Raw genomic sequence first — 87,251 nt, 5'->3', positions numbered from 1 at the left:
AACTAGCAGAAAAAGTAGTGTCAGAAATGGAAGAAACAAAGGAAAAGTTAAGGTCAGCTAAGTAAAGAAGAATAATTTTCCCCATATATATAACGTTTAAAAAATCCCATTCGTATTAGCAACGTATTTTAAATAAGGCTCTGTTAAAGGAAAGTGAAGACTTTGAAAAAAAAAAGGGTGGCCCAAAAGGATTAAGGCTTTTGAGTCACCCTCCAAGTATGTAGTGGCTGGGATGGCAGGATTCGAACCTACGCATCACGGAGTCAAAGTCCGTTGCCTTACCACTTGGCTACATCCCAATAACATCAGAACAGTATTTAAGGTACCACTATTAAAAAAAATTATTCATAATAACTCAAAATTTATTTTTCATTATCAATATAAGTCAACAGGAAACACTCGTATTACAATAAAAACGTCAAAAATAAATTTAATAAAAATTCCTTTGAAGGTAGTGATATAGGCTAATGGAAGTGGAAAAAAAGTCTAAAGAATTGTTGTTGAAGGCAGTCTCTTACGGTGCTTCAGATATTCACTTAGTACCTATGGAAAAAACTGCTGCTGTACGATTCCGCATCGATGGTCAATTATTGGAAATGGAAAAATTATCCGTAAAACTGACGGTGAAGCTCATTAGTCATCTAAAATTTATTTCCGGTATGGATGTTGGAGAACGAAGACGACCTCAAAACGGCTCCTTAGAAGTGCCTCTCATCAATGAAAACTACGCCATGCGATTGTCTACTTTCCCATCTTCTTATCATGAAACCCTAGTGATTCGATTGTTTCCACACGAAACACAAACCCTGCACCAGCTTTCCCTTTTCCCTGAACAAGCAAAAAAGTTATTAGCTATTACACATGCTCCTAATGGGCTATTCCTTGTGTGCGGACCTACGGGAAGTGGTAAAACAACGACTCTGTACTCGTTGTTACATGCAAGCTTCCTAAATATGAAACGAAATATTATAACCTTAGAGGATCCCGTTGAGCAAAAGCATGATCATTTTTTGCAAATGGAAATTAATGAAAAGGCGGGGATAACATATGCTGACGGTTTGCGCAGTTTATTAAGGCACGACCCAGATATTATTATGCTCGGAGAAATTCGTGATTCTGAAACAGCTCGGATGGCCGTCAGAGCCTCTTTGACCGGCCACCTAGTGTTAAGCACTTTACATAGTAAAGATACTATCAGTGGTCTTAGGAGATTATGTGAACTTGGTATATCTCCATTGGATTTAAAAGACTGTGTAAAGGCTGTAGCTGCACAACGTCTTGTGGACATTGTTTGCCCTCTATGTGATGGGGAGTGTCATCCTCTATGTAAAAAAAATAGACAAAGGAGACGGGGAGCTGTTTATGAAATCCTTGAAGATCAACAACTTCAGAGTGTTCTTTCCAATTTAAATAATAATCATGGCGTTAACCCCACATTGAGTCATGTTATTTCTAAGGGTATAACCTTAGGCTACATTCACGATTATGAATATCTCCGCCATGGGAAGGGAGGGATGAGCCTTTGAAGAAGATATTTAGAAGCGATCAAGAGAGAAGTGAGTGGCTTCTTCAGTTAGCTGCCTTATTAAAGGAGGGCTTCCCATTATCAGAAGCTTTAGTATTATTGAAAACGTACCAGAGGGGGAATAAGGGGCAATGGTGTGAAATCATTTACCAAAGCTTATTGAATGGGGATGATCTTTCCGCTCAATTAGAATTCGCGGGTTTTTCAAAAGACATTATAAGTTATTTATATTTTCACGAGAAATACGGTGATTTAAAATATGGCCTTGAAACGGCTGCAATTCTAATGGAGAAGAAATACGAATCAATGGAAAAAGTCCGTAAAATACTTTTCTATCCTTTTATCCTTTTTTTATGCCTTATCGTAATGGCAACCATCATCTCACGGGGGGTGTTGCCCCAAATTCAAACTTTCTTTCAGTCCATGAATCAAGATTTGCCATGGGTAACGAGGTTTGTGATTTCGCTCCTTTCACTATTTGAAGCTCCTATTTTACTTGGTTTTACCCTATTATTACTACTTTTTCTGTTATGGTTACGAAAATTAAGCTTGTATGATCGGTTAAAGTTCCTACTAAAATTACCGTTAATTAAGCTATTTACACGAAGTTTAATGACTTATTATTTAACTTCTCATCTGTCTCCTTTACTTAAAAATGGTTTTTCCCTTTATAAGGCACTAAAGGTAATGGAAGAACATTCAAAAATTAATTTTTTGCAACAGGAGGCACAAGTTATCTCCTTTCAACTAATGGAAGGTACTCCGTTTACTGAGATAATACGTGAGCGCAAGTTTTATGAACCTCAGCTTGTTGCTACCATTGGACTGGGGGAAGCAAAGGGGGCGTTAGGTGATGAGTTAGAGAGATATACAAACTTTTTACAACGGCAGTATTATGAGGGAGTACAGAATTTTATGGCATTATTACAACCGATCTTATACACGGTGATTGGTGTTATTGTAATGATCTTATTTCTTTCCATGATGCTGCCAATCTTTAATATTGTGGATGGGTGGTGATTAAGATCCATTAGGAATAACCATGCAGTATAAACTTACTACTTCAAGTTCTCTATGTCCTCAAATTTTAAAAAAAGAAGGAGATTAAAAGATGACAAAATTAATGGCTATTATACACAAGTTTTTGAAAAAGGAACATGGTTTTACATTGATTGAAATGATGATTGTACTGGTGATAATTTCAATTTTACTTTTAGTAGCAGTACCTAATTTAGCTAAAAATCAAGCCACAGCAAATGCTAAGGGCTGTGAGGCAACCATTGACTTAATTCGTTCACAAAAATTAGCTTATGAAATCGAAACGGGAGAAAACTTAACTGACCTTCAAAAATTAGTGGAAGAAGAATATGTGGATACATTAACGTGTCCTAACGGTGAACCAGTTAATGATAACATGCTTAAGTTCTCTACAAGAACGACGACTCCGTAACATGAAAGAACAAATTCATAAGAACAATGGCTATACTTTAATTGAAATGCTTCTTGTACTACTTCTTATTTCTTCCATTCTTCTGATCGTCATTCCTAATTTTACAAAATCGGTCCACAGTAAAAATGTAGATTATTTCTTTGAACAATTGGAAAAGGATTTATATGAAAGTCAAATGACAGCCATGACTGATGGTGTTATTATTCGCTTTGTTTTTTCGCCAACGCTAAATAATTATACAATTCGTCATGGAGTAACAATTGTTGAAACACGAACTTTTCCTGAGGGCTTAACAGTAAAGATAGGGACATTAGGTTATAATGATTTGCGTTTTTTACCAACGGGAACTATTTCTTCTCCAGGCTCTTTGGTCTTTAATTATAAAAACGATCGTTACGTTCTTGTATTTCAATTTGTTAGGGGGCGCTTTTATATTGACAAACAATAAAGGATTCACTCTTTTAGAAATAATGATTGCCCTTTTCGTTTTTGCTGTGGGAGTAGGAACGATATTTCCAAGTATTGTTAAAGTTCAGCAGGAGCGTCAAACAATTCGGCAAGAGCGTATAGCAGAAGAAGTGCTGCATTACCATTACTATAAGTATTTTTTTGATGGTGAGGAAGCAAAGGAAACTGTTGTAGTAAATGGAGAAGTGATTTATTTCCTAACTGTAAAAGAAGAATCGAAGGAGAGTGTATTATGCATAAGTTGGGAGGGGGAGAATAGGAGAGGTTATGAAAGGTGCCTATCATTTAAGAACAGATAATTCAGGGATGACGTTGATGGAAGTGTTGATTAGTTTATTTATTTTTACAATTATTGCTTTTGTTATTCCAGTAGTTTTTTCTATTTGGAATCAACCAAAATCCGTTACTATCCCTTATGAGGAGAGAATACTTTTCACTTCACAGCTTCAATTAGATTTACGGACAAGCACCGTTAGTTGGACAAATGTAAATGAAACAATCCTATATTTTCGTCGTTCCTCTGATAATGCAACAGTACAATATGAGCTCTATCAGGACAAAATACGACGTCGGGTCAATAATACAGGCCACGAGGTGTTCCTCCAATATGTCCGAAAAATGAAGGTGTACAATAAAGAATATGGAATTGAATTAAACATCACTAGTATAGATGGAAGAGAATATTGGCAGATAATTACCCATCCAAATGATGTGATTTCAGGTGTACGTCATGAGTAGTATAAAGAACGAAAAGGGGGTGACGTTGTTATTTTCCATCGTCATCCTCTTCATCCTTTCCTCTGTTCTCCTTCATTTCATTACTATGTATGAAAGTGAGAAACGTTTTCTTGAATTAGAAAGGGAATGGAACAACCTTGACCAACTGATTATCGGAGGAACAAAAGAAGTGATTAACTTGATGGAGGAAAATGAATCAGGCCATTTAGTTGCGGGAAGGCTTGATTTTTTTAACGGTACCATTCATTATCAAATAGTACAGGAAACTCCAAATGAAAAGGCAATTTTCCTACAAGCATACACTAATAATGGAAAGTATCGGGGAGCAAGGTTTAGATACCATGTAGAAAACAAAACGATAACCGGTTGGATGGAAGGAGCTCAAATAAAATGAAGGAATGGGAAAATATCTATCTTGTTGGCTTTATGGGGGTAGGGAAAACAACCGTAGGCAAGGAGCTTGCAAAAGCAATAGAACGATCATTTGTTGATTTAGACGAATACATCATCCAAAAACAACAGTTAACAATCCCAGAGATTTTTGAACGGTTTGGGGAAAGTGGATTTCGAAAAATGGAAACAGATGCATTAAAAGATTGTTTTGGGAAAAAAGCAGTAGTTTCCACTGGCGGCGGAATTGTTGAGGTAGAAAGTAATATCCAGTGTATGGAGAAATCGGGTATTATTGTATTTTTGAACGCTTCCTTTGAAACAATTTATGATAGGATAAAAGGGGATTCTACTCGTCCTCTAACAAATGAAGGATTATCAGGTCTAAAAAACAGATTTGAACGTCGTATTCCTTTGTATAAAAAAGGGAAAATCATAATTGATACAGAGGAAAAGTCTGTAGAGGAAGTTATTAAAGAAATTTATCAGCACATTCATGTATAAGCTCCCTTATAATTGGAAATCATAATAATGATAAAGACTGTAAAGGTGGTGTGATAATGAAATCCAATGACTACATTAAATATATGACACAACAGTTTGTTTCCTATGTAGATCAACCAAAGGAAGAAAGGATAGCAAAAAGAGAGGAAAGAAAGAATTCACGTCCTCCTCGCACACACCAACTTTTTGGTTTAGTACCTTTTGCCATTTCACAGTCTATCCGCAGATGGAAAAATTAATAACAAACATAGCGCTCGCTCCTGCCACCAGGACCGAGCGCTTTCTATTACTAATATACCATATTCTGGTTGTCTGAGGGATGATTAGAAAAATAAAACATACCGCCATTAATGATAGAAATATTAATAAATGGTTCATATTGAGCTTTAATGGCTTCCTTTTCCTGATCGTAAGTTTCTGTTTTTTCTTCCTCCCCATCATAAAAAGCTTCGAGAAGCGCTTCATCTTTTTTCATACGGCTTAAGGCATCGTCAGCCCATTTATGTTCTTTTAGTTTTTCTTGCCCCATTAAGTACCGTTTTATCCGTTCAAGGCCTGCTTGAGGTTTGATGATAGGTGTCATTGTGAAACAATAATTGGGAATTTGTTCTTGAAACCTTTTATTTTTTATTTGTGAATGAATATCATTGATCATTTCTCCTGTAATAAGGCTTAAACCGATGGAAAAAAATTGATCTTTTTTATGATCGCAGCAATAGGAAACACTCCCATTCAGTATGAGCCAAGGCTTCATAGGGAGTGATGCTCCATTTGGTTGTACAGACTCATATAGCAACGCATGACGACCTAACTCCTGAGCTGTTTGAAAAATTTGATGGAGCCTAGGAGACCCAAAATGAATCAATTCACCTTTAATATCTTCAGGAGCTAAATTGGAATCCGTTATTAAGGTTAATTTCATAGGATTAGGTACTGCCCCGATTTTTTCCGTGTAATGCCAATAAAATGGACGGTTCATCAATGCTTTATCCATATCAATGGACAATTGAATATGCAAATGGCCATCCGATTCCTCTAAAATGGTGCTTTCATTTTCAATAAAAAAATTTTTTAAATAATCATGAATTTCCGCTTGATTCATGAATAACATCCTTTCTACTTGTCTAACGAAGTTATCATTAATTTAGGCTGTGTTAATAAAAGATTGCTCCTGTCTCTTCTTCCTCTGCTCCTGCGATTACTCGTCGCTGGAGTTGCCGCTTTCTGCTTCTCCAAGCTTATTAAAAGCAACAAAGTTTTAGAAAACAGCCTTCATTATTTCGCTAGTATGGAGGAGAGGTTATCCATTTTGACACGTATTTCTCCCTCTGATTCTGAATGAAGAAGTATGTTGGATACGTGGTCCTCCAATTGGTTGTCTGAGAATTTTTCAAGGATATCGTCCAGTTTTCCAATAACTCCCTCGAATAATCCAATTTTTTTGTATAGAAGCTTTAAGATGTGATCTTCCACTGTGTCTTGAACAGCAAAATTGTATATTTCCACATCTTTTTCTTGACCAAGCCGGTGTATTCTCCCGATTCTTTGTTCAATTCTCATTGGATTCCAAGGCAAGTCGTAATTAATCATTCTATGACAAAACTGAAGGTTTATACCTTCCCCCCCAGCCTCAGTAGCAATTAAGACTTGTACTTGATTTTGGAATAATTGCTTCATCCAATCTTTTTTACTTCTTTTAAAGCCTCCTCTAAAGGGAACGGACTTTATACCATGTTGACCTAAGAACCATTGTAAATATAATTGAGTTGCTCGATATTCCGTAAAGATTATTAATTTATCATCGGTTCCTTGGATTAGTGAAAGAACTTGTTCAGCTTTGGAATTTGTTTTAACAGCATTAATTTTCTCTGCAATATCATTTAAGTCCTGGGAGATTTCCGGATGGTCTCCATATTGCTCCATTAGATTTTTTAAAGTCATAAAGGCAGCTTCTCTACTAGAGCAAACCTCCCGTTGCAGAGTTAAGGTAGTAAAGGAAATTCCTTGGGCGAAACCCCTATATTTATTTTTTAGTTCACTCACTGCCTCGTACAGCTCCCGTTCCTCCGGTGAGAAAGTAATAGGAACCGTCTGTACTTTTCTTTTTGGCCAATCCATTCCAGAATCTGTCCGGCGATTTCGAATCATTACCTTTTGAATTAACTCATTTAACTGCTCATGATCCTTTTCTTCCTTATAATTTTTCTCAAAGGAACTTTCGTCACCTAAATATCCTGGCTTTAGAAGAGATATTAAATGGAAAACTTCACTTAAACGATTTTGTACAGGAGTTGCAGTTAACAAGAGACAAAATTTCTTTTTTAAGCTCCTAACAAACTGGTAATTTTTTGTCTCTTTATTTTTTAATTTGTGTGCCTCATCCACAATAATAAAATCGTAATCAATATTTTGAATAACAGAGGCATGGGGTTCCCTTTTCGCTGTATCAATAGATGTAACGGTTATATCTATTTGTTCCCATGCTGGTCTTTTCCTTTGTTCAATAGCGGGTATAAAAAATTTTTCATTTAATTCTCTGCACCACTGGGTGACTAATGAAGCTGGTACAAGAATAAGTACTTTTTTTACAAGCCCTCTAATCATGTATTCTTTCAAAATTAAACCGGCCTCTATTGTTTTACCAAGGCCAACCTCATCGGCAAGAACAGCCTTACCATTCATTTCGTTGATCACCTTTTGGGCTGTTTCGTACTGATGTGGGAATATCTCTAAATGGGGCAAATGCTTTGTTGCCTCTAATTCATGAAAGTTATCAATTAACCGTTTTTTTCCTGCTTGTAATGCCATATTATACTTTGACCAATTATTTAATCCCCGGTTATTTTCTAGGGAATCAAGAAAACTATAGGACCAATCTTCGTCAAATTTTATGGTCGGAATCATTGTTGGCGTCCTCCCTTCATGAATATAAACCTTCTTTTTATCAGTGTTATCAATTAGAGAAAGCTTAAAACTTTGAAAAAATAAAAAGTTGCATATTGCCATAGAAAAAAGAAAAATGGTACGATGTACGTAAGAGAAGATGGCCGTTAACAAAGCGCTTATGCTTTTCTTATTATGAACGTATTTGGATATTTCATGAATACGTGCTTAAAAGATTTTTACTATTCTTATAGGGCGAATGATAACAAGGGGAGAGAGCGTTCGTTATGGAACGTCGCCGAAGGAGCAAACGGAATATTTCGTGAATCTCTCAGGCAAAAAGACTCTTGTTGGACGCACCTCTGGAAAGAACTCGTTTTTTGTGAGTCACCCAAGGGGCTACCTTCTTTTCTTAGAAGGAAAAACTCTCAGGTAATAAAGACAGAGACATGACATTTTAGGGCATGTTTCTGTCTTTTTTTATGTCCACTAATAAATAGTACGTTCATTAATGTCGAAAATGGGTATTGAAAATATGGTACTGTAGTATGTTAAATACGCATAGACGGCTCATCTTTACCAATTATTATAGGGGTACTTTTTGAAAAAAAACGGAGGTGGATTGCATTGTCATTAAATAAGACTCCATTGTATGAGGTGTATGGAAAGTACAATGGGAAGACAATTGATTTTGGGGGCTGGGATCTTCCTGTCCAATTTTCAGGTATTAAGGAAGAGCATGAGGTAGTCCGTACAAAAGCAGGATTATTCGACGTTTCCCATATGGGTGAAATTGAAGTAAAAGGAAAGGACGCTCTCGCTTTTCTTCAAAAGATTCTAACGAATAACGTAGCGAACGTAAAAGAAAATGCATGTCAGTATTCTGCCATGTGTTACGAAGATGGTGGTACAGTAGATGACCTTGTATTGTATAAACGTGGAGAAGAAGACTACTTATTAGTCGTAAATGCATCCAACATTGAAAAGGATTTTGAATGGATAAAGGGTCATATGTTTGGTGATGTTCAAGTAATGAATGTATCAGATAAATATGCTCAGTTAGCTATTCAAGGCCCATTAGCAGAACAAATTACACAAAAACTAACATCTACGAACTTATCCGAAATTACTTTCTTTAAGTTTCGTGAAGGAATAACTCTCGCTGATAAATCTGTTCTTATTTCCCGTACCGGTTATACTGGAGAAGATGGGTTTGAGATCTATTGTAAACCAGAAGATGCTGTATCCTTATGGGAAAGCTTATTAGAAGCAGGTCAAGATGAGGGCATCCAACCTTGTGGTTTAGGTGCAAGGGATACATTAAGGTTTGAAGCACGTTTACCTTTATACGGTCAGGAATTAACGAAGGATATTTCACCAATTGAAGCAGGCATCGGCTTTGCAGTTAAAACTGACAAGGAAGAAGATTTTCTTGGAAAAGAGGTTCTCAAAAAACAAAAGGAAGATGGAGCCCCAAGAAAGCTCGTTGGAATTGAAATGATAGATAAAGGAATTCCGCGTACAGGCTATGAGGTTTTTATAGACGGTGAGCAGGTTGGATTTGTTACAACTGGAACACAATCACCAACGCTCAAGAAAAATGTTGGACTTGTATTAATTGATGAGAATTATAAGGCATTAGATACAGAAGTGGAAGTACAGGTACGTAAGAAGCGATTAAAAGCAAAAGTTGTTGCAACACCATTCTATAAAAGATAATAAAGAGGGCAATTTACTTATTTGTATACATTAACCATCTAAAAAGGGGATGAAAACATTGAAATTTCGTTATCTACCAATGACGGAACAGGATCAAAAAGCAATGATGGATACAATTGGTATCAATGATCTAGAAGAGCTTTTTGACGACATTCCAAAGGAAATTCGATTTAAAGGTGAACTAAATATCGAGGAAGCACTAGATGAAATACAATTAGTAAAGGAAATGCGCCGCCTTTCTGACAAAAACTTAAACATTAAAGAATATACGTCATTTTTAGGAGCAGGCGTTTACGAGCATTATATTCCTTCTATTGTTAATCATATGCTCCTTCGTTCAGAGTTCTATACAGCATATACACCATACCAACCGGAAATCTCTCAAGGGGAATTGCAGGCTATTTTTGAATTCCAAACCATGATCTGTGAGTTAACTGGAATGGATATTGCCAATTCTTCCATGTATGATGGCCCTACTGCCTTAGCAGAAGCGGCAATGATGAGTGCAGGACAAACAAGAAAGAAAACTATTCTTGTATCCAAAACGGTTCATCCTGAAGCAAGAGAAGTTTTAAAAACGAATGCAAAGGGACAAAACTTAACCGTTGTTGAAGTAGATGAAAAGGATGGTATAACGGATCTTGATCATTTAGCTTCTCTTTATAATGATGATACTGCAAGTGTTATTGTTCAGTATCCAAATTTCTTAGGTAACATAGAAGACTTAACTGCCATTGAAAAAATTGCCCATCAAGGTAAGGGTCTATTCATCGTTTCCTCTAACCCACTTAGCTTAGGGTTATTGCAGCCTCCTGGAAAATTTGGAGCGGATGTTGTAGTAGGTGACGTACAGCCATTTGGTATTCCTACCCAATTAGGTGGACCGCATTGTGGTTATTTTGCTGTTACTACTAAACTAATGAGAAAAGTTCCTGGTCGTCTTGTAGGCCAAACAACTGATGAGCATGGACAACGTGGCTTCGTATTAACATTACAAGCGCGAGAGCAACACATTCGTCGTGATAAAGCGACTAGTAATATTTGTTCTAACCAAGCGTTGAATGCATTAGGAGCTTCCATTGCCATGAGTGCACTTGGAAAGCATGGTGTAAAAGAAATGGCTGCTCAAAACATTCAAAAGGCCCATTATGCAAAGGAGCAATTAAGAAAGCAAGGTGTGGAAGTGGTATATGACTCTCCTACCTTTAATGAGTTTGTTGTACGTTTGCCTAAACCTATTACGGAAGTGAATGAATCACTGCTAGCTGAAAAAATCATTGGTGGATATGACCTATCCCGTGATTATCCAGAAAAGGAAAATATGATGCTAGTAGCAGTAACAGAACTACGTACAAAAGAAGAGATCGATCAATTTGCAGCAGTATTGGGGGGAGTAAAATGAGTCAACAAGATCAAGCATTAATTTTTGAAATTAGTAAAGAAGGTCGAATCGGCCACAGTTTACCAGAATTAGATGTGCCAGAAGTTGATGTAAATGACTTACTACCATCACAGTTCCAACGTACAAAAGAGCCGGAACTCCCTGAGGCATCAGAGCTACAAATTGTTCGACATTATACAGCTCTTTCCAATCGAAACCATGGAGTAGATTCTGGATTTTATCCACTTGGATCATGTACCATGAAGTATAATCCTAAAATTAATGAAGACGTAGCTAGATTTCCTGGCTTTGCTCACATTCATCCATATCAAGCAGAGTCCACAATCCAAGGGGCTTTAGAGCTTATGTATAAACTCCAAAATTCATTAGCTGAAATAACAGGGATGGATGAAGTAACATTACAGCCAGCGGCAGGTGCCCATGGAGAATGGACTGGATTAATGCTTATTCGAGCTTTCCATGAAGCAAATGGTGATCATCACCGTACGAAGGTAATTGTTCCAGATTCAGCTCACGGAACGAATCCAGCATCCGCTACCGTAGCTGGATTTGACTCTGTAACGGTACGGTCTAATGAAAAGGGTCTCGTTGATTTAGATCATTTACGTGAAGTGGTTGGTGAAGATACAGCTGCCTTGATGCTTACCAACCCTAATACTTTAGGATTATTTGAAGAGCAGATCGTAGAAATGGCCAAAATCGTTCATGACGCTGGTGGGAAGCTTTATTACGATGGAGCCAACTCTAACGCAATCCTAGGCATCACTCGTCCAGGGGATATGGGATTTGATGTTGTTCACTTAAACTTGCACAAGACATTTACAACGCCACATGGTGGTGGCGGACCTGGATCAGGACCAGTTGGAGTGAAAAAGGATTTAGTGCCGTATTTACCAAAACCACAAGTTGTGAAAGAGGGAGAAACTTATCGATTTAATTATAATATCCCTCAATCTATCGGTCGTGTAAAACCTTACTACGGGAACTTTGGAATTAATGTTCGAGCATATACGTATATCCGTACTATGGGTCCAGTTGGTTTGAGAAAAGTATCAGAATATGCAGTGTTAAATGCAAATTATATGTTCCGCCGTTTAGAGCCATATTTCGATGCTCCGTATACTCAGCATTGTAAGCATGAGTTTGTATTATCTGGACGTCGCCAGAAGAAACTTGGAGTACGTACACTAGATATTGCGAAACGTTTATTAGACTTTGGTTATCACCCACCAACAATCTACTTCCCATTAAATGTGGAAGAGTGCTTAATGATTGAACCAACAGAAACGGAGTCGAAGGAAACCCTTGATGAATTCGTAGATGCCATGATTCAAATTGCCAAAGAGGCAGAGGAGAATCCGGAGATAGTTCAAGAAGCACCGCATCATACGGTAATCGATCGTTTAGATGAAACAACTGCAGCAAGAAAGCCAATTTTAAGGTATACAAAAGAAAGCTAATAGTATAAAAGATAAGGCTGTTTTCGCAAACTTTGTTGCTTTTTTAAAAAAGCTTGGAGAAGCGAAAGGCGGCGACTCCAGCGACGAGCATTGCTTCATGAAATTGCTACGAGTTGTCTCGACGGATACGCTACGAAGTGATGCTTGTAGAGGAAGAGACAGGACTAACAGCAGAAGACACCGCAGGGCGGTTTTCCCGAGGAGGCTGAAGCGTTGCCCGCGGAAAGCGTCCGCCTGTAGCGTAGCCAAGCAAAAAATATGCTGTAAAAACAACATGGTCATGTGCGACAAGTAATCGCATGAGCAATTTATGCGAAAAGAGCCCAAAATAAAGACATTCGATTAAGTTTATGGCTTAATTGAATGTCTTTTTTTCCTATTTTTTGGTTACTTTTTAACTTTTCCTGTCCACTTACGGAATCCACCCTTAAGGGTAATGACTTCCTCGACTCCGCGTTTTTTCTTTAAAATCTTTGAAGCTTGAATACAACGTGTTCCGTTTTGACAATAAATATAAACAGGCTTGTCTGGTCTAATTTCGTTAATACGATGTTTCAATTGAGATAATGGAATGTTTCGGGCACCAAGAATATAGCCTGTCTTAAATTCCCTTTCCTCTCGAACATCAATTAGTTGTGCTTTACGATAATCTTTACGAAACTCCTCCTGCTCTAATGGCTTTAAATAAGCAGGTTTCTTTAAACGTAATACGATAAAAATGATTAAAATAACAGTTAAAATAATCAGTGTCCAAGGCATTGCAACGGCCAACTCCTTTTTTCTCTTTTCCCTATTCCACTATAAATGATATACGGAAATTGGTAAACGTGCAACGTTTTCTATATTGGGAAATATGAGCAAAGAATTTTGACGATAAACATTTTTTCTGTATGATAGATAAGTAAACTTTTTGTCTTTGAGAGGTATTAATAATGGAAACTTGGTATTATTTAGATTCAGGAAATAGAGGACCAGCCTATAATATGGCTTTAGATGAAAAACTAATGGACTGGCATAGGGAAGGGGAAATCCCACCTGTTGTTCGTTTTTACGGTTGGAACCCTGCAACATTATCCGTTGGCTACTTTCAAAATGTAGAGAAGGAAATTAATTTTGATGCGGTAAAAGAGCATGGGCTAGGGTTTGTTCGCCGACCAACTGGTGGACGGGGTGTTTTACACGAAGACGAACTAACCTACAGTGTTATCGTTGGAGAAGATCACCCTAAAATGCCTGCAGGTGTTACAGAGGCTTATCGGGTTATATCCGAAGGCTTATTAGAAGGTTTCCGATTTCTTGGACTCCAGGCACAATTCTCCATTCCAAGAACAGAAGAGGAGAAAGCCCGCCTTAAACGTCCACGTTCTGCTGTTTGCTTTGATGCTCCCTCATGGTATGAATTAGTCGTCGAAGGACGGAAGATTGCTGGAAGTGCTCAAACCCGACAAAAAAATGTTATACTACAACACGGGTCAATTATTCTATCCTTAGATGAGGACAAGCTTTTCGATGTGTTTAAATATCCTAGTGATAGAGTCCGTGAACGAATGCAGCAAGCTTTTAAGAAAAAGGCTGTAGCTATAAGGGAGTTAACGGAAAAGGATTTGAACATAGAAGAGATGAAGGAAGCCTTTAAAAAAGGTTTTGAAAAAGGGCTGGATGTTCATTTACGACCTTTCCATTTATCTGGGGAGCAGGAGAAAGAGGTTTTGGAATTAGTAGATGAAAAGTATGGGACCGATAAGTGGAATTATAAAATTTAAGGACTTGTTATACTCCCCACAAAATTACGTCAAAATAAAATAAAACATGTCGGACTTAGACATGTTTTTATTTTTTGCTTCAAAGGTAATTCTACTATATATAGTTGTGACTATTCTACTGATCTACTAGTTTTTAATTAGCGTATTATGGTTATTTCATGTAAAGGGAAGGGTTAAAATATCTTGTCGAAAACTTATTAAATTCGAGAAAAGTCGACAATGGTAGGGATTTAGAGAAGTTGGAGAGGGATTATATAAAATTCGTCAGATTTTAAAGAAAGAAGCATTATATCTCTATTTTTCTTCTTTTTTCGCTTGAAATTTGCTGTTTTTAGAGTTGACAAAATGAGAAAGAAAGCATCCTAAATCAATATATAGTATTTTTCTATTTTATCTATATACTATATATTGATGACCCGAAAATTCTGTGCTATAGTTAAACAAGCAATCAATAATATGGCATATGTTGCCATAAACATCAAAGAGATGATCCTTGAAAATTGGATAAAATGAAAAATTTGTAGAAAGGGAGCGGAGGCCTGTGAAGACGTTTATGTCTGAAAAAACGATCAACGTTGAGGAGCTTAATAAAGATATTGAACAATTTCCTCAAGTATTTCCAATTACTCCGGATATGAAATTAAAACAAAGCGGAGTATCACGTTTGGTCATGCTAGACCGCTATACGTTTAAAGACACCGAGAAGAAAACATTAAAAGTAGGAGATTTTGTTGTCTTAACAGTTAAGGCAGACCCTAAGTTTCCAGCACGTGGCTATGGATTTGTCGCGGAGATTAACTGGGAAGAAAATCGTGCAAAAATTGCAGTTGAAGAAGAATTTCTCGGTGTATTAGATGATGCTGAAGAAAAGAAAACGGGGATTGTAGAACGTTCCCTTGACACCATAGATAAGCCTCTAGAAATCTATTACGAGCAAATTGCGAAACGGAATGCTAGAGGATTAGCAGAAGTGGAAGTGGATCCTGAGAAGCGCCAGGAGTCGTTTGAGAAGTTTTATCATGAACTGATGAACATGAATTTCGTACCAGCAGGACGAGTACTGTATGGAGCAGGTGCAGAAACGGACGTTACTTATTTTAACTGTTACGTAATGCCATTTGTTGCAGACTCTCGTGAAGGCATCTCAGAGCACCGGAAACAAGTGATGGAGATTATGAGCCGCGGTGGAGGGGTAGGAACAAATGGTTCTACGCTGAGACCTCGTAACACCCTAGCTCGAGGAGTAAATGGAAAGTCCTCCGGTTCCGTATCTTGGTTAGATGATATAGCGAAGTTAACGCATCTAGTGGAACAAGGCGGCTCGCGCAGGGGAGCTCAAATGATAATGCTAGCGGATTTAAAATATTGATGCCTTAGTCCGCGTCATTCAGAAAATGGATGACTAGAAAATTGGGTGAATTGCTGGAAACCCCTTAGAGTCAATCAAGCTACAACGTGACTGGAAACGGTGAGCGTGAATGCTCAAAAATTGATTGAATTGGGAAATCAGCAGCCAAGCGTCATTGGGTGAAAGTAATGGCGAAGGTTCAACGACTAGAGGGTGCGTCCCAACAATAATCCCTCATAAGTGCCCAACCCCAAACAGAGTTTGCTGTGGGTGATGATATAGTCTAGACCGTAATCAAATATCCTGAAAAGGACGGTATAAACGTGGCATCCAGACATTTTAGAATTCATCATATCTAAGATGCAAAATCCAAGAATTTTACGATACTTACTAGAAAATACAGAAGATGCACAGATTAAGAGATTAATAAAAGAAAAATTAAAGTTTACTCCATTAACAGAGCTTGAAGAAGCAATGTACCAAGGAATTCTCAATTATAAGTATATTCCTGGTACTGGCGGGTTTGATCCTAAGGTCATTCAAGAGGCGGAGGACAAGCTTCGTACTGGTGGAACCTATTCCGTTAATAACTCTGAGTTTTTAACTGGTGCAAATATTTCTGTTTGTATTACAAAAGATTTTATGGAAGCTGTAGAAAATGATACGGAGTATGCTCTTCGTTTCCCTGATGTTGAAAATTACAATGAGGCTGAAATGGAAGCATATAACCGAGAATGGCACGAATATGGGGATGTACGAGAATGGGAAGCACTAGGCTTCGGTGTTCGAACATACCGCAAGATCAAAGCAAAAGAGCTTTGGAACCTTATCAATATTTGTGCGACCTATTCAGCAGAGCCAGGAATTTTCTTTATTGACAATGCGAACGAAATGACAAATGCAAAAGCGTATGATCAAAAAGTAGTAGCAACAAATCCGTGTGGGGAACAACCACTTGCACCATTCTCTGTCTGCAACTTAGCAGCTGTTAACTTAGCAGAGATGGCAAATAAAGAAGATAATACAGTAGATTATGAGAAGTTGAAACAAACGGTAGCAACAGGTGTCCGTATGCAGGATAACGTAATTGATGCTACACCTTATTTCCTAGAGGAGAACACAAAGCAAGCAAAAGGCGAGCGCCGTGTTGGACTTGGAGTAATGGGATTACATGATCTATTGATATACACAGAAACGGTATATGGATCAGAAAAAGGGAATGAGCTTGTAGATAAGATATTTGAAACAATTGCTACAACTGCTTATCGGACAAGTATTGAGCTTGCTAAGGAAAAGGGAAGTTTCCCATTCCTGGTAGGTAATAATGAACAAGAAACACAACACCTAAGAATGAAATACATTAACACTGGTTACATGAAAAAAATGCCAGAAGATATTCGTCAAGGAATATTGAAATATGGTATTCGAAACTCACACTTATTAACCGTTGCTCCTACGGGAAGCACAGGGACAATGGTTGGCGTGAGTACTGGGCTTGAACCTTACTTCTCATTCTCTTACTTCCGTAGTGGTCGTCTAGGGAAGTTTATTGAAGTAAAGGCGCAAATCCTTCAAGAATATTTAGATCGTCACCCTGAAGCAGATCCAAACAACCTTCCAGAATGGTTCGTTTCAAGTATGGATCTCTCACCAGAGGCACATGCCGATGTACAATGTGTTATCCAACGTTGGGTAGATAGTTCATTAAGTAAGACTGTTAATGCACCACGTGGCTACACTGTAGACCAAGTAAAGAAGGTATATGAACGTCTTTACAAAGGTGGAGCGAAGGGTGGAACTGTATACGTGGATGGAAGTCGTGATTCACAAGTTCTAACTTTAAAAGCGGAAGAAAATGATATGTATGCAGTAGAATTAGCTGGAGACCCTGCTGAAGACACTAAAAACAGCAAGAAATCGGTTGTACTTTTGGAAACTATTTCAGACGTAAGAAGCACATCTGTAACTTATGGAAGTGAAGTAGGGGACACATGTCCGGTATGCCGTAAAGGTACAGTAGAAGATATTGGCGGATGTAATACATGTACAAACTGTAGTGCACAATTAAAGTGTGGATTATAGAAATTTTTAAAGGATGTCCATAGGGCATCCTTTTTTATTATACTCACTAGAGCTTGTTACCGAATCCAATAAAAATAATCAAATTTGGGTAACAAGCCATTATTTTTTTAATTAAAAGGTCGAATAGTTAAAAATATAATTAGTAAGGAAACAAGTTATTCCATCTAATGTTGAGTACGTCACTTGTCGTAATTATCACTAAATTCTCCACTGAGTAGTACATGCTCACATTTTATAGTATAATTTTACATAGAAAAAGGAACCAATTGACTTATTTCATCATACATGAAATAATAAATAACCATTCTCTAAAAGGGTTGCAAGTTTGGAGGGGACTACATGCCAACACCGAGCATGGAAGATTACTTAGAAAGAATTTACCTATTAATCGAAGAAAAGGGATATGCCAGAGTTTCTGATATTGCAGAAGCATTAGAGGTGCATCCATCCTCGGTTACTAAAATGGTCCAGAAATTAGATAAAAGTGAATATCTTGTATATGAGAAGTATCGCGGACTCATCTTAACGCCTAAAGGAAAAAAGATCGGAAAACGCCTCGTTTATCGACATGATTTATTAGAGGAGTTTATGAAAATTATTGGTGTTGATGCGGAGAATATATATCAAGATGTAGAAGGTATTGAGCATCATTTAAGCTGGGATGCCATTGACCGAATTGGGGATTTAGTTCAATACTTTGATGAGAAACCAGAACGGGTAGACGAATTGCGAGATGTTCAAAAGAAAAGTGAAGAAATCGAGGAACAATCTTAACCATTGCAGGTTGAGGTTGTTTTTTTTCTCCAAAGCTGTAGCCAAGTGACAGTCCTTTTTTTCCTATAGAGCTCCTTAATTTTTAATCATTTTTTCTCCCTAATTTACTAAAATGGTAAAGGGGAGGTAGATCCATGCTACAAGTTGATGGGGTGTTTGCAGGTGGAGGAATAAAGGCTTTTTCTTTTGTTGGGGCCATGAAGGCTTTAGAAGAAGAAGGGATATATTTTGAGAGATTAGCTGGAACCAGCGCAGGAGCTATCGTTGCTACCTTAATTAAAGCTGGTTTTACAAGTAATGAAATTGAAAAAATATTAGATGAAGTGGACTTAATTAGTTTATTAGATCGGAAACATCGATCTATTCCCTTTTATCGTTGGATACGCCTATACTTAAAAATGGGTATTTATAAAGGGGATGCATTTGAAGATTGGTTAAATAGCATTTTAAAGGAGAAGGGAATACGTACTTTTGGTGATATCCCTCCTGGCACACTAAAAATGATTGTCTCTGATGTAACTAATGGAAGGTTAGTTGTCTTACCTGATGACCTTGCACAATACGGTATTATTCCAGAATCCTTTTCGGTTGCTAGAGCGATTAGAATGAGTTGTTGCATTCCATTCTTTTTTGAACCTGTAAAAATAACATCAAGTAAAGGTATTCAATCCGTGATGGTGGACGGAGGAGTATTAAGTAACTTTCCCATTTGGCTTTTTTCAAAACAAGGGCAAACTCAGTTACAACGACCTGTCATTGGTTTTCGCTTATCCCCATCAGAAGATACCCTTCCACCTAGAGAGGTAAAAAATGCATTCTCCATGCTTCATTCTATGGTGGAAACCATGTGGAAAGCCCATGATCAGCGATATATATCAAAGAGTCATGCAAAAAACATTGTATTTATCCCTGCAAATAAAGTGCCGGCGACTAAATTTGATATTTCAGAGGAAGAAAAGGACGCTCTCATACAGTTAGGGAAGGAAACTACAGAAAAATTTTTAAAGAAATGGGCTTATTAGCGCGTGTTCAAAAATAGATGAAAGCAAGTAAAAAAAGAACCAAGCGTTTAAAATAAAGCTCGGTTCTTTTTTTTGTTTTTCTTTCCTTCAATGACCGTAAGCTTTACATCTGATTGGCGCTTAACAAGAGGTCTAGAAATTCGCTTTTTCTTATCTTTTTTCTTACTTGAAAAGGTAGCAGGGCGTTTAGTTGACTGACTTTTCTGTGTATACATACTTTGAGGTTGGCCATACGGAGCTTGACTCCGCATTAATCTAGGTAGGATAAACTTCTTCATTACAAAAATTAGTAGAACAACTATACCAGCAGTAATTAATATTTGTGTGAAAAAAGCTCCAGGAGATCGGACTAGATTATACCCTATACCTAATATAGCTAAGCCTATAATGGTTAGTATGAGGGGGTGGTATGAATGACGAAGCATGCCTTACACCTCCTAAAAATAAGATTTTTAATCACTGTCGTTTTCAATTAAATGGCAGATGTTTTAAAAAGATGAACACTTTAATAGGATTTTAATTTGATGTAAAAAAGAAATGCAGCTGTCTTGCTAATGTCTAATATTTTTGAATGAATTTAACCTATTTGTTGTAGATCAACTAATAAGAAAAACTAATTATAAATGAAAAGGGATCAATAACTAAATGATAGCTTGTTCAAATTATAAGGGGTATTTTATTTTATTCCCTAAAGTTCAAATTTACTATTTATTTTATTCTACATTAACGGCTCCATTCCCTCCAAATTAAATTACTTTTATTATTTCTATTCTTATTATTCCCTGCCGTGAGCCCATCTACACGTTCAATTTTTCCAATATTTTTATTGAGTATATGATCGTATTGGGAGAATTATCAACTGAGAAATAAGTTTTTAATTAACTTTATCGATTTATACACGTTAATTCTTATAGGATTACGAAACATGGACATACTAATTTCGAGGTGATAAAGGTGGGTAAATTAGAGCAAAATCAAAAGGAAACAGCTCTTTCCTTTAATGCAACAGTTGCATTAATTGGTTTTTTTGGAGGACTTATATGGAGCATTATAGGTTACATAGCATTCTATTTTAATTTCACAAGAGTAGGTCCAGCATTGGCTTTAATGCCTTGGGCCCTAGGAGATTGGAAAAATGGCTGGTTAGGGCAGCTTGTTGGAATCGGTTTAATTGCTATAATCTCCATTGGAGCAGCATTCCTTTATCGATTAATCTTTGCAAAAATTAATCATACCTGGCCTGGACTACTGTTTGGCGCTGGATTATGGATGGGAGTATTTTGGCTATTTAACCCTATGTTTCCTGGTCTTAAGCCACTTACTCAACTGGATCTTAACACGATTATAACCAATTTATGCTTATATTTACTGTATGGATTATTTATAGGTTATTCTGTATCCTATGAGTATCATGAACGAACAATGCACGAGGGTGAAGCTATTCAAAGCTAATGTCTTATGATAGAATGTTCCTTGGAACATTCTCTTTTTTTATGTATATATGCAAGTTCAAATTATTTTCCGTGTAAAAAACTCACTCGATGCACCCAGCTGATAATTTTATTGTTTGGAAATGAGGATGGTAATATGACCAAACTACTTATACTAAATGGACCTAACCTAAACCGTTTAGGGAAACGTGAACCAGATATTTATGGAAAAAGCTCGTTAAAAGATCTAGAAGAGGAACTTCGCAGCAATTTCGCGGAACAATTGGAGTTGTCATTTAAACAATCCAATTGGGAAGGGCAACTTATCGATTGGATTCATGAAGCCGAGGAAAAATATGAAGGGATTGTTTTTAACCCTGGTGCCTTTACTCATTACAGCTATGCTTTAAGAGATGCGATTGCAAGTATTAGCATCCCAGTTGTTGAAGTACATATTTCTAATGTTCACGCACGGGAAATGTTCCGGAGCGAATCAGTAATCGCTCCTGTTTGTGTTGGACAAATTAGTGGATTTGGTTTCGATGGGTATAAGATGGGACTTACTTATTTTTTGAAGAGGAGTGGTTAAACATGAAACGTCTAGAGCAAGTAAGAGAGCAATTTAGTAAATATGAAATCGATGGAATCCTTATATCGAGCAGCTACAATCGCCAATATATGACAGGCTTTACGGGAACTGCTGGGGTTGCCCTTATTTCAGAAAAAGAAGCTAAATTTATTACTGATTTCAGATATGTGGAGCAAGCACAAGAACAAGCTAAGGGCTTTGAAATTGTTCAACACAGTGGGCCAATTCAAGAGGAAATTGCTAAACAAGTTAAGGAATTGGGAATTAAACAATTAGGGTTTGAAAAGGATCATGTTACATACAGTGCATTTGAAACATATAAACAAACCATTGAGACATCTTTAATACCTGTTAGTGGTTTAGTGGAAAAAATGAGATTAATAAAAGATGAAAGTGAAATATCTATCATTAAAGAAGCGGTTCAGATCGCTGATGCTGCATTTGAACATATTTTAAGTTACATTCGTCCAGGTGTTAAGGAAATCGATGTGTCCAATGAGCTTGAGTTTTTCATGAGAAAAAAAGGGGCCGTATCCTCCTCCTTTGACATCATTGTGGCATCTGGGTATCGATCAGCCCTCCCCCATGGCGTGGCAAGTGATAAGGTAATCGAGAGTGGAGAATTAGTAACGTTAGACTTTGGTGCTTACTATAAAGGTTATTGTTCTGACATTACGCGTACTGTAGCTGTAGGAAACCCAAGTGATGAATTAAAAAAAATATACAATACTGTTTTAGAAGCTCAATTAAAGGGTGTTCAAGGGATTAAGCCAGGTATCACTGGAAAAGATGCAGACGCTCTAACGAGAGACCATATTACAGAACAAGGATATGGCGATTATTTCGGTCATTCTACTGGCCACGGGTTAGGAATGGAGGTACATGAAGGACCAGGATTATCCTTTAGATCTGATACCGTTTTGGTACCGGGAATGGTTGTAACAGTCGAACCGGGTATATATGTTGGAGGGTTAGGTGGAACTCGTATTGAAGATGATATTGTTATTACAGAAGATGGGAATGAAATTCTATCTTCTTCCACGAAAGAATTATTAATATTAGAGTAATTTAGTAAATACTACAAATAGAATCTACGAAATAATGTCTAGCTATAGTGCTAAAGAACTGGAGGCGCTATGCTATGCTTTTCTTATAATGAACAGGAGGATTATGAATGATTTCAGTAAATGATTTAAGAACAGGATTAACAATTGAGGTAGACGGAAGCATTTGGCAAGTAATGGAGTTCCAACATGTAAAACCAGGTAAGGGTGCAGCATTTGTAAGAACGAAGCTCCGTAACTTACGTAATCAAAGTGTACAAGAGAAAACATTCCGTGCCGGTGAAAAAGTGGCTAAAGCCCACCTTGAAAACCGCCGTATGCAATATTTATATTCAACCGGAGATACCCATACATTTATGGATAATGAATCCTATGAACAGCTTGAGCTTCAAACTGCACAAATCGAGGAACAATTAAAGTATTTAAAGGAAAACATGGAAGTTCAAATTCTTATCTATCAAGGGGAGACTCTTGGAGTTGAAGTTCCAAATACAGTAGAATTAAAAGTTACAGAAACGGAGCCAGGAATTAAGGGAGATACTGCCTCGGGAGGTACGAAGGCTGCTGTAGTTGAGACAGGAATCACCGTACAAGTACCTTTCTTTGTTAACGAAGGAGATGTTCTTGTCATCGATACTAGAAATGGATCTTACGTTTCAAGAGCGTAAACACTTTAGCTTTTATAGGGCAACGATTTAGCATTTAGGCTTAACGTTGTCCTTTTTATTTATTTAGGAAATTATATTTTTTCTGAATGTGGATAACAGTAGCTGAATAATCGTCTAGCTTCATGCGCCATCGGCTCGAGAAAATTTCTGCCCGAATAAAAAGCAAAAAGCACTTTTTTATCGGTCAGAGCATTTTTCCGTTCGAATTGGCAACGCGCGCGTTGCCGCTTCGATAGGCAGGCGCATTGCGCTTTTGTCCTTTAAAAACTTATGTTGCTTATAATAAGATTAATACTCGAATTCGTTACAGGCGGACGCTTCCTTCGTCGCTGGAGTAGCCTCTATGCTTAAAAATAGTATTTACATTTTAGGTGTTTGCCTTTTTCTTGATACAAATGACTTATTTTTAAGCAAAATACTTTCTGATTTTTCAGAATTGTTGTATTGTAAATGTAATCCGATGAAAGAGGTGGGAGAATGGAAAAAAATGAGCTGTTTCTTGATGATGGGGTCGTAGTCAATGCATACTCATTTTCTGAACATGTTATCTGTGTCGATGTCAATAAGGATGGTCAAGATTTAGGATCATTCTGTTCGGATGTTAGTCAATTCGAAGAATTGGACGAAGAGGAAATGGTAACTCTAATTCAACAGCATATAAAATTAATAGAATCCTCATCTCTAAAGAGCCAAAAAGAAAAACATATGGTTTATGGTTATGAACTTAGTTATTATACCCACTCTGAAACGGTTACCTGTGTGGATGTAAAACAAGCTGATAAACCTGTTTGTTCCTTCTGTGTTGATAAGGTTACATTTGAAGAATGGCTCGAAGATAACGACCAACTAATTAATGTTATAAATAATTTAAAAGCTTAATAAAAGCTATTTGTGAACAACCTCAACTTATTTGAGGTTTATTTTTTTTGTTATTTCCTTTTCACTTTGTCATAAATAGGACACGCATTCATATATTCTGAATAGACACAACCTGTCCTAAGATTCTCGAAGGAGGAGTGGTAATGAAAGAAGTCTTTCAAGTACTCCCAGAAAAGATTAGAAAAATTATCTTAAAATTACCAGAAAAAACGATAAATGAAATAGAGGAAATTCGTCTCCGTGTTAATCGTCCAGTAGAAGTCCGTACACATACGGCAACATTTGTTGTCCCTAATTCTGCGACTCCTTTTATTTTTATAGAATCGGATTCTGCTCTTATGCTCAGTCTGTTAAGTCAGCATTCTGTCTATCGATTAGAAGAGGAATTAAAACGGGGTTATATAACCATTTCGGGTGGTCACCGAGTAGGATTAGCAGGAAGAGTGGTCATGGAAAAGGGGGAAGTAAAGGGAATTCGAGATATAAGTTCTTTTAATATCCGAGTTGCTCGTCAAAAATATGGTGTTGCAAAAAGCTATCTAACTCAATTACAGCAAAGGGGGAATTGGTGTCATACATTAATTATCGGTCCACCGAAATCAGGGAAAACGACCTTACTCCGTGATATTGCAAGGGAAATTAGCAAGGGAGTAGGTTCCCTAAAGGTTGAAGCAAAAAATGTAGGGATTATTGATGAACGATCAGAAATTGCAGGCTCCGTAAAAGGTATTCCGCAGCATGATTTTGGTGTGAAGGTAGATATTTTAGACTCATGTCCAAAAGCGGAAGGTTTAATGATGATGATCCGGTCCATGAGTCCAGAAGTATTAGTTGTTGATGAAATAGGTCGAAAAGAAGATGGAGATGCAATCATGGAAGCAGTTCATGCAGGAGTAACCATTTTTGCATCTGTACATGGTGACTGTCTTGAAGATGTCAAAGCTCGACCTACCATTGCTAGTTTAATAGAGCTGGGATTTTTTCAACGGGCAATTGAGTTAAATGTTCACTCGAAAAGGGGAATCGTGAAAAAGCTTGATTTAAAGAAGAGAGTATCGGGTGTGATTAGAACATGAAACTAGTAGGAGCATTATTAATTATTTTGACTACTACAGTTTTTGGATGGGAGTTTGCAACACGACTTGCTCGTCGGACAAAGCAAATAAGATATTTAAAAATTGCATTTGAAGCCCTTGAAACAGAAATGGTCTTTGGGATGACTCCGTTACCATATGCATGTGAGAAGGTTGCAAATCAATTATCTTCACCGTTAAGTCAATTTTTTCACGAAGTATCGAAAAAATTAAAGGAAGAGGAAAGAACAGCAAGGGATATTTGGTGCAATACCTTAGAGAAGTGGAAAAAGACAACAGATCTTGAAGCTTCAGAAATTAATATATTAAATCAATTTGGACAGACGTTGGGAGAGCAAGACTTAGAGAATCAAAGGAAGCAAATAAGACTTGCTATTTCTTATTTTGATCAAGAAGAAAAACAAGCCATGGAGTCTCAAAAGAAATTTGAATCTATGTATAAGAGTCTCGGTTTCCTTGGTGGTGTGTTAATCGTTTTGATTATGCTCTGAACAAGCAGGGGGGAATAAACCTTGGGTTACGACGTAAGTTTAATTTTTCAAATAGCTGGTGTAGGAATAGTAGTTGCAATGATCCATACTGTACTAAAAGCTATGGGGAAGGAAGAAATAGCCAATTGGGTAACATTAATAGCTTTTGTTGTTGTTCTTTATATGGTAGCAACTGTAGTTGATGATTTATTCCAGAAGATCCGTAGTGTATTTCTTTTTCAAGGCTAGTGGGGGTGAGGACCTATTGAAATCATCCAAATAGTCGGACTAGGTATGATTGCCACATTTTTGGCATTAGTAGTAAAAGAGCATAAACCAGTCTTTGCTTTTCTGTTAACTGTGTTTGTAGGAGTTATTATCTTTTTATTTTTAATAGATCAAATTTCTACAATTATCCAGATGCTAGAGGAGTTAGCACTACAAGCCAATATCAATCTTATCTATGTTCAAACAGTGTTAAAAATAGTAGGAATAGCATATATAGCAGAGTTTGGTGCACAAATAGCGAAGGATGCAGGACAAGGGGCAATGGCATCAAAAATCGAATTAGCAGGAAAAGTGTTAATTATGGTTATGGCAATCCCGATCATTTCTGTCATTATTGAAACAATTATTGGATTAATACCGAATTCTTAGGAGGGAGAATAACGTGAAAAGAACATCGGTCCTTTTGATTTTTCTGATTTCGTTTTTTCTCCTTCCAATAGTAGTTTCTGGGGAAGAACAAACAATCCCAGAACAAGAAGAATTAATGGAAAGACAATTAGAACGCCTTGGAATAGATGAAATTGGTGAATTTTGGGAAAGCGTAATTAAAGAATACGAAGGTTACCTCCCAGAAAGCCAGCGTGGTAGTTTTATGGATTTTGTAAGAGGAGACAAGCAGTTTTCCATTGGGGAGTGGATTAATGGTTTCATTCGTTTTCTATTCCATGAAATTTTTGCAAACGGTGTGCTGTTAGGTACCCTTGTTTTGCTTGCGGTATTTAGTATGATACTGGCGCAATTACAACAAGCTTTCGAGAAACACACTATAAGTAAGGTAGCCTATGCCATTACGTATATGGTCCTTTTAATCATTGCTCTTAATAGCTTTAGGGTTGCCATGGATTTTGCTCAATCGACAATAGAAGTAATGAGTAATTTTATGGTGTCTCTTGTTCCATTACTACTTGTATTGATGGCTTCATCAGGAAGTGTCACTTCGGTGGCGTTGTTCCATCCAATTATTATGTTTCTCGTACATACGAGTGGAATTTTTGTTCAATATATTGTTCTTCCTTTGATTTTTTTGTCGACTCTCCTTTCTATTGTTAGCACAATGACTGAACATTATAAAGTTACGAAACTAGCTGATTTTATTCGTAATATAGCTGTAGGAAGCTTAGGAGTATTCCTTACTGTATTTTTAGGTGTCTTATCTGTACAAGGAGCAACTGCAGCTGTAGCAGATGGAATTGCCATAAGAACTGCGAAGTTTGTAACAGGAAACTTTGTCCCCGTTGTAGGGAGAATGTTTACGGATGCAGCAGATACAGTAATGGGTGCTTCTGTTTTGTTAAAAAATACAGTAGGAGTTGTAGGACTCGTTATTCTTTTATTAATTTGTATATTCCCTGCATTGAAGGTTTTGGCAATAGCTGTAATTTATACCTTTACATCGGCTATTCTACAACCCCTTGGTGGTGGACCAATCATACAATGCTTATCCATCATTGGAAAATCAATGTTGTTTGTTTTCGGTGCATTGGCAGCCGTGTCTTTAATGTTTTTTCTTTCCATTACTATCATTGTAATATCCGGAAACTTATCTTTAATGATGAGGTAGAGCGGTTAAAGAAAGGAGGCTAAAACACCATGAGCATGATTACAGCATGGATCACAAATATTATCCTATTAATTTTATTTGCAACCATTTTAGAATTACTTCTTCCGAATTCCAAAATGCAAAGGTATGTAAAGTTAGTTGTTGGACTTATGCTGCTCATGGTAATGCTTCAGCCGCTTCTTTCCATATTTCAAACAGATTCAGAAGAATGGCTTTCCGAGATTACTTCTTGGACGAATAACGAAGATCTTGAAAATACTTCTTCTATAGATTCAAAGAAAATGGATATAGAATTGGACAATCTTGCATATATTTCTGAACAAGTGGCTGTCCAATTAAAAAATAAAGCTTCTGATGAATTACAAGAACGTTTTGAGGTGGTGCCGTTAGACGTATATCTCGAATACGAATCATTTCCAGAAGAGGACGATTATTTAGACAACCTTTCAGACGTGTATGTGCTCTTACAGCCCATGGAAGACATAGGTAAGGTAAGTGACGTAAAAGTTGTTCAAATTGATCCAGTAGAAATCATGAAAGAGAAACAGGGTGAAGAAGAACAAGGAGTAAATGGGTCAGGTGAAATAATTACATTTTTAGCAGCCCTTTGGGAAATTCCTGAAAGCAAAATACACGTACAAATGAAAGGAGGGGAGGAGTAATATGGGCGAAAATAAAAATGATTCTAATTTGTTTCGATCCATTAACTTAAATACTTCAGGAAAAAAAATAAATGTGAAATACTTATTTGTACTGTTAATTCTTGGAGTTATGTTCATGATGATTGGAACATTTATGCAGTCTAATAATGAACCATCTACAGTTCCTGTAATGAACGAGCAGGAAGAAGAAATATCTGAGGTATTTATGTCTAATGAAGAACCTGCAGAATTAAATACGATGTCTGACTATGAAGCATTCTATGAAACACGCCTTGAAAGGGCACTAGAATCTGTAGTAGGAATTTCTGATGTTACCGTAATGGTAAACCTAGCAGAATCTGAAAGAACTGTTTTTAAAAGTAATACAAGCACTAAAGAACAATTTACAGAAGAAACAGATCGAGAAGGGGGAACACGTGAGGTACATGATACAACAAAAGAGGAACAAGTAGTTATTACCCGAAGTGGTGATAAAGAAGAACCACTTATTGAAAGAATAGAGAAGCCAGATATTAGAGGTGTTTTGGTTGTTGCAAACGGTGTGGAAAATATTCAAGTGAAAAATTGGGTAATAGAAGCCGTTAGCAGAGTGTTGGATGTACCAACACACCGGGTATCCGTATTACCAAAGAAATCAGAGGAGGAATCGTAAATGGTACTAAAACGTCAAACTGTTTGGTTATTAACAATGCTTAGTTTAATTATTGTCTTGTCTGTGTATTATATCTCCATGGATCGTATTCAAGATCATCAAGCTTTTGTACCTGGGGAAGAGGAAGAACAAGATGGTGAATTGGATCTGGATATGGAATTAGAAGATGGGGATATGACTTTGATTGAGCTTGAAGAAGTGGAAGAAGTGTTAGGAGATGCCTCTTTCTTTTCTGACCTTAGTGTAAATGAAATCTTTAATCAAATACGTTTGCAACGAACAGATTCTCGTGGTCGTTTACGTGAAGACTTAATGACAGTTTTTGGTTCAACAGAAGCTAGTGCAGAGGCACAAGTGGCGGCGATGGACCGAATTGAAAATCTTAATACAATGCAGCAAAATGAAGAGATGGTAGAAACACTACTTAAGGCAGAAGGATATGAGGATGCCTTGGTAATTGCAGAAGATAATTTTGTGAGAATATATGTTAAAGCAGATGAGTTAACGAATGAAGAAGTAATAGAAATTATGGATATGGCCCATGAGCACATTGGAACAAATGTTGAAATACGTGTAGGGTATCAATCAAGTAATAAATGATCTTATGTACATGTAGAGAAGACGTTCTATAAGTTAGAGGTTCCCTCAAAAGGATAAAAACATGCCATTTGAGGGAACCTCTCTTTTCCTTGATTAATCTTTATATACAATGGGCATGATGATGTTGTAGGAAATAAAACATGATTTTCTCAAGAATAGATGGTATAATACCCAATTGGAATAGTTATCCTTTAATATAGAAAATTACGGGATACAGATAGATTCACAAGGGAGAGATGATTCATGGAATGGTCTGACTTAACCGAAGGTGCGAAGGCGGTATTAGAACAAACAAGAAATATAAAAAATGACAAGATTCAAATTGTAGAATTTGAGGTGGGATTCCAACAAACGGAAGAGGATGCTGGAGATGCAGAGCCTATTTCTATTCAAGAAGAGGATTATCAAAGTTTAAAAAGGTTTACTCAAGAAAATGAGTACGGAGATAAGTATCATATGGCAAGAAATAAAAATATTGTAAAAATAATTCTCCTGGAGAAAGGGAAAATTCCGGATAATTTATCGGAGATCCCCGTATTTAGAGAATATAAAAATGAATAGTAAAATGAAAGCAAGTTTCATTCTTTCTTTACTATATTAATAAAGGAATACATATTGTATATAAGCATATTATTAATAAAGAAGAAAGGCCTTTTCCATATATATGAAAAATGGAAAAGGTTTTTCTTATGTGGTATAACAAAGGTAGTTAAAAGTCATTAGATTTAAAAAAAAGGTTCCCATTTTACGTAATATGAGGTAGCATATTTTTTAGGACTTGCTCCTAAGACAAGGCAGAAAATGTTATACTTTTAGAGGAATCATAATGTTTTATTAAAACGGTAATGAAAATGTTACATACAAGGAGTGAAGGGACATGTTGAAAATCCAAGAAATAAGAGAGCTTATTAAGTTAATTGATGACTCAACTATCGAAGAGTTTAAGTTTGAGCAAAATGGATCAAAAATTACGATGAAAAAACATTTAAAAGGAGAAAATGTTTCAACGGAAGCAGTAAGGGAAGTACATACACCTGCACCAGTCCAAACTGTAGTTACAGAGCCTGCTCCACCAAAAATAGAGGACAAGCCTGTTGCACAACAAACGGAAGTTAAAACGGAAACGATCACAAACTATCACAAAATTACTTCGCCAATGGTAGGGACCTTTTACGCTGCCCCATCACCTGAATCACCACCTTATGTTAAGGCAGGGGATAAAATTAAAGGGGATACTGTTGTCTGTATCGTAGAGGCAATGAAGTTAATGAATGAAATTGAGGCTGAGGTAAATGGTGAAATAGTGGAAGTATTAGTTGAAAATGGACAATTAGTTGAATATGGACAAGAATTATTCCTAGTTAAACCGGAGTAGGGGTTGGAATTATGATTAAAAAAGTGCTGATTGCAAATAGAGGAGAAATTGCTGTTCGAATTATTCGAGCATGTAAAGAACTAAATATTGAAACAGTTGCTGTTTTCTCGGAAGCCGACAGCGACTCCCTGCACGTGAGACTTGCGGATGAAGCTTATTGTATTGGTCCAACACCTTCTTCTCAAAGTTATTTAAACTTCACTAATATAATGAGTGTTGCTACATTGACAGAAGTGGATGCAATCCACCCAGGGTATGGATTCTTGGCTGAAAATGCAGCCTTTGCAGAAATTTGTGCAGAATGTAATATTACATTCATTGGTCCTTCTCCTTCTGCCATTAATCAAATGGGTACTAAAGACGTTGCAAGAACAACTATGAAAAATGCAGGTGTTCCTGTTGTACCTGGATCGGAAGGTATTATTGACAGCGTTGAAGATGGAGTTAAAATTGCTGAGGAAATCGGCTACCCTGTTATTATTAAGGCAACAGCAGGTGGCGGAGGAAAAGGAATACGTGTAGCAAGGGATGAAACTGAATTACGGAAAGGTATATCAGTAACTCAAAAAGAAGCAAAAGCGAATTTTGGTAATCCTGGTGTATATTTAGAAAAATACATTGAAGATTTTCGCCATGTAGAAATACAAGTAGTAGGTGACACGCATGGTAATGTTATTCACTTAGGAGAAAGGGATTGTACCATTCAGCGAAGACTTCAAAAGCTTGTAGAGGAAACACCCTCTCCTGCCTTAACAAAAGAAAAGAGACAAGAAATGGGAGAAGCAGCAGTGAGAGCAGCACAAGCTGTTGATTATGTTGGTGCTGGTACCATAGAATTTATTTATGACCATCGCAACGGAAATTTTTATTTTATGGAAATGAATACCCGTATTCAGGTTGAACATCCTGTTACTGAAATGGTAACTGGAATTGATTTAATAAAGGAGCAAATTTTAGTTGCTTCCGGGAAAAAGCTTTCTTATACTCAAGATGAAGTAACGTTTAATGGCTGGTCAATTGAATGCCGTATTAACGCAGAAAATCCTGATAAAAATTTCATGCCATCCCCTGGGAAAATTACCATGTATTTACCACCAGGTGGTTACGGAGTTCGTGTGGATAGCGCGGCTTTTCCAGGTTATGTGATACCACCGTATTATGATTCCATGATTGCCAAGTTGATTACCCATGGGGAGACACGGGAAGAAGCTATTGCTAAAATGAAACGAGCACTAAGTGAGTTTGTCATTGAAGGGGTAGATACTACAATTCCGTTTCATTTAAGATTATTTAACCATGAGGTATTTGTCGGTGGTGACTTTAACACGAAATTTTTGGAACAATACTCTTTGAAACCAGCAACAGAAGAGTAGTCTTCTAAAAGGAGGGGCAATATGAAGGAAAACCAATTAATTCATATGTCTGAGGATAAGGATGAATTAGGTAAAGTCGAGATTTCTCCTGAAGTTATTGAGGTGATCGCAGGCCTTGCAGCAAGTGAAGTGGAAGGGGTAGCGACGATGCGTGGGAACTTTGCTTCGGGCGTTGCCGAACGATTAGGGAGAAAACATAATCATGGAAAAGGTGTTAAGGTGGAGTTAACAGATGAGGGGATCACTGTTGATACATTTGTACTAATTAACTACGGGGTTTCTATACCTGAGGTAGGGAAAAAAATTCAAGATAACATTTATCAAACATTATTAAATATGACGGCTATTGAGTTAAAGGAAGTCAATGTTCATGTAGTTGGGGTACAGCTTGAATCATCAAAACCAGAACAAGATAAGAAAGAACAGTAAGTTTAAAGGAGGAGTCTCAGAGGGTTTATCTATGCCCCTTTGAGACTCCTTTAGCATTATTAGTACAACAATTCCCTTTTTCTTTAGTGCACCTGTATAATAAAGAAAAGTTGTGCTATTATCTTATTTGGAAGGGAACAATACATAAGAGAATAATGGAAAAGTCAAAAATAATTATACTCATTACTTGATGAGATCGTAATATGCTTTGATGTAAAGGAGTCGTTTTTATGAATCGGAGAGTCGCTAGAATAAAGGCAGTCCAATCACTATATCAAGTAGAGATGACAGAAGTATGCCCCAATGAAGCCATAGAAACAGTATTAGATGGAGAAGAAAAGGACAGCTTTTTATTGTCATTAGTCAATGGTACCGTTGAACATTTGGAAGAAATAGATCAATTACTACAATCTGCACTAACAAATTGGTCACTTTCCAGAGTTTCACGGGTTGATCGTGCTATTTTACGAATGGCTGCTTATGAAATGAAGTGGGTAGATGATATTCCTGTAAATGTCAGTATTAACGAAGCAATCGATATAGCAAAAGGCTTTACAGGAGACGTAGAGTCAGGGAAATTTGTAAATGGAGTATTATCAAAATTGGCAGGTATGCTGAAATAAATATAGGAAGATAAAGGGGGAGTTCGTATGTCGGCAATTGTAATCTCTGGTAAGGAGCTTGCAAAGGAAAAAAGGGAACAAATGAAAGGGGAAGTAGTAGAACTGAAAGGGAAAGGGATAACACCAGGCCTAGCAGTAATTTTGGTAGGAGAAGACCCAGCATCCCAATCTTATGTAAGATCGAAACAAAAATCATGTAAAGAAATCGGTATTCATTCTGAATTGGACGAGCTCCCAGTAACGATCAGTGAACAGGAGCTGTTGAACAAAATTGAAGTATTAAATAAGGCTGACCATATTCATGGTATATTAGTTCAGCTTCCATTACCTAATCACATATCTGAAAAGGCTGTTATTGAGGCAATTTCTCCGGAGAAGGATGTGGATGGTTTTCACCCAATAAATATTGGACGTATGATGACTGGCCAAGAAGCATTTTTACCATGTACTCCATATGGTATTGTAGAAATGATAAAGTCTAAAGACATTGATATGGAAGGAAAGCATGTAGTTGTAGTTGGTAGAAGTAATATTGTCGGGAAGCCTGTTGGCCAATTGCTGTTAAATGAAAATGCAACAGTTACTTATTGTCATTCAAGAACGAAAAACATGAGAGATATTACGAGACAAGCGGATATTCTTGTCGTTGCAGTAGGTAAAGCGCACTTTCTTGATCAAGAATATATTAAAGAGGGTGCTGTTGTTATTGATGTTGGTGTAAATAGAAATAATGATGGTAAGCTAGTGGGAGATGTGGTTTTTGAAAATGCAAAAGAGGTTGCATCGTACATTACACCAGTACCTGGTGGTGTTGGTCCAATGACGATAACCATGCTTCTCCACAATACAATTATTTCTGCAAAACGTCACATAGGACAGGAGTAAAGGAAAATGAGTCGTGACTTTATGTCCGTTAGTGAAGTTACAAGAAGAATTAAACGAATCATAGATGGTGATGAAACACTCCAGAACGTATGGATGAGGGCTGAAATATCCAACTTTAATCACCATTCCCGTGGGCATATGTATTTTACATTAAAGGATGATAAATCTAGAATTAATTCTGTAATGTTTGCAGGGAATAACCGATTTTTAAAGTTTACTCCAGAAAATGGGATGAGTGTATTAGTTCGAGGAGATATCTCTGTCTACGAGCCACATGGACAATATCAGCTTTATGTTAAAGAGATGCAGCCAGATGGTATTGGCAATCTTTACTTAGCCTATGAAAATTTAAAAAAGAAGCTAGAAATGGCAGGCTTTTTTTCAAATGAAAAGAAAAAGACAATTCCATCTATGCCAAAGGAAATAGCCGTAGTTACGTCACCTACAGGTGCAGCAGTAAAGGATATTATCATTACTATCAAACGACGCTTCCCGCTGGTGAAGGTAACTCTTTTACCAGTATTAGTACAAGGACCAAATGCACCTGTATCAATAGCAAAGGCAATAAACCAAGCAAATGAAGCTAATCGGTTTGATGTAATGATTGTGGGCAGGGGTGGAGGATCTCTAGAAGAATTGTGGGCGTTTAATGAACAAATTGTAGCGGAAGCGATTTATGAATCGAACGTACCCATTATCTCTGCTGTTGGACATGAGACTGACATTACCATCAGTGATTTTGTAGCAGATTTAAGGGCCCCTACCCCTACTGCTGCTGCAGAAATGGCTGTTCCGGATATGTTAGAATTGGCAAATGTTATTCAAAACCGAAAAGATCGATTGGTCCGTGCTATGGACAGAAAACGATCCCTCCAAAAGGAACGTTTAAGTTTTTTTACAAAGTCCTATGCTTTTAGGTATCCAAGACATCTTATAGAACAAAAGGAACAAGATCTTGATCGACTTGTTGAGTCCATGCGTAAAGCAGTTGATCGTCAATTTAGTAAGAAACAAGATAAACTAGAAGAGCTTCATTCTAGAATTCAGAGAGTTCATCCTGAACTTAAATGGAAAGAAGAGAAGAGTAAATTAGTTCATTTAGATAATTTGTTTCGTAAAACTATGAAACAAGCAATTCAAGAGAAGGAAATGAAATATTCCATGTTGCTTTCCAAGTTAAGTGTACTAAGTCCATTAAAAATAATGGAAAGAGGTTATAGCCTCGTTTATGATGAAAACAATCAGTTGATAAAATCAGTTGATGGAGTGAAACGGGATAGTGACCTTACTATTAGACTACAAGACGGAAAGTTAAAATGCCTTGTAGAGGAAACGATAAAAGAAAAATTACCTACTGTGAAATCGGAGGGAAGAAAATGAGCAAGGACCTGTCTGAACTAACCTTTGAACAAGCCATGGAAAGATTGGAAGAGGTTGTTAGTAAACTAGAAGAAGGAGATGTTCCTCTAGAGGAAGCTATTAATATGTTCCATGACGGTATGAAACTCTCAAAATTTTGTCATGACAAGCTTCAAAAAGTAGATAAGCAAATGACTGAAGTACTATCAGAGGATGGGGAAATAACACCTTTTGATGTAGAGGAGCAAGGGGAATAATGGGCTTAACTTTTGATCAGTTTTTAGAACAAGAAAAACAACAATTGGATTCACTACTACCGACCTTTATTGATCATATTGGTGAAGATGCCCCTAATGTATTAAGGGAATCCATGGTTTATTCTCTAAATGCAGGTGGAAAACGTGTGAGACCTATTCTGTTATTAGCGACATTATATGGTTATGGAAAACCGTTAACTATAGGATATGAAGCAGCTTGTGCCATAGAAATGATTCATACCTATTCCTTAATTCATGATGATTTGCCTGCTATGGATGACGATGATTTAAGGAGGGGAAAACCCACAAACCACAAGGTTTTTGGTGATGCTATGGCAATATTAGCTGGGGACGGGCTGTTAACCTATAGTTTCCAGCTGCTTACTTCTCTTAAGATCTCCAGTGAAATAAAGGTAAAACTTATTGAAAGAATAACTCAAGCTGCTGGACCTGCAGGAATGGTTGGAGGACAAGTGGCAGATATGCAAGGAGAAGGAAGAGAATTAAATGCAGATCAGCTTCAAGAAATCCATCGGCGTAAAACAGGTGAATTACTAGCAGTATCTGTTGAAGCAGGGGCAATAATAGCAGAAGTTTCAGAGGATGAGAGAGAAGCCCTGCGAAACTTTGCGTTACATCTAGGACTAGCCTTTCAAATAAAGGATGACATTTTAGATGTGGAAGGGGATGAATCAGTTATCGGTAAACCGGTTGGCAGCGATGTAGGGAATGACAAAAATACATACCCGAAACTGCTGGGGATAGAAGGTGCAAAGGAAAAGCTTTCCTTTCATCTTCGGGAGGCAAAAAAATACTTATATAAAACAAGTATGGATCATACATTGTTAGTAGAAATAACTGATTATATAGGAAATCGTTCAAAGTAACAGGTTTTTTAAGGCAGTTTTCGTAAACTTTTTAGTTTTTTTGAAAAACTTGGAGAAGCAGAAAGCGTCTGCCTGTAGCTTTTCCAAGCCACATTATATATAACGAAAAACAAATTCTTTTAGAAAACAGCTTTTTCTAATTTCTGGATTATGATGAAAAGCTTGTTCGTTGTCTCAAGAAATCCTTTCATGTTATAATATCGTTATACCGAGTGGTGCTGTATTCTAGTCAGTTCTCCATTTTCGAAAGCGGGCCTAAAAATCCGCTAAAGGGCACATCGATGAAGTTCCTAGTTTTGGCTTGAAGCGCCCAGCTTTGGGTCTTAACTGGGAGTAAAGGCTGTAGGGCGATCCACAAAGGCATGTGGGCGTTGACCCTGCAACCGCGGAGGCCTTTCGTTGTGGCAACTGTTCCCGCAGAAGCTATGGCGCAAGGTATGAACCTGCATTGCGAGTTAGGGAACTCGTGAGCAGCGTAGCCTGCCTTGAGTGGAGTATGAGGGGATTATGAATGCTAGGTAGTATACAATTGCACTCATTCATATGAAATCTGCTCTGCAAAAGAGGATAGAAAATGGTAAAGAACTGTTGAGGAAAACTCCTAGGCTGTTCCACATCGGACATTTAAAGGGGATTATAGTGCGTGCTAAGTGGTAATCCAGTCTGACGTCTGGCGACAACGTCAAGTTAGGTTTAAAGGGAAACCGCCATAGCGGCGACGCTAAGGTACTTAACTGGGAAAACCTACTGGACCTAAGACGCAGTTTTTACTCTTTAAATGACCACTCGGATACATACTATGAAAAATGATTGGAACGTTGATGCTAAATGAAAGAGTCTCTTAAGAAATCATTTCAATGGAGTTTGATAGTAGCCGTTATCACATTGGTGTTAGCGGCTCTTTTTGCTATTGTTTCCACGTCTATCCTCAGTGGCGTATCTTGGGGAATAGGTATGTTTATTGTACTTTTAATTGTCCTCATAGGGGTATTATTTGATACAATAGGGGTTGCAGCGACTGCTGCCAATGAGAAACCCTTTCACGCTATGGCAGCAGAAAGATTGTATGGTGCGAAACAAGCAGTTCAAATTACAAGGAATGCAGACCGCTTTGCCAATTTTTGTAATGATGTCATAGGGGATATTGCAGGGGTAATTAGTGGAACAGCATCAGCTTATGTTGTTATTCGTCTCTCCATGCAGTTAGGTTACGAGGAAGGAAGTAGCGTTCAATTCATTATTTCTGTCTTGTTTACAAGTATTGTTGCAGCACTTACTGTTGGGGGCAAATCCGTTGGAAAAACGCTAGCAATCCAATATTCGACTCAAATCATTTTCCAAGTGGGTAGATTATTTTACTTTTTAGAGGTAAAATTGAAAATAAACATTTTCAATGGTAATAAACGTAAAAAGAAAGAAAAAAAGAAATCTAAAAGAAAGTGAGGGTTTTTCTTGGATTTAAACCGCATTAAAGACCCAACATTTCTTAAGAAATGCTCAAAAAAAGAACTGGAGGACCTCGGAGAGGAAATCCGACATTTCTTAATTGAAAAGTTATCAGTTACTGGCGGTCACTTAGGACCAAATTTAGGTGTAGTGGAACTGACTTTAGTTCTTCACCAATTATTTGAGAGTCCAAAGGATAAATTTCTTTGGGACGTTGGACATCAAGCCTATGTCCATAAAATCTTAACAGGACGTGCCGATCAATTTGATCAGTTAAGGCAATATAAGGGTTTATGTGGATTCCCTAAACGTTCTGAAAGTGAACATGATGTATGGGAAACGGGGCATAGCTCTACGTCTCTTTCTGCTGCAATGGGAATGGCTGTTGCAAGAGATATTAAAGGAACAGATGAAAATATTGTTGCAATAATCGGAGATGGTGCTTTGACCGGAGGTATGGCCTTGGAAGCGCTTAATCACATAGGTCATGAGCAAAAGGATCTTATTGTTGTTTTAAATGATAATGAAATGTCCATTGCTCCAAATGTTGGGGCTCTTCACAATGTACTTGGAAGACTACGAACTGCAGGAAAGTATCAAAAGGCCAAGGAAGAGTTGGAAATGCTGATTAAACGTATTCCAGCATTTGGGGGACGACTAGCATCAACGGCAGAAAGAGTTAAAGATAGTCTTAAATACTTGCTTGTATCAGGAATGTTCTTTGAAGAAATGGGTTTTACCTATTTAGGACCGGTGGATGGTCATGACTTAGATGATTTAACAACTAATATGAAATATGCTAAGAAAACAAAAGGCCCTGTTTTAATACATGTCATTACTAAAAAGGGGAAGGGGTATGCCCCTGCTGAAAATGATGCAAAAGGAACATGGCATGGATTAGGTCCATATAAAATGGAATCTGGTGAAGTGGTTAAGAAACCAGGTCCTCCTAGCTACAGCGGTATTTTTGCTGAAACATTAAAGAAAATTGCTCGTGACGATAAGCGAGTAGTTGCCCTAACCGCAGCTATGCCTGGTGGAACAAAATTAGATTTGTTTGCTAAGGAATTTCCCGATCGCATGTTTGATGTAGGTATTGCAGAACAGCATGCCACAACAATGGCAGCCGGACTTGCGACACAAGGTTTAAAGCCTGTCTTTGCAGTGTACTCTACATTTTTACAACGTGGATATGATCAAGTAGTACACGATGTGTGCCGTCAAAATTTAAATGTGTTTTTTGCCATTGATCGTTCTGGACTTGTAGGTGCAGACGGGGAAACACACCAAGGAGTTTTTGACATCTCTTACTTGAGACATGTACCTAATATGAAAATCCTAATGCCAAAAGATGAAAATGAGCTTCAGCATATGATTTATACTGCTGTAAATTATGATGATGGTCCAATTGCTGTACGTTATCCAAGAGGGAATGGATATGGCATAAAAATGGACGATACATTAAAGCAATTGCCATTAGGTAAATGGGAAGTATTAAAGAATGGGAATGATGCAACAATCCTTACCTTTGGAACGATGATCCCTGTAGCAATGGAAGCTGCGGAAGTTTTAGAAAAAGATGGTGTACGTGTGGAAGTAGTGAATGCAAGGTCTATAAAACCACTTGATGAAGAAATGCTCACACAGCTGGCTTTACAAAACAAACCCATTTTGACATTAGAGGAATCCGCTTTACAAGGTGGGTTCGGAAGTGCTGTTCTTGAGTACTTTCATGAGAATCAATTTCACTCAATGGTAGTGGAAAGAATGGGGATACCAGATCGTTTTATTGAACACGGAAGTGTAACAAAACTCCTTGAGGAAATTGGTTTAACTTCACAGCATGTCATTCAACGTATGGATCAAATTTTACCAAGAAAGAGACAACGAGCGTAATACAATGGAAAAAAAAGAACGTATAGATGTGCTGTTAGTGGAAAAAGGTCTAGTGGAAACTAGAGAAAAAGCTAAACGTACGATAATGGCAGGCTTAGTATATGCTGATGGGGATCGAATAGATAAACCTGGCATGAAAGTAAAAAGGGAAAGTAATTTAGAAGTAAAAGGTCAGGTTATTCCATATGTTAGTCGCGGAGGACTAAAGCTAGCTCGAGCAATTGAAGCTTTTCAACTAAACCTAAAAGATAGAATTGTATTAGATATAGGGGCTTCAACGGGTGGATTTACAGATTGCGCCCTTCAAGAAGGGGCAAGTCTGGTATATGCTCTTGATGTAGGTTATAACCAATTAGCATGGAAACTTCGACAGGATGAACGAGTAGTTGTGATGGAAAGGACAAATTTCCGTCATGTTACTCCAGACAAGTTTCAAAAGGGAATACCGGATTTTGCTACTATCGATGTCTCTTTTATTTCCCTAAAGCTCATCTTGCCTGTTTTAAAAGGAATATTAAAACAAGGCGGCCATGTTTCAGCTTTGGTGAAGCCTCAATTTGAAGCAGGACGAGAAGAAGTTGGAAAAAAAGGGATAGTTAGGGATCCAAAGATTCACGAAAAGGTACTAAATACGATTATTACCTTTTCTGAGAACTGTGGTTATACAATTAAAGGACTCGTTCCTTCTCCCATTAGAGGTGGTGAAGGGAATATCGAATTTTTACTCCATTTAGTATTAAAAGAAAATGTTGAAGAAAACGTTCCACTAAAGAACAGTATTCCGTTAATTGTACAAGAAGCCCATATGGAAAAGGACACAGAGTAACATCCTGTGTCCTTTTTTCTTTCCCCGCAGTTCGACAAAAGTATACGTCTTTTTTTGTACAATAATTGTATAAATATAAGAAATCGTATATGATACGAGGTAGAAGAACAATTTTTTATATAGGCTGTTTTGCTAATAAGTGCTGTTTTAATAGATGAACAAACGGAGGAATTATCAATGAATAAAGGACAACGTCACATAAAAATTCGAGAAATAATTACAAGTCAAGAGGTGGAAACACAAGATGATTTAGTTGACCAGCTCCGTAATAGTGGATTTAATGTCACTCAAGCTACTGTTAGTCGTGATATTAAAGAACTTCACTTAGTAAAGGTACCAATGATGGATGGACGCTATAAATATAGCTTACCTGCTGATCAACGATTTAACCCATTACAAAAATTAAAAAGAGCCTTAATGGACAGCTTTGTTTCCATTGACCAATCGAATAATTTAATCGTGATGAAAACGCTCCCAGGGAATGCGAATGCTGTTGGGGCATTGATTGATAATTTAGATTGGAATGAAATCATGGGTACCATCTGTGGTGATGATACCATTTTAATTATTTGTCGTGAACAACATAATACAGAAGAAATCAGTGAGCGCTTCCTTGAAATGTTATAGTATTTTTTAGTAAAAGGATGTGATGGCAATTGTTAATGGAGCTCTCAATCCGTAATTTTGCAATTATTGATCATACCACAATTTCCTTTGAAAAAGGCTTAACTGTATTAACAGGTGAAACTGGTGCAGGTAAATCCATTATCATTGATGCCATAGGACAACTCATTGGCGGAAGGGGATCGGTTGAGTTTGTCCGGCATGGAAGTAAACGGGCAGAAATTGAAGGGCTTTTCTCAATAGAATCTACTGAAGAAATTAATAATTTATTTAGAGATATTGAAATCGAAATTTCCGAAGAGGATACTGTTTTACTAAAACGTGAAATAACTCTACAAGGTAAAAGTATATGCCGTATAAACGGGAAATTGGTTACATTAGCTGTATTAAGGCAAGTAGGTCAGCTTTTAGTGGATATCCATGGTCAGCATGAACATCAACATTTGCTTCAGGGGGACAAGCATCAACTGCTTTTAGATCGATTTGCAGAAAAAGCGATTACACGGGTAAAATCTGAATACGAGCAATTATACGATATTTTTAATAAAAAAAGAGAAATGTTAAAGCAAATATCAGAAAACGAACATGAAATGATGCAGCGCTTAGATTTAATACAATATCAGTATGAAGAAATTGAAAAGGCTAAGCTTCAACCAGAGGAAGATCAGCAGTTATTCGAAGAGAAAAAACGTTTAGATTATAGTGAAGACTTATATAAAACAGTACATGGCACATATGAAGCACTTTACGGAGATGGAAAAGGTCTTGAGTGGATTATGCATGCCATGAATCAAATAGAAGAAGCAGCTAGTATGGATGAAAGCCTTCGATCACATCACGAAAATATTTCAAATTGCTATTATTTATTAGAAGAGGCAGCCTTTTCCTTAAGGGATTACTATGAAAAAATTGAATTTGATCCTGAACGTATCAATGAAATTGAAGCGAGAATGAGTGAAATAAATCAGCTGAGAAGAAAATACGGAGATACTGTAAACGATATTTTAGAATATGCTTCCAAAATTGAGGATGAATTAGATACCTTAAAAAACCGTGATGAACGGTTGCAACAATGGATTAATGAGCTGGGAGAAGTTGCAGAAGATTTATTAGTGGAAGGAAATCATTTAACTGAAGTAAGGAAAAGAGAAGCTATTCGTCTCGAGAAGGCTATACAAAAGGAATTAGAGAATTTGTATATGAAGGATACTGAATTTAAAGTGGAGTTTGAGGGACAACATTTTTCTGTGGAAGAGCTTTTAAATGTAAAAAAAAGAATTCCCATTTCAAGAAAAGGTCTTCATTCTATATCCTTTATGGTATCCACTAATAAAGGTGAACCTTTAAAGCCATTGGCAAAAGTTGCTTCAGGCGGAGAAATATCCCGGATGATTTTAGCGTTAAAAACCATTTTAACCTCCCACGAAGGAGTAACCTCCCTCATTTTTGATGAAGTGGATACAGGGGTCAGTGGACGGGTAGCTCAAGCTATTGCTGAAAAAATAAACCAAATATCAGCTAAATCTCAAGTACTTTGTATTACTCATTTACCACAAGTTGCAGCTATGGCAGACACCCATTTATTTATTTCAAAAGTAAATGATGGAGAGAGAGTTGCTACTTCAGTTAGGGCTCTCAATAAAGAGGAACAAATGGAAGAAATTAGCCGTATGATTTCAGGGGTTGAAATTACCGATTTAACAAGAAAACATGCACAGGAGCTACTTGACCAAGCAAGGAAAATGAAGCAATAATTTCTTACACAATGAAAAGCTAACCATTTTAGGTTAGCTTTTTTCTTTGTACATGGTTATAAATCGTCCACGACAAGGCAAAATTAGTAGTACAGCCATGGTGGAGGTGTAGGTTAGAAACGAGGAGAGTGAATGGGTTTGAGAAAAAATATAATAAAAAAATGCTTAGGTACTATTCTCCTTGTGTTACTGTTCTCCGCTGCATTTTATCCTCCGCTCCAACAATATATGCAAGTACCAGGTCATCTTGTTCTATTTGAGGGACAAGAATATAATGTACCATTATCAATGCCTGCAATGGCAAAGGATGATGCAATTGCCATAACGAGTGAAAATGGAAGCTCAAAATTAATTGGGGAAAAAGCGAGTGAAAGTGTAGTACAATTTGGCATTGGAGGATTCCCGTTAAAATCGATGAAGGTTTCTGTACTTCCAGAATTGAAAATAATACCTGGAGGTCAATCCATTGGAGTACGTGTTCAGACAGACGGGGTTCTTGTTGTAGGGCACCATTTAGTGGATACAAAAGAAGGGACTGTATCACCTGGTGAAAAAGCCGGCATTGAAGTTGGAGATACTATTACAAAGATGAATGGGGTAAAGATCGAAGCAATGAATGATATAAACCCTATTGTACAAGAATACGGAGAGAAAAATAAACCGATTAAAGTCGAGATTAAACGAAACGGTGAATTGTTTACGAAAGATCTACAACCAGTAAAAGGTAAAGGGGACGAAACCTTTCGTTTAGGCTTATATATTCGGGATTCAGCAGCAGGTGTGGGGACACTGACATTTTATGAACCAAAGTCGAAGAAATATGGAGCATTAGGGCACGTTATTTCTGATATGGATACACGACAGCCCATCGAAGTAAATGAAGGTGAAATTGTAAGTTCAAAAGTAACCTCCATTGAAAAGGGGTTAACAGGTGAGCCAGGTGAAAAGCTTGCAAGATTCTCAAGTGACCGCAAAGTATTAGGCGATATACAAAAAAATAGTTCATTCGGTATATTTGGAACACTAAACGACGAATTATCAAATGGACAAATAAATAAACCAATGGAAATCGGTCTTTCCCATCAAGTGGAAGAAGGACCTGCTGAAATATTAACTGTAGTAAGCGGTGATGAAGTCAAGCGTTTTGATATAGAGATAGTTAGCAGTACAGAACAAAAATTTCCTGCTACAAAAGGAATGGTAATCAAAGTAACTGACCCTGAATTAATTGAAGCCACTGGTGGAATTGTTCAAGGGATGAGTGGTAGCCCAATAATACAAAATGATCGTATTATTGGTGCAGTAACCCATGTATTTGTAAACGATCCAACAAGTGGATATGGATGCCATATTGAATGGATGTTACAGGAAGCTGGAATTGAGATATATAGCGACGAAGAACAGGAAGCAAAGGCGAGTTAATACTCGTCTTTCTTTTTTTATGGTTTTTTGTACGAATATAAATAGATTGAACACACTACAGGCGGACCAATTACGCCTAAATAATCAAGACGAGACACCGTAGGGACGAAGGACCAAGTAGGCTTGTCAGATCCCCGCGGAAAGCGAGAGGGTTGCAGCGAATGATAACACAGGATTTGTATTTTGTAGTAAATCCTTATTAAAATAATTTTTTATATAATTAGAAATAAATCTATGGTAAGATTGAAATAAAGATTTTTCGACAAATGGAATTTGGGTGTGTTGTTAATGATCGAATAGGGTCGAAATCGAGAGCAAAACTAAAGAAACAAGAGAAAATATAAGTTTTTTAAGAAAAAATCAAAAAATAAAAAGGAATACACTTCACCTTGTCGAATACCTGTTATGAGACATTAAAAATGATTGGGAGGAACAACAGTGGAAAATGTTAGAGTATGTATTGCAGATGATAATCGTGAACTAGTTATGCTATTAGAGGATTATATCAATTCTCAAGATGACATGGATGTCGTCGGAAAAGCTTTTAATGGTCAAGAATGCATAGAGCTTATTGAAGAAAAGGAACCAGACGTTCTAATTCTAGATATTATAATGCCTCATTTAGATGGGTTAGCAGTATTAGAAAAATTAAATGCCCGTCAATTAACAAGGCGTCCTAATATTATTATGCTTACGGCATTTGGGCAGGAAGATGTTACAAAAAAAGCGGTGGAGTTAGGGGCTTCTTATTATGTTCTTAAACCATTCGATATGGATACATTGATGAACAAAATTCGTGACATTAGTGGGAATTCATCTGTTTATATTAAACCGCAGCATTCATCACCTCAAGTTAAAAGAGAAAATAAACCAATGAACTTAGATGCAAGTATTACGAGTATTATCCATGAAATTGGTGTACCTGCACATATTAAAGGATACATGTATTTAAGAGAAGCAATTACAATGGTATATAATGACATTGAGTTATTAGGTTCCATAACAAAAGTACTTTATCCTGACATTGCTAAGAAGTATAACACAACAGCAAGTCGTGTAGAACGTGCAATTCGTCATGCAATCGAAGTAGCATGGAGTCGTGGGAATATAGAATCTATTTCCAAAATGTTCGGCTATACAGTAAGTGTGTCAAAAGCAAAACCAACGAATTCTGAATTTATTGCTATGGTAGCGGATAAATTACGAATCGAACATAAAGTTAGCTAAGATTCGTTTTACCATTCTATAGTAATGGATTTAGTGGCCAATAAAATAAATGAAAAAGAAAGTATACTCGATAAATTTTAGGATTTATCGAGTATCTTTTTTTTATCCCTCTCTTTATGAAGAAATTGTAAAGAATCATTGACTAATTAGTGAAATAGTTTATCAAAACGTTGATTATTCACAACTTATTCATTGTCTGAAATATTGGTACATTTATAATTTAAGTATAAATAAAATGCCATAACCAGAAATTTTAAGGGTAATTAGAATGGAGGTGAGACCATGTTAATAGCTGTGAGTATTATTTTAATTGTTGCCACAACATTATTCGTAACTTATTACACTTATCATCATCGGAAGCGTCTTACATGTATGGGTGGAATGATGATTGCAATGACTAACGCAATGATGTCAAGTGTATCAATTGGAACAATTGTAGGGGTTATATATAAGGTTGATTTAAGTACACCTACAATTATAGGGGTAGTATTTGGAATGATTGTTGGATATATTACCGGCAAGCCAATATCCCTAATGGCTGCATTAGATGGACTTGGTGCAGGTATTATGGGGGGGATGATGGGAGCTATGCTGGGTGTAATGCTCCTTCCTTCTAAGGTAAATATGATGGTCGTTTTTATTTTAGCGATCTTTGTTATTGTAATGATCGTCTTAGTTAAAGTTATTGATGAGGAAATAACAGCAAGGGTGAAAAAAAGCAAGGTGGAGCTAAAAAAACCCTTTCTTTTAAACCCTTCATTTTTAATCATAATTGTTTTATTTATTGCTTTCTCCGTGTTTAGTACTGACTATGTTTTATCAGAATCGGATGCCCCAAATGATTTCGAAGTTCCACTTACTACGTACAATGGAGATTCTCTACAAGCGGTGATTAATGTACAAATGTTTTCGTATGAACCTAATAATATATCCATACCTACAGGTGAGTCAGTAGTACTAAACTTTAAAGCGATTGATAATTTAATTAGCTGTGCTATATATATTTATTCAAATGATTTAGACTTCCGTGTAAAAATAACTTCTGGAGAGGAAAACTTTATTGAGCTTGGTGAATTGGAACCCGGAATCTATAACTTTGCCTGTACAATGAACATGTTTAGTGGTTCAGTAACTGTATATTAGTTGTTATACAAAAGGGGGGATTATAGTCTGATATGGTCTTTTTTGGTTGTACAATTTTCCCTCATTCTTTTGAATGAATTGGTTCATACTATAATTAGTACAAGAATGGGGGGATCAATATGGAAAGCATTGAGTTGGAAGGAAGAGCTTATTATGGCAGGATCACCAAGCAATTACTTCATGACATTCCTCCTCATTCAATTATTATTATTGAACATGAAGATATCGATATTGTTGCTGCTGAAGATATGGTCAGAAAAAATGTAAAAGGGGTAATCAACACTCGTGCTTCTATGACTGGGAAGTTACCAAGGACAGGGGTTTCACATTTAATCGACCATGGTATTCCAGTTTATGATCTTGTTTCAACTATGAGGTATCCGTTATCAGAACCAACCCTTATTCGAATTGCTAATAGTAAAGCATATTTTGAGATACATAATAAATGGGAAGTGCTTGGTAATATATTCCCCTATACTGTTCAACATGTACAAGAAAAATCGATGGAAGGCAATTTTCAATTTAATAACCTGTATAGAAAATTTGTAACAAACAGTTTTCATTTTGCCAATATGGAACTAGATACATTTATTAAAGCAGTAGAAGCCCTTCCTAAATTAACTGATCTAGAAGACCAATGTACATTTGTTGTGGCAAGGGGACCTGGAGTAGAAGAAGATCTTCAAATCGTTCGCTCCTATATTAAGCAAAAACCTTGTTCTATTATAGCAGTAGATGGTGCTTCTGCTTTACTTTATCACTATAACATTAAACCGGATTATATTATAGGTGACATGGATTCCATTCCAAAGGAGGTATTTAAGTATTCGTGCCGCTATATAGCCCATTCTTATATGAATGGAACTAGTCCTGGTCAAGAGCGGTTAAAACAACTTTCCATACCATGTGAAGCCATTCCTTTCCCAGGATTAAGTGAAGATCTAGCTATAATGCTAGCTTATGTGTCTGAAAGTGAGCACATTTTTACATTAGGATGTAGAAACTCAGTTGTTGAACTGGTAGAAAAAGCACGAGAAGGTATGGGATCAACATTACTTACAAGAATGTATGCGGGGGAAAGGATCTCAGATTTAAAGGCGGTAAACCATTGGTTATCCATTCCTAATAATCTCCAGATGGTAAGAGAATACATGTTGGAAAATTCTTTGACAGAGGAGTATCGCGTAGATGAAAGCTGACATAATTATACCAGCCTTTAATGAATCAAATAAAATTGAAAATACATTAAAGTCACTAATAAATCAACCATGGGTAAATGAAGTCATTGTTGTGGACGATGGCAGTGAAGATGGAACAGAGGAAATTGCATTACGGTATACACAGAAAGTATTTAAACATGAAAAGAATAAGGGAAAAATGGCGGCAGTATTTACTGGTATTCAAAGAGCAACAGGGGAGTGGATCATACTTTTAGATGGGGATATTGGTGAAACAGCATCAGAGGCTAAGAAGCTACTAACCCCATTAATTGAGGATCATATTGACATGACTATTGCTGTATTACCGCAATTTAAGCAACGGGGATTTGGATTAGTTAAAAAACGAGCGAGAAATGTTGTTTATAGAGAAACTGGAGTTTTTTTGACGGCTCCCTTATCAGGTCAAAGAGCTTTTCATCGTAATTGGATTCCAATAATTTTATCTCATCAAGGAAAAGGATTTGGGTTAGAGATGTATTTAAATCTTACTTTCCTTAAGCATGGGGCAAAACTACGTGAGATAAACACAAATATGTCCCATCGAACGACAAGGAAAGACTTGAGAGGATTTAGACATAGGGCAAAACAATGGTTAGAAATGGAGATCACGTTATGGAATTTTTCATAGTGATACTTATCCTTACTGGAGCTCTCTTTTACGTAATAACTTTCTTATTTAACAAATTCCGTTGGCAAGTAATTAATTATAAGGGAAAGTCAGTCCCATACAGTCTTGGAACTATCTTTATACTATTGATTTTAATGGATTATATTATATTGCAAAACATCGTTTCTCATATAGTGGCCCTTTTCTATCTAGTTACTATTTGGTTGTTAGGTTTTATAGATGACCGTTACGGTAAGCCTTATCCAAAGGGGATTAGAGGTCATCTTAAATTATTTGTACAAAAGTACGAGATATCAACAGGATTTTTAAAGGCTGTGGGGACAGTTTTGGTAAGTTTATTTTATATCATGTTTCCTAGGGAGCTGGGGGCACCGTTATGGATCTCCTTCTTGCTGTTGATATTTTTACCGCATACAATGAACTTACTGGATACTAAACCACTTAGAGTATGGAAGGTAGCTTTAATCATTATTACTGTCCCTTTGTTATTTTTACAATGGAATTTATGGGTATTTGGAGGTTACATTCTTATACTGATTATGTGGGCCTTCTATGAGTCGAGGATGTTGGCTATGCTTGGAGACAATGGGGCTACTCTTATTGGGGCTTTGGGTGCAGTGACTGCTGTACAAACAAATATGGGTCACCTTATCACTTTTCTTTTACTGTTTTCCCTTTGCATTACTTGGATAGCCGAAAAAGTATCTATTCAAAAGTGGGTAGAAAACACGCCTGGATTAAGACAAATAGATAAGTTAGGACGGATAGAATAAAAAAAGGGTAATTCGATTGTTATGAATTACCCTCTTCTGGTTTTTTAAACTTTGGTGCAACTCTATTATTTTTTCGGTCGCGATGTAAAATGAAACCACCAATAAACCATACTCCTACAACAAGAGCAAAGATACCTACAAAGAACTGCAGCCATAGCCATTCATAAGGCCATATTAGTCGTTGAAATAATGTATCCCTCATTAACTTAATTCCATAACCGGCCAAAAAAACAGGAATAAGCAGTATACATAATGCTAAAAAACGTTGGAAAGTCATTAACCTAATCCCCTCTTCAAAATAAATGAAAAATAATAACAAGCTTCATATTTATTTTATAGGAAGAACGTCAGATGGGCAAATGGAAGAAAGACATTCCATTAGTTTTAATGTATAGTTATAAGTGTGAAAAAAATTGCATGTTAAGAGAAATACTGTTCCGGAGGTGGCTGAAATGAAACGTTTATTGCTTATTGGTGCAGGGGACGGGGGTGCTGCATTATTAGATGTATTCCAACAAACCGAACAGTTTAATATCATTGGTGTTGTAGATAAAAACATAGAGCGAGAAGGTGTGAAGAAAGCTAGTTCTTTCGGAATTCCTACCTTTCAAGATTGGAGAATCGCCTACCAATCCCTTTCTCCGATAGATATTGTTGTAGAGGTTACAGGAAATCAAAACCTATTAAATGAAATTAGGGAATCATTGAAGAATGAACCAACAACTATAATACCCAGTTCCGTTGCGTCTTTCGTGTTTTCTCTAGTGAAAGAAAAAGAAAAGCTTATAGATGAAGTGGTTCAGCATAATTCAAAATTGGATATAATTTTAAATTCAACCCATGATGGAATGGTAGCTATAGATTTAGATCATTGTATTACCTTGCTCAATGAAAGGGCAGAAGAAATGACCGGTTTGAAGAAGGAATTAGTGATTGGAAGGAAAATTGAAGAGGTCCTGCCAACAAGTAAACTTCCACGGGTGTTAAAAACAGGAAAAACAGAAACGAATCAGCGGCAGCTGATCGGAAATGATAGAACAATAATTACAACAAGGGTCCCTATGTATAGAGCTCATGAATTAATAGGAGCCTTAGGAGTTTTTAAAGATGTTACGGAAATAGTAAACATGGCAGAAGAAGTGACAAACTTAAAAAGCATTCAGCAAATGTTAGAGGCAATCATCCAATCCTCCGATGATGCTATCTCCGTCGTTGACGAAGAGGGAAAGGGACTTATAATTAACCCTGCATATACTAGGTTAACCGGTCTTTCTCCAGAGGAAGTTCTCGGAAAACCTGCATCCACAGACATCTCTGAAGGTGAGAGCATGCATATGCGAGTTCTAAAAACAAGAAAACCTGTCAGAGGGACGAAAATGAAGGTAGGTCCTAACAGGAAAGATGTCATTGTTAATGTAGCTCCAATTATAGTTGACGGTAGGATAAAAGGAAGTGTTGGAGTCATTCATGATATGTCAGAAATAGAAACATTAAATACGGAGTTAAAAAAGGCGAAGCAAATTATTCGTACATTGGAAGCTAAATACAGCTTTGAAGATATTATTGGAGACTCAGAGGAATTACAAATCGCCATTCAACAAGCAAAGATGGCTGCCATAACTCCAGTAACAATTCTGCTTCAAGGGGAAAGTGGAACAGGGAAGGAGTTGTTTGCTCATGCAATACATAATGCAAGTAAACGAAAGTATAACAAATTTATTAGGGTAAATTGTGCAGCTATATCTGAAACTTTACTAGAAAGTGAATTATTTGGGTATGAAGAAGGAGCCTTTTCAGGTGCAAAACGAGGGGGGAAGAAAGGACTTTTTGAAGAGGCTAATGGAGGCAGTATTTTTTTAGATGAAATTGGTGAAATAACTCCCCCAACCCAGGCGAAATTGCTTAGAGTATTACAGGAACAGGAAATTGTAAGGGTGGGAGGTACTAACCCTATTTCTATAGATGTAAGGGTTATTGCTGCTACAAATGTGAATATGGAAAAAAAGTTAGATAAAAAGGAATTTAGAAGTGATTTGTACTATCGCTTAAATCGTATGCCTATTTTTATACCGTCTCTGCGCGAAAGAAGTGAAGATATTCCTCTATTATGCAGTCATTTAATCATTAAATTAAACCAAGATTACGGTAGAAGTGTAGAAGGAGTTACAACTCAAGGGGAACAACTACTAAAAGGATACCATTGGCCAGGGAATGTGAGGGAGCTAGAAAATATATTAGGTAGAGCTATGATCCATATGCATTATACAGAGAAACTAATTGATGCTAAGCATCTTCCTCCACTTGAAGGTAAGTATTCCATTCATGTTCCTAATGAAACAGGACATATAGAGAAAAAAACTTTGCAGGAAGTATTGGATTCCACAGAAAAAGAAATGATTTTATCAGTTTTGACCAATAATAATGGAAATAAGACGAAAGCAGCTCAAGAGTTGGGAGTTTCCATAAGAAATCTTTATTATAAATTGGACAAGTATGGAATAACCCTATAATTTATGTAACTGAATATGGTTGCACGCAATTTTTTGCGTGGTGTGAATTTTCTTGCAGGTTTCGTTGTTGTTATCCACACAATTTGAACGATTACTATATATTCATTTTTTGGCATAATTCTTGCATTTATATTGAATTGGAAAGAGTAAAAAGTAAGGAAGGTGAGAAAGCATGGCATTGGAAAAGCTAATGGAAGCCGTTCAAAGTCGTAATAGCAATCGGACAATTGTCATTGCTCATGCTGTAGATGCATCGTTATTTTTAGCAATGAAGCAAGCGTTAGAAAGGAATTTAGCATCCTTTATATTAGTTGGTCCATTGAAGGAAATGGAAAAATTATTGGAGGAAGCTGAAATCCCTAAAGAACTAGAAGGTAAAGTAGCTAAGGTTAATGCAGAGGATGATAAGGCTTCAGCTCTAAAGGCCGTTCAATTAGTGAGTGAGGGGAAAGGAAACGCTTTAATGAAAGGGATGTTATCTACATCAACACTCCTAAAGGCAGTTTTAAATAAAGAAGTGGGATTAAGAACAGGAAAGGTACTTTCCCATTTAGCAGGTTTTTCCTTTGCGGACAAAGAACAACTCCTCTTCTTAACAGATGCAGCCATGAATATAGCTCCAGATTTACGTGATAAGGAGCAGATAATTGAAAATGCTGTTGATGCAGTAAGACACATTGGTATAGAAAAACCAAGGGTCGCTGTAATCACTGCGGTGGAGACAGTTAATCCAGCCATGCAGGCGACTTTGGATGCAGCTGCTCTTACACAAATGAATCGTAGAGGTCAATTGAAAAATTGTATTGTTGATGGACCTCTTGGTCTTGACAATGCAATTTCGGAAGAATCTGCTAAGCAAAAAGGAATCACATCAGAAGTTGCAGGGAAAGCGGATATTTTATTAGCTCCATCAATTGAAGCAGGTAATGTTTTATATAAATCTTTAACTTATTTCGGAAATGCTGTAGTAGGGGGAATAATCGTTGGTGCGAAGGCGCCAATCATACTCACGTCCCGGACGGATAAGGTTGAAAGTAAGTTACTTTCTATGTTGTTAGCTATAAGTTCAATAGAAGCTTAATGATAGATATGAAGAGGAGGAATTAACATGGAACTATTTAAGTACATGGAAACGTCTGATTATGAACAGGTTGTAGTTTGTCAAGATAAACAATCAGGTTTGAAAGCAATCATAGCTATTCATGATACGACACTTGGGCCAGCCCTCGGTGGAACGAGAATGTGGACATATGCAACAGAAGAGGAAGCCTTTGAAGATGCCCTTCGTTTAGCAAAGGGAATGACTTATAAAAATGCTGCAGCTGGACTAAACCTTGGTGGAGGGAAAACGGTAATTATAGGCGATCCAAGAAAGGATAAGAATGAAGCAATGTTCCGAGCATTCGGCCGCTTTATCCAAGGCTTAAATGGCCGCTATATTACTGCTGAGGACGTAGGGACAACTGTTGAGGATATGGACTTGGTTTATCAGGAAACTGACTTTGTAACGGGTATTTCTCCAGCATTCGGCTCATCCGGAAATCCATCCCCTGTTACAGCCTATGGGGTTTATGTAGGGATGAAGGCTGCTGCTAAGGAAGCATTTGGGACTGATTCCCTTGAAGGGAAGCGAGTTGCTGTACAAGGAGTGGGAAATGTTGCCTTCACATTGTGCCGTCATCTTCACGAAGAAGGGGCAAAATTAATAGTGACTGATATTAATAAAGAAGCAGTTCAACGAGCGGTGGAAGAATTTGGTGCAGAAGCAGTAGATACGGAGGATATTTACTCAGTAGATTGTGACATTTATGCTCCTTGTGCATTAGGTGCAACAATTAATGATGAAACTATTCCACAATTGAAGGCTAAAGTAATTGCTGGAGCAGCAAATAATCAATTAAGGGAAACAAGACATGGTGATATTATACAAGAAATGGGAATTGTTTATGCACCTGATTATGTCATCAATTCCGGTGGCGTAATTAATGTAGCAGATGAGCTCCTTGGATATAATCGAGAACGGGCTCTTAAAAAGGTAGAAACCATTTATGATAAAATATCTACTATTTTTGAAATTTCCAAAAGAGATAACATCCCTACTTACGCTGCAGCTGACAGAATGGCTGAGGAACGTATAGAGGGAATGCGTAAATCAAGAAAACAATTCTTGCGAAACGGAATGGATATCTTAAGCCGAGGCAGAAGGTAAAGTCTCAAGGAACAAAATGACCCTTGTCGAAACCGACAAGGGTTCACCGTTGAAAACATGAGAACACTAATTGAATATATGTTAGTAGAGGAAGAGATCCGTGTTTAAATAGGCTCTTTCCCATAGATTTTGTTTTTCGATAACTCGAAGAAGTGAAAGATTTATCTTATCAAAAAGCAACAATCTTTTAGAAAACGGCCTTTTAAATTATTTTAACATTATTAACAGTACGGAAAACTTGCTTTACTATGGAGGGTATTACAAGTGGAAAAAGAATTACGGATTTTAACAATCAACCCAGGCTCAACATCTACAAAAATTGGAGTATTTGATAATGAAAGAATGATTATTGAGGAAACCATTCGTCATGATCGTGACCAGTTAAATGAATTTCACTCCATTATCGATCAATACCCATTTCGAAAACAAATGATTCTTGAAACCTTAGATAATAATGGAATTAATTTATCTAAACTTTCTGCGGTTGTTGGGAGAGGAGGTCTTCTTCGACCTATTGAAGGTGGGACCTATTCTGTAAATGAGGCAATGCTTGAAGATTTACGGAATGGTTTTTCAGGGCAGCATGCCTCTAACTTAGGAGGCATTCTTGCCCATGAAATAGCTTCTCAACTTAACATTGAAGCGTTTATCGTAGACCCAGTTGTAGTAGATGAAATGGATCCTATTGCAAAAATATCTGGATTTGCAGATTTTGAAAGAAAAAGTATTTTTCATGCTTTAAATCAGAAAGCAGTGGCTCGCCGTGTTGCAGACGATTTTAATAAAGAGTATAGTGATCTTCAATTAATAATAGTACATATGGGTGGAGGTATTACAGTAGGGGTCCATAAAAATGGCAGGGTTATTGATGTGAACAACGGATTGCATGGGGAGGGGCCATTTTCACCAGAACGTGCTGGAACTGTTCCGGCAGGGGATCTTGTGTCCATGTGTTATTCAGGAGAATATTTTGCTGATGAAGTAATGAAGAAGATTGTAGGTCAAGGTGGACTTGTCGGTTATCTCGGTACTAATGATGCAATAGAAGTTGAAAATAGAATTGCAAAAGGTGATGAAAAAGCTGAGTTAGTATACGAGGCAATGGCTTACCAAATTGCTAAAGAAATTGGTGCAGCTGCGGTTGTGTTGTCTGGAAAAGTAGATGCTATTGTCTTAACGGGGGGATTAGCATACGGTAAACAATTCGTTAAGCTTATAACAAACCGGATACAATGGATTTCTGATGTAATTATAAAACCGGGTGAAAACGAACTGCAAGCGTTAGCAGAAGGAGCTCTTCGAGTTCTCCGAGAGGAAGAGAAAGCCAAAATATACGTTGCAGGATAAATATAGTCTGTTGTTGAACTAAGAAAAAGGGAGGTTTTCGAGCATGGCACAGGAATATGATTTAGTAGTACTAGGTGCTGGAACTGGTGGTTATGTTGCGGCAATTCGTGCCTCGCAGCTTGGTTTAAAAGTAGCTGTGGTAGAAAAGGAGAAATTGGGAGGAACATGCTTACATAAGGGATGTATTCCAAGTAAGGCGTTATTGCGCAGTGCAGAAGTATATAAAACTGTTCAAAAAAGTAGTGAATTTGGTATAGACACTGAAAATCCCACTCTAAACTTTCTGCGAGTACAAGAAAGAAAGCAAGGTATTGTGGACCAACTTCATAAAGGTGTCCAACATTTAATGAAAAAAGGAAAAATAGATATTTATAAAGGGCATGGGAGAATATTAGGTCCATCTATCTTTTCACCATCACCAGGTACTATATCAGTAGAAAAAAACGATGGGTCTGAAAATGAAATGTTAATACCTAAGTATGTTTTAATCGCTACAGGTAGCAGACCAAAATCTTTGCCTGGATTAACTATTGATGAAACGCATATTCTTACTTCTGATCAAGCACTACAGCTAGAAGAGTTGCCAAAATCCATGACTATAATTGGGGGCGGAGTAATTGGTATAGAATGGGCATCCATGTTAGCCGATTTTGGTGTAGAAGTAACTTTATTGGAGTATCTACCTCGAATTCTCCCATTAGAAGATGAAGATATTTCGAAAGAGATTCTTAGGGCTATGAAGAAAAAAGGGGTAAAGGTTATTACTAGCGCAAAAGTTCTTTCAAATCAGGTAAAAGTTATAGAAGGAAATCAAGTACATGTACCGTATGAATATAAAGGGGAAACAAAAACGGTTGAATCTAACAAAGTATTAGTTTCTGTAGGAAGAGCCGCCAACATTGAAGATATCGGTCTCCAAAATACCGATATCAAAACAGAAAAAGATGTTATTGTAACCAATGAATATTATCAAACGAAGGAATCACATATTTATGCGATTGGTGATGTTATTGGTGGACTCCAGCTTGCACATGTGGCGTCCCATGAAGGAATGATTGCCGTAGAGCATATGGCTGGAGAAAAACCTCATCCATTAAATAAAGAACTAGTCGCTAAGTGCACCTATTCTTCTCCTGAAGTAGCCAGTGTAGGTCTAACGGAACAGGAGGCGGTGGAAAAGGGATTTGAAGTAAAAACTGGTACCTTCTCTTTTAAAGCCATTGGTAAAGCCCTTGTTTATGGTGATACATCCGGTTTTGTGAAGTTTGTAACTGACGAAAAAACGGATGATCTTCTTGGTGTTCATATGATTGGACCACATGTCACAGATATGATTTCGGAAGCTGCATTAGCAAAGCTCCTAGACGCTGCTCATTGGGAAGTGGCAGAAACAATTCACCCACACCCTAGTTTATCGGAGGCCATTGGGGAAGCTGCACTTGCAGTAGATGGTAAGGCTATTCATAGCTAGAGTAGCTTTAATTATTTATAAGTTGGCCTTACTAGATAAATGTTTATCAAAACAATATAAAATAATTTTTAAGATTAAGGAGGGAGTCCATTGAGTAAAAATCACCGACATCAGCAGCTAGGTCTATCTGACAATGATGTTCTTGAAATGTATGAAACGATGTTACTCGCTAGAATGATTGATGAACGAATGTGGTTATTAAACCGTGCTGGTAAAATTCCATTCGTTATTTCCTGCCAAGGACAGGAGGCAGCCCAGGTTGGTGCTGCAATGGCCTTGGATAAGGAAAAAGACTATGTTTTGCCATACTATCGTGATATGGGCGTTGTATTAAGGTTTGGAATGACTCCAAAAGAGTTAATGCTTTCTGGTTTTGCCAAAGCAGAGGACCCGAACTCTGGAGGAAGACAAATGCCAGGACATTTCGGTCAAAAGAAAAATCGTATTGTAACAGGCTCTTCACCAGTAACAACTCAGGTACCGCATGCTGTTGGGTTTGGGTTAGCAGCTAAGATGAAAAAAGAGGACTTTGTGGCATTCACAACTTTTGGAGAAGGCTCCTCTAACCAAGGGGATTTCCATGAGGGGATAAATTTTGCTAGTGTTCATGATTTACCTGTGATTTTCATGTGTGAGAACAATAAATACGCCATTTCAGTTCCATTAGAAAAACAGTTAAATTGTGAAAATGTATCCGATCGTGCTGTAGGTTATGGTATTCATGGGGAAACGGTGGATGGAAATGATCCATTAGCTGTTTATGAGGCTATTTCCAAAGCAAGGGAAAGGGCATTAAAAGGGGAAGGTCCTTCTCTAATTGAGACGGTATCTTACCGATTGACCCCACATTCAAGTGATGATGATGATAGTGTTTATCGTGCAAAAGAAGAAGTAGAAGCAGCGAAAAAAATTGATTCCCTTATTACGTTTGGTTCTTATTTAAAAGATACTGGGGTTTTAACAGACGAAAAAGAGGAAGAAATTAGAGCTAAATTACGTAAAGTCATCGATGAGGCAACAGATTATGCAGAGAAAGCTCCGTATGCGGAGCCAGAGCATGCATTAAAATACGTTTATGGAGAGGAGTGATGACAGGATGCCGGTAATTTCTTATATAGAAGCAGTTACTCAAGCGATTAGAGAAGAGATGGAGCGAGATGAAAATGTTTTTGTCTTAGGGGAAGACGTAGGAAAACGTGGGGGCGTATTCCGCGCTACTAATGGTTTATATGAACAGTTTGGTGAGGAACGAGTCATCGACACCCCCCTTGCAGAATCGGCGATTGCAGGTGTAGGGATTGGTGCGGCTATGTATGGAATGAGACCAATTGCAGAAATGCAATTTGCAGATTTTATCATGCCTGCAGTTAACCAAATCGTTTCAGAAGCAGCAAAAATTCGTTACAGGACAAATAACGATTGGCATTGTCCAATTACCATACGTGCACCATATGGTGGTGGAGTTCACGGGGCATTATATCATTCTCAATCTGTGGAGGCGTTGTTTGCTAACGTCCCTGGCTTAAAGATTGTAATGCCTTCTACACCTTATGATGTTAAAGGTCTCTTGAAGGCCTCTATTCGAAGTGATGACCCAATTCTGTTCTTTGAACATAAACGGGCATACCGACTGATTAAAGGAGAAGTCCCTGATGAGGATTATACATTACCTATTGGGAAGGCGGACGTAAAGCGTGAAGGGGATGACATCACTGTCATCACATATGGCTTATGTGTACATATGGCCATGCAAGCTGCTGAAAATTTGGCAAAGCAAGGTTATGAATCCCATATTCTTGATTTACGAACAGTGTACCCATTAGATAAAGAGGCTATTATGAAAGCTGCTAGTAAAACAGGTAAAGTCTTGCTAGTAACGGAGGATAATAAAGAGGGCAGCATTATGAGTGAAGTCTCAGCTATTATCGCAGAGAATTGCTTGTTTGACCTAGATGCACCAATACAGAGGCTTGCCGGTCCTGATGTACCTGCTATGCCTTATGCTCCTACAATGGAAAAATACTTTATGGTGAATCCCGATAAAATAGAAGAAGCCATGAAAGAGCTGGCTGAATTTTAATACGAGCATAGAGCTGCAAGGAGGTGCCAGAAATGGCCACAAAAATTACTATGCCACAGCTTGGGGAAAGTGTGACAGAAGGAACCATTACAAAATGGCTTGTAAAGCCAGGGGACCAAGTGAATAAGTACGATCCTATTGCTGAGGTAATGACAGATAAAGTAAATGCTGAAATTCCATCATCGTATACTGGAACAATAAAAGAACTTATTGCAGGGGAAGACGAAACCATTGCAGTGGGAGAAGTAATTTGTACCATTACAGTGGAAGGTGAGGCTGAAGAGGAAGTTACTGTAGAGACTCTTCAAGAAGAAGTAGTTGGAACACAAGAGCAAGTACCAGCTGATACATCTAATAAAAAGCGGTACTCACCAGCTGTACTTAAATTAGCTCAAGAACATGATATAAATTTAGAACAAGTAAATGGAAGTGGTAGAGGTGGCCGTATTACTAGGAAAGACTTATTAACACTTATTGAGAGTGGAGGAGTTCCTAAAGGGGCACCAATGACTGAACCTGTTAAAGAAGTAAGAACTCCTGGAAAAGCTGCTGTTTCAGATCGGGTTGAAACGAAGCAAGCGCCAACTCCACCATATACCACTTCTGGACGTGTTGAGGAGCTGCCAATAAGCGGAGTACGTAAGGCAATTGCAAACAATATGGTTCGTTCTAAACATGAAGCACCACATGCATGGATGATGATTGAAGTGGATGTAACTGACCTTGTACGCTATCGAAATAAGATGAAGGATGAGTTCTATAAGAAAGAAGATATTAAGCTTACTTTCTTACCATTCTTCATTAAAGCAACAGTTGATGCCCTTAAGGAATACCCACAAGTAAATTCAATGTGGGCTGGAGATAAAATAATCCGCCATAAAGATGTTCATATATCATTAGCAGTAGCGACAGAAAATGAACTTTTTGTTCCAGTGATAAAGCATGCTGACGAAAAGACCGTAAAAGGGTTGGCGAGGGAAATAAATGACCTTGCGACCAAAGTAAGAACAAATCAACTTAAGTCGGAAGATATGCAAGGTGGTACCTTTACAGTTAATAATACTGGATCGTTTGGTTCTATACAGTCACAGCCAATTATTAACTATCCACAAGCCGCCATTCTATCCGTAGAATCCATTGTCAAGCGACCGGTAGTATTGGAAAACGATGCGATTGCTGTTCGCCATATGGTCAATTTATGTATGTCTTTGGACCACCGTATTCTTGATGGGCTTGTATGCGGGAAGTTTCTTGGACATATTAAAAATAGCTTAGAAAGTATGAACGAAAAAAATACTTCTATATATTAAAAGAGTCTGTTTAAAAAGGGGCTGTTTTTCCCCGTTTGAACACGCTCTAAAAAGAGGGTGACTTAAAAGATATCTTATAAGCTTTTGAGTCACCCTTATTCTATTATAACTCTTCGTTCGCATAGTCACTTTTTATCTTGTGCATACTAGGGGACAATGAGGGAGGTAGATTAAATTGAAACCAATGAAACTTGTATGCCTATGCCTATGCCTGTTTTTAACTATTTTACCTTTACAAGCTTTTGCAGAAGATGATGATCAATTAGAGTTGCAAGAGAGGACGGATCAACAAGAAAAATATGAGGATATATTTCATAAACATTCACAAATGAAAGCACATATAAACTTTTATTATGAACTTCTCATTGATAAGTACCGTCCAGACCTAAAAGAAGAGTGGATAGAAATTACCCGTGAAAAAGAGGCTATTTTGAAAAAAATAAAAGAAATGAAAAAGGAAGGGAAAGAGCTTGAACTTCCTGCAATAACTGAAGAGTGGAAGGAAAAACATTCCTATTACCATGAGCAATTTTTAGAAGCAGTAGAAAGACGAGATGATGAAAAATTAAAATCATTGTTACCGGCTCTACTACAACTACATAAAAAATGGAATGAGGATCATAGGGAGCTTTTTAAAGAGAATAATTAAATAGTCAATAACGGAAAGGGATAAAAAGTTCCAATTAAAGGGTTGTCCTATAAAGGTTTGCTCATAGCCTTTATAGGGCCTATTTTTTTGAAAGATTTTGCCTATAAAAAAAAATGCTTGATCGTAGTCATTCTTATTTACAAATCGTAATAACTACGATATAATTCTTTTTGGGTTATAAAACGTAATGATTACGAAAGGGGAAAAGAAATGAAACGATTATCGATCTTATTTTCATTCATCCTTATTCTATCTATGATTTTAGCAGCATGTGGAGAAAATGAAGGAGAAGCAGATCAAGGATTAGACGAGGAAACAATGGAGACTGAAGTAGAAGAAGAAGCAGAAGAGGTTGTGGAAGATGAAATTGAACCACTTTCTGTATTTACTACATTATATCCATTAGAAGATTTTGCAAAAAAAATAGGTGGAGAACATGTCGAAGTAACTAATATAATACCAATTGGTGCTGATGCACATAGCTTTGAGCCAACAGCAAATCAAATGATTCAAATTGCAGATGGGGATTTATTCATCTATAATGGAGCAGGATTTGAAGGCTTTGCAGATCGAATTAAAGAAACCGTTGAAACACACGATGTAAAAGTTATTACTGCCGCTGATGGTATTGAACTAATCGATTATGATCACGACCATGACCATGGACATAGTCACGACCATGACCATGATCACGATCATGACCACGATCACGATCACGACCATGACCACAATCATGATCACGAACACGGAAACAAAGATGATGACCATGATCATGAACATGGTGACGATAATCACGATCATGATCATGACCACCACCATGGACATTCTCATGGAGAAGAAGATCCACATGTTTGGTTAGATCCAATTCGTGCTATTCAATTGGCTGAAAATATTAAGACAGCATTGGTAGAACTTCGACCAGAAGCAAAAGAGCTCTTTGAGGAAAATTTTGAAACATTAAAATCTGACCTTGAACAGTTAGATCAAGAATTTATAGCAATGGCGGAGGAAATCTCCAAAGATACTATTATTGTATCCCATGCTGGTTATGGATATTGGGAGGAGAGATATGGGATTCATCAAGTGGGAATAGCGGGAATTTCCCCAACTAATGAACCGTCTATCCGCCAAATGCAGGATATTATTGAGTTTATGGAAGTAAATGATATTAACTACGTTATGTTTGAACAAAATATTCCAATGAATATAGCAGAAACTGTTCGTGAGGAAGTAAATGCTGAAGCTTTATGGATACACAATTTAGAAACTCTTATGCAAGAAGATATAGATAACGGAGAAGATTATTTCAGTTTGATGCGAAGGAATTTGGAAACTCTAAGAACTGCATTACAATAATTTATTACTTATAAGGAGGATGACTAAAAGGTGTTTTTTAACCTTTTGAGTCACCTCTTTTTTTCATTTTATTGTAGTACAAACTATAATTCCGAATCTGTTATAGATATAAATGGATAAAATTTGAATGCAAAATTCCTATGAAGATGATACTATAAAGTAGCAATCAAATCCATGGTAAACAACATGGATAAAGTGTAAAATATACATAAGTTATATGTGATTAGCTATTTATTTTGAAAGGGTGGTTTAAATGGATTTTCAAATGTTCATGAATGATGTTGTACAAACAGCACGTAAAGAAATGGTTCAATCAGGCTATGATGAATTAACAACTCCAGAAGAAGTTGATGATGTATTTAAAAAAACGGGCACTACTTTTGTTATGATTAATTCCGTATGTGGTTGTGCAGGAGGAATTGCAAGACCATCAGCAGCTTATATGAAAAATTACGAAGTAAAAGCAGATAATTATGTAACAGTCTTTGCCGGACAAGATCGTGAAGCAACAGCACAAGCAAGGTCCTACTTTGAGGGCTATGAACCCTCCTCTCCATCTTTTGCATTATTAAAAGATGGCAAAATTCAAACAATGGTAGAGAGACATGAAATCGAAGGTCATGAACCAATTGAAGTAGTACAAAAATTAGAAAAAGCATTTGACCAATACTTTAAAAACGAAGCATAATGAGAAAGGAGGATATTTCCTCCTTTTCTTCATTACATACTAAAATATTAGAAACAAGGAGTGCCTATTATGCAAGAACTTTACAAACAAATTCATGAGTACTTAAAAATGGAAGAAGAAATATCATTTGAGGAATTTGATAGTTATTATAAAAAAATTGTTGATTACCTTAACGAAAATGCAGATAAACTAGAGGAAGAATCATTATGGAAAGCATTATTTATCTCAGAGAATGTGATGTCAAATGCCGATGCACGGGCAAAGGATGCTAAAGGGTCTTTAGGAAAAAAGTATAAAAAAATGGCACAGCGTTTATCTTTGTGGGCCCAAAACTTAACTGCAAGACTTGCTGAAATGGGGTATAATGAAGAGCAAATGAACGAACGTTTTGAAAAGATGTTTGATGAAGAAGTTTAAGGAAAAATAAAAAAGTACATTAAAGGCTTGATTTTTTTTCTTATTATTGCTATACTCCTATAGTGCGGACGAGTTAATCGTCCGTTTCATGCGCCCATGGTGAAATGGATATCACATGAGATTTCGGCTCTCACGTTCTGGGTTCGAATCCTGGTGGGCGCGCCACCATATACATATGTTAACTCCAGTCCATGTACTGGAGTTTTTTTGTATGGCTGTTTTCGTAAACTTTGTTGATTTTTTAAAAGGTTGGAGAAGCGGAGATCGTCCGCCTGTAGCGGATCCAAGTAATCCTTTAGAAAACAGCCTATTGTATTTATAAGTTTGGTCAACTTAATATAGGATATATTAAAAGCATAAAAAGGGGGATCATTTTGTTCAAAATAGGATATCGAACGTTAAAAACAGCTTTAGGTGCCTCCTTAGCTATAGCAATAGCACAGCTTTTTGAACTGCAATTTTTTGCATCAGCTGGGATTATAACGATTTTATGCGTTCAGAAAACAAGGAGAAAGTCTCTTCAAATGTCATGGGAACGGTTTTTTGCCTGTGCAATAGGGCTATTTTATGGATCCGTTCTATTTGAACTTATTGGGTACCATCCCATTACGGTTGGGTTATTATTATTGCTATTTATACCTACAACTGTTTTGTTAAGGGTTCAAGCAGGGATTGTCACTAGTTGTGTTGTTATACTTCACTTATATACATCAGGTTATGTTTCAGTGGAGCTGTTACTTAATGAATTTTCCTTGATAATCATTGGAATAGGTTGTGCTTTATTAATGAATACCTATATGCCAAGTGTGGAGAGACAGCTTCATCAAATGCAACAACGGCTAGAAAGACTATATGCAAAAATTTTTCATGAATATGCTGTTTACGTTAAATACGGAGATAGACAGTGGGACGGAAAGGAAATAACCAAAGCAGCGTCACTGCTCCAAACTGCTAAAAATATATCTATTCAAAATCTAGAGAACCATATAATACGATATGAGGATCAATATTATAATTATTTCAAAATGAGAGAAAAGCAGCTAGAAATTATTGAGCGAATGATGCCATTGCTAACAGTAATAGAGATTCAAATAGAACAAGGTGCCATGATTGGTCAATTTATGGAGGAGTTAAGTGAAGGGGTAACTCCTAATAACACCGCAAGTCTTTTTATTCATAAATTGGAGGAGTTGAGGAAGCAATTTAAGGAAATGCCACTCCCATCCTCACGGGGAGAATTTGAGGCGAGGGCTGCACTCCTTCAACTGGTCAATGAGATGGAACAGTATTTAATAATTAAGCAGCAGTTTCAACCAATTAGAAACTATTCCATTTTTATATGAATAAAAACAAAAACTTCACAAACAACTAATACATACAAATATTATTTTTCTCAAAACATCCTAGTCAAGATAAAGGCAGTGATGGCGTAGATGCGATTTATTTTTCTTTCACTACTATTAGTTATTTCTCCCATATGGCCAATTGGAGAAAACCCGCTTGTAGGTGACCCTTATATCATTGTAAATAAAAAAACAAATGAGTTGGCCTACATTCTTGACGGAGAGGTTAAACAAGTGTACGAAGTGGCGACAGGAAAATCAGATTCGGTTACACCTGAGGGAGAACATACTGTCACCGTTAAGGCGGTAGACCCTTACTACAGGAAAGAGAACATTGAAGGGGGAAATAAAAAAAATCCCTTAGGTTCTAGGTGGATCGGGTTTGATGCAGAAGAAACAGATGGGAGAATTTATGGAATACATGGAACGAACAATCCAGCTTCCATCGGACACTATGTTACTAATGGTTGTGTAAGGATGAAAAATGAAGATGTAGAAATCCTATTTGAGGAAGTACTTATAGGTATGAAGGTTCTGGTAATATCTAGTGATGAAGGTTTTGAAGAAATTGGTAAAAAACATGGAGCAATTGCAGATAATTAGATAGTGAGAAAAGGCTTTCCCGATAGGGAAAGCCTTTTTGATTTACAATTTTATAATGCTATTCCACCTAAAATAGTACCTAGAGCCATAATTGCAATCATTAGATAAATAAGTATTTTGCGATATTTGCGGGGCATGTGACTAACCTCCTTGAATATTACTATATTATATTTTACTTGTTGTTATGAAGAATGACAAGGGGGGAGAAAAAATACCTATGAACACAGTAAGAGTTTTCTGAACTTTTTAAAGGATATTATGGATTAATTATCGAAGTATAGTATGTTATGTATTGTCTTTAAATATAGGGCTTTTTTAAAAGCTTGGAGTAGCGAAAGGCCCGCCTGTAGCGTATCCAAGGAAAAATATATACTTATAAACAACAATATATGCATAAAGGAGCCTAATTAAATAAGGAGGAAAAAGATCAATGGGAGACAGACAGTCATTTGAAAAGTGGAAAGAGAGAACGGAAGAGGAAATAAAGAAACGTCCTGAAAGAAAAGAGAAATTCCTAACTTCCTCATCCATTGAGATTGACCCAGTATACATTCCAGATAACATAGATAAACGCTATTTGGATAATATAGGATTCCCTGGAGATTTTCCCTACACACGTGGAGTAAGAAGAACAATGTATCGTGGCCGTTTCTGGACGATGCGGCAATATGCAGGATTTGGTTCAGCCAAAGAAACGAATAAAAGGTTTAAATACTTACTTGAACAAGGGCAAACAGGGTTATCCGTTGCCTTTGACTTACCTACTCAAATCGGTTATGACTCCGATGACCCCATGTCGTTAGGGGAAGTTGGGAAGGTTGGAGTAGCAATAGACTCTTTAGAGGATATGGAAATTCTCTTCAATGGAATTTCCTTAGATGAAGTAAGTACATCCATGACCATTAATGCCCCTGCTGCTGTTCTACTAGCTATGTATATAGTCGTTGCAGAAAAACAGGGAGTTCCTAAGGAGAAAATTCAAGGAACCATTCAAAATGATATTTTAAAGGAATATATTGCAAGGGGGACTTATATTTTTCCTCCTAAACCATCAATGCGCCTAATTACAGATATATTTGCTTATTGTACCGAGAATACCCCTAAGTTTAATACGATTAGTATAAGTGGTTATCACATTCGTGAGGCTGGTTCCACAGCAGTTCAAGAATTAGCCTTTACATTATCTAACGCCATTGCATACGTGGATTCTGCTCTCGAGGCTGGATTAGATATAGACAATTTTGCTCCGAGATTAGCCTTCTTTTTTAACGGTCATAACCAGTTTTTTGAAGAGATTGCAAAGTTCCGGGCTGCAAGAAGAATGTGGGCGAACATTATGCGGGATAAGTATGGAGCTAAAAACGCAAAAAGCATGCAACTTCGGTTCCATACACAGGTAGCTGGTTCAACCCTAACAGCTCAACAACCGGATAATAATATTGTTCGCGTTGCCATTCAAGCACTTGCGGCAGCATTAGGGGGAACGCAAAGTCTTCACACCAATGCAAAGGATGAAGCACTTGCCCTTCCAACTGAGGATTCTGCTAGAATTGCCTTAAGGACACAGCAAATAATTGCTAACGAAACGGGTGTAGCAGATACGATTGATCCTTTAGGTGGATCCTACTATATAGAATTCCTTACAGATGAACTAGAAAAGAAAGCTTATGAGTATATAGAGGAAATAGAAAAACGTGGAGGGGCAGTTGCAGCAGTAGAGCAGCAATATATGCAGAAGGAAATCCAAAGGGCAGCCTACGAGACTCAAAAACGTCAAGAAAAACAAGAAGAAATCGTTGTAGGAGTCAACAAATATCAATTAGATGATGAGCCTCAACCGGAGCTATTACGCGTAGACGATTCCTTAGTTGATGATCAGCTTGCAAGACTTCAAGGGACGAGAGCAAATAGAAACGAAGAAAAGGTAAAAGCAGCATTAACACAACTAAAGACAGCAGCAGAAGGTACTGAAAACTTAATGCCATTTATTATTGAAGCAGTAAAACAATATACTACAATTGGGGAGATATGCCATACCCTTAGAGAGGTATTCGGTGAATATTAAACTAGTAAGGGGAGATGTAAGATGGAAAAAATTCGTGTGTTAATAGCCAAGCCAGGGTTAGACGGACATGACCGTGGAGCCTTGGTTATTTCACAGGCTCTTCGTGATGCAGGAATGGAAGTTATTTATACGGGATTAAGGCAATCCCCGAAACAAATTGTAAAGGCGGCCATTCAAGAGGATGTGGATGCAATTGGTCTATCCAGTCTTTCTGGAGCCCATAATGTCCTTTTTCCACAAGTTTTAAAGCTTCTTCGTGAAGAACAGGCTGAGGACATTATCGTATTTGGCGGCGGAGTAATCCCATTAGAGGATGCACAAAACTTAGAAAAACAAGGGATTAAGAAAATCTTTACACCAGGTACATCTACAAAAACCATATCTGCCTATATTGAACAAGCAATTTTAGAGGCCCGTGGGCAAGGGGATCCCTTACTTGCAGGTCCAAAGGGTATTGACCATGTTGGAATTGCTGTTTATTCCATTGAAGAAGCGTTACCGTTTTATTTAAACCATTTACATTTAGAAGTAGAAAAAATAGTAGAGGTTCCTTCACAGAAGGTAAAGGTGGCCTTTTTACCTTTAGGAAATTTTAAATTTGAACTATTGGAACCGCTTACAAACGGTAGTCCGATTGCTAGATTCCTAGAAAAAAAAGGTGAAGGTATCCATCATATAGCATTATCCGTTTCCAGCTTACAGGATCGCCTTAATCAGCTTAAACGAGAAGGGGTTCAATTAATCGATGAAACACCTAAGGAAGGGGCAGGGGGATATCCGATTGCTTTTCTCCATCCCAAGAATGCTAAAGGTGTTTTACTAGAATTATGTGAAACTATTGATGAAGCCGAAAAAGGAGACGAGTAATTTATGGATATGTACGACAAAATTAATGAGCTTTACGACAAGCGTAGAAAGATAGAGCTAGGTGGCGGTGACGAACGAATTGAAAAGCAGCATGAAAAAGGGAAACTAACTGCAAGGGAAAGAATTGATTATTTTCTAGATGAAGGATCTTTTGTGGAATTAAACCCTTTTATTGAACATAGAACAACTGATTTTGGTATGCGAAATGGTTCTGCTCCTGGAGAAGGTGTGGTTACGGGATATGGAAAAGTGAATGGAAGATTAGTTTTCTTATTTGCCCAAGACTTCACTGTATATGGTGGAGCGTTGGGTGAAATGCATGCGAAGAAAATTGCTAATGTAATGGACTTAGCCGTGAAAAATAAAGCGCCATTTGTAGGGCTAAATGATTCAGGGGGGGCTCGTATACAAGAAGGGGTATTGTCTTTAGATGGGTATGGACACGTTTTTTATCGTAATAGCATTTATTCCGGAGTGATTCCTCAAATTTCCGTTATAATGGGACCTTGTGCAGGTGGAGCGGTTTATTCTCCAGCGATAACTGACTTTGTTTTCATGGTAGAAAAAACAAGTCAAATGTTTATAACAGGACCGAAGGTTATTGAAACCGTTACTGGAGAAACTATATCTTCGGAGGCACTTGGGGGAGCAACTGTTCATGGAAGTAAAAGTGGAAATGCACATTTTACTTATGAATCAGAGGAAAAAGCGTTAGATGGGGTAAAGGAACTACTAAGTTATTTACCACAACATAACGATGATTATCCCCCTGACATTAACGTTGAAGAAGAGAGGGACGATTTTTTATACGATTTACTTGAACTTGTACCGATTGATCCAACAAAACCCTACGATGTTAGAAAGGTCATAAAAGAGGTGGTAGACAAAGATTCTTTTATGGAAGTTCATGAACGTTTTGCCAAAAATGCAGTTGTAGGGTTTGCGCGTATTCATGGACAGTCTGTCGGTATCATTGCAAATCAGCCGAAGATAATGGCTGGGGGATTAGATATAGACTCTGCAGACAAAATATCTCGGTTTATCCGATTTTGTGATTGCTTCCATATCCCACTTATCACCTTTGAAGATGTAACGGGATTTTTCCCAGGGGTTAAACAGGAGCACGGTGGAATCATTCGACACGGTGCAAAGATTTTGTATGCTTACTCGGAAGCTACAGTTCCGAAAATAACAGTGATTACTAGGAAGGCCTACGGTGGTGCTTATGTGGCGCTGAACAGTAAATCAATTGGTGCTGACATCGTATTTGCTTGGCCTAATGCTGAAATTGCTGTAATGGGACCTCATGGTGCTGCAAATATTATTTTTGCTAAAGAGATTAATGAAAGCAGTGATCCAGAAGTAACTCGCATGGAAAAAATTGAGGAGTACCGTGAAAAGTTTGCTAATCCCTATATTGCAGCTGCAAATGGTATGGTGGATGATGTCATTGACCCCAGGGAAACGAGGATAAAGCTTATCCAAAGCTTAGAAATGTTAAGACGAAAGGAGGAGAATCGTCCTAGAAAAAAACATGGAAATATTCCCCTTTAGGTGCTTTACCAATCATTATCTTTCGGAGGAATTCATGTACTTAATGTTGAAAGGGGACTTGGATACATTTTTTTGCTATAATTTATCCAGTAGATTTAAAACAATGGTTGGAGGCAGGGCACATGGTTAATAAACAACGTATTATTGATGAATTTATTGAATTGGTGAAAGTGGATTCGGAGACGAAATATGAAAGAAATATTGCAAATGTTTTAAGGGAGAAATTTGAAGCCCTTGGAGTAAAGGTTAAAGAAGACGACACAATGTCTGTTACAGGGCATGGCGCTGGAAATCTCATTTGTACTCTAGAGGGTACAACAGATGGAGATCCAATTTACTTTACTTCTCACATGGACACAGTTGTTCCAGGAGTTGGAATTACCCCTGTTGTGGAGAACGGATACATAAAGTCTGATGGCAGCACAATTTTGGGGGCAGACGATAAAGCCGGAATAGCAGCCATGCTTGAAGCTATCCGTGTATTAAAAGAAAATAATATTGCACACGCTAGTATCCAATTTATCATTACAGTTGGTGAAGAATCAGGTCTAGTTGGCGCTAAAGCGTTAGATGAAAAAGATTTAATTGCAAAATACGGTTATGCATTAGACAGTGATGGCAAAGTGGGGACGATTATTGTTGCTGCACCTACCCAGTCTAAAGTGAAAGCCATCGTTTACGGAAAAACAGCACATGCTGGTGTAGCTCCAGAGAAGGGAGTTTCTGCCATTACTGTAGCTTCTAAAGCAATAGCTCGTATGCCATTAGGGAGAATTGACGAGGAAACAACAGCAAATATAGGTCGCTTTGAAGGTGGAACCCAAACGAATATCGTTTGTGATCGAGTAGATATTTTAGCAGAAGCACGCTCATTGGTAGCAGAAAAAATGGAGGCGCAGGTAGCAGCTATGAAAACAGCCTTTGAAGATGCTGCTGCAGAAATGGGTGGAAGTGTCGATCTAGATATACAATTAATGTATCCAGGATTCAAACACGAGGATGGGGACCATGTAGTGGAAATGGCAAAAGAGGCTGTCAAATCCATCGATAGAGAACCAAAACTTCTTCACAGTGGTGGTGGAAGTGACGCTAATGTTATCGCTGGATTTGGTATTCCAACGGTAAATCTAGGAATCGGCTATGAGGAAATTCATACAACGAATGAGAAACTACCTATTGAAGAGCTTGTAAAAACAGCAGAGTTAGTTTTAGCACTTATTAAAAAAGCTGTAAAATAGTAATAGAGTCTGTTCAAAACTCCCATGTCTTTATAGACACCAGATAAATGAAAACTATTTTTGACTGGGCTAAATTTGGGAGTTGATTTACGCTTCAGGCACTCCAATTACGCCTAAGAGCAGCCCACGTCCTGTGGGCAACGGCGTAATGTCGCCATCCTGGCTCCGCGGGCAACGCTTCAGCCTCCTCGGGCCATGTCTCTTCCTCTGCGAGTATTGCTCTGTAGCTGCATCCGTCGAGACAACTCGGAGCGTATTCAAGCGGCATCACGCGTGATGCCTCTCTGAAGTGTCGCTCGTCCCTGCGGTGTCTTCAGCCGTTGCTTTTCCCGTAGGAAAGAGCGTTGCTTCGTCGAATATTCATCGATTTGTCTCGACGGATTCGCTTCGAAGCTTTGCTAGTAGAGGAAGAGACAGCTCGTGCCTTTCGCTTCAATCAACTTCTTTTGAAAATAAACAATGTATTAAAACATAGTTTTCGTATAAAAAGGGGCTGTTTTTCCCGTTTGAACAGACTTTGAACGCGCTCTAATAATAAAAATGCTCCGGACCGCATCCGGAGCATTTTTTATTAATCTTTAAAATGGAAAATTTTCAATTGAGAAGGTCTTTTACAATACGATTTATGGCGAATTATGGTAAAGTAGTAGAAGAGTGGCAAAGAGTAGTAGAGGATGTGAGGAGATGACAGTAAAGTCCAATTACCATTTATTAATCAATTATATCAGGGGAATGTCTAAAGTATTAGAGGAAGAGTGGCAATCCAATGCAAAAGATATTGGATTAACCCTTGCTGAGCAGCATGTTATGTGGATTGTTAACTCTAAGGAGAAAATATCCGTAACTGATATTGCAAAAATAGGCCTATGGGATCGTTCCACTGTGATGCAAATTATTAAACGCCTTCAAGAAAAAGACCTTATATATATGACGAAAAATAAAAAAGATTTACGAGTTACCTTTATTGCATTAACAAAGGAAGGAAAAGCGAAGCGTGATGAATCACAGCAGAAAACATATAAATTCTTTGAGTTTATTGAAGACTATCAAAAAAACAATAAAGAATTTATGGAAGAATTCCTCCGTTTTTATAGGGAGTTTAATCGTCATTTCCATGGGGAAGAGTTCGTGGAATGGGTAGAAGAAACAACAAAAAACTATAAAGATCTATAAAAAAACACCAACAATCGAATGTTATGTTAAAATATACTTACTAACGTTCGGAAATCACTTGATTTTCTTCCTGATCCTCTGGTAAGATGAAAAGCGGTCAAAGAAATTAAAACAGGGAGAGGATCCAAAGTGGCCAAATATGATGTCATTGTTGTAGGTATGGGACCTGCTGGAATTTTTACTGTATATGAATTAACGAAGCAGCAGCCGGACTTAAAGGTTCTGTTTATTGATAAAGGGCATGCTATCCACCAGCGGAGATGCCCAATAAATGAAAAGAAAATTGAAAAATGTCCGCCGCCAGCTGGGCGTAAGGAATTTACCGGATGTTTGCCTGCATGCTCTATCACGAGTGGATTTGGGGGAGCAGGAGCTTACTCTGATGGTAAATTTAATATTACAACAGCTTTTGGAGGCTGGATGCAAGATTACCTTCCACCGTCCAAAGTGTTAGAGTTAATTAAATATGTGGATGAAATTAACCTTGCCCATGGAGCGCCTGTAGAATGTACTGATCCAAACACAGAAGAGGTTCGGAACATAGAAAAACGGGGGATGGGTGCAGGTTTAAAACTTCTTCGTGCGAATGTTCGTCATTTAGGTACAGAGGTTAACCTGCAAATATTAACAAGCATTTATAAATACTTAGAGGAACGTGCTGAATTCCGTCACCGTACAGAAGTGGAAGATATTATTACAGAAAAAACAGATGACGGTAGTTTACGAGTTACTGGCGTTCGTTTGAAAAAAAAGGCAGAGGAAATCTACGCAGATCAAGTTGTTATTGTACCGGGACGTGACGGTTCTGAATGGTTAGGAAGTTTATTGAAAAAACGTGGTTACCGTATGGTAAATAATCAAGTGGATATTGGTGTTCGTGTGGAAACATCCGATGTCATTATGGAAGAGATTAATAAGCATCTATATGAAGCTAAGTTTGTATATAACACATCTGTTGGGACAAGAGTACGTACATTCTGTTCCAACCCTTCTGGTCATGTTGTTGTGGAAAATCATAGCGGTGTTATGACAGCCAATGGCCATGCATACAAAGACCCTAACTTGGGAAGTGAGAATACTAACTTTGCATTACTAGTTTCTCACACATTTACGGATCCATTTGATAAGCCGAACTTATATGCAAAAGAAATTTCTGAACGTGCAAATGATTTATCCAGCGGATCTATCATCGTTCAGAAATATGGTGATATATTAAAAGGAAGAAGATCTACGAAGAAACGTATTGATGAAGGTTTCTTAGAGCCAACCTTAAAAGAAGCTGTTCCAGGGGACCTTGGTCTTGTATTACCATATAATACAATGAAGAGTTTAATAGAAATGATGGAAGCACTAGACAAGGTAACACCAGGTATTGCATCAGAACATACTTTGTTTTACGGAGTTGAAGCGAAATTCTATTCGGCAAGACCTGTTTTGACAGATGAATTTGAAACCCAAGTTTCTGGGTTGTTTGCCGGTGGAGACGGTGGTGGAGTAACACGTGGACTTGCACAGGCAGGGGCAAACGGGGTACACATAGCAAGGGCTATTTTAAAGCGCCGTGCTGCTACAGTAAAAACAGAGAAGGAGCCCGCAGCATCCTATTGAAGGATGCCTACGGGCTCAAGTTTTCCAAACTCTAAGGATTCAAGAATCATTTCCTCGGAATAACCTATTTTGGATGAAATTTCTTTTAATGTAGGAGAAGGCCATTCGTTTTGTGCATATAGGGACACCGCTTCAACAGTAAGAAGTAAAACTAGATTGTAGGTGGTCTCCTTTCGGAAATTGTCCGACATATTAATCGACCGCCTTTCCACCTTTTAGTATATTTAATCATATCACAGATTAGGGTTGGTTAAATTAAATAAATATTAAAAATTATAAAAAAATGTGAAACACTAGAACTCTTCTAGTGTTTTTCTTTTGTATATCTGCAAAAGTTTTTTGTAAAAGGCTCCTCGCACATAAATTGTTGTTTTAAATAGCTCGAAGGAGTGAAAGGCGGCGACTCCAGCGGGAAAAGCAATAGCTGAAGACACCGCAGGGACGAGCGATACTTCACGAGTATGCTACGAGTTGTCTCGACGGATGCAGCTACAGAGCAATACACGCAGAGGAAGAGACATGGCCGAGGAGGCTGAAGCATTGCCCGCGGAAAGCGTCCGCCTGTAACGGATTTGAGCGAAATTAACAATCTTTTAATAAAAAGCCTTCAAAAAATCATTTATTTGATTTTTTACTTTGGGGGATGCATGATATTTTTATAGGAGTGGAGGTGCTTTGGAATGGGCAGGGGTAAATTAACTGGTACTACAGGGAAAGGAAGAATAATTTTCCACGTCGACATGAACAGCTTTTATGCTTCTGTAGAAGCGGCCTATGATCCTTCCTTAAGGGGAAAGCCTTTAGCTATAGCTGGAAATGCAGAAGCTAGAAGGGGTATCGTTGTAACAGCAAGCTATGAAGCTCGTGCCAAAGGAGTAAAGGCTCCAATGCCATTATGGGAAGCACTGAAGAAATGTCCTAACCTTGTTGTAAGGGAACCTAATTTTGATCGCTATCGTACAGCATCAAAAAGGATGTTTGAGCTTTTGTATGAATATACGCCATTGGTGGAGCCTGTTTCAATTGACGAAGGATACATGGATGTGACCAATGTTAGTAAAGGACGATCTGCTGTACCGTTGGCAAAAGAAATCCAGCAACGGTTGTTAACCGAGCTGAACCTTCCGTGTAGTATAGGTGTTGCTCCCAATAAATTTTTGGCTAAAATGGCCAGTGACATGAAAAAGCCCATGGGGATTACTGTTCTCCGGAAGCGGGAAATCAAAGAGAAACTATGGGGGCTCCCTGTCATTGAGATGCACGGTGTTGGTAAAAAAACAGCAGAAAAGCTTAAGAAGTACGGCATATATACTATTGAAGAAATTGCTAACGCGGATCCGGTAATGCTCCAGGGCAAGTTTGGTATTTGGGGACTTCGTATGCACGAGCGGGCAAACGGAATGGACAGGAGTCCCGTTGATCCAAGTTCTGTTGAAGAATTTAAGAGTATTGGAAACTCTACTACTTTGCCAAAGGATGTAACGGATGTTGCGGAGCTCCGGAAAGTAATGATGAATTTAGCTGATTCCGTAGGACGCCGGGTTCGTAGTAAACAGGTTTATGCCGGAAATATTCAATTAACAATCCGCTACTCCGATTGGAAGACCATTACTCGTAGTAGTAAATTAGCCTATCCTATTAATTCCCATAAGGGTATATTTGAAGCTGCATGGTCCCTTTGGGAGAAACATTGGACAGGAGAGCCTGTACGTTTACTAGGTATATCAGCTATGGACTTAGTGGAAAAGGGGTACGCTCATAAACAATTAGATTTATTTCATTATGCTGATGATGTAAAGGAAGAAAAGCTCAGCAGTGTAGTAGATGAGCTTAAAAATAAATTTGGAGAAAATATCTTGTTAAAGGGTCTTCAACTAGGGAAGGATCAGGATCGAAGCGCTCAACTGCGAGATAAGCAAAAACGGGGAACAAGCTTAGAAAAAGACTTTTTACGGGACGGACTTTTTAAAAGAGAGGAATAGTAAATTCGTTTTCATACTCAATCTAATCTAAATTCTGCCGATATATAGATTAAAGAATTAGATTGGAGTGTTCGTCTTGGAGATTCAGGGACAACTTTTACATAGAAAAGAGAATACAAGTGAGCGTCAAGCTAATTTGCGTGAAGGGGATATATATCGGGCAAAAATTGACTCGAGAACTTCCCATCATGAGGCAGTAATTTCCATTAGGGGGCAAGCTGTGAAAGCCACCTTCTCTGGAACCCTGCCAGAAAATGACCGGATCATGGTTAAAGTGGAACAACAAACGAGAGATGGAATAAGAGTTACGTCTATAGAAGGGGAATCTCGCCACAATAAACTGCAAACTCGTTCATCGGAAAATCAAATAGATAGAACACTAAGTAGATTAGACCAGCGGCAAATAACAACTGAACTTAGACAAGCTACACAACAGTTTTTGGACCGTGATGTTTTCCTTACTAGAGAATCGGTAAGGGAGCTTAACCGTTTTTTACATCACGGAAAAGGAACATTAGATCAGCGATTAGATACCGTTCAAGCCCTAGCAAATAAAGGGGTAGAACCAACAACAGCCAATTTACAAGCAGTACACGAAGCATTACATGGCAAGTCACTGGAAAATCATATTCGACAGATAAGTCAAAGTGACGTTAAGGAATCTATACGTGAAATATTACAATCGGATGTTAAATCTGCTGGACGTCAATGGAATAAATTAAACCTACCACAAAATAATGGACAAAATAAATTTCATAGTAATACACCAGCGAACCAATCACGTTTTTCGGCATGGCAACAAACGATAGCAAATGAAGCTAACCTCCAACTTGCTATTGAAAAAATTCGCTCGGAAGTTTCTAACCAAGGGCTGCCTCAGGACATTCTACAGCAGCTTCATCAAGGTCTAGAGCAAGCATATGATTTTTTACAAAAGGGAAGGGAATTGAAAGCGCGTCAAGAGTTGACACAAATAATACTGGCAGCACAAAGAAATATGCCACAGTCAACAGCCCCTGTCACTACTGGAGAGCAGCTTCCACAAGAAGTACTGCAATATATTACGAACCAAATTATGCAGTCGGGGAATGTTCCATCCAAAGATATTTTAATTACAGAGGTAACGGAACGCTTAGCAAAGGCTACTGATGAATTTAAGGCCTTTCAAAGGGATGTTACGAACCAGCTTTCGAGGATACAAATACTTATTCAGCAGTTGAAAAGTCAAGGGGTTCAACAAACAAAACCAATGTTAGAAACGGTCATTCGTCAGTTAGACCAAGCACTCTTGAAAAACAACTGGCTCCTATTCACAGATATGAAGACAGAAAAAAATGTATTAGAAGCTAGCAGCATGCTAGCTAAGGCAAAGAAACACTTAACACAGGGACAACATGAACAAGCAAGGCAAATAATTCGTGAAGTTCAGCAAACCATAGATAAGCTGATGTATAAACCGACTAATCAGAGGGTGCAGCATTTTATTTCTAGAGAGGTATCTTGGTTAGAGTCAAAAGCTCCAGCTCATAGGTTAACACAGGAATTTGATAACACTGCGAGAACCTTGACTCATAACGACGGATCAGGGCGGCAGGTATTAGAAGGTTTTCGTTCACTAGGTATAAACCGTGAACCTGAGCTTGCACAACTGTTAGCCAATGGTAAAGGGCATGAAGCAGTGGATCAGCAGCGAAATGTAAGGACAGTGTTACTGCAAATGCTTCGAGGGGAAGAAGATAGTGGGAGACAGCAGCAGCTTCAGCAAGCATTACAAAATTTATCTGGACAACAATTAATGGCCAAAATAGATCACCAACAAAACATGCAAATGCTCATGCTTCAGTTACCTATCCTCATAAAGGGACAGGCAGAGAATCTACAAGTGTTTGTTAATTCCAGAAATGACGGTGAGAAACTAGATTGGGAAAACTGCAGCTTGTATTTTTTAATGGAAACAAAAAAAATGGGGGAAGTAGGGATACTCGTAAAGGTTTCCGAAAGGGCACTAAATATCACGTTGAAAAACGATGACCCAACATTCCAATCAAAGATGGAGCCTATTGCCCATAAATATGTGGATAAATTAAAGGATATTGGTTTTCAATTTCAGGGCTTACATTTTGCTCCGATTACGGAAGAGCAGGGTTCTCATGAAGTATCTAAACAAGAGAATGGTCATAAGGAATTAAAGCCAACGATGACAAAGAAAGGGTTTGACTATAAAATATGATGGTTTCCAAGCATTTCAATTATATAAAACGGAAAGAAATGAATGGTCCTTCTGCTGCAGTAATCCGATATGATGAATCTTCTGGGGAAGAGCCAAAAGTCATTGCCCAAGGGAAAGGCTATGTAGCGGAAAAAATACTGGCACTGGCAAAGGAACATGATATACCAATGGAAGAGGATGCGGGCTTGTTAGAAAATCTTTTGGATATGGACTTAGGGGATAATATTCCGCCGCAACTATATGGGGTTATGGCGGAAATTCTATTATTAATCGAAGAAATGGAGAGAAACTATTAAAATACTTCATTTGGAGACCGATAAATGTAGTAGGAACATGGACGTGAATATGACTAACCTCAAGATTTTTACAAGGATGTAGTAGGTAATCTTGATGGATGGGGGAGAAGAAATGATCACTAACGAGACACTGCATAAAAAGACACCACAACAGATCACTGCACTACTGTATGAAGCATGTCTGAATAATTTAGAAGATGCAAAAGCCGCTATTTTAGTAAAGGATCAAGTAAAAGCGAACGCTCATTTACAAAAATGCAATGATATTTTAAGGCGTCTTGGTGCAGGAATTAATTATGAAGCAGGAATTATCGCTGATCAATTAGATGCCGTATATAACTATATGGCGGACAAAATTATTGAAGCAAACTATAAAAAGGATATTCCATTAATTGACGAAGTTATTACACAAATGGAGGCTATTAAGTCTGCGTGGCAGCAGGCAATGGTAGACAACATCGATCGTCAACCAAAATCATTTAGACAAAAAACAAATGCCTACGAACAAACAGCAGTATATGAAGACTAGTAAAGGGAAGTGACACTGTGAAAATCAATAATAATATTCAAGCACTAAATGCTTATAGAAACCTATATCAAAACCAATTTAATACATCGAAAAACTTAGAAAAGCTTTCTTCTGGCTTACGAATTAATAGAGCGGCAGATGATGCTGCAGGTCTTGCTATTTCTGAGAAGATGCGTTCACAAATTCGTGGTCTCAAGCAAGCAGAGCGAAACGCTTTAGATGGTATTTCTTTAATGCAAACATCTGAGGGTGCAATGCAAGAGGTGCACGCTATGTTGCAGCGGATGAGAGAACTTGCCGTCCAAGCAGCAAATGATACAAACACAGAATATGACCGTGAGCAAATTCAAAAGGAAATTGACCAATTGAAGCTAGAGATTGATAGTATATCAGATAAAACAGAGTTCAATACCCGTAAATTGTTAGACGGAAACAGTGCAGTATTAACTTCCATTTCATCTGAAAATAATAATAATGCTAACATTGTAGGACTTCCAACGGTATTGGATGCTCGTATTGGAAGTGGAGTTTACCACTTGGAGGTAAGTGGTAAAGAGGAAGTTGTTGAAATAAAACAACCGAATGCAGGTATAACGAAAGCAGATGACATTGAGTTAGCTGGGGAAGAAAATAAATTTTATCCGCAGGCATTTGGGGAATATACGATTAATGTTAGAAATTATACCATCAATAAGGTTGACCCTGATAATGAAGAGACCTGGCAGCACAATGCCGTTGTTCAAGTAATCGGACCAGATGGCCTTCCCTTAGAGGAGCTTTCTATACCTGTAAATCAATCGGCAGGAGACAACAAGGAATCTATTGGTGGACTATTAATTGATGCTTCAAAAATTAAATATGCCGGTACAGTAAAAGTATCTGTAGAACAAAAAGCAACTTTCTCTATTTCCAGTGGTGAGGGTGAAGATAAGAAGTTAGTTACTGCTGAGAAAACAATGACAACGAGAAACGGGGTAATTCGCCACGGTGGAATGGAATTTAAATTTAATAATGAAATTGATAATGCTGAAACAACCTTTTCTGTTACGAATAATTCATTAGCATTTCAAATCGGTCCAAATACAAATCAACAGGTAATGATTGATATTCCTAGAATGGACGTGGTTACTTTAGGGATTGAGAATGTAGACGTGACTACAACGGATGGAGCTAATAGGGCGATTTATCAATTAGATCAGGCCATTAATCATATTTCTGAGGCTCGTGCAAAATTAGGGGCAACGCAAAATCGAATGGAGCACACAATTAATAATTTACAAATTACTCATGAAAATTTAACAGCTTCTGAATCTCGTATTCGAGACGCTGATATGGCCTTAGAAATGACAGAGTTTACTAGAAACAATATATTGAACCAGTCTGCTACAGCGATGCTTGCTCAAGCGAACCAATTACCACAAGGGGTACTACAATTACTACAATAAATGAGAAGAGGGTGACTCAAGGTATGTCTTTAACTTGGAGATACCCTTTTTTTGATAGTGCACATGGAACAATAAAAAAAGCTGGGTAAAAAAAATTGTTTGTAGTTTCAGGCATGTTTTTTATAATAAAAATAGTATTAAAAATAAGGAGCAATTATAATGGATGTCCAAAGAGTAGGAAGAGCCGGAATAAACCGTATAGACCAGAAGAATAAAGGTACAGAAGTCAAAGTATCTTTTCAAGAGATAATGCAAAAAGGAAGAGAAAACCAAGCTTATGAACGTTTAGGACAATTGCTTCAGAAAATTGATGACCAGGGAAAAGCTTTAGCTGAATCAAGGACCGTTGAGGAACTTCGTAAATATAAGCAATTGGTAAAGGAATTTATGGACGATGCCATAAAACTTGGTCTCAGTCTAGAAGAGCAAAAAGGTTTTAACCGTAGGGGGAGAACAAAAGTATACAAAATTGTTAAAGAAGTAGACCGTAAACTCTTAGATCTTACTGACGCCGTATTAAAAGAACAGAGAAAAGGGCTTGATATTTTAAATATGGTAGGTGAGATTAAAGGGCTCTTAGTTAATATATATGCTTAATAATAAAATGGGTTTACAAAGTGACATTTTATCCAATCCTACTAAAGGAAAAATAACTGGGTGCTTCGGCACCCATTTCTATTTTCATTTAGTGGGAGGAAAGAAAGATGCTGAAAAAAATAATACCGGCTTTTGAATGGTTACCTAATTATAATAAAGTGGACTTAAGGGGAGACTTAACAGCCGGTTTGATTGTAGCAATTATGCTTATACCTCAAGGGATGGCGTATGCCATGCTAGCGGGACTACCGCCAGTTATGGGACTTTATGCTTCCACAGTACCTTTACTTATTTATGCTATGTTTGGAACATCACCACATCTGGCTGTAGGACCTGTGGCCTTGGTTTCCTTACTTGTAATAGCTGGGGTTTCTTCCATAGCTGAGGTGGGAACGAACGAATATGTTTCTTTAGCAATACTTCTTATGTTAATGGTTGGTATTATTCAATTTTTAATGGGAGTTTTGAAATTAGGATTTTTAGTTAACTTTTTGTCTCATGTTGTCATTAGTGGATTTATTTCTGCCGCCTCAATAATCATTGCATTCAGTCAAACAAAACACCTTCTTGGGGTGAATTTGTCTGCAGATAAGAACGTTTTTTTTATTTTATGGGAATCGTTAATTAGGATTTCTGAAATCAACCTATTTACATTTACTCTCGGAATTACAAGTATCCTTACCATTATTCTATTTAAAAGGTACTTTCCTACCGTTCCGGCTCCTTTAGTAGTTGTGGTATTAAGTATTCTCATTGTCTATAATCTACAATTACACCAAAAAGGAGTTAATATTGTGGGAGATGTCCCACATGGAATGCCAGCAATAAGCATGCCAAACATAAGTATGGAATTATTTTTTGCACTTCTCCCAACAGCTTTGACTATTTCATTTGTTGGATTTATGGAGTCCATAGCTATGGCAAAGGTAATTGCATTAAAAGGTAAGTATAAAATTGAACCTAATAAGGAACTTATTGGATTAGGTCTAGCAAATATAGGAGGTTCTTTTTTCTCCGGTTACCCCGTAACAGGAGGGGTTTCCAGGTCTGCTGTAAACTATCAATCTGGTGCGAAAACACCACTGGCAACAATGATAACAGCGGTGATCATTTTCCTTACTTTATTATTCTTTACTGATCTTCTTTATTACTTGCTAATTGTTACTTTAGCAGCAATAATTATGGTTGCGGTCTTTAGTCTAATTGATCTAAGAGAAGCCACGTATTTATTTAAAAACAGGAAAATAGATGGATCTATTTGGATTTTAACATTCCTAGCTACCTTGATATTTGGCATTGTGGAAGGAGTTGTTGCCGGTATTGTTTATTCCCTACTTGTATTCATTTGTAAGAGTTCTTATCTAAATTTACGTGAATGGATGGTAAGAAAGGAGTTACGAAAAAGCAGAAATAAAGTGGACCATACTTGACTATAGGGCTTTTAACTTATGACTCCTTGTATATAAGCAGTAGTATATAATAGAAAGCAGGGGGAGAAGCAATTGATTAAAAAAAATTGGCACATAATTATAGTTGCAATAATTTTATTGGGCGTTGTTGGTTATAAGTTTTCTTTATCCATAGGTATTGAACATATTAGTATAGAAGAACTTGCCCAAATGCTGGAAAAAGAGGACACAGAAAATATATTTTTTGTTGATGTAAGAGAAGTACAGGAATTTAATGAAGGGTATATTGAAGGCATGGTAAACATACCACTAAGTGTGTTTGAAGAAGAGTATAATAAAATTCCACGGAATAAAAATGTCGTCATTTTTTGCCGCAGTGGTAACCGAAGCATACAAGCTGCAAACATTTTAAAGGAGAAAGGATACAATAATTTAACTAATGTAACAGGTGGGATGTTAGAGTGGAATGGAGAAGTAAAAGATAAACGAAGTGATCAAAGGTAAGCGTGTCTTTTGGTCACTTTTTATTTAATCAAGATTAAGGACGTAAAAACTTCACGGTAAAAACGATTACTTTCTAGGTCAAATTACCTAAATAAGGCTCTTCCTTAAATTTAAACGAATAAAATAATATGGACTGAAATAAAGAAAATAAAACGAATAATTTTAGGGGCTAGTAATTAGGCTTCGTTTATCATTAATAGCTTAATTTTTAAATATGTTTTTTAAAAAGGGTGGAGGGGAAGAACAAGTGGTAAGAAATTTAATCGAGAAAACCTATTACAAGACTCTTTTACAAGAAGGGGAAAAAAGACACCCTATTCAAGTATTAGGGGATGCATTTTTCGAGGAACATAAAAAAGCGGTAGCGGATTTATCTCATATAAGATTTTCTCAAGGAGAAATTTACTTTCATAATAAGGACTACGAGGCTGCAATTAACAAATGGGAAAATGTTAATGGCGAATTAGAGCCTTGGGCGAAAAAGAATGTGGGGGACGCTTATTATGAGTTAGAGTGGCTCATTGAAGCTGAAAAGAAATATAAGTCGGTTAACACGAATAATAAGACATTATCTGTGGAAACTGCCCTTCAGTTATTCTCCCTCTATAGAGACCGGGAAATGGTAGAGAAAGCTTATACATATATTAAAAAAGCTATTTCTTTAGACCGTGATTATTCGAATGTGATGGATATTGCCAAAGTCTTCTACGAGGAGCAGCAAGATTGGGAAAATTTAATAGAGCTAGTGGTTGGAGAAGCAATGCGAACAAAAACAAAGAAATGGTTCGATATATTAATAGATTGTATTGAGAAGGGTTATAGTAAAACCTTTGCTCCAGATTATTATGTCCAGTTATTAAACATTTGGCTTAAAACTGATGAAAGTCAATTTGTTAAGTTTATTGTTTCCTTATGGAAGAGCTACAGAAGTGAAGAATATTTTTTAACAATGGTAAATCTCCTTAACGAATTTTTAATAAGATCGGAAGTCAAATCAAACGATTCTCGCAAAGAAATAGCTTCCTTATATAAACAATGCTATCAAGAGTTATTATCAGGAAGGTATTTAGTAAAAGATATACAAATGATAATTCCTAACCTTTTGGCAGTATGGCTTAAAATGGAGCAAAAGGCTCTCTATCCTTCAGCGGCAGTCATTGCCTGGAATGAAATTTTTCCTTCGTCCTTTGATTATCCAATATTTAAAGAAGCAGAAAAAAATGTCTTTCACTATGAAAGTAAAGGGGTATCCTTAGAAGAGATAAAGGAGTTGATGGAAACCCTTTTCACTTGGGCACAAATTAATAAGCTAGATATTGGTTTAAAGTCACGTTGGTATTCTTTAAAAATAGTTAATTTAGAAAAGAAACATCTTTTTGTTAGCGGATTAGAGGATAGTGGGGTTTCTTCGGTAATTAACGGACTACTTCAAGAAAATTTATTGGATGAAAAAATAGTTTCAGCATGTATTTCTTCAAATGATGAAATAGCATTGAGGGAGATTTCGGATCAAGGTATTAATTCACTTTCCGATTTAGAAAATATAACGGAGAATACAATGGTTGACGTGAATTGGAAATCAAAATTTTTACAACAGCTAGATTATTCCCTTTTATATACACCAGTAATTAATAATGAAAGCTTGGAGAAAGAGGATGTGTGGAACAATTTAAACGTTGCAGACGGTGTTCTTATTGTTCTAGATGCTTATAAACCCATTACAGAAGAGGAAATGAGATTGTTAGTCAAGTTACAGGAACAAGCCAATCAAGTGCCCATTTATTTTGTTGTTAATAATATAGATAGTGCTTTTCGTGATGTAGAAGCTAATAAGTTCATAGATTCTAAAGAAATTAAATTACGGGAGTTTTTTAGTAATACGAAAGTCTATCCTTATTCTTCTTTAAATCCAAATAACAACCAGGACTTAGTAGATTTTATTCAATCCAACTTCTCGAATAAAGTTAAAGCAGAAGAGAAAGACAGGGCGTCAAAATTACTTCAATTCATTCGTAAAACACTTACAGAAATATTAAATAAGCGTATTACGAAAGGGAATTTCTTAAATGATAAAGTTACCTTTAATGAGGATGTATTAGAACGGTTGAACGGTTTACTCAACCAATTGAAGGACACAAAGGATGAAAAGGAACAGATAATTATCAATGAATATCATTTAATGAAAGAAGAGGTAAAGGATGAAATAAAAGAAAATGTTCCTAAATTAATACGGGAATGCTCCGAAGAAATTACAGAGGAAAGTGACTTTAAAACAATTCATGAGAAGTTGAACTCTAGGATGAATGAAAAGCTTTCAACGTATTTCATAAGTGAACTAATTCCTAAATTCCATAAATCTTTACAAATATGGATAGGGTCATTAAAAGAAGATCTACATGATGTCCAAAATAACCTTAATGAAATGGGTAAAACATTTAATACATTAGATGAAAGTAATAAAATGGAGTTGAAATGTGATTTTCAAATAATTAACGATTGGCAGAGAGATATAAACCGAATGTTATCTAGGATAGAACTAGAAGAGGAGAATATTTTAAACCGTACGAAACCAACACAAATACTATTAAAGAGTGCAGGTTTACTGCTAGGTTCAATACAACAAAATAAAGGGTTACTATGTAGTCAATATAAAAAATATATCGAGAATAGTAACTATGATGAAATTGCAGTTTCCATGATAAGTAAATATTTATTTGAATTTGACCTATTTGAAAAGACATTAAAAACAGACTTAGCTATTTTCTTCGATGCCCCTATTAGCGAATTAGATAAATATATTCATAAGGTCATAAAAGAAATAGAAAATACGAAAAAAGCTTTACTTCATATGAATGAAAAACCAGAGATTTTCTATGATCCTTTAAAACTTTTTGAAGTAAGGTTATTACAGTGTGAAATTATCAAAAATTCAATCGAGGAAATACCTTTAGCATCTGTACTTTTACCAAAAGAATAATTGTTTCTCTTCCTGGCACCGTCTAAGTAGACGGTGTTCTTTTATTAGGCTCTTTTTGCATAGATTGCTCCTGCTATTACTCGTCAATGAAAGAGTGTTGTTGCTTTTCCCGCTGGAGTCACCCTTTAGCTCCTCCAAGCTTTTTTAATAAAGCAACAAAGTTTCGAAAACAATCTTTTATTAAAACTTCATCTCAAGAAGAGTTAACCAAAATAATGGTAAAACATTTTTGTTGATATACCTAGGGTGGGTATAGTAATATTGACATTGTGGTTAAAGTGTATATGTTTTTTGCAATATTATTGATTATGTAAATTAGTCAAATGATTGAAATATACCCCCATATATTAACAGGAGGGATTTGAAATGAGTAATCAAGAAACGACGTTAAAAATATCAGGAATGAGCTGTGCTGCGTGTGCTACACGCATTGAAAAGGGGCTCTCAAGAATGGATGGAGTCGAAGAGGCAAGTGTTAACTTTGCTCTCGAACGTTCAAAGGTAGTCTACGACCCATCAAAAACAAAGGTAAAGGATTTTGAAGATAAAATTGAAAAATTAGGCTTTAAAGTTGTCAATGAAAAAGTAGAGTTCGATGTTGCAGGAATGACCTGTGCTGCATGTGCTAATCGAATTGAAAAACGGTTAAGTAAAATGGAAGGTGTATCTTCAGCAAATGTTAATTTTGCATTAGAAACCTTGAAAGTAGAGTATGATGATAGTCTAGTTACCAATATCGATATGATAGAGGCTACGAAGAAAATGGGCTTTAAATTAAGTTCGAAGGAAATGGCTCAAGAAAATATTGATCATAAAGAAAAGGAAATCGAAAAGCAATACGGAAAATTTCTCTTAGCTTCCATTCTAACATTACCGTTATTATGGACGATGGTTACTCACTTTGAAATTACTTCTTTCTTATATATGCCAGACATGTTTATGAATCCATGGGTCCAGTTAGCTCTAGCAACACCAGTACAATTTGTGGTAGGAGCACAGTTTTACGTTGGTGCTTATAAAGCATTGAAAAACAAAAGTGCCAACATGGACGTATTAGTTGCTTTAGGGACAAGCGCTGCTTATTTTTATAGCATTTATTTAGGTTGGTCATGGATGCAAGCAGGAAGTCAAGGTATGCCTGAGTTATACTTTGAAGCAGCAG

At 37.2% G+C, this 87,251-nt stretch carries 85 protein-coding genes, 2 tRNA genes, 2 pseudogenes and 2 riboswitches (1 of these 91 only partly in view); of the genes and pseudogenes, 81 read left to right on the top strand and 8 right to left on the bottom strand.

Going from position 1 to position 87,251, the window contains the following annotated elements:
* Positions 1–224 precede the first annotated feature (224 nt).
* Positions 225–299 (bottom strand) — tRNA-Gln (locus J2S74_RS18085).
* Between the two features lie 168 nt (positions 300–467).
* Between J2S74_RS18085 and comGA the strand changes: the two genes are divergently transcribed.
* The 9 genes from comGA to J2S74_RS18040 all read left to right on the top strand — a co-directional run bounded on the left by comGA (position 468) and on the right by J2S74_RS18040 (position 5,314).
* Entirely contained in the window at positions 468–1,526 is a 1,059-nt protein-coding gene (gene comGA, locus J2S74_RS18080) for a competence type IV pilus ATPase ComGA (RefSeq protein WP_307328176.1), read from the top strand.
* Positions 1,523–2,545, top strand: coding sequence for a competence type IV pilus assembly protein ComGB (gene comGB, locus J2S74_RS18075; protein ID WP_307328174.1), 1,023 nt, complete (start codon positions 1,523–1,525; stop codon positions 2,543–2,545). The genes comGA and comGB overlap by 4 nt, the downstream gene beginning before the upstream one ends.
* Positions 2,546–2,636: 91 nt before the next feature.
* Complete coding sequence (gene comGC / locus J2S74_RS18070; RefSeq protein ID WP_307328172.1) at positions 2,637–2,975, top strand: competence type IV pilus major pilin ComGC; 339 nt, start codon at positions 2,637–2,639, stop codon at positions 2,973–2,975.
* Between the two features lies 1 nt (position 2,976).
* Positions 2,977–3,423 carry a competence type IV pilus minor pilin ComGD gene (gene comGD / locus J2S74_RS18065; RefSeq protein ID WP_307328170.1) on the top strand — a complete coding sequence of 149 codons (447 nt, stop codon included), beginning with the start codon at positions 2,977–2,979 and terminating at the stop codon, positions 3,421–3,423.
* Positions 3,410–3,742 (top strand): competence type IV pilus minor pilin ComGE, encoded by a 333-nt coding sequence (gene comGE, locus J2S74_RS18060; RefSeq protein ID WP_307328166.1) that lies wholly within the window; start codon positions 3,410–3,412, stop codon positions 3,740–3,742. Before comGD ends, comGE begins: the two co-directional genes overlap by 14 nt.
* On the top strand, positions 3,711–4,181 hold the full coding sequence (comGF, locus tag J2S74_RS18055; RefSeq protein ID WP_307328163.1) for a competence type IV pilus minor pilin ComGF: 471 nt from the start codon (positions 3,711–3,713) through the stop codon (positions 4,179–4,181). The genes comGE and comGF overlap by 32 nt, the downstream gene beginning before the upstream one ends.
* Entirely contained in the window at positions 4,174–4,575 is a 402-nt protein-coding gene (gene comGG / locus J2S74_RS18050) for a competence type IV pilus minor pilin ComGG (RefSeq protein ID WP_307328160.1), read from the top strand. Before comGF ends, comGG begins: the two co-directional genes overlap by 8 nt.
* Entirely contained in the window at positions 4,572–5,075 is a 504-nt protein-coding gene (locus J2S74_RS18045) for a shikimate kinase (protein ID WP_307328157.1), read from the top strand. The genes comGG and J2S74_RS18045 overlap by 4 nt, the downstream gene beginning before the upstream one ends.
* Before the next feature lie 56 nt (positions 5,076–5,131).
* Positions 5,132–5,314 (top strand): YqzE family protein, encoded by a 183-nt coding sequence (locus J2S74_RS18040; RefSeq protein WP_307328155.1) that lies wholly within the window; start codon positions 5,132–5,134, stop codon positions 5,312–5,314.
* A 50-nt stretch (positions 5,315–5,364) separates the two neighbouring features.
* Here J2S74_RS18040 and J2S74_RS18035 read toward each other — a convergent pair whose 3' ends face one another.
* The gene (locus J2S74_RS18035; RefSeq protein ID WP_307328152.1) at positions 5,365–6,177 is read right to left on the bottom strand and encodes a YqhG family protein; all 813 of its coding nucleotides are present in this window, start codon (positions 6,175–6,177) and stop codon (positions 5,365–5,367) included.
* Between the two features lie 173 nt (positions 6,178–6,350).
* Positions 6,351–7,979 carry a DEAD/DEAH box helicase gene (locus J2S74_RS18030; protein ID WP_307328149.1) on the bottom strand — a complete coding sequence of 543 codons (1,629 nt, stop codon included), beginning with the start codon at positions 7,977–7,979 and terminating at the stop codon, positions 6,351–6,353.
* Positions 7,980–8,217: 238 nt separating this feature from the next.
* Positions 8,218–8,315: riboswitch (glycine riboswitch) on the top strand.
* Between the two features lie 3 nt (positions 8,316–8,318).
* Positions 8,319–8,405, top strand: a riboswitch (glycine riboswitch).
* Between the two features lie 180 nt (positions 8,406–8,585).
* On the opposite strand from J2S74_RS18030, the gene gcvT reads away from it, so the two are divergent.
* The 3 genes from gcvT to gcvPB are packed head-to-tail and all read left to right on the top strand — an operon-like array spanning position 8,586 to position 12,539.
* A complete protein-coding gene (gene gcvT, locus J2S74_RS18025; RefSeq protein ID WP_307328146.1) occupies positions 8,586–9,677 on the top strand; it encodes a glycine cleavage system aminomethyltransferase GcvT in 1,092 nt (363 codons plus the stop codon).
* Positions 9,678–9,735: 58 nt separating this feature from the next.
* Entirely contained in the window at positions 9,736–11,079 is a 1,344-nt protein-coding gene (gcvPA, locus tag J2S74_RS18020) for an aminomethyl-transferring glycine dehydrogenase subunit GcvPA (protein WP_307328143.1), read from the top strand.
* Entirely contained in the window at positions 11,076–12,539 is a 1,464-nt protein-coding gene (gene gcvPB, locus J2S74_RS18015) for an aminomethyl-transferring glycine dehydrogenase subunit GcvPB (protein ID WP_307328141.1), read from the top strand. Before gcvPA ends, gcvPB begins: the two co-directional genes overlap by 4 nt.
* A gap of 387 nt (positions 12,540–12,926) precedes the next feature.
* On the opposite strand, the gene J2S74_RS18010 is transcribed toward gcvPB, so the two are convergent.
* Positions 12,927–13,298, bottom strand: a complete 372-nt coding sequence (locus tag J2S74_RS18010; RefSeq protein WP_307328137.1) for a rhodanese-like domain-containing protein — start codon at positions 13,296–13,298, stop codon at positions 12,927–12,929.
* Between the two features lie 173 nt (positions 13,299–13,471).
* On the opposite strand from J2S74_RS18010, the gene lipM reads away from it, so the two are divergent.
* The 5 genes and pseudogenes from lipM to J2S74_RS17985 all read left to right on the top strand — a co-directional run bounded on the left by lipM (position 13,472) and on the right by J2S74_RS17985 (position 19,528).
* The gene (gene lipM / locus J2S74_RS18005) at positions 13,472–14,302 is read left to right on the top strand and encodes an octanoyltransferase LipM (protein ID WP_307328134.1); all 831 of its coding nucleotides are present in this window, start codon (positions 13,472–13,474) and stop codon (positions 14,300–14,302) included.
* A gap of 553 nt (positions 14,303–14,855) precedes the next feature.
* Positions 14,856–15,659 (top strand): annotated as a pseudogene (locus tag J2S74_RS18000) (ribonucleotide reductase barrel domain-containing protein); the annotation flags it as partial.
* 315 nt (positions 15,660–15,974) lie between these two features.
* Positions 15,975–17,732, top strand: a pseudogene (locus J2S74_RS17995) (vitamin B12-dependent ribonucleotide reductase); the annotation flags it as partial.
* Positions 17,733–18,071: 339 nt separating this feature from the next.
* Positions 18,072–18,506: a transcriptional regulator MntR gene (gene mntR, locus J2S74_RS17990; RefSeq protein WP_307328132.1), complete on the top strand. Its 435-nt coding sequence runs from the start codon at positions 18,072–18,074 to the stop codon at positions 18,504–18,506.
* 134 nt (positions 18,507–18,640) lie between these two features.
* Positions 18,641–19,528, top strand: a complete 888-nt coding sequence (locus J2S74_RS17985) for a patatin-like phospholipase family protein (protein ID WP_307328130.1) — start codon at positions 18,641–18,643, stop codon at positions 19,526–19,528.
* Between the two features lie 47 nt (positions 19,529–19,575).
* On the opposite strand, the gene J2S74_RS17980 is transcribed toward J2S74_RS17985, so the two are convergent.
* The gene (locus J2S74_RS17980; RefSeq protein WP_307328127.1) at positions 19,576–19,953 is read right to left on the bottom strand and encodes an SA1362 family protein; all 378 of its coding nucleotides are present in this window, start codon (positions 19,951–19,953) and stop codon (positions 19,576–19,578) included.
* A gap of 529 nt (positions 19,954–20,482) precedes the next feature.
* Here J2S74_RS17980 and J2S74_RS17975 point away from each other — a divergent pair.
* The 33 genes from J2S74_RS17975 (at position 20,483) to J2S74_RS17815 (ending at position 49,632) form a co-directional block, all read left to right on the top strand.
* Positions 20,483–20,980 carry a YqhR family membrane protein gene (locus tag J2S74_RS17975; protein ID WP_307328124.1) on the top strand — a complete coding sequence of 166 codons (498 nt, stop codon included), beginning with the start codon at positions 20,483–20,485 and terminating at the stop codon, positions 20,978–20,980.
* 135 nt (positions 20,981–21,115) lie between these two features.
* The gene (gene aroQ / locus J2S74_RS17970) at positions 21,116–21,547 is read left to right on the top strand and encodes a type II 3-dehydroquinate dehydratase (protein WP_307328122.1); all 432 of its coding nucleotides are present in this window, start codon (positions 21,116–21,118) and stop codon (positions 21,545–21,547) included.
* 2 nt (positions 21,548–21,549) lie between these two features.
* The gene (locus J2S74_RS17965) at positions 21,550–22,614 is read left to right on the top strand and encodes a M24 family metallopeptidase (RefSeq protein WP_307328119.1); all 1,065 of its coding nucleotides are present in this window, start codon (positions 21,550–21,552) and stop codon (positions 22,612–22,614) included.
* A 107-nt stretch (positions 22,615–22,721) separates the two neighbouring features.
* Positions 22,722–23,279 (top strand): elongation factor P, encoded by a 558-nt coding sequence (efp, locus tag J2S74_RS17960; RefSeq protein ID WP_307328116.1) that lies wholly within the window; start codon positions 22,722–22,724, stop codon positions 23,277–23,279.
* Between the two features lie 477 nt (positions 23,280–23,756).
* Positions 23,757–24,158 carry a hypothetical protein gene (locus J2S74_RS17955; RefSeq protein ID WP_307328113.1) on the top strand — a complete coding sequence of 134 codons (402 nt, stop codon included), beginning with the start codon at positions 23,757–23,759 and terminating at the stop codon, positions 24,156–24,158.
* Between the two features lie 143 nt (positions 24,159–24,301).
* A complete protein-coding gene (gene spoIIIAA, locus J2S74_RS17950) occupies positions 24,302–25,234 on the top strand; it encodes a stage III sporulation protein AA (RefSeq protein WP_307328110.1) in 933 nt (310 codons plus the stop codon).
* Complete coding sequence (spoIIIAB, locus tag J2S74_RS17945; RefSeq protein ID WP_307328107.1) at positions 25,231–25,743, top strand: stage III sporulation protein SpoIIIAB; 513 nt, start codon at positions 25,231–25,233, stop codon at positions 25,741–25,743. The genes spoIIIAA and spoIIIAB overlap by 4 nt, the downstream gene beginning before the upstream one ends.
* A gap of 21 nt (positions 25,744–25,764) precedes the next feature.
* Positions 25,765–25,971: a stage III sporulation protein AC gene (spoIIIAC, locus tag J2S74_RS17940; RefSeq protein ID WP_307328103.1), complete on the top strand. Its 207-nt coding sequence runs from the start codon at positions 25,765–25,767 to the stop codon at positions 25,969–25,971.
* Positions 25,972–25,986: 15 nt separating this feature from the next.
* Positions 25,987–26,379, top strand: a complete 393-nt coding sequence (spoIIIAD, locus tag J2S74_RS17935) for a stage III sporulation protein AD (protein ID WP_307328201.1) — start codon at positions 25,987–25,989, stop codon at positions 26,377–26,379.
* A gap of 13 nt (positions 26,380–26,392) precedes the next feature.
* Positions 26,393–27,571 carry a stage III sporulation protein AE gene (gene spoIIIAE / locus J2S74_RS17930; RefSeq protein WP_370876031.1) on the top strand — a complete coding sequence of 393 codons (1,179 nt, stop codon included), beginning with the start codon at positions 26,393–26,395 and terminating at the stop codon, positions 27,569–27,571.
* 29 nt (positions 27,572–27,600) lie between these two features.
* A complete protein-coding gene (spoIIIAF, locus tag J2S74_RS17925) occupies positions 27,601–28,233 on the top strand; it encodes a stage III sporulation protein AF (protein ID WP_307328100.1) in 633 nt (210 codons plus the stop codon).
* 1 nt (position 28,234) lies between these two features.
* Positions 28,235–28,885 carry a stage III sporulation protein AG gene (spoIIIAG, locus tag J2S74_RS17920; protein ID WP_307328098.1) on the top strand — a complete coding sequence of 217 codons (651 nt, stop codon included), beginning with the start codon at positions 28,235–28,237 and terminating at the stop codon, positions 28,883–28,885.
* Complete coding sequence (locus J2S74_RS17915) at positions 28,886–29,485, top strand: SpoIIIAH-like family protein (protein ID WP_307328095.1); 600 nt, start codon at positions 28,886–28,888, stop codon at positions 29,483–29,485.
* Between the two features lie 243 nt (positions 29,486–29,728).
* A complete protein-coding gene (locus J2S74_RS17910; protein ID WP_307328093.1) occupies positions 29,729–30,046 on the top strand; it encodes a hypothetical protein in 318 nt (105 codons plus the stop codon).
* Between the two features lie 316 nt (positions 30,047–30,362).
* On the top strand, positions 30,363–30,860 hold the full coding sequence (accB, locus tag J2S74_RS17905; RefSeq protein ID WP_307328090.1) for an acetyl-CoA carboxylase biotin carboxyl carrier protein: 498 nt from the start codon (positions 30,363–30,365) through the stop codon (positions 30,858–30,860).
* 11 nt (positions 30,861–30,871) lie between these two features.
* Entirely contained in the window at positions 30,872–32,233 is a 1,362-nt protein-coding gene (gene accC, locus J2S74_RS17900; RefSeq protein WP_307328087.1) for an acetyl-CoA carboxylase biotin carboxylase subunit, read from the top strand.
* A 21-nt stretch (positions 32,234–32,254) separates the two neighbouring features.
* Positions 32,255–32,662: an Asp23/Gls24 family envelope stress response protein gene (locus J2S74_RS17895; protein WP_307328085.1), complete on the top strand. Its 408-nt coding sequence runs from the start codon at positions 32,255–32,257 to the stop codon at positions 32,660–32,662.
* A gap of 230 nt (positions 32,663–32,892) precedes the next feature.
* Positions 32,893–33,285 carry a transcription antitermination factor NusB gene (gene nusB, locus J2S74_RS17890; RefSeq protein WP_307328083.1) on the top strand — a complete coding sequence of 131 codons (393 nt, stop codon included), beginning with the start codon at positions 32,893–32,895 and terminating at the stop codon, positions 33,283–33,285.
* Between the two features lie 27 nt (positions 33,286–33,312).
* Complete coding sequence (gene folD, locus J2S74_RS17885; RefSeq protein WP_307328081.1) at positions 33,313–34,170, top strand: bifunctional methylenetetrahydrofolate dehydrogenase/methenyltetrahydrofolate cyclohydrolase FolD; 858 nt, start codon at positions 33,313–33,315, stop codon at positions 34,168–34,170.
* A 6-nt stretch (positions 34,171–34,176) separates the two neighbouring features.
* On the top strand, positions 34,177–35,550 hold the full coding sequence (gene xseA, locus J2S74_RS17880; protein ID WP_307328080.1) for an exodeoxyribonuclease VII large subunit: 1,374 nt from the start codon (positions 34,177–34,179) through the stop codon (positions 35,548–35,550).
* A complete protein-coding gene (locus J2S74_RS17875) occupies positions 35,547–35,786 on the top strand; it encodes an exodeoxyribonuclease VII small subunit (RefSeq protein ID WP_307328077.1) in 240 nt (79 codons plus the stop codon). The genes xseA and J2S74_RS17875 overlap by 4 nt, the downstream gene beginning before the upstream one ends.
* A complete protein-coding gene (locus tag J2S74_RS17870; protein WP_307328074.1) occupies positions 35,786–36,673 on the top strand; it encodes a polyprenyl synthetase family protein in 888 nt (295 codons plus the stop codon). The genes J2S74_RS17875 and J2S74_RS17870 overlap by 1 nt, the downstream gene beginning before the upstream one ends.
* Positions 36,674–37,501: 828 nt before the next feature.
* Positions 37,502–38,116, top strand: coding sequence for a CNNM metal transporter family protein (locus tag J2S74_RS17865; protein ID WP_307328071.1), 615 nt, complete (start codon positions 37,502–37,504; stop codon positions 38,114–38,116).
* A 9-nt stretch (positions 38,117–38,125) separates the two neighbouring features.
* Positions 38,126–40,015, top strand: a complete 1,890-nt coding sequence (gene dxs, locus J2S74_RS17860; RefSeq protein ID WP_307328068.1) for a 1-deoxy-D-xylulose-5-phosphate synthase — start codon at positions 38,126–38,128, stop codon at positions 40,013–40,015.
* Between the two features lie 4 nt (positions 40,016–40,019).
* Positions 40,020–40,841: a TlyA family RNA methyltransferase gene (locus tag J2S74_RS17855; RefSeq protein WP_307328065.1), complete on the top strand. Its 822-nt coding sequence runs from the start codon at positions 40,020–40,022 to the stop codon at positions 40,839–40,841.
* Positions 40,842–41,018: 177 nt separating this feature from the next.
* Positions 41,019–41,468 (top strand): transcriptional regulator AhrC/ArgR, encoded by a 450-nt coding sequence (ahrC, locus tag J2S74_RS17850; protein WP_307328062.1) that lies wholly within the window; start codon positions 41,019–41,021, stop codon positions 41,466–41,468.
* Positions 41,469–41,497: 29 nt separating this feature from the next.
* Positions 41,498–43,219 carry a DNA repair protein RecN gene (recN, locus tag J2S74_RS17845; RefSeq protein ID WP_307328060.1) on the top strand — a complete coding sequence of 574 codons (1,722 nt, stop codon included), beginning with the start codon at positions 41,498–41,500 and terminating at the stop codon, positions 43,217–43,219.
* Positions 43,220–43,357: 138 nt separating this feature from the next.
* Positions 43,358–44,641: a SpoIVB peptidase gene (gene spoIVB / locus J2S74_RS17840; RefSeq protein ID WP_307328057.1), complete on the top strand. Its 1,284-nt coding sequence runs from the start codon at positions 43,358–43,360 to the stop codon at positions 44,639–44,641.
* A 438-nt stretch (positions 44,642–45,079) separates the two neighbouring features.
* Positions 45,080–45,868, top strand: a complete 789-nt coding sequence (gene spo0A, locus J2S74_RS17835) for a sporulation transcription factor Spo0A (RefSeq protein WP_307328055.1) — start codon at positions 45,080–45,082, stop codon at positions 45,866–45,868.
* A 282-nt stretch (positions 45,869–46,150) separates the two neighbouring features.
* Positions 46,151–47,011 (top strand): cupredoxin domain-containing protein, encoded by an 861-nt coding sequence (locus J2S74_RS17830; protein ID WP_307328052.1) that lies wholly within the window; start codon positions 46,151–46,153, stop codon positions 47,009–47,011.
* 119 nt (positions 47,012–47,130) lie between these two features.
* Entirely contained in the window at positions 47,131–48,210 is a 1,080-nt protein-coding gene (steA, locus tag J2S74_RS17825) for a putative cytokinetic ring protein SteA (protein ID WP_307328047.1), read from the top strand.
* A complete protein-coding gene (locus J2S74_RS17820; RefSeq protein ID WP_307328045.1) occupies positions 48,200–48,859 on the top strand; it encodes a glycosyltransferase family 2 protein in 660 nt (219 codons plus the stop codon). The genes steA and J2S74_RS17820 overlap by 11 nt, the downstream gene beginning before the upstream one ends.
* Positions 48,844–49,632: a hypothetical protein gene (locus tag J2S74_RS17815; RefSeq protein WP_307328043.1), complete on the top strand. Its 789-nt coding sequence runs from the start codon at positions 48,844–48,846 to the stop codon at positions 49,630–49,632. The genes J2S74_RS17820 and J2S74_RS17815 overlap by 16 nt, the downstream gene beginning before the upstream one ends.
* A 19-nt stretch (positions 49,633–49,651) precedes the next feature.
* On the opposite strand, the gene J2S74_RS17810 is transcribed toward J2S74_RS17815, so the two are convergent.
* Positions 49,652–49,909 carry a DUF2627 domain-containing protein gene (locus J2S74_RS17810; RefSeq protein ID WP_307328041.1) on the bottom strand — a complete coding sequence of 86 codons (258 nt, stop codon included), beginning with the start codon at positions 49,907–49,909 and terminating at the stop codon, positions 49,652–49,654.
* Between the two features lie 175 nt (positions 49,910–50,084).
* On the opposite strand from J2S74_RS17810, the gene J2S74_RS17805 reads away from it, so the two are divergent.
* The 15 genes from J2S74_RS17805 to J2S74_RS17735 all read left to right on the top strand — a co-directional run bounded on the left by J2S74_RS17805 (position 50,085) and on the right by J2S74_RS17735 (position 65,615).
* Positions 50,085–52,142, top strand: a complete 2,058-nt coding sequence (locus J2S74_RS17805) for a sigma-54 interaction domain-containing protein (protein ID WP_307328039.1) — start codon at positions 50,085–50,087, stop codon at positions 52,140–52,142.
* Between the two features lie 172 nt (positions 52,143–52,314).
* The gene (locus J2S74_RS17800) at positions 52,315–53,223 is read left to right on the top strand and encodes a bifunctional enoyl-CoA hydratase/phosphate acetyltransferase (RefSeq protein WP_307328037.1); all 909 of its coding nucleotides are present in this window, start codon (positions 52,315–52,317) and stop codon (positions 53,221–53,223) included.
* A gap of 27 nt (positions 53,224–53,250) precedes the next feature.
* Entirely contained in the window at positions 53,251–54,351 is a 1,101-nt protein-coding gene (gene bcd, locus J2S74_RS17795) for a branched-chain amino acid dehydrogenase (RefSeq protein WP_307328034.1), read from the top strand.
* Positions 54,352–54,615: 264 nt separating this feature from the next.
* A complete protein-coding gene (gene buk, locus J2S74_RS17790; RefSeq protein WP_307328031.1) occupies positions 54,616–55,698 on the top strand; it encodes a butyrate kinase in 1,083 nt (360 codons plus the stop codon).
* A 43-nt stretch (positions 55,699–55,741) separates the two neighbouring features.
* Positions 55,742–57,169 (top strand): dihydrolipoyl dehydrogenase, encoded by a 1,428-nt coding sequence (gene lpdA, locus J2S74_RS17785; RefSeq protein ID WP_307328028.1) that lies wholly within the window; start codon positions 55,742–55,744, stop codon positions 57,167–57,169.
* Between the two features lie 147 nt (positions 57,170–57,316).
* A complete protein-coding gene (locus J2S74_RS17780) occupies positions 57,317–58,258 on the top strand; it encodes a thiamine pyrophosphate-dependent dehydrogenase E1 component subunit alpha (protein WP_307328195.1) in 942 nt (313 codons plus the stop codon).
* A 7-nt stretch (positions 58,259–58,265) separates the two neighbouring features.
* Positions 58,266–59,249, top strand: coding sequence for an alpha-ketoacid dehydrogenase subunit beta (locus J2S74_RS17775; RefSeq protein ID WP_307328026.1), 984 nt, complete (start codon positions 58,266–58,268; stop codon positions 59,247–59,249).
* 32 nt (positions 59,250–59,281) lie between these two features.
* On the top strand, positions 59,282–60,559 hold the full coding sequence (locus tag J2S74_RS17770) for a dihydrolipoamide acetyltransferase family protein (RefSeq protein WP_307328024.1): 1,278 nt from the start codon (positions 59,282–59,284) through the stop codon (positions 60,557–60,559).
* A 175-nt stretch (positions 60,560–60,734) separates the two neighbouring features.
* A complete protein-coding gene (locus J2S74_RS17765) occupies positions 60,735–61,208 on the top strand; it encodes a hypothetical protein (RefSeq protein WP_307328022.1) in 474 nt (157 codons plus the stop codon).
* Between the two features lie 210 nt (positions 61,209–61,418).
* On the top strand, positions 61,419–62,564 hold the full coding sequence (locus J2S74_RS17760) for a metal ABC transporter solute-binding protein, Zn/Mn family (RefSeq protein ID WP_307328020.1): 1,146 nt from the start codon (positions 61,419–61,421) through the stop codon (positions 62,562–62,564).
* Between the two features lie 253 nt (positions 62,565–62,817).
* A complete protein-coding gene (locus tag J2S74_RS17755) occupies positions 62,818–63,252 on the top strand; it encodes a BrxA/BrxB family bacilliredoxin (protein ID WP_307328018.1) in 435 nt (144 codons plus the stop codon).
* A gap of 69 nt (positions 63,253–63,321) precedes the next feature.
* Complete coding sequence (locus tag J2S74_RS17750) at positions 63,322–63,669, top strand: hypothetical protein (protein ID WP_307328015.1); 348 nt, start codon at positions 63,322–63,324, stop codon at positions 63,667–63,669.
* 90 nt (positions 63,670–63,759) lie between these two features.
* Positions 63,760–63,834 (top strand) — tRNA-Arg (locus J2S74_RS17745).
* Positions 63,835–64,043: 209 nt separating this feature from the next.
* Complete coding sequence (locus tag J2S74_RS17740; protein ID WP_307328012.1) at positions 64,044–65,012, top strand: aromatic acid exporter family protein; 969 nt, start codon at positions 64,044–64,046, stop codon at positions 65,010–65,012.
* 90 nt (positions 65,013–65,102) lie between these two features.
* Positions 65,103–65,615, top strand: a complete 513-nt coding sequence (locus tag J2S74_RS17735; RefSeq protein WP_307328010.1) for a L,D-transpeptidase — start codon at positions 65,103–65,105, stop codon at positions 65,613–65,615.
* A 50-nt stretch (positions 65,616–65,665) separates the two neighbouring features.
* Here the strand turns inward: J2S74_RS17735 and prli42 are convergent, their stop codons facing one another.
* Complete coding sequence (prli42, locus tag J2S74_RS27470) at positions 65,666–65,752, bottom strand: stressosome-associated protein Prli42 (RefSeq protein ID WP_370876032.1); 87 nt, start codon at positions 65,750–65,752, stop codon at positions 65,666–65,668.
* Positions 65,753–66,045: 293 nt separating this feature from the next.
* Here prli42 and J2S74_RS17730 point away from each other — a divergent pair, with 293 nt between their 5' ends.
* From J2S74_RS17730 to J2S74_RS17705, 6 genes are all read left to right on the top strand, one after another.
* Positions 66,046–67,680: an acyl-CoA mutase large subunit family protein gene (locus J2S74_RS17730; protein ID WP_307328008.1), complete on the top strand. Its 1,635-nt coding sequence runs from the start codon at positions 66,046–66,048 to the stop codon at positions 67,678–67,680.
* Positions 67,681–67,701: 21 nt separating this feature from the next.
* Positions 67,702–68,547: a methylmalonyl-CoA epimerase gene (gene mce, locus J2S74_RS17725; RefSeq protein ID WP_307328005.1), complete on the top strand. Its 846-nt coding sequence runs from the start codon at positions 67,702–67,704 to the stop codon at positions 68,545–68,547.
* 3 nt (positions 68,548–68,550) lie between these two features.
* Positions 68,551–70,101 (top strand): acyl-CoA carboxylase subunit beta, encoded by a 1,551-nt coding sequence (locus J2S74_RS17720; RefSeq protein WP_307328002.1) that lies wholly within the window; start codon positions 68,551–68,553, stop codon positions 70,099–70,101.
* Positions 70,102–70,223: 122 nt separating this feature from the next.
* Entirely contained in the window at positions 70,224–71,339 is a 1,116-nt protein-coding gene (locus tag J2S74_RS17715) for a M20/M25/M40 family metallo-hydrolase (RefSeq protein ID WP_307328000.1), read from the top strand.
* A 684-nt stretch (positions 71,340–72,023) separates the two neighbouring features.
* Positions 72,024–72,512 carry a MarR family winged helix-turn-helix transcriptional regulator gene (locus J2S74_RS17710; protein WP_307327997.1) on the top strand — a complete coding sequence of 163 codons (489 nt, stop codon included), beginning with the start codon at positions 72,024–72,026 and terminating at the stop codon, positions 72,510–72,512.
* 159 nt (positions 72,513–72,671) lie between these two features.
* On the top strand, positions 72,672–74,120 hold the full coding sequence (locus J2S74_RS17705; RefSeq protein ID WP_307328192.1) for an NAD(P)/FAD-dependent oxidoreductase: 1,449 nt from the start codon (positions 72,672–72,674) through the stop codon (positions 74,118–74,120).
* On the opposite strand, the gene J2S74_RS17700 is transcribed toward J2S74_RS17705, so the two are convergent.
* Positions 74,114–74,311, bottom strand: a complete 198-nt coding sequence (locus J2S74_RS17700) for a hypothetical protein (protein ID WP_307327994.1) — start codon at positions 74,309–74,311, stop codon at positions 74,114–74,116. The two genes, J2S74_RS17705 and J2S74_RS17700, sit on opposite strands and share 7 nt — an antisense overlap.
* A gap of 489 nt (positions 74,312–74,800) precedes the next feature.
* Here J2S74_RS17700 and J2S74_RS17695 point away from each other — a divergent pair, with 489 nt between their 5' ends.
* The 10 genes from J2S74_RS17695 to J2S74_RS17650 form a co-directional block, all read left to right on the top strand.
* On the top strand, positions 74,801–76,102 hold the full coding sequence (locus tag J2S74_RS17695; RefSeq protein ID WP_307327991.1) for a DNA polymerase IV: 1,302 nt from the start codon (positions 74,801–74,803) through the stop codon (positions 76,100–76,102).
* 76 nt (positions 76,103–76,178) lie between these two features.
* Positions 76,179–78,332, top strand: coding sequence for a hypothetical protein (locus J2S74_RS17690; protein ID WP_307327988.1), 2,154 nt, complete (start codon positions 76,179–76,181; stop codon positions 78,330–78,332).
* Positions 78,329–78,628, top strand: coding sequence for an EscU/YscU/HrcU family type III secretion system export apparatus switch protein (locus J2S74_RS17685; protein ID WP_307327986.1), 300 nt, complete (start codon positions 78,329–78,331; stop codon positions 78,626–78,628). Before J2S74_RS17690 ends, J2S74_RS17685 begins: the two co-directional genes overlap by 4 nt.
* A gap of 112 nt (positions 78,629–78,740) precedes the next feature.
* A complete protein-coding gene (fliS, locus tag J2S74_RS17680; protein ID WP_307327983.1) occupies positions 78,741–79,157 on the top strand; it encodes a flagellar export chaperone FliS in 417 nt (138 codons plus the stop codon).
* Between the two features lie 17 nt (positions 79,158–79,174).
* Complete coding sequence (locus J2S74_RS17675; protein WP_307327980.1) at positions 79,175–80,602, top strand: flagellin N-terminal helical domain-containing protein; 1,428 nt, start codon at positions 79,175–79,177, stop codon at positions 80,600–80,602.
* Positions 80,603–80,761: 159 nt separating this feature from the next.
* Positions 80,762–81,199 (top strand): YaaR family protein, encoded by a 438-nt coding sequence (locus tag J2S74_RS17670; RefSeq protein WP_307327977.1) that lies wholly within the window; start codon positions 80,762–80,764, stop codon positions 81,197–81,199.
* A gap of 107 nt (positions 81,200–81,306) precedes the next feature.
* A complete protein-coding gene (locus J2S74_RS17665; RefSeq protein WP_307327975.1) occupies positions 81,307–82,629 on the top strand; it encodes a SulP family inorganic anion transporter in 1,323 nt (440 codons plus the stop codon).
* A gap of 72 nt (positions 82,630–82,701) precedes the next feature.
* The gene (locus J2S74_RS17660; protein WP_307327972.1) at positions 82,702–83,112 is read left to right on the top strand and encodes a rhodanese-like domain-containing protein; all 411 of its coding nucleotides are present in this window, start codon (positions 82,702–82,704) and stop codon (positions 83,110–83,112) included.
* 247 nt (positions 83,113–83,359) lie between these two features.
* Entirely contained in the window at positions 83,360–86,089 is a 2,730-nt protein-coding gene (locus J2S74_RS17655) for a hypothetical protein (protein WP_307327970.1), read from the top strand.
* Between the two features lie 366 nt (positions 86,090–86,455).
* On the top strand, positions 86,456–87,251 hold the 5' end (the start) of the coding sequence (locus J2S74_RS17650) for a heavy metal translocating P-type ATPase (RefSeq protein ID WP_307327968.1). It continues 1,622 nt past the right edge of the window; only the first 796 of its 2,418 coding nucleotides appear in the window; its start codon is at positions 86,456–86,458; the stop codon falls past the right edge of the window.

The organism is Evansella vedderi (assembly GCF_030813435.1).
Taxonomy (GTDB): Bacteria; Bacillota; Bacilli; order Bacillales; family Salisediminibacteriaceae; genus Evansella; species Evansella vedderi.
Note: the sequence above shows the minus strand (reverse complement) of the source record. Positions and strands in the feature narration are given on the sequence as shown.

Bases quoted from the DNA above. Each gene is read 5' to 3' on its own strand.
- nusB (WP_307328083.1), top strand. From the start codon at position 32,893: ATGAATCGGAGAGTCGCTAGAATAAAGGCAGTCCAATCACTATATCAA.
- J2S74_RS17910 (WP_307328093.1), top strand. From the start codon at position 29,729: ATGGAATGGTCTGACTTAACCGAAGGTGCGAAGGCGGTATTAGAACAA.
- J2S74_RS17710 (WP_307327997.1), top strand. From the start codon at position 72,024: ATGACAGTAAAGTCCAATTACCATTTATTAATCAATTATATCAGGGGA.
- J2S74_RS17700 (WP_307327994.1), bottom strand. From the start codon at position 74,311: ATGTCGGACAATTTCCGAAAGGAGACCACCTACAATCTAGTTTTACTT.
- J2S74_RS18045 (WP_307328157.1), top strand. From the start codon at position 4,572: ATGAAGGAATGGGAAAATATCTATCTTGTTGGCTTTATGGGGGTAGGG.
- J2S74_RS17985 (WP_307328130.1), top strand. From the start codon at position 18,641: ATGCTACAAGTTGATGGGGTGTTTGCAGGTGGAGGAATAAAGGCTTTT.
- spoIIIAG (WP_307328098.1), top strand. From the start codon at position 28,235: ATGGGCGAAAATAAAAATGATTCTAATTTGTTTCGATCCATTAACTTA.
- J2S74_RS17730 (WP_307328008.1), top strand. From the start codon at position 66,046: ATGGGAGACAGACAGTCATTTGAAAAGTGGAAAGAGAGAACGGAAGAG.
- J2S74_RS17720 (WP_307328002.1), top strand. From the start codon at position 68,551: ATGGATATGTACGACAAAATTAATGAGCTTTACGACAAGCGTAGAAAG.
- J2S74_RS18030 (WP_307328149.1), bottom strand. From the start codon at position 7,979: ATGATTCCGACCATAAAATTTGACGAAGATTGGTCCTATAGTTTTCTT.
- J2S74_RS17810 (WP_307328041.1), bottom strand. From the start codon at position 49,909: ATGACTTTCCAACGTTTTTTAGCATTATGTATACTGCTTATTCCTGTT.
- J2S74_RS17865 (WP_307328071.1), top strand. From the start codon at position 37,502: ATGAAAGAGTCTCTTAAGAAATCATTTCAATGGAGTTTGATAGTAGCC.
- J2S74_RS17665 (WP_307327975.1), top strand. From the start codon at position 81,307: ATGCTGAAAAAAATAATACCGGCTTTTGAATGGTTACCTAATTATAAT.
- J2S74_RS17875 (WP_307328077.1), top strand. From the start codon at position 35,547: ATGAGCAAGGACCTGTCTGAACTAACCTTTGAACAAGCCATGGAAAGA.
- J2S74_RS17780 (WP_307328195.1), top strand. From the start codon at position 57,317: ATGTATGAAACGATGTTACTCGCTAGAATGATTGATGAACGAATGTGG.
- accB (WP_307328090.1), top strand. From the start codon at position 30,363: ATGTTGAAAATCCAAGAAATAAGAGAGCTTATTAAGTTAATTGATGAC.
- xseA (WP_307328080.1), top strand. From the start codon at position 34,177: ATGAGTCGTGACTTTATGTCCGTTAGTGAAGTTACAAGAAGAATTAAA.
- lipM (WP_307328134.1), top strand. From the start codon at position 13,472: ATGGAAACTTGGTATTATTTAGATTCAGGAAATAGAGGACCAGCCTAT.
- aroQ (WP_307328122.1), top strand. From the start codon at position 21,116: ATGACCAAACTACTTATACTAAATGGACCTAACCTAAACCGTTTAGGG.
- J2S74_RS17815 (WP_307328043.1), top strand. From the start codon at position 48,844: ATGGAATTTTTCATAGTGATACTTATCCTTACTGGAGCTCTCTTTTAC.
- steA (WP_307328047.1), top strand. From the start codon at position 47,131: ATGGAAAGCATTGAGTTGGAAGGAAGAGCTTATTATGGCAGGATCACC.
- J2S74_RS18010 (WP_307328137.1), bottom strand. From the start codon at position 13,298: ATGCCTTGGACACTGATTATTTTAACTGTTATTTTAATCATTTTTATC.
- J2S74_RS17980 (WP_307328127.1), bottom strand. From the start codon at position 19,953: ATGCTTCGTCATTCATACCACCCCCTCATACTAACCATTATAGGCTTA.
- comGD (WP_307328170.1), top strand. From the start codon at position 2,977: ATGAAAGAACAAATTCATAAGAACAATGGCTATACTTTAATTGAAATG.
- J2S74_RS17670 (WP_307327977.1), top strand. From the start codon at position 80,762: ATGGATGTCCAAAGAGTAGGAAGAGCCGGAATAAACCGTATAGACCAG.
- fliS (WP_307327983.1), top strand. From the start codon at position 78,741: ATGATCACTAACGAGACACTGCATAAAAAGACACCACAACAGATCACT.
- comGA (WP_307328176.1), top strand. From the start codon at position 468: ATGGAAGTGGAAAAAAAGTCTAAAGAATTGTTGTTGAAGGCAGTCTCT.
- J2S74_RS17760 (WP_307328020.1), top strand. From the start codon at position 61,419: ATGAAACGATTATCGATCTTATTTTCATTCATCCTTATTCTATCTATG.
- J2S74_RS17805 (WP_307328039.1), top strand. From the start codon at position 50,085: ATGAAACGTTTATTGCTTATTGGTGCAGGGGACGGGGGTGCTGCATTA.
- J2S74_RS17770 (WP_307328024.1), top strand. From the start codon at position 59,282: ATGGCCACAAAAATTACTATGCCACAGCTTGGGGAAAGTGTGACAGAA.
- comGG (WP_307328160.1), top strand. From the start codon at position 4,174: ATGAGTAGTATAAAGAACGAAAAGGGGGTGACGTTGTTATTTTCCATC.
- J2S74_RS17820 (WP_307328045.1), top strand. From the start codon at position 48,200: ATGAAAGCTGACATAATTATACCAGCCTTTAATGAATCAAATAAAATT.
- comGC (WP_307328172.1), top strand. From the start codon at position 2,637: ATGACAAAATTAATGGCTATTATACACAAGTTTTTGAAAAAGGAACAT.
- efp (WP_307328116.1), top strand. From the start codon at position 22,722: ATGATTTCAGTAAATGATTTAAGAACAGGATTAACAATTGAGGTAGAC.
- J2S74_RS17895 (WP_307328085.1), top strand. From the start codon at position 32,255: ATGAAGGAAAACCAATTAATTCATATGTCTGAGGATAAGGATGAATTA.
- J2S74_RS17685 (WP_307327986.1), top strand. From the start codon at position 78,329: ATGATGGTTTCCAAGCATTTCAATTATATAAAACGGAAAGAAATGAAT.
- J2S74_RS17915 (WP_307328095.1), top strand. From the start codon at position 28,886: ATGGTACTAAAACGTCAAACTGTTTGGTTATTAACAATGCTTAGTTTA.
- mce (WP_307328005.1), top strand. From the start codon at position 67,702: ATGGAAAAAATTCGTGTGTTAATAGCCAAGCCAGGGTTAGACGGACAT.
- folD (WP_307328081.1), top strand. From the start codon at position 33,313: ATGTCGGCAATTGTAATCTCTGGTAAGGAGCTTGCAAAGGAAAAAAGG.
- J2S74_RS17870 (WP_307328074.1), top strand. From the start codon at position 35,786: ATGGGCTTAACTTTTGATCAGTTTTTAGAACAAGAAAAACAACAATTG.
- J2S74_RS17965 (WP_307328119.1), top strand. From the start codon at position 21,550: ATGAAACGTCTAGAGCAAGTAAGAGAGCAATTTAGTAAATATGAAATC.
- J2S74_RS17775 (WP_307328026.1), top strand. From the start codon at position 58,266: ATGCCGGTAATTTCTTATATAGAAGCAGTTACTCAAGCGATTAGAGAA.
- comGF (WP_307328163.1), top strand. From the start codon at position 3,711: ATGAAAGGTGCCTATCATTTAAGAACAGATAATTCAGGGATGACGTTG.
- J2S74_RS17735 (WP_307328010.1), top strand. From the start codon at position 65,103: ATGCGATTTATTTTTCTTTCACTACTATTAGTTATTTCTCCCATATGG.
- spoIIIAF (WP_307328100.1), top strand. From the start codon at position 27,601: ATGAGCATGATTACAGCATGGATCACAAATATTATCCTATTAATTTTA.
- spoIIIAA (WP_307328110.1), top strand. From the start codon at position 24,302: ATGAAAGAAGTCTTTCAAGTACTCCCAGAAAAGATTAGAAAAATTATC.
- J2S74_RS17955 (WP_307328113.1), top strand. From the start codon at position 23,757: ATGGAAAAAAATGAGCTGTTTCTTGATGATGGGGTCGTAGTCAATGCA.
- mntR (WP_307328132.1), top strand. From the start codon at position 18,072: ATGCCAACACCGAGCATGGAAGATTACTTAGAAAGAATTTACCTATTA.
- J2S74_RS17715 (WP_307328000.1), top strand. From the start codon at position 70,224: ATGGTTAATAAACAACGTATTATTGATGAATTTATTGAATTGGTGAAA.
- ahrC (WP_307328062.1), top strand. From the start codon at position 41,019: ATGAATAAAGGACAACGTCACATAAAAATTCGAGAAATAATTACAAGT.
- J2S74_RS17755 (WP_307328018.1), top strand. From the start codon at position 62,818: ATGGATTTTCAAATGTTCATGAATGATGTTGTACAAACAGCACGTAAA.
- J2S74_RS17800 (WP_307328037.1), top strand. From the start codon at position 52,315: ATGGCATTGGAAAAGCTAATGGAAGCCGTTCAAAGTCGTAATAGCAAT.
- J2S74_RS17750 (WP_307328015.1), top strand. From the start codon at position 63,322: ATGCAAGAACTTTACAAACAAATTCATGAGTACTTAAAAATGGAAGAA.
- J2S74_RS17695 (WP_307327991.1), top strand. From the start codon at position 74,801: ATGGGCAGGGGTAAATTAACTGGTACTACAGGGAAAGGAAGAATAATT.
- J2S74_RS17830 (WP_307328052.1), top strand. From the start codon at position 46,151: ATGTTAATAGCTGTGAGTATTATTTTAATTGTTGCCACAACATTATTC.
- gcvPB (WP_307328141.1), top strand. From the start codon at position 11,076: ATGAGTCAACAAGATCAAGCATTAATTTTTGAAATTAGTAAAGAAGGT.
- bcd (WP_307328034.1), top strand. From the start codon at position 53,251: ATGGAACTATTTAAGTACATGGAAACGTCTGATTATGAACAGGTTGTA.
- lpdA (WP_307328028.1), top strand. From the start codon at position 55,742: ATGGCACAGGAATATGATTTAGTAGTACTAGGTGCTGGAACTGGTGGT.
- J2S74_RS18035 (WP_307328152.1), bottom strand. From the start codon at position 6,177: ATGAATCAAGCGGAAATTCATGATTATTTAAAAAATTTTTTTATTGAA.
- J2S74_RS18040 (WP_307328155.1), top strand. From the start codon at position 5,132: ATGAAATCCAATGACTACATTAAATATATGACACAACAGTTTGTTTCC.
- accC (WP_307328087.1), top strand. From the start codon at position 30,872: ATGATTAAAAAAGTGCTGATTGCAAATAGAGGAGAAATTGCTGTTCGA.
- prli42 (WP_370876032.1), bottom strand. From the start codon at position 65,752: ATGCCCCGCAAATATCGCAAAATACTTATTTATCTAATGATTGCAATT.
- spoIIIAB (WP_307328107.1), top strand. From the start codon at position 25,231: ATGAAACTAGTAGGAGCATTATTAATTATTTTGACTACTACAGTTTTT.
- J2S74_RS17705 (WP_307328192.1), top strand. From the start codon at position 72,672: ATGGGACCTGCTGGAATTTTTACTGTATATGAATTAACGAAGCAGCAG.
- J2S74_RS17855 (WP_307328065.1), top strand. From the start codon at position 40,020: ATGGAAAAAAAAGAACGTATAGATGTGCTGTTAGTGGAAAAAGGTCTA.